The organism is Methylobacterium frigidaeris, from assembly GCF_022179185.1.
Classification (GTDB): domain Bacteria; phylum Pseudomonadota; class Alphaproteobacteria; order Rhizobiales; family Beijerinckiaceae; genus Methylobacterium; species Methylobacterium frigidaeris.
In genome coordinates, this window is record NZ_BPQJ01000015.1 from 1 (window position 1) to 111,817 (window position 111,817).

The 111,817-nt window shown below is 71.0% G+C and carries 102 protein-coding genes (1 of these 102 cut by a window edge); 45 read left to right on the forward strand and 57 right to left on the reverse strand.

Annotated features, from left to right (window positions below):
* Positions 1-93: 93 nt before the first annotated feature.
* From MFF64_RS16660 to MFF64_RS16670, 3 genes are all read right to left on the reverse strand, one after another.
* The gene (locus MFF64_RS16660; protein WP_238191601.1) at positions 94-324 is read right to left on the reverse strand and encodes a tautomerase family protein; all 231 of its coding nucleotides are present in this window, start codon (positions 322-324) and stop codon (positions 94-96) included.
* Positions 325-344: 20 nt separating this feature from the next.
* A complete protein-coding gene (locus tag MFF64_RS16665) occupies positions 345-743 on the reverse strand; it encodes a (R)-mandelonitrile lyase (protein ID WP_238191603.1) in 399 nt (132 codons plus the stop codon).
* Between the two features lie 82 nt (positions 744-825).
* On the reverse strand, positions 826-2,298 hold the full coding sequence (locus tag MFF64_RS16670) for an amino acid permease (RefSeq protein WP_099906216.1): 1,473 nt from the start codon (positions 2,296-2,298) through the stop codon (positions 826-828).
* Between the two features lie 185 nt (positions 2,299-2,483).
* Between MFF64_RS16670 and MFF64_RS16675 the strand changes: the two genes are divergently transcribed.
* Positions 2,484-2,780 (forward strand): ribbon-helix-helix domain-containing protein, encoded by a 297-nt coding sequence (locus MFF64_RS16675; protein ID WP_099906218.1) that lies wholly within the window; start codon positions 2,484-2,486, stop codon positions 2,778-2,780.
* Between the two features lie 2 nt (positions 2,781-2,782).
* Here the strand turns inward: MFF64_RS16675 and MFF64_RS16680 are convergent, their stop codons facing one another.
* Entirely contained in the window at positions 2,783-4,420 is a 1,638-nt protein-coding gene (locus MFF64_RS16680; protein WP_099906220.1) for a GMC family oxidoreductase, read from the reverse strand.
* Between the two features lie 106 nt (positions 4,421-4,526).
* Between MFF64_RS16680 and MFF64_RS16685 the strand changes: the two genes are divergently transcribed.
* The 4 genes from MFF64_RS16685 to MFF64_RS16700 all read left to right on the forward strand — a co-directional run bounded on the left by MFF64_RS16685 (position 4,527) and on the right by MFF64_RS16700 (position 8,641).
* Complete coding sequence (locus MFF64_RS16685) at positions 4,527-6,095, forward strand: tannase/feruloyl esterase family alpha/beta hydrolase (protein ID WP_099906222.1); 1,569 nt, start codon at positions 4,527-4,529, stop codon at positions 6,093-6,095.
* A gap of 141 nt (positions 6,096-6,236) precedes the next feature.
* Complete coding sequence (locus tag MFF64_RS16690) at positions 6,237-6,476, forward strand: hypothetical protein (RefSeq protein WP_099906224.1); 240 nt, start codon at positions 6,237-6,239, stop codon at positions 6,474-6,476.
* Between the two features lie 107 nt (positions 6,477-6,583).
* A complete protein-coding gene (locus MFF64_RS16695; protein ID WP_238191605.1) occupies positions 6,584-8,305 on the forward strand; it encodes a sensor domain-containing diguanylate cyclase in 1,722 nt (573 codons plus the stop codon).
* 96 nt (positions 8,306-8,401) lie between these two features.
* On the forward strand, positions 8,402-8,641 hold the full coding sequence (locus tag MFF64_RS16700) for a hypothetical protein (protein ID WP_238191607.1): 240 nt from the start codon (positions 8,402-8,404) through the stop codon (positions 8,639-8,641).
* A 131-nt stretch (positions 8,642-8,772) separates the two neighbouring features.
* Here the strand turns inward: MFF64_RS16700 and MFF64_RS16705 are convergent, their stop codons facing one another.
* The 4 genes from MFF64_RS16705 to MFF64_RS16720 all read right to left on the reverse strand — a co-directional run bounded on the left by MFF64_RS16705 (position 8,773) and on the right by MFF64_RS16720 (position 14,747).
* On the reverse strand, positions 8,773-9,030 hold the full coding sequence (locus MFF64_RS16705) for a hypothetical protein (RefSeq protein WP_099904131.1): 258 nt from the start codon (positions 9,028-9,030) through the stop codon (positions 8,773-8,775).
* Positions 9,031-9,371: 341 nt separating this feature from the next.
* The gene (locus tag MFF64_RS16710) at positions 9,372-10,160 is read right to left on the reverse strand and encodes a Crp/Fnr family transcriptional regulator (RefSeq protein ID WP_099904129.1); all 789 of its coding nucleotides are present in this window, start codon (positions 10,158-10,160) and stop codon (positions 9,372-9,374) included.
* A complete protein-coding gene (locus MFF64_RS16715; RefSeq protein ID WP_438823080.1) occupies positions 10,150-13,755 on the reverse strand; it encodes a CheR family methyltransferase in 3,606 nt (1,201 codons plus the stop codon). Before MFF64_RS16715 ends, MFF64_RS16710 begins: the two co-directional genes overlap by 11 nt.
* A 200-nt stretch (positions 13,756-13,955) precedes the next feature.
* A complete protein-coding gene (locus MFF64_RS16720; protein ID WP_099904871.1) occupies positions 13,956-14,747 on the reverse strand; it encodes a glycosyltransferase family 2 protein in 792 nt (263 codons plus the stop codon).
* 296 nt (positions 14,748-15,043) lie between these two features.
* On the opposite strand from MFF64_RS16720, the gene MFF64_RS16725 reads away from it, so the two are divergent.
* Positions 15,044-16,321, forward strand: coding sequence for an alpha/beta hydrolase (locus MFF64_RS16725; protein WP_099904869.1), 1,278 nt, complete (start codon positions 15,044-15,046; stop codon positions 16,319-16,321).
* A gap of 4 nt (positions 16,322-16,325) precedes the next feature.
* On the opposite strand, the gene MFF64_RS16730 is transcribed toward MFF64_RS16725, so the two are convergent.
* The gene (locus tag MFF64_RS16730) at positions 16,326-17,003 is read right to left on the reverse strand and encodes an NADPH-dependent F420 reductase (RefSeq protein WP_099904867.1); all 678 of its coding nucleotides are present in this window, start codon (positions 17,001-17,003) and stop codon (positions 16,326-16,328) included.
* A 104-nt stretch (positions 17,004-17,107) separates the two neighbouring features.
* On the opposite strand from MFF64_RS16730, the gene MFF64_RS16735 reads away from it, so the two are divergent.
* Positions 17,108-18,043 carry a LysR family transcriptional regulator gene (locus MFF64_RS16735; RefSeq protein ID WP_238191609.1) on the forward strand — a complete coding sequence of 312 codons (936 nt, stop codon included), beginning with the start codon at positions 17,108-17,110 and terminating at the stop codon, positions 18,041-18,043.
* A 77-nt stretch (positions 18,044-18,120) separates the two neighbouring features.
* Complete coding sequence (locus tag MFF64_RS16740; protein WP_099901840.1) at positions 18,121-19,128, forward strand: TRAP transporter substrate-binding protein; 1,008 nt, start codon at positions 18,121-18,123, stop codon at positions 19,126-19,128.
* Positions 19,129-19,140: 12 nt separating this feature from the next.
* On the opposite strand, the gene MFF64_RS16745 is transcribed toward MFF64_RS16740, so the two are convergent.
* The 3 genes from MFF64_RS16745 to MFF64_RS16755 all read right to left on the reverse strand — a co-directional run bounded on the left by MFF64_RS16745 (position 19,141) and on the right by MFF64_RS16755 (position 21,150).
* Complete coding sequence (locus MFF64_RS16745) at positions 19,141-19,596, reverse strand: GNAT family N-acetyltransferase (protein WP_369010717.1); 456 nt, start codon at positions 19,594-19,596, stop codon at positions 19,141-19,143.
* The gene (locus MFF64_RS16750; protein WP_099907011.1) at positions 19,593-20,762 is read right to left on the reverse strand and encodes a mandelate racemase/muconate lactonizing enzyme family protein; all 1,170 of its coding nucleotides are present in this window, start codon (positions 20,760-20,762) and stop codon (positions 19,593-19,595) included. Before MFF64_RS16750 ends, MFF64_RS16745 begins: the two co-directional genes overlap by 4 nt.
* A 79-nt stretch (positions 20,763-20,841) precedes the next feature.
* On the reverse strand, positions 20,842-21,150 hold the full coding sequence (locus MFF64_RS16755) for a hypothetical protein (protein ID WP_099907013.1): 309 nt from the start codon (positions 21,148-21,150) through the stop codon (positions 20,842-20,844).
* 563 nt (positions 21,151-21,713) lie between these two features.
* Between MFF64_RS16755 and MFF64_RS16760 the strand changes: the two genes are divergently transcribed.
* Positions 21,714-21,989, forward strand: coding sequence for a hypothetical protein (locus MFF64_RS16760; protein WP_099907015.1), 276 nt, complete (start codon positions 21,714-21,716; stop codon positions 21,987-21,989).
* An 8-nt stretch (positions 21,990-21,997) separates the two neighbouring features.
* Here MFF64_RS16760 and MFF64_RS16765 read toward each other — a convergent pair whose 3' ends face one another.
* Both MFF64_RS16765 and MFF64_RS16770 read right to left on the reverse strand, forming a co-directional pair.
* Positions 21,998-22,672 (reverse strand): sigma-70 family RNA polymerase sigma factor, encoded by a 675-nt coding sequence (locus MFF64_RS16765; protein ID WP_099907017.1) that lies wholly within the window; start codon positions 22,670-22,672, stop codon positions 21,998-22,000.
* Positions 22,673-22,738: 66 nt separating this feature from the next.
* On the reverse strand, positions 22,739-23,917 hold the full coding sequence (locus MFF64_RS16770) for an MFS transporter (protein WP_099907019.1): 1,179 nt from the start codon (positions 23,915-23,917) through the stop codon (positions 22,739-22,741).
* A gap of 309 nt (positions 23,918-24,226) precedes the next feature.
* On the opposite strand from MFF64_RS16770, the gene MFF64_RS16775 reads away from it, so the two are divergent.
* The 3 genes from MFF64_RS16775 (at position 24,227) to MFF64_RS16785 (ending at position 26,164) form a co-directional block, all read left to right on the forward strand.
* On the forward strand, positions 24,227-25,246 hold the full coding sequence (locus MFF64_RS16775; protein WP_099907021.1) for an aldo/keto reductase: 1,020 nt from the start codon (positions 24,227-24,229) through the stop codon (positions 25,244-25,246).
* Between the two features lie 167 nt (positions 25,247-25,413).
* Positions 25,414-25,821, forward strand: coding sequence for an SWIB/MDM2 domain-containing protein (locus MFF64_RS16780; RefSeq protein ID WP_099907023.1), 408 nt, complete (start codon positions 25,414-25,416; stop codon positions 25,819-25,821).
* Between the two features lie 160 nt (positions 25,822-25,981).
* Positions 25,982-26,164: a hypothetical protein gene (locus tag MFF64_RS16785; protein ID WP_099907024.1), complete on the forward strand. Its 183-nt coding sequence runs from the start codon at positions 25,982-25,984 to the stop codon at positions 26,162-26,164.
* 341 nt (positions 26,165-26,505) lie between these two features.
* Here MFF64_RS16785 and MFF64_RS16790 read toward each other — a convergent pair whose 3' ends face one another.
* On the reverse strand, positions 26,506-27,879 hold the full coding sequence (locus MFF64_RS16790; protein WP_238191611.1) for an MFS transporter: 1,374 nt from the start codon (positions 27,877-27,879) through the stop codon (positions 26,506-26,508).
* Between the two features lie 883 nt (positions 27,880-28,762).
* Between MFF64_RS16790 and MFF64_RS16795 the strand changes: the two genes are divergently transcribed.
* A complete protein-coding gene (locus tag MFF64_RS16795) occupies positions 28,763-29,824 on the forward strand; it encodes an HD-GYP domain-containing protein (RefSeq protein ID WP_099905734.1) in 1,062 nt (353 codons plus the stop codon).
* 99 nt (positions 29,825-29,923) lie between these two features.
* On the opposite strand, the gene MFF64_RS16800 is transcribed toward MFF64_RS16795, so the two are convergent.
* On the reverse strand, positions 29,924-33,430 hold the full coding sequence (locus MFF64_RS16800) for an AsmA-like C-terminal region-containing protein (RefSeq protein WP_099905736.1): 3,507 nt from the start codon (positions 33,428-33,430) through the stop codon (positions 29,924-29,926).
* Between the two features lie 232 nt (positions 33,431-33,662).
* On the opposite strand from MFF64_RS16800, the gene MFF64_RS16805 reads away from it, so the two are divergent.
* Positions 33,663-35,411 (forward strand): carbamoyltransferase family protein, encoded by a 1,749-nt coding sequence (locus MFF64_RS16805; protein ID WP_238191709.1) that lies wholly within the window; start codon positions 33,663-33,665, stop codon positions 35,409-35,411.
* Positions 35,412-35,469: 58 nt separating this feature from the next.
* Here MFF64_RS16805 and MFF64_RS16810 read toward each other — a convergent pair whose 3' ends face one another.
* The 3 genes from MFF64_RS16810 to putA all read right to left on the reverse strand — a co-directional run bounded on the left by MFF64_RS16810 (position 35,470) and on the right by putA (position 40,027).
* The gene (locus MFF64_RS16810; protein WP_099903852.1) at positions 35,470-35,829 is read right to left on the reverse strand and encodes a hypothetical protein; all 360 of its coding nucleotides are present in this window, start codon (positions 35,827-35,829) and stop codon (positions 35,470-35,472) included.
* A gap of 394 nt (positions 35,830-36,223) precedes the next feature.
* Positions 36,224-36,490 (reverse strand): hypothetical protein, encoded by a 267-nt coding sequence (locus MFF64_RS16815; protein ID WP_099903850.1) that lies wholly within the window; start codon positions 36,488-36,490, stop codon positions 36,224-36,226.
* Positions 36,491-36,937: 447 nt separating this feature from the next.
* On the reverse strand, positions 36,938-40,027 hold the full coding sequence (gene putA / locus MFF64_RS16820; RefSeq protein ID WP_238191614.1) for a bifunctional proline dehydrogenase/L-glutamate gamma-semialdehyde dehydrogenase PutA: 3,090 nt from the start codon (positions 40,025-40,027) through the stop codon (positions 36,938-36,940).
* Between the two features lie 125 nt (positions 40,028-40,152).
* Here putA and MFF64_RS16825 point away from each other — a divergent pair, with 125 nt between their 5' ends.
* Both MFF64_RS16825 and MFF64_RS16830 read left to right on the forward strand, forming a co-directional pair.
* Positions 40,153-40,617, forward strand: a complete 465-nt coding sequence (locus MFF64_RS16825) for an Lrp/AsnC ligand binding domain-containing protein (RefSeq protein ID WP_060848166.1) — start codon at positions 40,153-40,155, stop codon at positions 40,615-40,617.
* A 148-nt stretch (positions 40,618-40,765) separates the two neighbouring features.
* Positions 40,766-41,068 carry a hypothetical protein gene (locus MFF64_RS16830; RefSeq protein WP_099901664.1) on the forward strand — a complete coding sequence of 101 codons (303 nt, stop codon included), beginning with the start codon at positions 40,766-40,768 and terminating at the stop codon, positions 41,066-41,068.
* A gap of 147 nt (positions 41,069-41,215) precedes the next feature.
* Here MFF64_RS16830 and cysK read toward each other — a convergent pair whose 3' ends face one another.
* On the reverse strand, positions 41,216-42,196 hold the full coding sequence (cysK, locus tag MFF64_RS16835; protein ID WP_099901662.1) for a cysteine synthase A: 981 nt from the start codon (positions 42,194-42,196) through the stop codon (positions 41,216-41,218).
* A 319-nt stretch (positions 42,197-42,515) separates the two neighbouring features.
* Here cysK and MFF64_RS16840 point away from each other — a divergent pair, with 319 nt between their 5' ends.
* Positions 42,516-43,895: an NAD(P)/FAD-dependent oxidoreductase gene (locus MFF64_RS16840; protein ID WP_238191617.1), complete on the forward strand. Its 1,380-nt coding sequence runs from the start codon at positions 42,516-42,518 to the stop codon at positions 43,893-43,895.
* An 81-nt stretch (positions 43,896-43,976) separates the two neighbouring features.
* Here MFF64_RS16840 and MFF64_RS16845 read toward each other — a convergent pair whose 3' ends face one another.
* The 4 genes from MFF64_RS16845 to MFF64_RS16860 are packed head-to-tail and all read right to left on the reverse strand — an operon-like array spanning position 43,977 to position 48,071.
* Entirely contained in the window at positions 43,977-44,738 is a 762-nt protein-coding gene (locus MFF64_RS16845) for a DeoR/GlpR family DNA-binding transcription regulator (protein WP_099904526.1), read from the reverse strand.
* A gap of 5 nt (positions 44,739-44,743) precedes the next feature.
* Entirely contained in the window at positions 44,744-45,742 is a 999-nt protein-coding gene (gene pdxA / locus MFF64_RS16850; protein ID WP_099904528.1) for a 4-hydroxythreonine-4-phosphate dehydrogenase PdxA, read from the reverse strand.
* Positions 45,739-47,046 carry a four-carbon acid sugar kinase family protein gene (locus tag MFF64_RS16855; RefSeq protein ID WP_238191619.1) on the reverse strand — a complete coding sequence of 436 codons (1,308 nt, stop codon included), beginning with the start codon at positions 47,044-47,046 and terminating at the stop codon, positions 45,739-45,741. Before MFF64_RS16855 ends, pdxA begins: the two co-directional genes overlap by 4 nt.
* A complete protein-coding gene (locus MFF64_RS16860; RefSeq protein ID WP_099904530.1) occupies positions 47,043-48,071 on the reverse strand; it encodes a 2-keto-3-deoxygluconate permease in 1,029 nt (342 codons plus the stop codon). The genes MFF64_RS16855 and MFF64_RS16860 overlap by 4 nt, the downstream gene beginning before the upstream one ends.
* A gap of 94 nt (positions 48,072-48,165) precedes the next feature.
* Between MFF64_RS16860 and MFF64_RS16865 the strand changes: the two genes are divergently transcribed.
* Positions 48,166-48,552 carry a hypothetical protein gene (locus tag MFF64_RS16865; RefSeq protein WP_238191621.1) on the forward strand — a complete coding sequence of 129 codons (387 nt, stop codon included), beginning with the start codon at positions 48,166-48,168 and terminating at the stop codon, positions 48,550-48,552.
* On the opposite strand, the gene MFF64_RS16870 is transcribed toward MFF64_RS16865, so the two are convergent.
* The 4 genes from MFF64_RS16870 to MFF64_RS16885 form a co-directional block, all read right to left on the reverse strand.
* Complete coding sequence (locus tag MFF64_RS16870) at positions 48,524-50,830, reverse strand: TonB-dependent receptor family protein (RefSeq protein WP_238191623.1); 2,307 nt, start codon at positions 50,828-50,830, stop codon at positions 48,524-48,526. The genes MFF64_RS16865 and MFF64_RS16870 overlap by 29 nt on opposite strands.
* A gap of 57 nt (positions 50,831-50,887) precedes the next feature.
* Complete coding sequence (locus tag MFF64_RS16875) at positions 50,888-52,258, reverse strand: PepSY-associated TM helix domain-containing protein (RefSeq protein ID WP_238191625.1); 1,371 nt, start codon at positions 52,256-52,258, stop codon at positions 50,888-50,890.
* 48 nt (positions 52,259-52,306) lie between these two features.
* A complete protein-coding gene (locus tag MFF64_RS16880; protein ID WP_133123337.1) occupies positions 52,307-52,663 on the reverse strand; it encodes a hypothetical protein in 357 nt (118 codons plus the stop codon).
* 108 nt (positions 52,664-52,771) lie between these two features.
* Positions 52,772-53,779 carry an SGNH/GDSL hydrolase family protein gene (locus tag MFF64_RS16885; RefSeq protein ID WP_238191627.1) on the reverse strand — a complete coding sequence of 336 codons (1,008 nt, stop codon included), beginning with the start codon at positions 53,777-53,779 and terminating at the stop codon, positions 52,772-52,774.
* A 764-nt stretch (positions 53,780-54,543) separates the two neighbouring features.
* On the opposite strand from MFF64_RS16885, the gene MFF64_RS16890 reads away from it, so the two are divergent.
* Complete coding sequence (locus MFF64_RS16890) at positions 54,544-54,987, forward strand: hypothetical protein (protein WP_238191629.1); 444 nt, start codon at positions 54,544-54,546, stop codon at positions 54,985-54,987.
* A 14-nt stretch (positions 54,988-55,001) separates the two neighbouring features.
* Here MFF64_RS16890 and MFF64_RS16895 read toward each other — a convergent pair whose 3' ends face one another.
* Both MFF64_RS16895 and MFF64_RS16900 read right to left on the reverse strand, forming a co-directional pair.
* Positions 55,002-55,949: a 2-hydroxyacid dehydrogenase gene (locus MFF64_RS16895; protein ID WP_099901524.1), complete on the reverse strand. Its 948-nt coding sequence runs from the start codon at positions 55,947-55,949 to the stop codon at positions 55,002-55,004.
* Between the two features lie 98 nt (positions 55,950-56,047).
* A complete protein-coding gene (locus MFF64_RS16900) occupies positions 56,048-57,256 on the reverse strand; it encodes a pyridoxal phosphate-dependent aminotransferase (protein WP_238191631.1) in 1,209 nt (402 codons plus the stop codon).
* 230 nt (positions 57,257-57,486) lie between these two features.
* Here MFF64_RS16900 and MFF64_RS16905 point away from each other — a divergent pair, with 230 nt between their 5' ends.
* Complete coding sequence (locus MFF64_RS16905; RefSeq protein ID WP_238191633.1) at positions 57,487-58,287, forward strand: alpha/beta hydrolase; 801 nt, start codon at positions 57,487-57,489, stop codon at positions 58,285-58,287.
* A gap of 167 nt (positions 58,288-58,454) precedes the next feature.
* Here the strand turns inward: MFF64_RS16905 and MFF64_RS16910 are convergent, their stop codons facing one another.
* From MFF64_RS16910 to MFF64_RS16930, 5 genes are all read right to left on the reverse strand, one after another.
* Positions 58,455-59,768, reverse strand: a complete 1,314-nt coding sequence (locus MFF64_RS16910) for a dicarboxylate/amino acid:cation symporter (protein WP_099904167.1) — start codon at positions 59,766-59,768, stop codon at positions 58,455-58,457.
* A 117-nt stretch (positions 59,769-59,885) separates the two neighbouring features.
* Positions 59,886-61,289, reverse strand: coding sequence for an aspartate ammonia-lyase (aspA, locus tag MFF64_RS16915; RefSeq protein WP_238191711.1), 1,404 nt, complete (start codon positions 61,287-61,289; stop codon positions 59,886-59,888).
* A 215-nt stretch (positions 61,290-61,504) separates the two neighbouring features.
* The gene (locus MFF64_RS16920; RefSeq protein ID WP_099902729.1) at positions 61,505-62,404 is read right to left on the reverse strand and encodes a LysR substrate-binding domain-containing protein; all 900 of its coding nucleotides are present in this window, start codon (positions 62,402-62,404) and stop codon (positions 61,505-61,507) included.
* Between the two features lie 235 nt (positions 62,405-62,639).
* Entirely contained in the window at positions 62,640-63,614 is a 975-nt protein-coding gene (locus MFF64_RS16925) for a hypothetical protein (RefSeq protein ID WP_099902727.1), read from the reverse strand.
* An 89-nt stretch (positions 63,615-63,703) separates the two neighbouring features.
* Positions 63,704-64,354: an alpha-ketoglutarate-dependent dioxygenase AlkB gene (locus MFF64_RS16930; RefSeq protein ID WP_238191713.1), complete on the reverse strand. Its 651-nt coding sequence runs from the start codon at positions 64,352-64,354 to the stop codon at positions 63,704-63,706.
* Between the two features lie 81 nt (positions 64,355-64,435).
* Here MFF64_RS16930 and yddG point away from each other — a divergent pair, with 81 nt between their 5' ends.
* Positions 64,436-65,329, forward strand: a complete 894-nt coding sequence (gene yddG, locus MFF64_RS16935; protein ID WP_238191635.1) for an aromatic amino acid exporter YddG — start codon at positions 64,436-64,438, stop codon at positions 65,327-65,329.
* Between the two features lie 692 nt (positions 65,330-66,021).
* Here yddG and MFF64_RS16940 read toward each other — a convergent pair.
* From MFF64_RS16940 to gloB, 3 genes are all read right to left on the reverse strand, one after another.
* Positions 66,022-66,882 carry an outer membrane protein gene (locus tag MFF64_RS16940; RefSeq protein WP_099902491.1) on the reverse strand — a complete coding sequence of 287 codons (861 nt, stop codon included), beginning with the start codon at positions 66,880-66,882 and terminating at the stop codon, positions 66,022-66,024.
* Positions 66,883-67,305: 423 nt separating this feature from the next.
* Complete coding sequence (locus MFF64_RS16945) at positions 67,306-67,740, reverse strand: cupin domain-containing protein (protein WP_238191637.1); 435 nt, start codon at positions 67,738-67,740, stop codon at positions 67,306-67,308.
* Between the two features lie 2 nt (positions 67,741-67,742).
* A complete protein-coding gene (gene gloB, locus MFF64_RS16950; RefSeq protein ID WP_238191639.1) occupies positions 67,743-68,522 on the reverse strand; it encodes a hydroxyacylglutathione hydrolase in 780 nt (259 codons plus the stop codon).
* A gap of 222 nt (positions 68,523-68,744) precedes the next feature.
* Here gloB and MFF64_RS16955 point away from each other — a divergent pair, with 222 nt between their 5' ends.
* Together MFF64_RS16955 and MFF64_RS16960 are read left to right on the forward strand one after the other, a co-directional pair.
* Entirely contained in the window at positions 68,745-69,497 is a 753-nt protein-coding gene (locus tag MFF64_RS16955; RefSeq protein WP_238191641.1) for a class I SAM-dependent methyltransferase, read from the forward strand.
* A complete protein-coding gene (locus tag MFF64_RS16960) occupies positions 69,494-70,216 on the forward strand; it encodes a MarC family protein (protein ID WP_099900807.1) in 723 nt (240 codons plus the stop codon). The genes MFF64_RS16955 and MFF64_RS16960 overlap by 4 nt, the downstream gene beginning before the upstream one ends.
* On the opposite strand, the gene MFF64_RS16965 is transcribed toward MFF64_RS16960, so the two are convergent.
* On the reverse strand, positions 70,182-71,213 hold the full coding sequence (locus tag MFF64_RS16965; protein WP_238191643.1) for an alpha/beta fold hydrolase: 1,032 nt from the start codon (positions 71,211-71,213) through the stop codon (positions 70,182-70,184). The genes MFF64_RS16960 and MFF64_RS16965 overlap by 35 nt on opposite strands.
* Before the next feature lie 153 nt (positions 71,214-71,366).
* On the opposite strand from MFF64_RS16965, the gene dapB reads away from it, so the two are divergent.
* The 5 genes from dapB (at position 71,367) to MFF64_RS16990 (ending at position 75,699) form a co-directional block, all read left to right on the forward strand.
* Complete coding sequence (dapB, locus tag MFF64_RS16970; protein ID WP_099903159.1) at positions 71,367-72,164, forward strand: 4-hydroxy-tetrahydrodipicolinate reductase; 798 nt, start codon at positions 71,367-71,369, stop codon at positions 72,162-72,164.
* Positions 72,165-72,197: 33 nt separating this feature from the next.
* Positions 72,198-72,821 (forward strand): 2,3-bisphosphoglycerate-dependent phosphoglycerate mutase, encoded by a 624-nt coding sequence (locus MFF64_RS16975; RefSeq protein ID WP_099903161.1) that lies wholly within the window; start codon positions 72,198-72,200, stop codon positions 72,819-72,821.
* A gap of 568 nt (positions 72,822-73,389) precedes the next feature.
* Positions 73,390-74,277 carry an FkbM family methyltransferase gene (locus tag MFF64_RS16980; RefSeq protein ID WP_238191645.1) on the forward strand — a complete coding sequence of 296 codons (888 nt, stop codon included), beginning with the start codon at positions 73,390-73,392 and terminating at the stop codon, positions 74,275-74,277.
* 151 nt (positions 74,278-74,428) lie between these two features.
* A complete protein-coding gene (locus MFF64_RS16985) occupies positions 74,429-74,773 on the forward strand; it encodes a CsbD family protein (RefSeq protein ID WP_099906636.1) in 345 nt (114 codons plus the stop codon).
* A gap of 59 nt (positions 74,774-74,832) precedes the next feature.
* On the forward strand, positions 74,833-75,699 hold the full coding sequence (locus tag MFF64_RS16990) for a PhnA-like protein (protein ID WP_099906638.1): 867 nt from the start codon (positions 74,833-74,835) through the stop codon (positions 75,697-75,699).
* Between the two features lie 19 nt (positions 75,700-75,718).
* On the opposite strand, the gene MFF64_RS16995 is transcribed toward MFF64_RS16990, so the two are convergent.
* From MFF64_RS16995 to MFF64_RS17015, 5 genes are all read right to left on the reverse strand, one after another.
* Positions 75,719-76,075: a hypothetical protein gene (locus MFF64_RS16995; RefSeq protein ID WP_238191647.1), complete on the reverse strand. Its 357-nt coding sequence runs from the start codon at positions 76,073-76,075 to the stop codon at positions 75,719-75,721.
* A gap of 97 nt (positions 76,076-76,172) precedes the next feature.
* Positions 76,173-76,970: a YfdX family protein gene (locus MFF64_RS17000; RefSeq protein WP_099906642.1), complete on the reverse strand. Its 798-nt coding sequence runs from the start codon at positions 76,968-76,970 to the stop codon at positions 76,173-76,175.
* 544 nt (positions 76,971-77,514) lie between these two features.
* A complete protein-coding gene (locus MFF64_RS17005) occupies positions 77,515-78,300 on the reverse strand; it encodes a 3-hydroxybutyrate dehydrogenase (protein WP_099906644.1) in 786 nt (261 codons plus the stop codon).
* A 40-nt stretch (positions 78,301-78,340) separates the two neighbouring features.
* Positions 78,341-79,084 (reverse strand): acetoacetate decarboxylase, encoded by a 744-nt coding sequence (locus MFF64_RS17010; RefSeq protein ID WP_099906646.1) that lies wholly within the window; start codon positions 79,082-79,084, stop codon positions 78,341-78,343.
* A gap of 26 nt (positions 79,085-79,110) precedes the next feature.
* Positions 79,111-80,250, reverse strand: a complete 1,140-nt coding sequence (locus MFF64_RS17015; protein ID WP_099906647.1) for a patatin-like phospholipase family protein — start codon at positions 80,248-80,250, stop codon at positions 79,111-79,113.
* A gap of 286 nt (positions 80,251-80,536) precedes the next feature.
* Between MFF64_RS17015 and MFF64_RS17020 the strand changes: the two genes are divergently transcribed.
* Positions 80,537-81,490, forward strand: a complete 954-nt coding sequence (locus MFF64_RS17020; protein ID WP_099906650.1) for an acetyl-CoA carboxylase carboxyltransferase subunit alpha — start codon at positions 80,537-80,539, stop codon at positions 81,488-81,490.
* 318 nt (positions 81,491-81,808) lie between these two features.
* Positions 81,809-83,362 carry a L,D-transpeptidase family protein gene (locus MFF64_RS17025; protein WP_238191715.1) on the forward strand — a complete coding sequence of 518 codons (1,554 nt, stop codon included), beginning with the start codon at positions 81,809-81,811 and terminating at the stop codon, positions 83,360-83,362.
* Between the two features lie 231 nt (positions 83,363-83,593).
* Here MFF64_RS17025 and nhaA read toward each other — a convergent pair whose 3' ends face one another.
* Positions 83,594-84,811: a Na+/H+ antiporter NhaA gene (nhaA, locus tag MFF64_RS17030; RefSeq protein ID WP_099902864.1), complete on the reverse strand. Its 1,218-nt coding sequence runs from the start codon at positions 84,809-84,811 to the stop codon at positions 83,594-83,596.
* Between the two features lie 200 nt (positions 84,812-85,011).
* Between nhaA and MFF64_RS17035 the strand changes: the two genes are divergently transcribed.
* Positions 85,012-86,127, forward strand: a complete 1,116-nt coding sequence (locus MFF64_RS17035; RefSeq protein WP_238191657.1) for a hypothetical protein — start codon at positions 85,012-85,014, stop codon at positions 86,125-86,127.
* A gap of 1 nt (position 86,128) precedes the next feature.
* Positions 86,129-86,440: a hypothetical protein gene (locus tag MFF64_RS17040; RefSeq protein ID WP_099901330.1), complete on the forward strand. Its 312-nt coding sequence runs from the start codon at positions 86,129-86,131 to the stop codon at positions 86,438-86,440.
* 69 nt (positions 86,441-86,509) lie between these two features.
* Here MFF64_RS17040 and tlpA read toward each other — a convergent pair whose 3' ends face one another.
* Positions 86,510-87,157, reverse strand: coding sequence for a thiol:disulfide interchange protein TlpA (gene tlpA, locus MFF64_RS17045; protein ID WP_099901333.1), 648 nt, complete (start codon positions 87,155-87,157; stop codon positions 86,510-86,512).
* Between tlpA and argH the strand changes: the two genes are divergently transcribed.
* Both argH and MFF64_RS17055 read left to right on the forward strand, forming a co-directional pair.
* Positions 87,156-88,547 carry an argininosuccinate lyase gene (gene argH, locus MFF64_RS17050; protein WP_238191659.1) on the forward strand — a complete coding sequence of 464 codons (1,392 nt, stop codon included), beginning with the start codon at positions 87,156-87,158 and terminating at the stop codon, positions 88,545-88,547. The genes tlpA and argH overlap by 2 nt on opposite strands.
* Positions 88,548-88,775: 228 nt before the next feature.
* Positions 88,776-89,558, forward strand: a complete 783-nt coding sequence (locus MFF64_RS17055; RefSeq protein ID WP_238191661.1) for an SDR family oxidoreductase — start codon at positions 88,776-88,778, stop codon at positions 89,556-89,558.
* A gap of 160 nt (positions 89,559-89,718) precedes the next feature.
* Here MFF64_RS17055 and MFF64_RS17060 read toward each other — a convergent pair whose 3' ends face one another.
* Positions 89,719-90,885, reverse strand: coding sequence for a complex I NDUFA9 subunit family protein (locus tag MFF64_RS17060; RefSeq protein WP_099908280.1), 1,167 nt, complete (start codon positions 90,883-90,885; stop codon positions 89,719-89,721).
* A 142-nt stretch (positions 90,886-91,027) separates the two neighbouring features.
* Between MFF64_RS17060 and MFF64_RS17065 the strand changes: the two genes are divergently transcribed.
* Positions 91,028-91,513, forward strand: a complete 486-nt coding sequence (locus tag MFF64_RS17065; protein ID WP_099908282.1) for a DUF2243 domain-containing protein — start codon at positions 91,028-91,030, stop codon at positions 91,511-91,513.
* Positions 91,513-91,659 (forward strand): hypothetical protein, encoded by a 147-nt coding sequence (locus MFF64_RS17070; RefSeq protein ID WP_165795881.1) that lies wholly within the window; start codon positions 91,513-91,515, stop codon positions 91,657-91,659. The genes MFF64_RS17065 and MFF64_RS17070 overlap by 1 nt, the downstream gene beginning before the upstream one ends.
* Before the next feature lie 4 nt (positions 91,660-91,663).
* On the opposite strand, the gene MFF64_RS17075 is transcribed toward MFF64_RS17070, so the two are convergent.
* Positions 91,664-93,166 (reverse strand): NAD(P)/FAD-dependent oxidoreductase, encoded by a 1,503-nt coding sequence (locus tag MFF64_RS17075; protein ID WP_099908284.1) that lies wholly within the window; start codon positions 93,164-93,166, stop codon positions 91,664-91,666.
* Positions 93,167-93,340: 174 nt separating this feature from the next.
* Between MFF64_RS17075 and MFF64_RS17080 the strand changes: the two genes are divergently transcribed.
* The 5 genes from MFF64_RS17080 (at position 93,341) to MFF64_RS17100 (ending at position 98,074) form a co-directional block, all read left to right on the forward strand.
* Complete coding sequence (locus tag MFF64_RS17080; RefSeq protein WP_238191663.1) at positions 93,341-95,185, forward strand: hypothetical protein; 1,845 nt, start codon at positions 93,341-93,343, stop codon at positions 95,183-95,185.
* A 3-nt stretch (positions 95,186-95,188) separates the two neighbouring features.
* A complete protein-coding gene (locus MFF64_RS17085; RefSeq protein WP_238191665.1) occupies positions 95,189-95,767 on the forward strand; it encodes a hypothetical protein in 579 nt (192 codons plus the stop codon).
* A 5-nt stretch (positions 95,768-95,772) separates the two neighbouring features.
* On the forward strand, positions 95,773-97,080 hold the full coding sequence (locus MFF64_RS17090; RefSeq protein WP_238191666.1) for a flavin monoamine oxidase family protein: 1,308 nt from the start codon (positions 95,773-95,775) through the stop codon (positions 97,078-97,080).
* Between the two features lie 43 nt (positions 97,081-97,123).
* Positions 97,124-97,594, forward strand: coding sequence for a hypothetical protein (locus tag MFF64_RS17095; RefSeq protein ID WP_099908297.1), 471 nt, complete (start codon positions 97,124-97,126; stop codon positions 97,592-97,594).
* A 99-nt stretch (positions 97,595-97,693) separates the two neighbouring features.
* Entirely contained in the window at positions 97,694-98,074 is a 381-nt protein-coding gene (locus MFF64_RS17100) for a hypothetical protein (RefSeq protein ID WP_099908300.1), read from the forward strand.
* Here the strand turns inward: MFF64_RS17100 and MFF64_RS17105 are convergent.
* The 8 genes from MFF64_RS17105 to MFF64_RS17140 all read right to left on the reverse strand — a co-directional run bounded on the left by MFF64_RS17105 (position 98,055) and on the right by MFF64_RS17140 (position 106,656).
* Positions 98,055-98,327: a PIN domain-containing protein gene (locus tag MFF64_RS17105; RefSeq protein ID WP_238191668.1), complete on the reverse strand. Its 273-nt coding sequence runs from the start codon at positions 98,325-98,327 to the stop codon at positions 98,055-98,057. The two genes, MFF64_RS17100 and MFF64_RS17105, sit on opposite strands and share 20 nt — an antisense overlap.
* Positions 98,328-98,497: 170 nt before the next feature.
* On the reverse strand, positions 98,498-98,869 hold the full coding sequence (locus tag MFF64_RS17110; RefSeq protein ID WP_207768257.1) for a hypothetical protein: 372 nt from the start codon (positions 98,867-98,869) through the stop codon (positions 98,498-98,500).
* A 109-nt stretch (positions 98,870-98,978) separates the two neighbouring features.
* Complete coding sequence (locus MFF64_RS17115) at positions 98,979-101,294, reverse strand: Tex family protein (protein ID WP_099908302.1); 2,316 nt, start codon at positions 101,292-101,294, stop codon at positions 98,979-98,981.
* Positions 101,295-101,377: 83 nt separating this feature from the next.
* Positions 101,378-101,806, reverse strand: coding sequence for a hypothetical protein (locus MFF64_RS17120; protein WP_099908304.1), 429 nt, complete (start codon positions 101,804-101,806; stop codon positions 101,378-101,380).
* A gap of 181 nt (positions 101,807-101,987) precedes the next feature.
* Complete coding sequence (locus MFF64_RS17125; RefSeq protein WP_238191717.1) at positions 101,988-102,953, reverse strand: DMT family transporter; 966 nt, start codon at positions 102,951-102,953, stop codon at positions 101,988-101,990.
* Between the two features lie 313 nt (positions 102,954-103,266).
* Positions 103,267-103,509, reverse strand: a complete 243-nt coding sequence (locus tag MFF64_RS17130) for a YbdD/YjiX family protein (RefSeq protein ID WP_099906045.1) — start codon at positions 103,507-103,509, stop codon at positions 103,267-103,269.
* A gap of 4 nt (positions 103,510-103,513) precedes the next feature.
* The gene (locus MFF64_RS17135; protein WP_099906049.1) at positions 103,514-105,577 is read right to left on the reverse strand and encodes a carbon starvation CstA family protein; all 2,064 of its coding nucleotides are present in this window, start codon (positions 105,575-105,577) and stop codon (positions 103,514-103,516) included.
* A gap of 413 nt (positions 105,578-105,990) precedes the next feature.
* A complete protein-coding gene (locus MFF64_RS17140; RefSeq protein ID WP_099906043.1) occupies positions 105,991-106,656 on the reverse strand; it encodes a response regulator in 666 nt (221 codons plus the stop codon).
* 650 nt (positions 106,657-107,306) lie between these two features.
* Between MFF64_RS17140 and MFF64_RS17145 the strand changes: the two genes are divergently transcribed.
* From MFF64_RS17145 to MFF64_RS17160, 4 genes are all read left to right on the forward strand, one after another.
* A complete protein-coding gene (locus MFF64_RS17145; protein WP_099906041.1) occupies positions 107,307-108,470 on the forward strand; it encodes an FIST N-terminal domain-containing protein in 1,164 nt (387 codons plus the stop codon).
* An 83-nt stretch (positions 108,471-108,553) separates the two neighbouring features.
* The gene (locus MFF64_RS17150; protein WP_238191719.1) at positions 108,554-109,819 is read left to right on the forward strand and encodes an ATP-binding response regulator; all 1,266 of its coding nucleotides are present in this window, start codon (positions 108,554-108,556) and stop codon (positions 109,817-109,819) included.
* A 298-nt stretch (positions 109,820-110,117) separates the two neighbouring features.
* Entirely contained in the window at positions 110,118-111,290 is a 1,173-nt protein-coding gene (locus tag MFF64_RS17155) for an SDR family oxidoreductase (protein ID WP_238191670.1), read from the forward strand.
* Entirely contained in the window at positions 111,287-111,613 is a 327-nt protein-coding gene (locus MFF64_RS17160) for a DMT family transporter (RefSeq protein WP_099904034.1), read from the forward strand. Before MFF64_RS17155 ends, MFF64_RS17160 begins: the two co-directional genes overlap by 4 nt.
* On the opposite strand, the gene MFF64_RS17165 is transcribed toward MFF64_RS17160, so the two are convergent.
* On the reverse strand, positions 111,604-111,817 hold the end of the coding sequence (locus MFF64_RS17165) for a TetR family transcriptional regulator C-terminal domain-containing protein (protein WP_099904036.1). Its footprint extends 371 nt past the window's final position; only the last 214 of its 585 coding nucleotides appear in the window; its start codon lies off the right edge, out of view — the gene reads right to left on this strand; it ends in the stop codon at positions 111,604-111,606. The genes MFF64_RS17160 and MFF64_RS17165 overlap by 10 nt on opposite strands.

Sequence of the window (111,817 nt, forward strand, 5' to 3'; positions counted from 1 at the left end):
GCTCATAACCTGAAGGTCACAGGTTCAAATCCTGTCCCCGCAACCAAGATCATGACAAACCCCGCTCGGCGATGCCGGCGGGGTTTGTCGCATTCAGGCCAGCGTGTAGCCGGGCTTCTTGAAGATCGTGTCCGTCTTGGCGACGATGTCGGGCTCGTAGACGGTGGCTATCCAGGCGCTCGGCTCCACGTCCTCGACGCCAACCGAGACCGAGCCTTCGGAGCAGCCGGTCGCGGTCATCACAGCCTTGGTGATCTCGTCGGTGATGCGCTGCTTCTGCTCGTCGCTCCGGCCGGAATAGAGCTTCACGATGACGTGTGGCATGGGGTCGGGTTCTCTCTTTCTTAGCGCCCGCCGTACTCGGCGTCGGTCACGGGATCGAGCCAGGTCACGGCGCTGCCGTCCTGCTTCTCCTGGATGGCGATGTGGCTCATGCCGGTGGCGGCGGTCGCGCCGTGCCAGTGCTTCTCGCCGGGCGGGAACCACACCACATCGCCGGGCCGTATCTCCTCGATCGGGCCACCCTCCCTCTGCGCCCAGCCCAGGCCGACCGTGACGATCAGGGTTTGGCCGAGGGGATGGGTGTGCCAGGCCGTCCGCGCGCCCGGCTCGAAGGTGACGTGGGCGCCGGTGACGCGCGCCGGATCCGGCGGGCCCATGAGCGGGTCGATCCGCACCCGGCCGGTGAAGTACTCCGCCGAGCCCGTCTGCGACGGACGGGACCCGCTCCTATGGATTTCCATGACAAACTCCCTCCTGGCGCGCCGCGTGGGACCGGACTGCCTTAGCCCAGGTCCCACCGGCGCCGCCAGGGAGGGGGAAAGATCAGCGTGCCGCCTCGCGGCCGACCCGGCTGTGGCGCCGGCCATAGCCGAAATAGATCGCGAGCCCGATCCCGAGCCAGACCACCAGGCGCAGCCAGGTCTCCCCGTCGAGGGAGAGCATCATCGCCAGACAGACCAGGATGCCGGCCACCGGTATCAGCGGCACCAGCGGCACGCGGTAGCCCCGCGGCTCGTCCGGGTGGGTGCGCCGCATAATGACGACGCCGGCGCAGACGATGATGAAGGCGAGCAGCGTGCCGATGCTGGTCATGTGACCCAGCGTGCTGATCGGAGTCAGACCGCCCAGGAGCGCCGCGAACACCATGAAGAACAGGTTCGAGCGGTACGGCGTGCGCCAGGTCGGGTGAATGGCCGCGAAGAATTTCGGCAGCAGCCGGTCGTTCGCCATGGAGAAGAAGACCCGCGACTGGCCGTAGAGCAGCACCAGCATCACGGTCGTGAAGCCCGCGATGACACCGAGCGTCACCAGGGTCTGGAGCCACGGGAACGGCGTCTGCTTGATGGCGGTGGCGACCGGGGCCGCGTCGCCCTTCATCGACGCGTAGGGAACGAGGCCGGTGAGCACCGCCGCGAAGGCGATGTAGAGCACCGTGCAGATCGCCAGCGAGCCGAGGATGCCGACCATCATCGTGCGCTGAGGGTTCTTCACCTCCTGCGCCGCCGTCGAGACCGCGTCGAAGCCGATATAGGCGAAGAACACTACGCCGGCCGCCCGCATGATGCCGCTCCAGCCGTACTCGCCGAAGGTGCCGGTATTCTCCGGGATGAACGGCACGTAGTTCTGCGCCTTGATGTAGAACAGGCCGACCCCGACCACGACCAGCACCACCGCGACCTTCACCACCACGATCACGCTGTTGACCCGGGTCGATTCACGCACGCCGCGCATCAGGAGCAGCGAAATCAGGCACAGGATCAGGACTGCCGGCAGGTTGACGAGGCCATGGACGCTCGAGCCGTCGGCCAGCTGCACCGTCTCGAACGGCGAGTGCAGGAGGCGCGGCGGCAGCGTGATCCCCCAATCCTGCAACAGGCTGGCGACGTATTTCGACCAGCTCACCGACACGGTGGCGGCGCCGACCGCGTATTCGAGCACCAGATCCCAGCCGATGATCCAGGCGACGAACTCGCCCATCGTCGCGTAGGCGTAGGTGTAGGCGCTGCCCGAGACCGGGATCATGCTGGCGAGCTCGCTGTAGCACATGCCTGCGAGCGCGCAGCCGATGGCCGCGATGGCGAAGGAGATGACGACCGCCGGCCCGGCATTCTCGGCCGCCGCGATGCCGGTGAGCGAGAACAGCCCGGCGCCGATGATCGCCCCGATGCCGAGCCCAACCAGGCTCCAGGGCCCCAGGGTGCGCTCGAGGGTGTGGCTGCCGCCCTCCGCATCCTCTCGGAGGCGATCGATCGGCTTCGTCCGCATCAGCCCGTCCGCTACGCTCTCCTGTGCCATCGTGCGTTCTCCGAGGGTCGTCAAGGACTAGAACGCAGCGTCATCGCCAAAGCTGCACCGTGATGATCGTCCTCTCTCGGAAGGGAGTTGCTGCACCGCAATCGTCTCGCCCGCGACGCATCGGCCGCTTGCCGAAGCGTCCCCCGCTTCAATAGTATTCGCCCGCAGACACAGGAGGAGCCCCCATGTGCCGGATCTTCGCCGAGCAGACGCCGGAGCGCTACGCCTATGAGACGCGTTCGCTGCGGATCGGCGGGCACTGCACCTCTCTGCGCCTTGAGACCGCGTTCTGGACCATCCTGGAGGAGATCGCCCGTCAGGAGGGGCTGAGCGTCGCGAAGTTCGCCACCAAGCTCCATGACGAGGTGCTGGAGCGGCACGGCGCGGTGCGCAACTTCGCCTCGCTCCTGCGCTGCTCCTGCCTGATCTACCTGTCCGGGGGCCACCGGGCGGCTGCGCCGGTGCTGATGGCGGCAGAGTAAGCCTATCTGGCATCCTCCAGGATCATCGCCGCGCCCTTCTCGGCCAGCATGATCGTCGGCGAGTTGGTGTTGCCCGAGGTGATGCGCGGCATCGCCGAGGCGTCCGCGACCCGCAGGCCCCGCACCCCGCGCACCCGCAGGCGCGCATCGAGCACCGCGCCGGCCTCGTGGTCGGCCCCCATCCGGGCGGTGCCGACGGGATGGAAGATCGTGGTGCCGAGATCGCCTGCGGCCTTGAGCAGGTCGGCGTCGCTCGCGATCGAGGGTCCCGGCAGGTGCTCCTCCGGCCGATAGCGGGCGAGTGGCGCCTGGGCGACGATGCGGCGGGTCAATTTCAGCGAATCGACCGCCACCCGGCGGTCCTCCTCGGTCGAGAGATAGTTCGGCCGGATCTCCGGCGGCGCCAGCGGGTCGGGGCTCGCCGCATGCACGCTGCCGCGGCTCGAGGGGCGCAGGTTGCACACGCTCGCCGTGAAGGCCCCGAACGGGTGCAGGCCCTCGCCCCACTTGTCGAGGGAGAGCGGCTGGAAGTGGTATTCGAGGTTCGCGGTGGCGTAATCGGGCGAGGAGCGGGTGAACACCCCGACTTGGCTCGGTGCCATGGTGAGCGGCCCGGTGCGGAACAGCGCGTATTCCACCCCCATCCAGCCGCGCTTGATCAGGTTGGCATAGGTGAGGTTGAGCGTCGGCACGCCCGTCACCTTGTAGACCGGCCGGATCTGCAGGTGGTCCTGCAGGTTCTCGCCGACGCCGGGGGCGTGATGCGCGACCTCGATCCCGAGGGCCTGGAGCCGCGCCCCGTCGCCGATCCCGGAGAGTTCGAGGAGTTTCGGCGTCGCGACGGCGCCGGCCGAGAGCACGACCTCGCCGTTCGCCCGCGCCAGGTAGCGCTGCCCGCCGCGGCCGAACACCACGCCGGCGGCGCGGCCGTCCTCGATCAGCACCCGCTCGACATGCACCCCGGTCTCGAGCCGCAGGTTGGGGCGGTTCAGGGCCGGCTTGAGGAAGCCGCGGGCCGCGCTCCAGCGCCGGCCGCGACGCTGGTTGACCTGGAAGTAGGACGAGCCCTCGTTATCGCCGGTATTGAAGTCCGGAATCTTGGGGATGCCGGCGGCCTCCGCGGCGTCGCGGATCGCGTCGAGGATCGCCCAGCGGATCCGCGGCGGCTCGACCCGCCACTCGCCGCCGGAGCGGTGGAAGCTGTTCGGCGGCGCGATGTGGTCCTCGTGCTTGAGGAAGTAGGGCAGCACGTCGTCCCAGCCCCAGCCCTCGAGGCCGAGCTGGCGCCAGCCGTCGTAATCGGCGGCCTGGCCGCGCATGTAGATCATCGCGTTGATGGCGGACGAGCCGCCGATGACCTTGCCGCGCGGGTAGGCCAGCTGGCGCCCGTTCAGCCCCGCCTCGGCCTGGGTGGTGAAGAGCCAGTCCGCCCGCTTGTTGCCGATCGCGAAGAGATAGCCGGCCGGGATGTGGAACCAGATCCAGTTGTCGCGCCCACCCGCCTCCAGCACCAGCACGCGCCGGCGCGGATCGGCCGAGAGGCGGTTGGCGAGCACGCAGCCCGCCGAGCCCGCCCCGACCACGATGTCGTCGTAGGTGCCGAAATCCTCGAAAGCCCCGCCGGCCGTGCTGCCCGCCATCGCGTTTCCCCGCCCTGATCTGTCGTTCCGGCGGGTTTAGCGCATTCCTCTGGCGACGGCGCAAGGGGTACCAGTTAAGCTCCGCCGAAACATCCGGGAGGGGACGATGGGGCGGACAATCGGAATCGCGGCGGGTCTCGCCGCCGGCCTGATGGCGGCGCCGGCGCTCGCCGGCGAGTGCGGTGCGCTCGCCGCCCTGAAGATCGAGGCGGTGAACCTCCACTCCGCCGCCGAGGTCCCGGCCTCGGGTGACCTGCCGGCCTATTGCCGGGTGCTCGGCACGGTGCGGCCGGCGATCAGCGTCGAGGTGCGGCTGCCGCTGCAGAACTGGAACGGCAAATATTACGGTACCGGCTGCGGCGGCTTCTGCGGCACCCTCAATGCGGACGCGCCCGGCTTCACCAACGCGATGAATTACGGCCTGCGCCGGGGCTACGCCGCCTCGACGATGGATTCGGGCCACTGGGGCACCGGCTCGGTCGACGGGCGCTGGGCCGTCGGCGACCTCGTCGCCCGGATGGATTGGGGCCAGCGCGCCGTGACCGAGACCGCCCGGGTCAGCAAGGCGCTGGTGCGGGCCTTCTACGACCGGCCGCAACACAAGTCCTACTTCGCCGGCTGCTCCACCGGCGGCCGCATGGCGGCGATGGAGGCGCTGAAATACCCGAAGGACTTCGACGGGATCATCAGCGGAGCGCCTGCCCTCGACTATACCGGCCTCGTCGCCACGACCTTCGCCTGGGTGACGAAGGCGAATACGGGCGCGGACGGCAAGCCGATCCTGACGACGCCGCGGGTCAAGCTCGTGGCGGATGCGGTGGCGGCGGCCTGCGGGGCGAAGGAGACCGGAGGCCTCGTCGCCGACCCGCGGCAATGCAGCTTCAAGCCGTCGTCGCTGCGCTGCTCCGGCGACACCTCCGACAAGTGCCTGAGCGAGGCCGAGATCGGGGTGCTGGAGAAGTGGTACGCCGGCCCGGCCGATACCGGCGGCCGGGCGCTCTATCCCGGCGGCATCCCGCTCGGCTCCGAGGCACATTGGCCGCGCTGGCTCACGGGCCTCGGCAACGCACCGGCGATCCTGCCGCTCTTCTCCGCCGACTTCCTGCGCTACATGGCGTTCTGGCCCTCGCCCGGGCCGGCCTACCGCGTCGCGGATTTCGATTTCTCCGCCGATCCGGCCCGGATGGCACCGCAGGCGCAGGTCTACAACGCCGCCACCTACGATCCCGTGGCCGCGACGGTGCGGCCGGCGGCCGATCTCGCACCCTTTCGCGATGCGGGCGGCAAGCTCCTGATCTATCACGGCTGGGGCGATCCGCTGGTCACGCCGTTCATGAGCGTCGCCTTCTACGAGGCGTTGGCCAAAGGAACCGATGGCAAAGGAGCCGGCGGACAGGGCCCGGGCGGCTTCGACGCCCTGGCCAAGACCGCGCGCCTGTTCATGGTGCCGGGCATGGACCATTGCGGCATCGGCACCGAGGGGCCGGGCATCAGCGACACCGGCATCGATCCGCTGACGGCGCTGGAACGCTGGGTCGAGGCCGGGGAGGCGCCGCGCGAGCTCGTCGCGACGAAGCGCGACGCCGGCGGGGCGGTGCTGTGGTCGCGGCCGGTCTGCGCCTACCCGCAGGTCCCCCGCCCCGACGGCGCCGGCCTCAGCTGTGCGGCGCCGTGAGGGCGACCTCGACCGCCCGGCCTCGGTCGGTCGGCCTAAGGCGACAGCCTCTCCACGGCGGCCGGAATTTTCCTATAGTGTAACGTGTTAGCAATTGTTCAGGGCCGCTTTCGTGGCATCTGTGCCGCAGGAGTGGCAGGCATGAGCGACGATGCACGACCCCGGGTCCTCTCGATCACCAGTGTCACCGCCGTCAGCACGATCGACGGCGGCGATACCCTGGCGGCCGAAGTGAGCGGGCCGGATGGCGGCACGGTGTTCCTGCTGATTCCCCTCGGGGCCGCCGGTGCCCTGATCACCCAGCTCACCGACGCCGCCGAGCGCGGGGCGCAGGAGCGGCGTCTCCACAGCCAGGGACGCCGCCCCGTCCCGGGAACGTAGGATCCGAGTCCTCCTGCTGAGCGCGATCGTTCGAATGCGAGTGGTCGGCTGAACCGATCGTTGCGGGAGACGGGCGGAGAACGGGCCTCCGGTCGCGGAGGTGCATCGTGTCGTTCAGGAATCGGCTCCGCTTCGAGCACCAGCTCGCCGCGCTGGTCGGCTTGCTCTGCCTTGCCCTGGTGGGGGCGACGGTGGGCGGCGCCGTCTGGCTCGAGCGGAGGAGCGCCATCCAGCTCGCCGAGGCGCGCCTCGCCCGCCTCGCCACCGGCATGGCCGAGACCCTCGACGTCACCTTGCGCGAGCGCTTCCGCGAGATCCAGGTCGTCGCCGGCCTCGAACCGCTGCGCGAGCGCTGGAGCAGCGACGCGACGATGGTCCGCGGCGTCCTCGCCGCCATGCGGACGACGGCGCCGGACTATGCCTGGCTCGGCTTCGTCTCGGCGGACGGCCGCATCCGGGTCGGCACGGACGGCCTGCTCGAAGGGATGGCGATGAACGGGAGAGCCTGGTTCGAGACCGGGCTCGCCAGGCCCAATGTCGGCGACGTGCACGAGGCGGTGCTGCTGAGCCGCCTCCTCGTCCGCGCCGAGCCCGAGCCCCTGCGCCTCGTCGACGTCGCGGCGCCGGTGCGCGATGCCGCGGGCGGCGTCATCGGGGTGCTCGCCGGCCACCTGAGCTGGGACTGGGCGATCCGGGCTCGGCGGCGCCTCCTCGACGAGGATCTGCCGGGCACCGACCTGTGGGTGCTCGACCGGCGCGGCCACGTGATCCTGGGGCCGCGCCTCGGCACGATGCCGTTCGGACCGGCCCGAATCGGCGCCATGGTCGAGCAGGGCAGCGGCCGCTTCACCGCCGCGCTCGGCACCGAGACGGTGCTCGCGGGCTTCGCCTCGGCGGCGACGGGCGAGCGGAGCGGGATCGCGGGCGGCGATCCCGGCCTCGGCTGGATCGTGGTGGCGACCCGGCCGGAGGCGCAGGCCCTCGCGCCGGTGCGGCGCTCGGTACAGGCGCTGCTCGCCCTCGGCGCCGCCGCGGCGGTGATCGGCATCGCGCTCGCCTGGTGCCTCGGTCGCCGGGCGGCGGCACCGCTCCGGCGGATGACCGCCGCAGCGGACCGGATCGGTCGCGAGGCCGAGGCGACCACGCTGCCGCGCCTCGATGGCGCCCGGGAATTCGTGGCCCTCTCGGCCGCCCTGCGCTCGCTGCTGCGGCGGATCGGCACCGTCGAGCGCGAGCTCAACGATGCCACGACCCGCTCGACCCGCGTCGCCGCCTTCTACCGGCGCCAGATCGAGGACCTGCGCCAGGTCGCCGGTACCGACGTGCTCACCGGGCTCCTCAACCGGCGCGGTTTCGCTGGGCCGGCGGAGGAGGCCTTCGCGCAGGCGAGGGGCGGCCGCTGCGGGGTCGCCGTGCTGGTCGTCGACATCGACCACTTCAAGCGCGTCAACGACCAACACGGACACGATGCCGGCGACGCGGTGATCCGCCATGTCGGTGCCCTGCTGGCGGAGACCGTGCGCGGCTCCGACACCGTCGCCCGCTTCGGCGGCGAGGAATTCGTGGTGCTGCTCCTCGGCCTTGGCGGGTCCGAGGCGGGGCTCATCGCCGAGCGACTCTGCGTCGCCGCGCGGGGCGCGGAGATCGCGCATGGCGGCCGCGCCATCGCCGTCACGGTCAGCATCGGGGTCGCGACGGTGTCGGCGCGCGACCCGGACATCCAGGCGGCGATCGCCCGCGCCGACGCGGCCCTCTACGAGGCCAAGGCGCGGGGCCGGGACCGGGTCAGCGTCGCGGTGGAGACCGAGGAGATCGAGCGGGCGGCGTGAGGGCCCCTCACCCTCGCTCGAGGCGCACGGATCGGCGGACGAAACCGAGGGCCGCGATCCCGTGCCCCCGTCTTCGGCGTTTCGGCGAGCTTAGCGATGCGACTGTCGCGCTGTCGAGAGGATCGACCGCCCGAGAGTCGCTTCCCGCACCGCATCCCGCCGTCGTCGGAGCGTTTCCGGCCCGGCGGAACCGGATTGCGTCAAGCTCCGTTAATGCCCCACGAGAGTATTCGTGGAGTCATGGAGGCGACGATGATGAAAGGTGGGCTGCTCTGGTTGATCGGCATACCGCTGCCGATCATCCTGATCCTGTTCTTCCTGGGCTACCTGCATTGATCATCTTGGCGGGACGCTACCGGGAGCGAACCGAGATCGGTGCGAAAGCCCGATAGGATCGGCTCACGCGGGCCAGTGGCCCCGCGTGAGCCTCATGACTTGAGCGCAGGGTCGTGCACCGCGACGAGGCGTCAGCGCCGCGAGGCGAGTTCGCCCATCCGGGCGGCACGGCCCTGCTCGACGTGCCAGCGCGCATCGGCTACCTGCCGGCGCAGGCTGTTGCGGCGCCAGAGATGGTACAGGCGCAAGAGGCGCGGGGCGGTGCCGGCCCGGACCTCGTGATGGCTCAGGCGGCGCAGCAGGCCCGGCAGGCAGGCGCCCGCCGCCTCGCCGGTGGCGATGTCGCCGAGGCGGACCTGGCGCCGCAATTCGGCCCGGTAATCCTCCACGCCCGATCCCCCCTCGTTCGTCCGTTTGAAGGAGACGCCGCTTCTCGTTCTGGCGAAAGCAGGATGGGAGGGTTGGCCGATGGTGGCAACGCGGCATCGTCGCCCGCCGGCAAAAGGCGTATCGCGCGCACAAAAAGAGGCCCTGCCGGCGGGAGCGAGCAGGGCGGTGAAGTCGACTTGGGGGCCTCAGCAACATCCCTGATGGTCGTCCACCCGGTCGAGACCGGGCCAACAGGGACGGTCGGGCAAGAATTGCCGCAACACTTGTGATGTTGCTGGTCTTTTTCAGCCCGTTCCATCACTTATGTGAAGATCCACCGCACGTGGAGTGCCGCCGGCGGTCATGTGCCGTGGGCACCGGCATAATCCGCGATCGAGACGAGGGACGGCACGTCGCGCAGGGTGATGGCGGTGGCGCGCTGCTCGATCAGGCCGTCCCGGCGCAACTGCTGCATCGTGCGGTTCATGTGCACGACGCTGAGGCCGAGGGCATCGGCCAGGACTTCCTGGGTGATCGGGAACGAGAAGCGGTTCTCCTGCACCCGGTCCACCGCCGCCAGCCGTTCGCGCAGCTCCAGCAGGAAATGCGCGACGCGCTCGTAGGCGGTCTGGCGTCCGAGGCGCACCACCTGGTTGACGAGCCAGATCTCCTCCATCTCCCGCGCCTGCCGCAGGGCCGCCGCCAAACCCGTCTCCCTGCCACCCGTCTCCCTGCCACCCGCCTCTCCGTTCCCCGTCTCTCCGCCGGCCTCGCGCCCGCCCGCGGCGGCGCGCAGGGCGCCCGCCTCGCAGATCTGGGCCGGCGTCAGGGTGGCGACGGAGCCGAAGGGCAGCGGGCGCCGGCGCGTTTCGAGGCCGATCAGGTCGCCGGGCAGCAGCACGACGACGATCTGGCGCCGGCCATCGGCGAGCAGCCGCTGGCGGCAGGCCCAGCCCTCCAGCAGCACCTGCGGCCGCGGCGCGGCCTCGCCGTCGCGCACCAGCTCGGTGCGGGCCGGCACCAGGACCGGGCGGGCGGTGACCTGGCGCAGCAGCGCCGCTTCCTCGGGCGCCAGCGGGGCGTAGCCGGAGAGGCGCCGCAGGGCCGCGTCCGGCGCGGCGGGAGAGCGGGCGAGGGATTCAACCGGCATCGTCAGCCTCCGCGAGCGCGTCTCCGGCCGGTGCCAGCGACCCCGAGCCCTGCAATCGCGAGCCTGCGGCCTGCAACCCGCTGCCCGGCGCCTGGACTGGCAGCTCGATGACGCAGCGCACCCCGCCCGGGCGGTATTCCAGGGCTGTCGTGGCGCCGAACTCGTAGACCAGGCCCTGCTCGATCAGCTCGCGCCCGAAGCCGCGGCGGGTCGGCGCGGTCGAGAGCAGGGTGACGCCGCTCTCCTGCCATTCGAGCCGCAGGCGGCGCTCCGGCCCGCCGCCATAGACGTGCCAGCCGATGGCGATCCGTCCGTCCGGCCGGGCGAGCGCCCCGTACTTGATGGCGTTGGTGGCGAGTTCGTGCAGCACTAGGCCGAGGGTCTCGGCGGTCTTCTGCGGTAGGCGCACCTCGGGGCCGGTGAGGGTCACTTGGCCGCCGTCCCGCACCGCGTGGGACAGGACCTCCTCGCCGATCAGCTCGGCGAGGTCGGTGGCGGCGTCGGGGCTGCGGGTCAGGATGTTCTGGGTGCGGGCGAGCGCTCCGAGCCGGCCGTCGAAATGCATCACGAAGTCGGCGAGCGAGGTCTGGCCCTCGGCGGTGCGGTTGGCCACCGAGCGCACCACCGCCAGGATGTTCTTCACCCGGTGCTGCAGCTCGGTGAGCAGCAGGCGCTGGCGGTCCTCGGCCATCCGCCGCTCGTGGCTGTCCGTGCAGGAGCCGAACCAGGTGACGGCGCCGCCATCCGGATCGGCCATCGGCTCGGCCCGGACGGTGAACCAGCGATAGGTGCCGGCGGCAGCCCGGATGCGGAACTCGTGCTCGAAGGTCTCGCGGTTCGCGACCGCCCGCCGCCAGCGGCGCTGGTTCTCCTCGACGTCCTCGGGATGCATCACCGTGAGCCAGCCGAGGCCGAGCGCCTTGCCGTCCTCCAGCCCCGTATGCTCGTAGAAGCGCGGATTGACGTAGATCCAGTTCAGCTCGGCATCGGCGGTGAACAGGAAGGCCGGGACGACGCGCTCCATCCGCCGGAAGCGCTCCTGGCTCTCGCGCAGGGCCCGCTCGGCCCGGGCGGTGGCGGTGATGTCCAGGAAGGTGATGACCACGCCGGCGATGAAGTTGTCGATCGAGCGGTAGGGCAGCACCCGGGCGAGGTAGCGCGCGCCGCTCTCCGGGCTGCCGACCTCGCGCTCGATGGTGCCGAGGGTGCGCAGCACCTTGCGCACGTCCTCGGGCAGCTCCGGATAGTTGATGCGCGCCGCGATATGGATGATCGGCCGCCCGAGATCGGAATCGATCAGGTGGAAGATATCGGTCACCGCCGGAGTAAAGTTCTTCACCCGGAACTCGTTGTCGAGGAACACCGTGGCGATCTGGGTGCTCTCGAGCAGGTTCTTGAGGTCGCTGTTGGCCCGGCCGAGGTCGTTGACACGATGGCCGAGCTCGCCGTTGACGGTCTGCAATTCCTCGTTGACGGATTGCAGCTCCTCCTTCGACGTTTCGAGCTCTTCGTTGGCGGATTGTAGCTCCTCGTTGATCGACTGATATTCCTCGTTGGAGGATTTCAGCTCCTCGTTGGTGCTCTCCAGCTCTTCGATCGTGGCCTGGAGGCGCTCGCGAGTGAGGCGCAGCTCGCTCTCGAGGCGCTGGACGTGCTCGTCGCGCAGGAAGGACGGGGCCGGCTCCTCGGTGCCGTCGCCGTCGAGCGTGTCGCCCTCCTGGAACAGGACGACGAAGCTCGGCGGGCCGTCGCCGCCGGGCACCGGCTCGATCACCAGGGTGACGAGGCGCCGCTCGCCGTCCGAGCCCATGGCGGTGCGCTCGGCCTTGACGGTGCGGTGCTCGGCCCCCGCCTTCAGCAGGGCGGCGCGCAGGTCGAGGCGCAGGTCGCGGTGGACGAGGTTGAGCAGGTTGAGGCTCGCCGCGCCCGTGGCCGGGTCGATGTATCGCCCGGTCCGGCCGGAGAAGTGCAGCACGTCGTAGGCCTCGTCGACCACCACGTAGGCCGGGGCGTAGCGCTCGGCCACCCGCTCGGCCCGGCGGGCGAGGCCACCCTCGATCGTGCGCGGCCGCAGGAGCCCGCCGCCTTCCTGGCGCCGGTCGGCCGTCACGGTCAGGGGGAATTCCGGCAGGACCCGGGTGGCGCTCTCGAGGCGGCGGAAGATGCGGTAGCGCCGGTCAACGGGGGCGAACAGCTTGGCATGCCGGGTGACGTTCTCGGAATTGCCCAGGAACAGGAACCCGCCCGGCCGCAGGGCGAAGTGGAACAGCGGGATCACCCGGTTCTGCAGGTCGCCGTTGAGGTAGATCAGCAGGTTGCGGCACGAGACGAGATCGAGGCGCGAGAACGGGGCGTCCTTGATCACGTTGTGCTGCGAGAAGATGCACATCTCCCGCAGCTCCTTGACGATGCAGTAGGTCGAGCCTTCCTTGACGAACCAGCGGGCGAGGCGGTCCGGCCGGATCTGGCGGGCGACCGCCTCGGTGTAGCGCCCGACCCGGGCGGTCGCCAGCGCCCGTCCGTCGATGTCCGTGGCGAAGATCTGCACCTGCGGCACCGTGTCGAGCTTGGCCATGTGCTCGCGCAGGAGGATGCCGATCGAGTAGGCCTCTTCGCCGGTGGCGCAACCGAGTACCCAGATCCGCACCTGATCGCCCGAGCCCTTGCCGGCGAACAGTCGCGGGACGACCTCGGCTTCGAGCAGCTCGAACTCGCGATGATCGCGGAAGAACTGCGTCACCCCGATCAACAGGTCGTTGAACAGGTTCTGCACTTCGTCCGGGTCGGCTCGCAGGTGCTCGACGTAAGCTTCGATCGTCTCGACCTGCACCACCTGCATCCGGCGATGGACGCGGCGCAGGAAGGTGTTCTGCTTGTAGCCGTGGAAGTCGTGCCCGGTCTTGTTGCGCAGGATGGTGGCGATGCGGATCAGGGAATCGCTCGCGGCCTCGGCCTCCGCCGGCCGGGCCTCGGCGCCGCGGCGCAGGTGGCGGGCGTAGGACAGGATCCGGTCCGGCATCTGCTCGGGGAGCACGACGTGGTCGGCGAGGGAGGCGGCGGTGCTGCCCGAGTGTGCCTCCTCGCCGTGCGGCTCGGCCAGGGTCAGGCCGCCCGCCGCCTTGATGGCCGTGACGCCGAGCGTCCCGTCGCTGCCGGTGCCGGCGAGCACCACCGCCACGGCATTCGCGCCCTGATCCTCGCCCAACGCGACGAGGAAGGTGTCGAGGCCACCCCGCCCGCCCGGATCGTCCGTCTCCGCCTCGAGGCGGAACCGTCCCTGCGCCAGGGTGGCGGTGCCGCCCTCGGGCAGCAGGTAGAGGTGCCCGGCCGCGACCGGGGCGCCCTCCTCGACCGGAGCCTGCGGCAAGGCGAGCGCCCGCGCCAGCACCGTGCGCCAGCGCGCCTCGTCGATCACCTCGCGTTGCTGAAGCGCCACCACGACGGCGACGCCCGGCATCTCCGGCGCATGGGCGAGGAAGCGCTCCAGGGAATCGATGGCGGTCCCCGACGCGCCGACGCCGATCACCACCGGCCGCTCCGGCGACCGGCTGCCCGCGCCATCGGTGCCCGGTTCCGCACGGGTCTTTCTCGCCAAGGGTCGCCGCCTCCGGTGCGCGATGCTGGATGAGGGTCGCAATCCACCACCTGCGAGCATACGCGCCCGGCGAAGCGCTGTCAGGCCGAGCGGCGATGATCCCGGGTTTTCCTTCGGATTCCGGCTCCGCAGCCTCGCATCCACCTCGGGCGCCCCGGGCCGACACAGGTTCAGCCGCCGAGGTGAGGCCGCCCGGTGCCTCAGCGGCCGCGCGATCCGGGCCGGCCGCCGATCCGGCGCTCGTAGTGCTTGGCGACCCGCAGGTGGCGCGAGATCGCGTAGTTCATCGCCGTAAGGAAGCCGTAGGCGCCGCGCACGCAGTGGCGCCGGCCGATATAGGCCTTGAGGAAGTTGCCCGGCAGCTCGACGAACAGGCGCCAGGTCGGGATCCTGACGCCCCGGGCCTCGAGGTCGTCGGCCTGCTGGTCGGAGTAGCGGTTGAGCTTGTCGAGCTGGTCGCCGAGCGAGCGGACCGAGAAGTGGTGGATCACCGCCCGCAGGCGCCCGACCGTGACGCCCGGTCCGAGATCGACCCGGTCGTGCACCGGCGAGGGCGAGTAGCGGCCGCGGTCGCGCCGGTAGAGCCGCACCGGCCACAGCGTGTAGGCGAGGCGATGCGGCCGCGTCTCGCCGGGAAATACCTCGGCGATGCCGATGGCGTAGGCCGGGTGCGACGGCTCGCCGGCCGAGAACAGCCGGCGGATCTCGGCGGAGAGCTCCGGCGGCACCACCTCGTCGGCGTCGAGGTTCAGCATCCAGACGTGCCGGCACTGCTCCTCGGCGAAGCGCTTCTGCGGCCCGTAGCCGGGCCAGCCCCGCTCGATCACCCGCGCGCCGAAGGACGCGGCGAGCTCCCGCGTGCCGTCGGTGGAGCCGGAATCGACCACGATCAGGTCGTCGGTGAGATCGCGCACCGCCGCCAGGGTGGCGCCGATCCGGTCGGCCTCGTTGTGGGCGATGAGGAAGATCGAGAGGGGGAGGGGGGCGACCATGGACCGAGACGGAAGATCCCGGCCCGCTCGAGGAAGCGCCGGGGAATGTCGAGGCAGCCTCTAGAGCATCTTGTCGGAGTTCTGGAAACCGGCCCGGGCCGGGGAAGCCCGTCGGCGCTCGGGAGCGTGCCCTCACGGCAACGGCCGTCCGCAGAAGGACGGCCCTGCCCCGCCGCCCCATTGGCGCCGCATCGGTTTGGCTCATCTTTAAGAAGTGCCCGGGAGGATCGGGCGCGAGGAATCGCCGTCTGCCGCAGGGTTCTCGCGGAGCGGCGGGCGGGGAGCGGTCATTGGTGATGGGGGTTCTCGTGCGGAGTCGGTGCCTGGGCATCCTCCTGGTCGCGGCCGGGCTCGGCGCCTGCGCGGGCACGCCGAAGGGCGTGCTGGCGCCGGTGGCCGCCACGGCGCCCGGGGCCTCGACGGTCGACATGCTGGTGGCGACCACGCGCAAGACCGCCGCCAATCCGGGCGAGATGTATTCGGGCGATCGCGGGCCGGCCCTGTCCTACGCCGACATCACGGTCTCGATCCCGCCGGATGCGGTGCGCCAGCCCGGCACGGTGCAGTGGCCGAAGGAACTGCCCGGCAATCCCGCCACCGATTTCGTGACCCTCAAGGCCGAGACCCTGGATCGGCCGGAGGCGGCCGCGCGCCTGCAGCGCACCGCGCGCACGGGCAAGCGCCACGTGCTGGTCTTCGTCCACGGTTTCAACAACCGCTTCGAGGACGCGGTCTACCGCTTCGCCCAGATCGTGCACGACACCAAAGCGGACGTGGTACCGGTACTGTTCACCTGGCCGTCGCGCGGCAGCGTGCTCGCCTACGGCTACGACCGGGAGAGCACCAACTACTCGCGCAACGCCCTCGAGGGCGTGCTGCGGCGCCTCGCCCGGAACCCGGAGGTGGCCGAGATCACGGTGCTCGCCCACTCGATGGGCAACTGGCTGGTCCTCGAATCCCTGCGCCAGATGGCGATCCGCGACGGGCGCGTCGCCCAGAAGATCCGCGACGTGGTGCTGGCCGCCCCCGACGTCGACGTCGACCTCGCCCGCGAGGCGTTTCGCGATATGGGCCCGACCCGGCCGCGCCTGAGCCTGTTCGTGTCGCAGGACGACAACGCGCTCGCGGTGTCGCGCCTGGTCTGGGGCAATTCCGGCGCGCGGCTTGGCGCCATCGACCCGTCGACCGAGCCCTACCGCACCGAGCTCGCCCGCGAGAACATCGCGGTGCTGAACCTCACCACCCTGAAGGGGAGCGACGCCCTCAACCACGGCAAGTTCGCCGGCAGCCCGCAGCTCGTGGCGCTGCTCGGCAACCGCCTGGCGCAAGGCCAGACCATCACGGATTCCCGCGTCGGCTTGAGCGACCGCATCGTCCAGATGACCGCGGGCGCCGCCGCCACCGTCGGCACCGCCGCCGGCCTCGCGGTCTCGGCGCCGGTCGCGGTGATCGACGCCCAGAGCCGCGAGACCTACGGCGAGCACCTGCGCAACCTCGGCCAGGGTCTCGGCGACACGGCGGAGGGGGCGGTGGACCTCGCCACCGCGCCGGCGCGGGCGCTCGGGGGGCAGTGAGGGGTCAGCCGACGGCGGACGCCGCCCTGCGCCAGGAGCCGTGGGCGACCTCGCCGTCCCGCTCGGCCGCCGCGAGGGCCCGAAGCAGGCCGTCGCGGTCGAGGGGAACGCAATAGGCGGGCTTCGCCCGCTCGAAGCGCCAGCTCTCCGCAAGGCTCCCGGCATCGACCGGATCGAAGCCGAACTGGTCGATCAGCTCCGCCGCGACCGCCTTGGCGGCGGGATCGTCGCCGGCGAGCGGCAGGGCCCGCCGCCCCGGCATTCCCACGGGCTTTCCGTCCTTCTCCAGGTCCTCCGCCCTGATGGCGTTGAACGCCTTGACGATCCGGGCCGCCGGAAGATGATCGGCCAGAAGCCCGCTCGTCGTTGCCTGTCTTGCATCGAGCGCCGCGATGGGCCCGTCCCGCTCGGGATAGTAGTTCATGGCGTCGAGGACGATCGTGCCGGCCAACTCCGCCTCCGGCAGGGCCCGGTAGGCGTGGAGCGGGATCGCCACCACCACGACCTCGCCGAACGCCGCCGCCTCCGCCGCCGTCCCGGTGCGGCAGCCGAGATCGACACCCAGGCTGAACAGGCTCCGCGTCCCGCGGGAATTGGCCACCATGACCGCGTGCCCCCGGTCGACGGCGTGGCGGGCGACAGCCCGGCCGACGTACCCGGCCCCGATGATTCCGATCCGCATGACGTCTCTCCTCGCGCTGTCGGCGATGCGTCTTGCGTAACTGGGCGACGTCTGACGATAAATCGCACTTCCGGCGTGGCATTCCCAACCACCAGGAGGCAATGGTGGATCGGCTCACCAGCATGGCGGTGTTCGTCGCTGCTGCGGATCTCGGCTCCTTCGCGGCCGCGGCGATCGCCCTCGGGATGTCGCCCCAGATGGTGGCCAAGCACGTGGCGTCCCTGGAGAGCCGGCTCGGCACGCGGCTCATCAACCGCACCACCCGCCGCCAGAGCCTGACCGAGTTCGGTCGCGCCTATCACGAGCGCTGCCGGCTGGTTCTCGCGGAGGCCGAGGCGGCCGACGCGCTCGCCGAGGCGGTCCGGGCCCATCCTCGGGGCACGCTGCGGATCAACGCACCGGTGACCTTCGGCAGCCACAGCCTGGTGCCGCTTCTGACCCGCTACCTGCGGGAGTGTCCGGAGGTGGAGGTGGATCTCAGCCTCACCGATCGCATGGTCGATCCCGTCGAGGAGGGGTTCGAGGCGGTGATCCGCTTGGGGCCGCTCGTCGAGTCGAGCCTGGTCGCGCGCCCTCTCGCACCCTACCGGCTGGTCGCCTGTGCGGCGCCGGCCTACCTCGCGGCGCACGGCGTGCCGGACTCACCCGACGCCCTTGCCGGGCACCAATGTCTCGACTTCTCCCATTGGCCGCGCGGCCGCGAGTCGCTGTGGCGCTTCAGCCGGGCGGGGACCACTGTCGAGGCGCCCGCGGCCGGGCGGTTGCGCATCAACGACTTTCGCGCCCTGCTCGAAGCCGCCCTCGATGGGTTCGGGATCGTGCTCGGCGTCGAGACCGCCCTGCGCGACGACCTCGCCGCCGGCCGTCTCGTCCAGATCCTGCCGGACTGGGACGCACCGTCGCGACCGATGCATCTCCTGACGATGCGCGACCGGCGCCCGACCGCCAAGCTGCGCCGCTTCGTCGATCTGATACTGAGTGAATTCGGTCCGGACGGGTCGGCGGTCCGCGCGGTGGCGCGGGATCGTGGACCCGCATAGGGTGCCGCCGAAGAACACCGCCCCGTTTCGCACCGGCGCCGGAGCGCGGATGCGCGGGATATACCGAGGAAACAACCATGCACCCCATCACGCGCCGCAGCCTGCTCGCCGGCGCTGCCGCCGCGATCCTTCCCGCCCCGTGGGTCCGGGCGCAGGCGGGACCGCTCCGGCTCAAATGCGGCGTGGTCACGCCCGACACCCACCCGGCGACGATCCGCCTGCGCGAGGCGGCAGAGCGGGTCGCCACGGAGACGAACGGGGCGGTCGAGGTCGCGGTCTTCCCCAACGGCCAGCTCGGCTCGGATTCCGACATGCTGAGCCAGCTGCGCTCGGGCGCGCTCGAGATGTTCGCGCAGTCGTCCTCGAATCTGGCGACGCTGGTGCCGCGCGCCTCGCTCATCAACATCGCCTTCGCGTGGAGCGGCTACGACAAGGTCTGGCCGGCGGTCGACGGTGAGCTCGGCGCCTATATCCGATCCGAGATCACGAAGGCCGGCCTCGTCCCGTTCGAGCGGATGTGGGACAATGGGTTCCGCCAGACCACGACCAGCACCCGCCCGATCACGAGCCCGGCCGATTTCGACGGCCTGAAGCTCCGGGTGCCGAACAGCGCCCTGTTCACCTCCGCCTTCCGGGCGCTCGGCGCCGCACCGGTGGCGCTCAACTTCTCGGAGGCCTACTCGGCCCTGCAGACGAAGGTGGTGGACGGCCAGGAGAACCCGCTCGCCATCATCACGAGCTTCAAGCTCGCCGAGGTGCAGAAGTACCTCTCCTTCACCAACCACATCTGGGACGGGTTCTGGCTGATGTCCGGCCATCGGACCTGGTCGCGCCTGCCCGAGGACGCGAAGGCGGTGCCCGCCCGCCACTTCAACCAGGCCGCCCTCGACCAGCGCCGGGACATCGAGAGCCAGGGCGTGGCGATGCGCGAGGCGCTGGGGAAGGCCGGCTTCGCGATCAACGACGCGCCGGCCGCGCCCTTCCAGGACCGTCTGCGCAAGGCGGGCTTCTACACCGAGTGGAAGGGCAAGTACGGGGCCGAGGCCTGGAGCCACCTGGAGAAGTTCGCTGGGGCGGTGTCGTAGCCGGTTGCGCGCTCAGCCGGCCACCGCCGCGGGGCGTTGCGCGACGTAGGCCGTCCGCCGACCCGGCACGAAGCCCACGCTCTCGTAGAAGGCGTGCACCCGCGGATCGGCCCGCCCGCTCTGCATCAGGACGTGGTGGCAGCCGCTCGCCCAGGCATGGGCGAGGGCCGCCCGGACGACGGCGCGGCCATGCCCGCGCCCCCGGTGGTCGGGATGGGTGACGACGTTCTCCAGGAAGCCGTGGGAGCGCCCACCGCGCAGGAGGTTGGGCGCGGTGACGAGCATGCAGGTGGCCGCGATGCCTCCGTCCCCGTCCGAGACGAAGACGGTGACCCCCGGATGCGCCAGCGTCTCCTGCCACAGGCGCTCGGCCCGCGCCGGTGGCTCGGCGACGGCACTGACCTTGGACGCGGCGAAGAGCGCCAGGAGCGACGGCAGGTCGGAGGGGAGGGCGGGCCGGGCGGTCACTCCCGCTCCAGCGGCCGCATCACCGCGTAGAGCGCGTTCTTCGCCTCGAAGCCGATGCCGGGCACGTCCGGCATCGCGACCCGGCTGTCCTCCACCGGGACCGCATCGGCGAAACCGCCGAAGGGGGCGAAGACGTCCGGATAGCTCTCGTTGCCGCCGAGCCCCAACCCCACCGCGATGTTGAGGGCGAACTGGTGGCCGCCATGGGGCACGCAGCGCCGCGGGGACCAGCCGTGAGAGCGAAGAACCTCGAGGGTGCGCAGGTACTCGACCAGCCCGTACGACAGGGCGGGGTCGAATTGCAGGATGTCCCGGTCCGGCCTCAAGCCCCCGTGGCGGATCAGGTTGCGGGCATCCTGGTGCGAGAACAGGTTCTCGCCGGTGGCGAGCGAGCCGTCATAGGTCGTGGCGAGCGCCGCATGCGCCAGGCAGTCGAGGGGATCGACGGGCTCTTCGTACCAGCGCAGGCCGTAAGGAGCGACCGCCCGGCCGAAGCGGATCGCCTCCTCCAGCGTGAAGCGGCCATTGACGTCGACGCAGAGGCGGGAGCCGTCGCCGCCTAGCACGCTGAGCACCGCCTCGATCCGGGCGATGTCCTCCTCGAGCGGCACCAGCCCGACCTTCATCTTCACGGTGCTGTAGCCGCGGTCGAGATAGGAGCGCATCTCGTCCTTGAGGGCGTCGAGGCCCTTGCCCGGATAATAATACCCGCCGGCGGCGTAGACCCAGGCCCTGGCATCGGCGTCGCCGCCGCGGTAGCGGTCGGCGAGCAGTCGCCACAGCGGCACGCCCTTCGCCTTGGCCAGCGCATCCCACAGGGCCATGTCGAGCACGCCGACCGCCACCGAGCGCTCGCCGTGACCGCCGGGCTTCTCGTTCTTCATCATCGCCGCCCAGGCCCGGTGCGGATCGATGAGCCCGTCCTCGCCCTGGATGTCCTCGGGTGCTGCGGCGAGCAGGCGCGGGATGAAGCGCTCGCGCAGCAGCCCTTGCGGCGCGTAGCGGCCGTTCGAGTTGAAGCCGAGGCCGACGACCGGGCGGCCGTCGACCACCAGATCGGTCACCACCGCGACCACGCTCACCGTCATGGTCGAGAAGTCGATCCAGGCGTTGGCGATGTCCGACTTGATCGGCGCGACGACGTCGCGGATGGCGGTGATGCGCATGGCGGATCCCTCACGAGCCTGAGGGTCGTCTCGTAGGGGCGCATGCCCGCGCTGGCAAATGCGAGGGACGCGCGCGGCGTCAGCGCGCCGTGCCGTTCTTCTGCGCTCCGGGGCCGGTGCCGGGCGAACCGCTACCGGTCGGGCCGTCGCGCTGCACGGTGGGGCCGGGGCCCATATTGCCGCCGCTCGACCCTTGCGAGCCCGTGGAGCCCATGCTGCCCGGGTTGTTGCCGCCGATGCCGGTGCCCGGCGGCTGGCTCGACATGCCCGAGCCGGTATTGCCGCTCGAGGGCGGGGCGGTGCCGGCGCCGTTGTTGATGCCCTGGGCAGAGGCGGTGCCGGCCGCGAATGCGAAGGAGAGGGCGAGGAGGGAAGCGCGAATCGGCATGGGGCGTTGTCCGTGGTTCGGGATGCGATCGGACCGGGGCAACGGCAGGAGCGGGCCTCCGTTCCCGTCCGGGCGCCGGCGCCGGCGTCGCGCGAAAGCGGGCTCAGGGCCGACGCATGGGGCCGCCCGTTGTGCGAACGGCCTGGCCTAACAAGCCGGCACGATGGCTTGGCAGAATAGCTTGGCAGAATGTCTTGGCATCCTGACCGCTCTGCATGCAGAGTATGCGGGCTGTCGTCCGGCCGTCACGGAACGGCGGCTATCGCCACCCGGCAGAAGGTGGCGCGGATCTTGAAAGGGAGTGCGCGGGGTCCGGTCGCGATCCGTCCCGTGCAAAGGAGTTGAGATGCAGGTGTTCCTGATCGCCCTGGGGCTCGTTGCCGTCCTGGTCGCCGTCGGCGTGTTCGGTCATCATCCCGATACCCGTGAGGATCCGGTTCCCCGGCGGCGCACCTGAGCGGACAGCACGCGGCGCAACGGTCGCGTCCCTGCCGCGTTAGAGTTTGCGGGCGGCCGCGCAACCGGCCCCACGGAGTCAGGTTCTCCTGCGACAGGAGCCCATCATGCCCGCATCGCGTTCGCTCACCCGCGCGCTTCTCATCGGCGCGCTCGTCTCCGCCGGCTCCCTCACGCAGGCGCAGGGCCTTCCCGACCAGACCGGCACCGGGGGCGGGCCGCGCTCCACCATCACGGCGCCGAATACCAGCTCGGTCGGTCAGACCGTGCCGCATCCCAGCGCGGTCGATCAGCGCCTGGAGCGCCGGATCGACGATCGTACCCGCCAGGAGCGGGTCGACGACCGGATCGACACCGGCATCTGCATCGGCTGCAACCGATAGGCTGATCGTCAGCCGAGCATCTCGGCGAGCCGCGCCCGGGCGCGGTTGATCCGGCTCTTCACGGTACCGACCTGGCACTCCATTGCCGTCGCGATGTCCTCGTAGGAGAGGTCGTGCACGGCGGAGAGCAGCAGTGCCTCGCGCTGGTCCGGCACCAGACGGTCGAGGGCGCCCTGCACGTCGCGCAGGTCGAGATGGCCGTACTGCGCCGGCAGCGAGACCAGGCTCGCGGCGAACAGTCCGTCGGGATCGCCGACCTCGCGCGCTCGCTTCTGGTGCTCGGAATAGAAGCTGTTGCGCAGGATGGTGTAGAGCCAGGCCGACAGGTGGGTGCCGGGGACGAACCGAGCTTGCGCCGCCCAGGCCTTGAGCAGGGTCTCCTGCACCAGGTCGTCGGCGCGGGTGCGGTCGTTGCACAGGGTCAGGGCCCGGCGCCGCAGCCGCGGCACTTCCGCGAGGAGGTCGTGGCGGAAGGTCTCTGCCGGGGCGGTGTCGAGCCCGGCGAGGGCCGCGGCGAGACGGGCGACCAGCGCTTGCAGATGCGCGGAGGTTGGGAGGGCGGCATCGTCGTAGGCGGCGCGCAGGGCTGCCCCGAGATGGGCCTGGATGCCGGCCGGCAGGGAAGGCGCCTCGGCGCACCCAGGGTCGGTCCGGTCCGAATTGGTGTTGGGCGACGACGCCATCGTGCGGTCTCCGGTGACCGACGCTTAAGGCATGCCCAGTCGTACCATTACAATGATCCTGGCGTACTAGTCCTTCCGGTCATCCGGGACGGCCATCGCCCGATCCCCCAGACCCCGCACCAGGGACAGGGCCACCGCGCAAAATCCCGCCATGATCCAGAACGCCCCCGCCCCAAGGGCACCGTAGAGCGGACCGGCCGCCAGCGTCGCGAGGGTGGTGGCGAGACCGAGGCCCAGGGTGCCGTAGAGGGTCTGGGCCGTCGCCGCGAGGGCGGGAGGCACGGTCCGGCCGAGGATCCGCATCGCCGCGAGATGCAGGAGCGCGAAGGTCAGCCCGTGCAGGGCCTGGATGCCGACGAGGGCCGGCAACGCGACGGTGAGCGCCGCCACCGACCAGCGCACCATTCCGGCGCCGGCCGCCAGGGCCAGGGCGCCGGCGGGGCCGAGGCGGGCGAGGAGCGGTGGGCCGAGGACGAGGAAGACCAGCACCTCTGCTGCCACCGCCTCGGCCCAGAGCAGGCTCGCGGTCGCCGGGCTCAAGCCCGCCGCGCCCCAGCGGATCACCGCGAACGCGTCGTGCACCGCGTGGCTGCCGATCACCAGGGCCGCCACCGCGACGAGGCGGCGGAAGCCCGGCGCGCGCAAGAGCAACCCGGCCCCGGCCGTGACCGGCGCCCCGGTCCCGGTCGCTGCTGCCGGCAGGCGGAGCGTCGCGCCGGCGAGGGCCGCGAAGGCGGCGGCGCCCGCGACCGGCAGGGCCGCGAGGCCGAGCAGCGCCGTGACCTGACCGGCCGCCAGGGTGCCGGCGATGAAGGCGGCGGAGCCCGCGCCCCGCACGGTGCCGTAGGCGAAGCGGGCGGCCTTGGCGGTGGTCTCGGTGGCGGTCAGCGCCAGGGCGTCGGCGAGCGGTGCGAGCGGCGCCGTCGCAGCAGCGTGGGCGAGGCCGGCCAGCATGAGCCCGGAGAATCCGTGACCGGCGAGGTACAGGAGGGCGCTGGCGGCCGACAGGGCGGCGCAGGCCGCGAGCACGCCCCTTCCGGCGGCGAGCCCGTCGGCGAGGCGACCGGCGATGGGGCCGGCGGCGAGCCGGATGCCGGTGCCGGCGGCGAGCACCAGCCCGACCTCGGTGGGCGAGAGCCCGCGCTCGCTGAGGAGCGCGGGCAGGAACGGCGTGGTCAGGCCGTAACCGGCATAGAGCGCGGCGTAGACGAGGAGGAAGCGCGGCAGCACGGTTCCGACTTGCATCGCGCAAGTCTACCCGGATGTCCGGTCTGTCGCGCGGCCGGTCAGAGCAGGCCGGCGCCGTGCGGATGGTCCCGCGGTGGCTCGACCGTGACGATGGCCCCGAGGCCGAGAACGAGGGCGCCGGCGGCGCAGAAGGCGAGGGAGAGGGCGGCGATGATCATGGGCGTGAGCTTCGCGATTCCGTGCTTAACGCGAGCTTGCCGAACAGGGTGAAGAGAGGGAAAACCCCAGCATCCACACCATGTCGGCGAGTGGGTGCGGCGACGCCGCCACGGTCACGCAAACGCCATCATCGCTGGAGGAACGCCTGTGGAATACCGCACGCTCGGAAAGTCCGGCCTGAAGGTCTCTCCCCTCTGCCTCGGCACGATGATGTTCGGCGGGCCGACCCCCGACGACGAGGCCGAGCGCATCGTCGCGGATGCCCGCGAGCAGGGGATCACCTTCATCGATACGGCGAACGCCTATACCGAGGGGCGCTCGGAGGAGGTGGTGGGCCGGGCCATCGCCCGCGACCGCGACGCCTGGGTGCTCGCCACAAAGGTGGCGAACCCGATGGGGAAGGGGCCGAACGACCGCGGCCTGTCCCGGGCCCACATCGTGCAGGCCTGCGAGGCCAGCCTGCGGCGGCTCAACACCGACCGGATCGACCTCTACTACCTCCACAAGGAGGATCACGAGACGCCGCTGCCTGAGACCGTGCGGGCGATGGCCGATCTGATCCGGGCCGGCAAGGTGCGGTATTTCGGGGTCTCCAACCACCGCGCCTGGCGCGTCGCCGAGATCTGCCGCCTGTGCGACGAGCACGGCATCGACCGGCCGGCGGCGAGCCAGCCCTATTACAACGCCCTCAACCGGATGCCGGAGGTCGAGCACCTGCCGGCCTGCGCCCATTACGGTCTCGGCGTCGTGCCCTACTCGCCGCTCGCCCGCGGCGTGCTGACGGCGAAGTACCGCCCCGGCGAGGCCCCGCCCGAGGGCACCCGCGCGGGCCGCGGCGACACCCGGATGATGCAGACCGAGTGGCGGCCCGAGAGCCTGCGCATCGCCGAGCAGCTGAAGGCCCACGCGGAGGCGAAGGGCGCCTCGGTGATCGACTTCGCGGTGGGCTGGGTGCTCAACAACCGCGCCGTCACCGCGGTGATCGCCGGACCCCGCACCTTCGACCAATGGCGGTCCTACGCGAAGGCGCTCGACTACCGCTTCACCCCGGAGGACGAGGCCCTGGTCGACGGCTTGGTGCCGGCGGGCCATCCCTCGACGCCGGGCTACACCGATCCGGCCTATCCGCTCGAGGGCCGGACCACCTGGACGGCCGCCCGCGACTGAGCCACGCTCTTCGTCGTCAGGCTAACGGCACATCCGGTGTGGATGACGCCGGTCCGACGGCGATTTCCTCTTGGAACGCGCCGCGCACGGCTTAGTTGTTGACGCTATGTGCCCAGGCATGTCCACTGTTCGACCCTGGGAGACGGGTTGCAGACCGGAGGAGACCGATGGCGATCAAGACCACCAAGAAGGCCGAGACGAAAGCCGAGCCCGAAGCCGCCCCGAAGGCCGCCAAGGCCGCCCCGAAGGCCGCCGCCAAGAAGGACGACGCCAAGGATGAGGGCAAGGACGCCGGCAAGGGCAAGAAGGTCGCCGCTCCGAAATCCGGCGACAAGCCGAACGCCCTGCAGAAGCCGCTGCAGCCGACGCCCGAGCTCGCCGCCATCGTGGGCGACAGCCCGATCCCGCGTGGCGAAGTGGTGAGCAAGGTGTGGGACTACATACGCACCCACTCGCTCCAGAACCCGGAGAACAAGCGCGAGATCCTCGCCGACGACAAGCTGAAGAAGGTCTTCGGCAAGGACAAGGCGACGATGTTCGAGATGAACAAGTACCTCGCCCAGCACCTGAAGTAAGGCGGCCGGGCTCCTCCCGTCCGGATGGTCGCGCGCCGCGGCCATCCGTCCCCTGCCGGGGCAGGCGCGGGATCGGGCTATGCACCGACGCTCGCACGGACCGGCCCGACGCGCCCCGTGTCTTTCCCGGCTTGCCGAACGATCCCTGCCGGGTGATCCGATGCCCCAGGCCCGCGATCCGGACGAGTCCGGCCGACGGCGCGCGATCGCCGCCCTCCTGTTCCTGATCGTCCTGGTGGCCGGCGGCGTCTGGCTCGCCGATGCGCTGCGCCGGGAAGCGGCGCGCGAGGATTGCCTGGCGAGCGGCCGGCGGGATTGCGCGGTGCTTCGGTCGGATCCTTGATCGATGGAAGGATGCAGGCCGCTATCTGGTCGTTTCGTACGGGTTACCCCACTCGCGACCTCGTCCTGAGGTGCGGGGCGATCGAAGATCACGCAGCCTCGAAGGAGGGCTCCAGACGTCTACGTGATTCCTGGAGCCCTCCTTCGAGGCCGCTTCGCGGCGCCTCAGGACGAGGTCGCGGGCGGGACGAACCGATCCCGGTTTCCGATCTCGCCGCCCCGACCGCGCCAGGGAGCCACGTCCCGCTATCGGGACAAGATCAGCACCTTCGCGAGCGTGATCCAGAGCGGTTGAAGCCGGCCCGCGCGACGATGCGCTCGCGGGCGAGCCGTCCGGGTGCGTCAGCGCCGCACCCGAAGCCCGCTCGCGACGGCCCCGGTCAGCGCCAGCGCGCTCGCCAGCCACAGCACCGTCGCGGTGCCGCCGGTGTGAAGATAGCCGAAGATCACCGCCACCACGGCGGCGCCGAGGGACTGGCCGAGGAGGCGGGCGGTCGATTGCATGCCGCTCGCGCCGCCGCTGCGCTCCCGCGGGGCGCTGGTGATGATGACCTTGTTGTTGGGCGACTGGAACAGTCCGAAGCCGAGGCCGCACAAAGTCAGCCGCAGGGCGATCGCGAGGGGCGAGGCGTCCGGGGGGGCGCTCGCCATCAGGGCGAGGCCGGCCGACAGGGCGACGAGGCCGATGCCGCCGAGCAGCCCCGGCGGGTAGCGGTCGGCCAGCCGCCCCGCGAAGGGGGCGATCACCGCGATGGCGATCGGCCAGGGCGTCATCAGCACCCCGGTCTGGGTGCTCGTGAGGTGGAGGACGTCCTGGAAGTAGAACGGCAGCGCCACGTAGGCCATCATCTGGGCCGAGAACGAGCAGACCGAGCTCACCATCGACAGCGCGAAGACCGGGATGCGCAGGAGGTCGATCGGCAGGAGCGGCGCCGGCAGGCGGGCCTGCATCCACACGAAGGCGGTGCCGACGAGGACCGCCCCGGCGAGCAGGGCAAGCGCCGTGCCGCTCCGGCCCGGCTCGCCGAGCCCGTCGACGCCGGTGATCAGCAGGCCGAAGAACAGCGCGTTGAGGAGCGCGCTGAGGGCGTCGAAGCGCGCGCCGCTGCGCGGCGTCACCGGCAGCATCCGGGTGGCAAGCGTCAGCGCCGCCAGCCCGAGCGGCACGTTGACGAGGAAGAGCCACGGCCAGCTCGCCACCGACAACACCGCCGCCGCGACGCTCGGACCTGCCGCCGAGGCGATCGCCACGATGAGCGCCATGGTGCCGACACCGCGCCCGATCATCCGATGCGGGTAGATGAAGCGCACGAGCGCGATGTTGACGCTCATGATCCCGGCGGCGCCGAGCCCCTGGACGATGCGGGCCGCGACCAGCACCGGCAGCGAGCCGGCCAGCGCGCAGGCCAGCGACGCGGCGGCGAACAGGGCGAGGCCGGTGCAGTAGACCCGCTTGTAGCCGAGGATGTCGCCCAGGGACGCGAGCGGCAGCAGGGCGGCGGTGACCGCGAGCTGGTAGCCGTTGGTGACGAAGATCGCGGCGCCCGGGCTGACTTGCAGGTCCCTGGCCATCACCGGCAGGGCGACGTTCACGATGGCGCCGTCGAGCACCGCCATCGACATGGCGATGCCGATCGCCAGCATCGCCCACAACCTCTCCCGGGTCGGCAGGCCGTCGGCCACCTCCGCCGCCACCGGCTCCACCGCTCCCGTCATCCGTCCCGCGCTCCTCGTCCACGCCCCTCGCCGCCCCCGGAGGCGTAGCCCAAAGCCGCGCCCGCCGCACCTGCCCGCAGCCTCATCCCGGCCCTGCGCAGAGGGCGTCAATAGCCGGTGGGCTGCCCTGTGAAAGAGGATTGACAGGTCGGCCCCAAGGCGTCTGGAGCCCGCCGCGGTGCGGGCGGCGCCTGCACGCCCCGCTACCTCGTCCAGGAACCATCGACACCTTGCCGAGCGACAGTCAGGATCGATCGCGCCGTCGGCTGTTCGCTGGGACGGAGGCGGTCGACAGGTGGGCCGGCACCACCAGACCCGCGGTGTCGCGGGTCGAGAGGCCGGGCCCTGTTCGTCGTCGCGCTGCGGGCGTTCAAGCGGGTCGATGGCGGGAGCGTCGCCCTGATGTTGTCGGGACGCGATGGGCCTCGGTGCCCAGGGGCTCGGACTGGTGCGACAGGTCGGAAGAGGCCGACAGCAGCGATCTCACCGGCATCCCGGACGGACAGCAGGCAGAGGATCGGACCCGCGCGACCGGTCGAGCCGAGAGAGTGTCCCGGTCACGCGATGGCTGCACAGCAAGACGGCCTAACTGTTACGACGATGACGACGCAAGGTCATCTGCTCGCATCGTGCAACTGTCCGCAGATCGTGCCGAGCAACCTCCGGCGGCACAGGTCGGATGGCCGGGGGCAGGGCGGCGGACCCGGGCCGCCATGACACAAGGAGGGATGCGCGGCCGGCGGCGGTCGTGGGCAATGCACGATTTTATTTCCTGACTGTCGTCACTTCAACTCGTCGCCCTTCCTCGCCGTAAGCATTTGTTCGGGAGTGACCCGTAATCGATGGATGCAATGGGGGCCGTGCGGCCGCCGGGAGGGATGCGATGCCCGACGAGAGGACCTTCGTCCTCGTGACCGACAGGCCGGACCGCAGCGCCGCGATCAGCGCGGCCCTGCGGGGAATCGGGATCTGCGATGTCGTCGGCCCCGAGGAGACGTGGCGGGACCGCCGGGCGCTGGCCGGCGTCGTCTCCGACCTGACGTTGTCGCGGCCGGAGGCCGACCATTGCCTGCGCGCGCTCCAGCGCCGCTTCGCCGACCGGCACCTGCCGTTGATCTGCCTCCTGCGCAAGGCGACCCAGGACACTCTGCGCCACGCCAAGACCCTCGGGGCGACGGCGTGCATGCCCGCCTACCTGCCGCCCGAGACCGTCGTGGCGGCCCTGGCCAACCAGGTCGGCATCATCGCTGGCCGGGCCGAGCAGGCGGTGAGCCAGGGCGTGGTCCGGGCCGGGGAGGCGCTGAACGGCCTCATGGCCGAGGCCCGCGCCGGCCAGCCGGTCCGCATAGGCGCCGTTGAGGCCGGGCTCGGCCCGATCCTGACCGCGGTGCAGGAGGGCGGCCTCGCCCGCTGGCTCGACACGGTCTGGACCCACGACGACGCCACCTACCAGCATTGCCTGCTGGTGGCCGGCCTCGCCGCGCAATTCGCCCTGCATCTCGGCTTCCGGCACGAGGACCAGTTCCGCTTCGTGCGCGCCGCGCTGATCCACGATGTCGGCAAGGCCCGCATCCCCCTCGAGATCCTCAACAAGCCCGGCCGCCTCGACCCAGGCGAACTGGCGGTGATGCGCACCCACGCGGCCATCGGCCACGAGGTGCTGCGGGCGGGCGGCGAGCGCGACCCTGTCACCCTCTCGGCCGTCCGCCACCACCACGAGATGCTCGACGGCTCCGGCTATCCCGACGGCCTCGCCGGCGGTCAGATCGGCGACATGGTCCGTCTGCTCACCATCTGCGACATCTACGCCGCCCTCACCGAGCGCCGCCCCTACAAGTCCCCGATGCCGATGGCCGACGCGATGGCCATCCTCGCCGCCATGGAGGGCAAGCTGGAGGCGCGCCTGGTGCAGTCCTTCGGCGAAGCGATGGCGGCGGCGAGCTGAGCGCAGACCGGCCCCACGGCATCGTCGGGCCGTGCAGGCTGCCGCACCGGACCGCGCGCATCGCCCACCCCGTGCGGGACAGCGGCGGTGCCGTGCTCGTCACGGATTGCCCGTCTCCGGCACCGTGCCGCTCTGCCGCCTCGCATCCTCCTCGGCCTTCCGGCGCGCCGCTTCCGCCGCGCGCGCCGCTTCCGCGGCCCTCGCGGCCTCGGCCGCCCTGGCCGCCTCCTCCGCCCGCTGCTTCTCCTCCGCCCGCTGCCTGGCTTGCCGGGCCTCCTCGACCGCCCGCGCACGGTCCATCTCCAGGCGGCTGCGGCGGCGGGCAAGCTCGTTGCGGTCGGCCTCGACGGTCTCGATCTTGTCGAGTTCGCGCTGCAGCACCACCGCCGCCAGGACGTTGCTGAGCGGGACGAGGTCGAGCTCGCGCTGCGGCCGGGCCAGCGGGCCGACGAGGGCCAGGCCCAGGGTCGGCGCCGGGGCCGTCCAGGCCCGGGGCGTCGCGGTGGTGGTGAGCGTGCCGCGAACGTCGAGGCGCCAGCTCTTCGCGTCGACCTGCACCAGCCCGGTCCAGGCGGCGGGGCCGAGGTCGAGAGACAGGCTCCCGGTGCGCAAGACTCCGCCGACCATCGAGGCCGGCACCGAGACGGGGCCCGCCAGCACCAGGGGCCCGCGGTCGAACTCCTCCGACACCACCCGCTCGACCCGGCCGGCGCGCAGCGGGTCCTCCTCGGCGAGGAGCCGGGTCAGGGCGCGCTGCACCGCCGCCGGGTCGAGGTCGCGCAGGGACAGCCCGGCGAGTTCCAGCCCGCCGCTGCCGGCGAGGTTGCCGACGAGGGCGGCCGGGCTGTCGCCCGCCGCCCCGAGGCGCAGCCGCACGGTCACCTGGCCTTTGACCGCGTCGCCGCCGGTGAGAGCCTGGAGCGAGGCCGCCGTCAGGCGGCCCTCCGCCGCGACCGTCGCCTGGGCGCCCTGGCGCGCCAGGGTGGCGCTGCCGGCGAGCTGCCCGCCCGCCAGGCCGGCGGCGAAGTCGCGCAGGCTCAAGCCCTCGGGCCCGAGCCCGAGATCGAACCGCGCCCATTCCGCCGCGAGGCCGCGGCCGAGATCGAGCCGCCGCACCGTCATCGCGACCTGTCCGGCGACCGGCGGCGCCGGGCCCGAGCCGAAGCGGGCGGCGGACCAGACCCCGGGGCCGCCGCCCGGCGGCGCCCCGGGATTCAGCACCAGCGCCCCGGCGAGCCAGGGCAGGGAGAGCCGTTCGAGCGAGATGCTGCCGGCGACCTCGCCGCCGGCCGGCCGGGTCAGTGTCGCGTCGATCGCCGATCCGGCGAGGGTCCCGGTCACGACCATGCGCGGAACGTCGCCGGCGCGGCCGAAGCCGAAATTCAACCGCGCCGGCACCGGGTCCGGCAGGGCCGGGCCGGCGCCGAGAAGGCCGGCCAGCGGCCGCAGGTCGGGCGTGGCGAGGGTCAGGGCGCCGTCCTGGAGCGGGCCGGCGGCCGGCAGCAGCAGCGGCCGTGCGGTGGCGATGGCGGCTCCGGCGATCTCGGCGTCGAGGGTCAGGCTCAACGGTCCGCTCACCCCGGCCCGGCGCCCGGCGAGGTGCAGGCTCGCCGGCATCGCCAGGGCCGGATCGGTGGGCCGGCCGAGCCAGCGGCCGGAGGCCACGCCGTCGAGGCGCGCGTCGAGGTCGTCGAGCCGTCCGGCCCGGGCGGCCAGCGACAGGCCGAGGCGGCCGCCGGCGGCGCTGCCGCGGGCCTGGCCGCGCAGGCGACCTTCCTCAGCCCCGGACTCCCGCTCCAGCACCACGTCGACGGCGACCGGGCCGTCGCGCAGGAAGCCCGGCAGCCGCCGCGCCTCGTCCACGAAGGTGCGCGACACGAGGTCGATCAGGGGGGCGGCCACCGGGGCGCTTACCCGCCCGATGATGCGCCCGGCGCCGTCGGCGCCGATCCGGCCCGAGAGGCTGGCCCGTGCCCCGGCGAGGTCGCGCACCTCCAGGCTGTCGAGGCGAAGCGCGGCGCCCTCGGATTGCAGGCTGGCGGCGATCTCCCCGGTGCGGGTCCCGGTCGGGCCGTAGTGCAGGTCGCGGGCGAGCAGGGTCAGGCCGACATCGTGGTCCTGCAAGGCCGCGATGGCACCGCGCATCGGCGGCAACTCCGCCACGTCGAGCCCATCGGCGATGATTTGAGCGTCGAAGCGCGGGCGGGCCTGGTCCGGCCCGGCCGGGCTGTAGCGGGCGCTGCCGGTGATCGTCGCGGGGCCCAGAGCCACCCGGGCGTTGTGCAGCGAGAGCACCGGCAGCGCCGCCGCCACGTCAGCCTCCGCCGAGAAGGGACGGCCGTCGAGGAGCCCGGTGAGCGAGCCGCCGAGGCCGAGCCGGTCGAGGAGGCGGGCGAGCCGGTCCGAGCTGGGAGCGTCGACCGCCGCGTGGCCCGAGAAGCCGCCGCTCGGCGTGACGTCGCCGCCGAGCGCCAGCGCCAAGCCGCCGGCGGCCGTGCCGGCGAGCCGCCGCAGGGTCACGGCGCCGGACGGGCGCAGCACGGCACTCAGAGCCGCGCCGCTCCATTCCTCGCGGGCGAGCGTCAGGCTGTCGACCGCAACGTCGAGCGCCAGGGTGCCGGGGAGGGAGGCGGGCGACAGGCCCCGGCCGAGGAGAGCCTGGCCGGTGGCGCTCATCAGGAAGCCGTCGAGGTCGAGGCGGCGGGCCTCCAGGTTCATCGTCGCCCGGGCCGTCGCGAGGTCGAGGCTGCCGCGGCCGGTGAAGCGCAGGGGCGCCTCGCCCGGCACCTCGACGTTCAGGGACTCGAAGGTGGCGAGCCGGCCCTTCGCCCTGAACCCGCCCTGCACCGAGACGGGCAGGGCGGCGCCCGCGGCCTGGGCCGGCGGCCCCACCACCAGGCGGGCCGTGCCGGTCGCCTCCGGCACCCCGCCGCCCTCCGGACCGGCCGCCAGGCTCACCCGGGCGTCGAGGTCGAGCCGGGGCACCGTGTCGCCCCCGGTACCGAGCTTCACCGGCACCGTCCCGTCCGGGCCCGGCGCGCCGGTGGTGAGGCGGAACGGGACCGCCTCGACGGTGCCCTCCGCTCGCCACGGGCCGGCGAGGCGCGGCGCGGAGAGCCGGACATTCTCGGCATAGACCTGGTCGGTCCGCCCGGTCGCCGCCACCCGGGTGGTGACGAGGAGCTGGGCCACGCGCAGGTCCTCGACAGCGAGATCGCGCGCCTCGCCGACGCCCGGCGGCGTCAGGAAGCTGCCGGCCTCGGTCATCGGCAGGGTCACCTCGCCGCGGCCGATCCGGGTCTCGGTGAAGCGGATCTCGCCGGAGAGGAGCGGGGTGAGCGCGATTTCCGCCTTGACGAAGCGCGCGTCGAGGGAGGGCCGGTCCCGCCCAGTCGCGAGCCTCAGGTGGTCGACCCGCAGGCGCGGCGAGGGCAGGAGGCGGACCTCGAGGCGCCCGTCGCTGCGAGCCTCGACCCCGAGCGAGCGGCCGAGCGCGGCGTCGAAGGCGGTGCGGTAGGAATCCCACGGGATGAAGGGCGGCGCGATCAGGGCCGCGGCGAGGATCAGGATGACGAGGCCCGCCAGGGCGGTCAGGATGTCGCGCACCGTGCTGTCCGTGCCGCCCCGCGAGGAGAGCGCCGCCTCATGTTCGTCCGACGGCCCGACGGGCCGTACCCCGATGACAGCGCTAGCATATCGGCACCGGAAACGCGGGCGAAATCCGGAGGGATCGCACCGCGAGAGCGGCCCCCCGATGCACCCGCGCAACGCTTGTCGCCCGCCTGACAGGGTGGGCCGACGCTGTTAGAGCGGCGACGTGACCAGATCGACGGATCCGATGCGCTACTATCTCGGCCTCGCCACCACCTTCCACGACCCGGCCCTCGCCCTGGTCGGGCCGGACGGCACGGTGCTCTTCGCCGAGGCGACGGAGCGCTACCTGCAATACAAGCGCGCCCCGAACTGCGAGCCGGATTCGGCGCCCCGCATGGCGGGCCTGCTCAAGGCCTACCTGCCGCCCGGCGCCGAGCTCGTCGTCGCCGCCACCTGGGGGCCTGAATTCAGCCGCTACCTCGCCGGTCAGGCGGGGGCCGGGGCGTTCGGGCTCGAGGCGTTGCGCGCGCATTCCCCCGCCCTCAACCGCTCCCTGGTGCCGGAGCGGGCCGAGCGCACCTTCATCGCCGAACTGGCGCTGGCTCAAGGGAGAGCCGGCTATGGCACGCTGCTCGGCCTCGACCGGGCCCATGGTGGCCGCTCGACCATCGCGGCCCTGCGGCGCTATCCCCACCACCTGACGCATGCGGCCTACGGGTTGTGGGGCTCGCCGTTCCGGGACGCCACCTGCCTCGTCGTCGACGGCATGGGCGAGACCGGCGCCTCGGCGATCTACCGGATGGAGGCGGGGCGTCTCATCGAGGTGAAGCGCCATCGCGGCCGCGAATCGGTCGGCTTCTTCTTCGGCCTCGTCACCGACCTCGCCGGGTTCGACCAGACCAAGGGCGAGGAATGGAAGATCATGGGGCTCGCCCCCTACGGCCGCCAGGACCCCGACCTGATGGCCGCGCTCCGCCGGCTCTACCGGATCGAGGACGGCCGACTGCGCTTCTCCGATGCCACCACCGTGCAGGCGGTGGCCGACGAGATCCGCGCCCGGCGCCCGGCGGAGTCCGAGATTGAGGGCTGGGCCGACCTCTCGGCCTGCGGCCAGGCGATTTTTTCCGAGATGATGGACGTGCTGGTCGCCGAGGCGTGGCGGCTGGCGCCGCACGAGAACCTCGTCGTCACCGGCGGCTGCGCGCTCAACTCGTCCTATAACGGCCGCCTGCTCGGGCGCTGCGAGTTCCAGCACCTCCACGTGCCCTCCGCACCCGCCGATGACGGCAACGCGCTCGGTGCGGCCTGGCTCGCCTTCCAGGAGGACAACCCGGACTGGACCGGGCCGGGGCGGCTCGCCACGCCCTATCTCGGCTCGCTCGTCTCGACCGAGCCGCTGGAGCGGATGGTCGGCTGGGAGCCGCGGCTCAGGCATCTCGGCCATGACGGGGTGACGGAAGCCGCGGCCGATATCCTGGCGGCGGGCGGGCTCGTCGGCTGGGTGCAGGGGCGGGCGGAGTTCGGGCCGCGGGCGCTCGGCAACCGCTCGATCCTGGCCGATCCGCGCCCGGTCGACGCCAAGGCGATCCTGAACGGCAAGGTGAAGTACCGCGAGGCCTTCCGGCCGTTCGCGCCCTCGATCCTGGCCGAGGCCGGGCCGGACTGGTTCGAGGATTACCAGGACAGCCCCTACATGGAGCGTACCCTGGTCTGGCGGCCCGAAGTGAGGGCGCGGGTGCCGGCGGTGGTGCACGAGGACGGTACCGGACGCCTCCAGAGCGTGACGGAGGAGCGCAACCCGGCCTACGCCGCCCTGATCCGGGCCTTCGCCGGGCGGACCGGCGTGCCGATCCTGCTCAACACCAGCTTCAACGTGATGGGCAAGCCGATCCTCCACACCGCCGAGGACGCGATCCTGATGTTCGCCACCACCGGCCTCGACGCCGTGGTGATCGAGGACTGGATCCTGGTGAAGGATGGGGTGAAGATGTGAGACGGGCCGGCCCCGTTCCCGGGTGCCGGCCCCTGACGCTTGGCGACGCCTGCGAGGCTTACTCGCAGACCTCGACGCGCTTGTAGGTGAAGGACTCGTCGTCGAGCCACACCTTGCGGCGCTCGAAGTGGCAGATCGGGCCGCGGCGCGGGCGCACGATCACGGTCTCGGGCTCCTCGACATAGACCCGGCGCGGCGGCGGCACGACATAGGCCGGCGGCGGGGGGGGCGGCTGCATGCCGTTCATGATCGCGCCGGCCGCGACGCCGCCGAGCACGCCGGCCGCCGCGCCGCCGATGATCGCCGCGCCGACATTGTCGCGGGCCTGGGCCTGGGGTGCGGCGGTGACGAAGAGGGCGGCGACGAGCGCCGCGCCCGCGCCGAGGCGCGGAAGGCCGTAAGAGGTCGGAGCGCGCACGCTGAGGGTCTCCCGAAGGTGTTGGCGCGAGAATGCGAGGGACTGCTTAACGAAGTGCCAAACTTGCCGCCCGACCGATCAGTCGAACGGCACGGCCCGGGGCCGACGAAAGCCTCGCGCCGTCGGGCTCAAGCTGTGGTGCCGGTTTGCGGCGATTTCCGGGTATGCCCACGGTTCCGGCTGTGGTGTGTATTTCGGGTGACGGTCGCGTCGACGAGAGCGTCCCCGGACGCGAGAAGAGCCGCCATCACGGCGGCCCTTCTCGCGTTACATGTTGATCAGCGCGTTGGCGGTGCCCACGACCGTCATGGCGAGGCCGCCGGCCAGGACGCCGATCATGCCGTAGGACACGGCGCGCAGAAGCTTCATCTCGCTCATTTCCATCTCCTTGAGGTCAGCAGCGGTAGCCGCCGGCGGTCTGGCCGTACTGCTTGACCGGGAAGTTCTGCTGCTTGGCGTTGCCCTCGGAGGCCGAGCTCATCGGGCAGGCGCCGTAGAACGGTACGCTGGTATTGGCACGGCCGCCGATCGAGCCCGTGGTCTCGACATCCTGGCTCCAGAACGGGTTGGCGGGGGAGTGGGCGCTGACGGCCATGGCGGACGAGAGCGGGGCAGTGCCGAGGACGAGCGCCGTGAGGATGGTGGCGATGCGCGTTTTCATATAATGTTAATCCCTATTGACTGCGAATGACCGTATCGTCGGCCTGTAGGTTTCTCGATGATTAGAATATACTCGATGGAAAATCGCCACGCCGTGTTCCGGCGCACGCGGCGTAATGGATTAAATATCTGTGAGGTGGACCTGGACGTGCGGGAAGCGGAGCCGTTCACCGCGTGCAGGACGCACTCCCTCTCGGACAACCGCGCTTGGCGCTGCCGCGCGGTGACCAGATAGCGCAAAGACGGCGTTGGATGACCGCGTAGGCAAGCCCGTCCGGATCATCTTCCCTTTCCCGGACGCGCCAGTCGTCCGGGAAAGGGGGAGCTGACAGAAGGCGATGCGCCCAATGGGGACGGGGACGTGCCACTGTCGTGTACCGTGGTCAGTCCATCAGTGGAGTGACGTAGCGCGCCAGGGCCTCCTCGCCGGGAGGCCGGCACCCCCCTCTCACCCCTCCATCGCGATCAATGCCGCGTCACCCCCCGCCGCCGCGGTGTTGACCGTCACGGTCTGCTCGGTGGCGAAGCGGGTGAGGTAGTGCGGCCCGCCGGCCTTCGGGCCGGTGCCGGAGAGGCCGTGGCCGCCGAAGGGCTGCACGCCGACCACCGCGCCGATCATGTTGCGGTTGACGTAGACGTTGCCGGTGGAGAGCCGCGACACCACCCGCTCCACCGTGGCGTCGATGCGGGAATGCACGCCGAGCGTCAGGCCGTAGCCGGTGGCCTCGATCCGGTCGAGCTCCCGGTCCAGATCGGCGGCCTTGTAGCGGGCGACGTGCAGGATCGGCCCGAACACCTCCTCGGTCAGGGCCTCGGGGCCGGCGATCTCGTAGATCTGCGGCGCCACGAAATGGCCCTCGCCCGGCACCTCGCCGGCGTAATGCGTCGTCGCGCTGCGGCGCATCGCGGCGCCGTGCTGGTCGAGGCGGGTGCGCGCCTCGGCGTCGATCACCGGGCCGACATGGGTCGCAGGGTCGCGCGGATCGCCGAGGCGGAGCTCCTTGGCGGCACCCGCCACCATCCCGATCACCTTGTCGGCCACGTCCTCCTGCACCAGCAGCAGGCGCAGGGCCGAGCAGCGCTGGCCGGCGGAGCGGAAGGCCGAGGTCACGACGTCGTCGGCGACCTGCTCGGGGAGGGCGGTGGCGTCGACCAGCATGGCGTTGATGCCGCCGGTCTCGGCGATCAGCGGCACGATCGGACCGTCCTTGGCGGCGAGGGCCCGGTTGATGTGGCGCGCCACCTCGGTCGAGCCCGTGAAGACCACGCCCGCCACCGCGGGATGCGCCACCAGCGCCGCCCCGACCGCACCGTCGCCCGGCACGAAATGGAGGGCGGAGGGCGCGATGCCGGCCCGGTGCAGCAGGCGCACGGCCTCGGCCGCGACCAGCGGCGTCTGCTCGGCGGGCTTCGCCACCACCGCGTTGCCGGCCATCAGCGCCGCGGCGATCTGGCCGACGAAGATCGCGAGCGGGAAGTTCCACGGCGAGATCGCCACGAACACGCCGCGGCTGCGCAAGGTCAGCCGGTTGCTCTCGCCGGTCGGGCCCGGCAGGGCCTGCGGAGCGCCGAAGAGCGTGCGCCCCTGCGCCGCGTAGTAGCGGCAGAAATCCACCGCCTCGCGCAGCTCCGCCACCGCGTCGTCGAGGGTCTTGCCGGCCTCGGCCTGGAGCAGGTGGATCAACCGGCCGGTCGAGGCCTCCATCGCGTCGGCGGCCCGTTCCAAGGCCGCGGCGCGCCGCTCCGCCGGGATCCGGCCCCAGGCAACGGCACCTTTGCGGGCCGCCAGCATCGCCGCCATCGCGGTCTCGGGCGAGGCCTCCGCGACGGTGCCGACGACCGTACGGGCATCGCTCGGGCTCACCACGTCGCGCGGCGTGCCGGCTTGCACGATGCCGTCGATCACCGGCGCCGCCTCGGCGGGGCCGCGGCTGGCTGCGACCGCGTCGGTCAGGCGCTCCAGGCCAGCCCGGTCGCCGAACTCGACGCCGGCGGAATTGATCCGCTCCGGCGCGAACAGCTCGGCGGGACGCCGGAGCTTCGGGTGCCGGGCGCGGTCGGGATTGCCGACGCTCTCGGCCGGGCGGCGCAGCAGGGTCTCGACCGGCACCGCCGGGTCGGCCGCCTGGGAGACGAAGGAGGAGTTGGCGCCGTTCTCGAGGAGCCGCCGCACTAGGTAGGCGAGGAGGTCGCGATGGCCGCCGACCGGCGCGTAGGTGCGGCAGGCCGCACCCGGCACGGCGGCGAGCAGCCGCGCGTAGAGCGCCTCGCCCATGCCGTGCAGGCGCTGGAACTCGTAAGTCCCGGCTTCCGGCCCGGCCCGCTCGACGATCGCCGCGACGGTGAGCGCGTTGTGGGTGGCGAATTGCGGGAAGAGCCGCGGCCGGTGCGCCAGCATCCGCTCGGCCGCCGCCAGGTAGCTCAGGTCGGTCATGCTCTTGCGGGTGAAGACGGGGTAGTCGGGCAGGCCGCGCTCCTGCGCCCGCTTCACCTCCGTGTCCCAGTAGGCCCCCTTGACGAGGCGCACCATCAGCCGCCGGTCGAGGCGGGCGGCGAGGTCTGCGACGTGATCGATGACGGTGAGGCAGCGCTTCTGGTAGGCCTGGACCGCGAGGCCGAACCCGTCCCAGCCGGCGAGCGCAGGATCGCCGAGCACCGCCGCGACGACGTCGAGGGAGAGTTCGAGCCGGTCCGCCTCCTCGGCATCGACCGTGAAGTTGAGGTCGTAGCTCTTCGCCGCCTTCGCGAGGTCGAGGAGCACCGGCACCAGCTCCGCCATCACCCGCTCGCGACTGAGCGCCTCGTAGCGCGGATGCAGCGCCGAGAGCTTGACCGAGATGCCCGGCCGGTCCGGCAGCGGCCGGTTGCCGGCGGCCCGGCCGATCGCCTCGATGGCACTCGCGTAGGACGCCGCGTAGGCGCGGGCGTCCTCCGCCGTGCGGGCTCCCTCGCCCAGCATGTCGAAGGAGTAGCGGTAGAGGCGCCCTTGCCCGCTCGCCGAGCGCTTGAGCGCGGCCTCGATCGTCTCGCCGAGCACGAAATGCCCGCCCATCACCCGCATCGCCTGGCGGGCGGCCTGGCGGACGGCGGGCAGCCCGAGGCGCTTGGCGAGGCCGGCGAGGATCCCCTCCGGCGTGTCGCCGGGCTGGATGATCCGGGCCGAGAGGCCGAGCGCCCAGGCCGACGAGCGCACCAGCAGGGCGTCGGAGCGGGTGGCGTGCTGCTCGAACCCGCCGAAGCGCAGCTTGTCCTCGATCAGCCGGTCGGCGGTGGCGGCGTCCGGCACCCGCAGCAGGGCCTCGGCCAGCACCATCAGGGCGAGGCCCTCCTTGGTCGAGAGCGAGTATTCGCGCAGCATCGCCTCGACGCCGCCGAGACCCCCGCTCTCCTGCCGGATCGCCCCGACGAGGTCGCGGGCCAGCGCATCGACCTTGGCCTCGCGCTCGGGCGGCAGGCCGCCCCGCTCCAGGAAGAGGCGGGCGAGGGCGGCATCGTCTGCCGCGTAGGGCGCGTGAAAGACGGGGAGCGGGGCGGGCATCGGGGCGGATCCGGGCGAGGCGCTGGTGACGATCCTCAGCTTAAATCGCCTTCCGCCGTGCTTCGATGGCGCTTATCGCCGGTTTGCCGCAGGATCGGCGGTGAAACCGGGGTTTGAGAGAGACAATGACGGACGGGCTCGACCGGGTCGATCGGCAGATCCTGAAGATCCTTCAACGCGAGGGACGCATCCCGAACGTGGAGCTGGCGGAGCGGGTTGGGCTGTCGCCGACCGCCACCGGCGAGCGCCTGCGCCGGCTGCAGAAGGACGGGGTGATCACGGGTTTCGGCGCCCGGCTCGACCCGCAGCGTCTGGGCTTGAGCCTGCTCGTCTTCGTCGAGGTCTCGCTCGACAAGACCACGCCCGACGCCTTCGCGCGCTTCGCGGCGGCCGTGCGGCGGGCACCGGAGGTTCTGGAATGCCACATGGTCGGGGGCGGGTTCGACTACCTGGTCAAGGCCCGGGTCGCCGACATGCCGGCCTACCGGCGCTTCCTCGGCGAAGGCTTGCTGTCGCTCCCGGGGGTGAACAACACCCGCACCTACGCGGTGATGGAGGAGGTGAAGAGCGACGGCGTGCTGCCGCTCTAATCCCGCGTTCCATGCGCCCGGTGCATGATTCGGCTGCGACATAACGGAGCTTTGCAGCGGCTGCGGAGTTGGCAGAGGGCGCAGCGTGTCGCAGTCTCGCAGTCATCAAGCCGCCGAAGAGCGGCCCGCCACGAATGGAGGTACGCCGATGGTCAATCCGAACCGCCTGGTGAAATCCGCCTGGATCGCTGCCGAAGTCTCGCGCGAGAAGTCCGAGAAGGTCCTGGTGGTCGAGGCCTATATCGCGGTCTCTCCGCTGGAGAGCGGCTATGATGCCGGCCGTTACGGCCGCCTGGTCGAGGATGTGCGCCGCATCCTGGCCGACAACCCGGATATCGACCGGGCTTCGATCCTGAGCGTCCACCGCGAATCGCGCTGCGCGGCGTTGTTCCGCCGGGGCGCCTGCCACGAAGAACGCCAGGAGGAGCGCCGGCCCGAACTTGTGGCCTGAGCGCCCCGTCGCGTCTCGCGACCGGTCTTCCAACCCTCAGTGTCGTCCCGGGTTCTCGCCCGCGGCGAGCGCCGGGATGACGCGGAGAGGGAATGGCGTCGCGCAACGGCGACGGCGGGACCCCGGAAGGCCCCGCCCCGAAGCACCTTACAGCCCCTCGAACAGAGCCGACGAGATGTAGCGCTCGGCGAAGGAGCAGGCGACCGTCACGATCCGCTTGCCCTTGAACTCCGGCCGGGCCGCGACCTCGAGGGCCGCCGCGACGTTGCCGCCGGTCGAGATGCCGCCGGGGATGCCCTCGATCCGGGCGAGCAGGCGTGCGGTGTCGAAGGCGGTCTGGTTGGAGACCGTCACCACCTCGTCGATCACGCCGCGGTCGAGCACGTTCGGCACGAAGCCGGCGCCGATGCCCTGGATCTTGTGCGGGCCGGGCTGGCCGCCCGACAGGACCGGAGAATCCTCCGGCTCGACCGCGATGACGCGGAGGTTCGGCAGGCGCGGCTTGATCACCTGGCCGACGCCCGTGATGGTGCCGCCGGTGCCCACGCCCGCCACGAAGGCGTCGAGCTGCCCCTGCGTGTCGTTCCAGATCTCCTCCGCGGTGGTCTTGCGGTGGATCTCGGGGTTGGCCGGGTTGTTGAACTGCTGGGGCATGATCGCGCCCGGGATCTCCTTCAGGAGTTCCTCGGCCTTGGCGATCGCGCCCTTCATGCCCTGTGGGCCGGGGGTGAGGGCGAGCTCGGCCCCGAGATAGGCCAGCATCTTGCGCCGCTCGAGCGACATCGTCTCGGGCATGACCAGGATCAGCCGGTAGCCCCGGGCCGCGGCCACGAAGGCCAGCGCGATGCCGGTATTGCCGGAGGTCGGCTCCACCAGGGTCCCGCCGGGCTTCAGCACGCCAGCGGCCTCCATGGCGTCGATCATGTTGACGCCGATGCGGTCCTTCACCGAGGCGATCGGATTGAAGAACTCGAGCTTCAAGAGGATCTCGGCGTCGATCCCGCGCTCCTTGGCGAGGCGGTTCAGGCGCACCAGCGGGGTGTTGCCGATGGTCTCGGTGATCGAGTCGTAGACCCGGCCGTGGCCGATCCGGCGGCCGGATTCCGAGGTGGCGGTGGCGTCGGCCATAGTGTCTCTCCCTCAAGGGCGCGTCGTCCGCCGCACGGGTAGCGGAAATCCGCCCTGCCGTCGAGGTATGCCGATTTATACAGTTTTGGACTGTAGAATAGCGTTCGGCCGACGTTCGGCTCTCGCCGGAACGGTGCCAGCGCCGCTGGGTCGACGGGCACCATTCCTGGCGTCGCGACAAGGGGCCATGAAGGCGACTCCGCAGCCCTCGCCAGTCTCGTAACCTTGGGTCAGAATGTCTCTCCGGCAAGCCCCACCTCGGTCAGTCCCGTCGAGGCGAGCCCCCGATCCGGCAGCCTCATCCGCCCGGGAGAACCGCATGTCCGAGACCCTGCACCGCACCACTCTCGAACCCGCTCCCCTCGAGGGTGCGCACCAGGCGCCGCTTCCGGCCGCGGGACCGCACCGGGTGGTGATCGTCGGCGGCGGCTTCGGCGGCCTCACCACGGCCCGGGGCCTCGGGGGCGCCGACGGCATCGCGGTCACGCTGATCGACCGGCGCAACCACCACCTCTTCCAGCCGCTGCTCTACCAGGTCGCCACCGCGGTGATCGCGCCGGGCGAGATCGCCGAGCCGATCCGGGCGATCCTGCGCTGGGACCGCAATGTCAGCGTGCTGATGGGCGAGGTCGAGGGCGTCGACACGGAGGGGCGCACGGTCGGTCTGCGCGACGGCACCCGCATCCCCTACGACACGCTGGTCCTCGCCACGGGGGCCACGCACAGCTATTTCGGCCACCCGGAATGGGAGCGCTACGCCCCGGGCCTCAAGACCCTCGACGATGCGCGCCGGATCCGCGCCCGGGTGCTCCTCGCTTTCGAGGCGGCCGAGCGCGAGGACGACCCGGCCGCCCGCGAGCGGCTGATGACCTTCGCGGTGATCGGCGGCGGTCCGACCGGGGTCGAGATGGCCGGCGCCATCGCGGGCCTCGCCCACCACGCCCTGTCGCAGGATTTCCGCCGCATCGACCCGAAACAGGCCCGGATCCTGCTGATCGAGGCGGCGCCCCGGGTGCTCGGCACCTTCTCGGAGGACCTCTCGGCCTACAGCAAGCGGGCGCTGGAGCATCTCGGCGTCACGGTGCTGACCGAGCACGCCGTCGAGGACGTGTCGGAGGAGGGCGTCACCGTGGCGGGCAAGCTGATCCCGGCCGCCACGATCGTCTGGGGGGCGGGCGTGCGCGCCTCGCCGGCGGGGGAATGGCTCGGGGTCGAGACGACGCGCCAGGGCCACGTCCCGGTCGGGCCGGATCTCGCGGTCATCGGCCGCCCCGGGATCTACGCGCTCGGCGACCTCGCCATGGCCAAGGCCGAGGACGGCAAGCCCCTGCCGGGCCTCGCCCAGGTGGCCGACCAGCAGGGCCGCTACCTCGGCCGCGCCCTGCGCGACCGCATCCTGCACGGCAAGGCCCCGAAGCCGTTCCGCTTCCGCAGCCGCGGCAACCTGGCGATCATCGGGCACAATTCCGGCGTGGTGCAATGGGACCACGTCAAGCTCAAGGGATTCCTGGCCTGGGTGGTCTGGGGCGTGGCCCACGTCTACCTGCTGGTCGGCTTCCAGAACCGCATCGTCGTGACCCTGCGCTGGCTCTGGGCCTATTTGAGCTTCCAGCGCGGCGCCCGCCTGATTTCCGAGCGCGACGAGGCCGTCATGGCCCTGATCCGCGGCACGCCGCCGGGCCGCATCCCTCCGCCCTGACCACCCTCGAGAGGTCCGTGCTGGCGAAAACCCCTTCCGACCTGCCGCCGACCCGCACCACCACGACCGATCGGCACCGCCTCAACTCCCCGCCCGCACCACCCGCGCCCCGGCCGCCTCGGCTTCCGCGCACTGCGCCTGCGTGGCGCCGGCATCGGTCACCAGGGTCCAGCGGCGGGGCAGCGGTGCCCAGGCCCCTTGCGTCGCACGGCCGAGCTTCGAGGAATCCATCAGCACCACGACCTCGCCCGCCTGCTCGATCATCAGCGACTTGAGGGCGACCTGCTCGATGGCCGCCTCGCACAGGCCGCGGCCGGCCACGAAACCGTCGCCGCTCACCACCGCCTTGTCGGCGGTGAGCCGGCGCAGGGCGGCCTCGGCCAGCGGCCCCATCGTGCTCATGCTCCCGGGCCGCACCGCGCCGCCGAGCACCGTCAGGGTGAGGCCCGGCGCGCCGGCGAGAACACCGACGAGGGGCAGGTTGTTGGTGATGATAGGGTGGCGCCGCCCGGCGAGGCCGGCCCCGAAGGCCGCCACGGTCGAGCCTCCGTCGAGGATCAGGATGTCGTCCTCGGCCAGCAGGGTCAGGGCGGCGCGGGCGATGGCGGCCTTCTCGGGCCGCGCTTGCGCCTCGCGCTCCGGCAGGCTCGTCTCAGGGAGAGGATGGGCGATCACGGCGCCGCCATAGGTGCGCCGGATCGTCTTCTCGCTCGCCAGTTGCTGGAGATCGCGCCGGATCGTCGAGGCGGAGACGCCGAAGCGCTCCGCCAGTTCCTCGACCACGACCTCGCCCGCCTGCAGCGCCTCGAGCAGCAGCGGGTGCCGATGCCGGCCGCGGGTCACGGTCGTCAGACCGCCCGGCGGGGGGCGAGGTCGACCGCCTGGCGCAGGGCCTCGACCAGCGAGCCCGCATCGGCGACGCCCTTGCCGGCGATGTCGAAGGCGGTGCCGTGATCGACCGAGGTGCGGATCACCGGCAGCCCGACGGTGATGTTCACCCCGGCCTCCAGCCCCAGCACCTTGATCGGGCCGTGGCCCTGGTCGTGATACATCGCCACCACGATGTCGTAGTCGCCACGGCCGGCGAGAAAGAACAGGGTGTCGGCGGGGAGCGGCCCCTCCACCCGCCAGCCCTTGGCGCGGCAGGCCTCGACCGCCGGGGTGATCTTCTCCGCCTCCTCGCCGCGGCCGAACAGTCCGTTCTCGCCGGCATGGGGGTTGATGGCGCAGACGCCGATCCGCGGATCGGTGATCCCGGCCTTGACCAGGGTGTCGTGGCCCCGCGCGATCACCCGCTCGACCAGGCCCGGCTCGATCCGCGCGATGGCGTCGATCAGCCCGATATGCGTCGTCACGTGGATCACCCGGAGCTTGGGCGAGACCAGCATCATCGAGACTTCCGGCGTACCGGTCAGCTCGGCGAGGAGTTCCGTATGGCCGGGATACTTGTGGCCGGCGGCGTGCAGGGCCTCCTTGCTCAGGGGGGCCGTGCAGATCGCGGCGGCCTGGCCGGCCTGGACGATCTCGACCGCCCGCTCGATGTAGCGGAACGCCGCCTCGCCGGAGACCGGCGAGACACGGCCGAATGGGTGGCCCGGCGGGATCAGCGCTAAGTCGATGCACGCGACGGTGCCGGGGGCGCCGGACGCTTCCTCGGGCGAGGCGATCGCCTGGACCGCGAGGTCCGAGCCGACGATTCTTCCCGCTTCCCGCAGGCGCTCGGCGTCGCCGACGACCAGCGGCCGGCATAGTGCCGCGACCTCGGGCAGGGCCAGCGCCTTCATGATGATCTCGGGGCCGATGCCGGAGGCATCGCCCATGGTGATCGCGACGGTCGGTCGGCTCATGTCGGAGAACCCTGGTTTCGGATGGCCCGGAGGTGGTGGACGGCGCGCGCCAGCGTGTCGGCGTTGCCGAAGGCGCCGGCCTTGGTGACGATCGGCACGGCGAGGGCGCCGCGCGTCAGGCCGAGGGACACGCCGGGCTCGATCTCGTCGATCAGCCGCAATCCGTCGACCCCGAGATGCGCCAGGAGCGCCGCCGCGGTCTCGCCGCCCGTCGCTACCAGCCCGCCGAGATGGGGCGCGACGGGCGCCAGCAGCGCGCCGAGGGCGTCGGCGAGGCGGGACCCCAGGGCGAGGTCCGGCGCCTCGCCCATCGCGAGCTCGACCAGCACGTCGTCCCCGGCGGTCAGCCCCGACGTCACGGCGTCGCGCAGGCCTGCCCGCCCGGGCTCGCTCCCGTCGAGCAGCAGTTCCGGAGTCACCGGGACGTGGCGCAGATGCGGCTCGCCCACGAGCCGGCGCGCGGCGGCGCGCGAGGTAGCGGCGAGGCTTCCGACCACCACGAGGGTGCCGCCGGTGCCGCACGGGATCCCGCGAGGCGGGGCGGGCGGCAGCGCCTCCTGCGCCGCCAGTGCGTGGGCGAGGCCGGCGCTGCCGACCCAGACCAGGCTCTCCTGTGCGTCGAGTGCGAGGCCGGCTTCGGCGATCCGCGCGAGGTCGTCGTCGTGCTCGGCGTCGAGCACCGCGACCGACTCCTCCCGCGCCGCCTTGGTCAGCGCCTTGCGCAACGCGTCACCGCCGGCCCGCACGGTCGCGAGGGCGATCGGTGCGCTCCGCAGGCCCGCCCCCTCCAGCATCGCGCAGAGCGCGCCGGTCGCGTAGGTGTGGTCCCGGCGCCAGAGTTCGGTCTCCTCCAGCGGCCGGCCCTCGACCACGATCCGGCCCGCCATCGTGGTGCGGCCGGTGGCCGGGAAGGCCGGTGCCAGGATCGCGAAGGCCGCGCCCGTGCGTCGGCGCAAGCGGTCGAGGGTGGCGGCGAGCTCGGCCGCCGGCTGGCCGCGCAGGGTCGAGTCGATCTTCTTGAACACGGCCTGGCCGGGATTTGGCCGGTCCGGGTGGTGCAGACGGTCGAAGAGGGCGGCGTGGCGCGACGCGGCGGCGGCCGGGTCGAGCTGGCGGCTGTCGGCATCGTGCGAGACGACGTCCTCTTGGACCCCAGACTCTTGCTCCCCGGACTTTCGCGCCACGGATCCCGCCTCGCCCCACTGCACGCAGGCCGAGCGGCCGCGCCGAGCGAAGGCGATGGCGCAATCGGCCGCGCCGGTGAGGTCGTCGGCGAGGATGAGCCAGCGGCGCGTCACGATCACGCCTGCTTCGCGAGCTGCGGGGCCGCGTGCGGCGCCTCGGAAGCGGCTGCCGGCGGGGTGGCCTCCTCCGGCCGCTCGCCGAAATGCCGGGCGGTCCAGGCGGTGGCGAGCGGGGTGAGGATCGCGGTCACCACCACGGTTGCCGCCACCAGCACCGTCGCGGGGGCGGCGGCGTCGGCATAGGCCGGATTGGCGGCGGCGATGATCGCCGGGACCGCGGCGGCGTTGCCGGCGGTCGAGGAGGCGGCGACGCCGGCCACCCCCGTGCCCCCGGTGAGCCGGTCGGCGAAGAAGAGCGGGATGCCCGTCACGACCACCACCGCGACGCCGAGTCCGAGCCCGAGCAGCCCCGCCTGCCAGATCTTGGTCAGGTCGAGCCCGGTGCCGAGGGCGAAGGCGAAGAACGGGATCATCACCGGCACGGCGCGGCCGAGGAAGTCGCGCATCTCCCGGTCGAGGTTGCCGAGGATCATGCCGACGAGGAGCGGCAGGATGCTACCGACCATCGTCTGCCACGGGAAGGCCGACAGGCCGGCGACGCCGAGCGTCACCATGGTGAGGAAGGGACCAGATTCGAGGCACATGATCGTGTAGGCACCGACGTCCCGCGGCCGACCGTACTGGCCCATCAGCGCCATGTAGAGGCCGCCATTGGTGTCGTTCATGGCCGCGACGATCGCCAGCGTCGAGAGACCTGCGAAGAGCCCGGCGCCGATCGGCGCCTCGCCGATCAGGCGGCCGAAAATCACCCCGAGGATCATCGCGATGCCGACCTTCACGACGAGCAGCGCGCCGCCCTTCTTGACGATGTAGGGCGTCGCACGGAAGTCGATGCTGGCACCCATGCAGACGTAGAACACCGCCAGAATCGGCAATGCGCCGGTGAACAGGGCCCCGGTGAACGAACCGAACACCTTCGGGGTCGTGGGGAACAGGGTGGCGATCACCGCGCCGACGAGCAGCGGCACCACCATCATCCCACCCGGCACGCGCTCGATCGCGCGCTTGATCCGCACCTCGCCCATACGTTCCTCCCTGCGCGGATCGCGCAGGATGTTGCGCGAATGTCCGGCTGTTATTGCTTGAAGAACGCAAAAACCGGCGAGGGTCAATCGTGAAATGCGCGATATGCGCGGATTGCAGGGGGTGCTTGCCCGTTCGGGGGCGGATGGTCGGGTAGGCGCCTTCACCCTGTGCGCTCGCGGCGGCGTTCGCCGCGCCGTCATTATTCAGTTGCCACCGCCATTTCCCGAACGGCTGAAGCGGAGTGGAAGCAGTTCCGGGATCAGGCACAAGAACTCGCGAAGCGTCCGCTTGTCTGCAGTTTTGCAATATGCAGAGCCGCGTCACGGCATTTTCCGCTGGACCCCGGATCTCCTTCTGCTGACGCTCCCGTCGTGCGGAAAAGAGGTGGCGGCTGACAATGGATCTCAAGTGATGAAGGATATCGATTTCATCGAGCAGATCGACCGCATCGTCAGAACGTCAGCTTCATCCCCCCGATGAAACTGCGCGGCGCGCCGGCGAAGATCGAGCCGGTAGTGGTCGCGAGCACACCAGCCCCGTTCTGCAGGCCGGTCACGGCGCTGATCGAGTTCGCGAGCGGCTGGGCCGAGGCGATGTAGGTCGTGTCGAGCAGGTTGCGCACCTCGAGATAGAGGCTGAGGCGCTTGGCATACGATCCGATCAGGTCGGTGTCGTAGTGGATGTTGGCGTTGAGGATCGTGTAGCCCGGCGCCCGCAGCAGGTTGGCGTTGTCGAGGTAGAATCCGTCCTGGTAGACCGCCTCGACGAAGGCGCCGAGGCCCTTGAGCGGTCCCGACGGCTGGTCGTAGCCGATGCGGGCGAGGAGCTGGTGGGCCGGCACGCCCGGGATCAGGCGCCCGGCCCGGTCGAACCGGGCGGTCAGGCTGCCGGCGCTCAGCTGCTCGACGTAGCGGGTGTAGAACTGGTCGTTGAGGCCGTAGGCCGCGAAGGCCCGCCAGCCGGGCGAGAAGGCCCACTCGGCCCCGGCCTCGATGCCGCGATGCTCGGAGGCGGGGGCGTTGAAGGTGTAGCTGAGCAGGCCCGCCCCCGGCGACTGGGTGACGAACTCGTTGCGGAAGAACTCGTAGAAGCCGGTCAGGCTCAGGCGCAGGTCGGGCAGGGGCGACCAGTCGGCGCCGAGATCGAAGCCGAGATTGGTCTGGGTGCGCAAATCGGTGTTGTTGCCCGGCACGCCCGCCGGCGTCACGAACAGCACGCTCGCCGCCGGGGTGGCGTAGCCGGTGGCGACGCGGCCCCGGAACGCCCATGCCGGATCGGGCCTGTAGACCAGCGCCAGTTCCGGTGCCACGTTGAGGAAGCTGCGGTCGATATCGGCCAAGGCCTGCGTCACGCCGCTGGCCGAATAGGCGTAGGTGAGGGTGCGCCCCTTGAGCCAGGTATTCTCGGCCGATACGCCGACGATTCCGGTCCACTGGTCCGAGAGCGCGACCTCCGCCCGGGCTCGGCCGCCGAGATTCGACTGCACCGCCTCCTGGTTGCTCGCCAGCGCGCCGAGACGCGGGCCGCCATAGGGCGCCCGGTTGTAGAGGGCGATGTGGTTGTCGATGGCATTGTAGGAGAGTGCCGCGTAGCCGATTGCCGGCAGGCCGAACACCTCACCGCGATGGGTGATGTCGGAGAGGACGTTGTAGGACGGATAGCTGCCGCGCGAGGAGGTCGTGTAGAACGGCTGGTTGAAGTTGCGCTCGTCGAAGCCGACTTGCGTGCGCCAGGTCGTGTTGGCGTCGATGTCGTGCTCCCAGCGCCCGGCGATGATCGTGCGCCGGTCGTTGCGGCCGAAGGCGCCCTCGGTCGCCGTCACCGGCACGGTGGCGCCGAACGCGCCGTTGCGGAAGAGGTTGAAGGTGGTGCAGCCCGCCGCCGCGGTCGCGGTCGCCGCGCAGCCGCGCTGGTAGGGGTTGATCCGGTACTGCGCCAGCGACGAGCGGGCCGGTAGGTCGACGTCGACGAGGTTGTTGACGACCTTCAGGGTGAAGCGGTTGTCCGGCGTCGGGGTGTAGCTCGCCAGCAGGTTGACCGTCTGGGTGTTGGCGCTGGCGTGGTCCTGGAAGCCGTTCAGGCGGAAATCGCTGGCGAACAGGCTGACCTCGTAGGGACCGCTCGCGCCACCAACCGTGAAGTAGTGATTCAGATACCCGAAGCTGCCGGCATCGACGCCGATCTCGTAGCCGTCGATCTCGCGGCCGGTGCGGGTCCGGAACGCGATCGCGCCGCCGGTGGCGTAGTTGCCGAACAGGGGCGATTGTGGCCCACGAAAGACGTCGATGCGGGAATAGGCTCGCGGATCGGTGATGTCGAAGCGCGACGCCCCGTCGGACTGGGTGACGACGAAGCCGTCCTCCAGCACCACCATGTTCTTGATGACGCCGGTCGAGCGGGCGTTGTTGCCGCGGATCGACACCACCACGTCGCGCGGGCCGTTGCCCTGGCGCACGGTGACGCCCGGGCTGTTGACGAGCACCTGGCCGATGCTGGTCGCAGGGCGATTGGCGATCACGTCCTGCCGGCCGATGGCCGTCACGACCTCGCCGACCGGGTGCTCGATCACGCTCGGGCTCGAGCCTGGAGGGGCGGCGACGCCGAAGGCCGGTCCGGACGGCGCGCCGAACCCCGCCACGGAGATCTCGTCGAGGGCGATGGTCTCCGAGGCGCCCTGCGCCAGGGCGGCGCCGGGGACCAAGGCGAGGAGAAGGGCGAGCGCGCGGGGGCGCAGGCCGGGACCGGGGAGGGGCGGCATCGGAAGTCTCGTCGAAGGCGGTTGAGGCGGCGCGGAAGCGCCGACGAAGAATTCGCGTCAGGCCGTCGCAGGCCGCCGGAGGCCGCGCCGCAAACCGAGCCAGGCGGCGTCGACGGCGATCATCGCCAGGATCGCCAGCCCGGTGAGGGGGAAGGCGATCCCGAACGCGACGACGAGGCCGGTGACGGCCCCAACCGCCCGGCGGTCGTCGGGCCAGGCCGGCACGCCGAGGCGGCCCGCGGGGCGGCGCTTCCACCACATCACCGCGGCGGTGACGGCGAGCAGGAGCGTGGCGAGACAGAAGGCGAGCATCAGGAGCTGGTTGACGCGTCCGGCGACCTCGCCCTTGTGCAGCCCGATCCCGTACTGGATCCCGCGCCCGACGAAGCCGATATCGCCGAACCGCACGTTCACCAGCGGTTGGCCGCTATACTGGTCGAGGGAGATCATCCGCTGGCGCGTGACGTCGCGCGGATAGGCGGCCGCCGCGTAGACGCCCGCCGGTCCCTCCGGCAGCGCCAGTTCGTAGCCCGCCGGCATGCCGAGACCGGTCAGGATCTCGGTCGCCCGGTCGATGCCGATCGGCACCCCGTCGCGGCTACCTGAGCGCGGCAGCGGCGCGGCCTCGAGCGCCCAGCCGGTCTGGTCGAGCACTGCGCCCATCGGCACCGTCGAGACCGGCACCCCGGCCCAGAGCGCGTTCGGCTGGCCGAGCCCGGCCCGGTTCGACGCCGCGCGGAGCTGGTCGCCCCACAGGATCGACCACGGCAGGCCGGTGGCGGCGAGGAAGAACAGGCCGGCCCCGGCGACGAAGCCGGTGACGGCGTGCAGGTCGCGCCACCACACCCGCCGCGCCGGCGTGCCGTGCACCGAGACGACCCCACCACCCTGGCGGCGCGGCCACCAGAGATAGAGCCCGCTCAGGACCAGGATCAGCGTGAAGCCGGCCACGACCTCGATCAGGCCGTTCGCCACCGGCCCGAAATACGCCAGGCTGTGAAGCCGGCGCACCACCATCATCGCCTCGTCGGTTCGCCCGACCCGGTCGAGGACGGCGCCGTCATAGGGATCGAGGTAGACGAGGGTCTTGCCGGACGGGCCCGCCATGGTGACGACCGCCGTGCGGTCGGGGCCCTCCGGGCTCGCATAGGTCGTCGGCTGAGCGTCCGGCACAGCGTCGGCGGCGATGAAGACCAGCCGCTCCGGCGACAGCGGCGGCGTGGCGCGCACCGGCACGAGGGTGCGGTGGGAAAACAGCGTGCGGTTGATCTCGTCCTTGAACAGGTAGACCGAGCCGGTGACCGACAGGAGGATCAGGAACGGCAGGCAGAGGAGGCCGGCATAGAAGTGCCAGCGCCACACCGCACGATGCACGGCATCACGCAGGCGCGCGCGCCCCGGGGCGGGGGCGGAGGAGGGGGCAGGCATGGAGCGAGGATCCGGGAGGCGGCTGATCGAGGCTGGCGATGCGATCGATCAGGCCTGCGGCGGTCCCCGTGGGCTGGCATGCGTGTCGGGTGGGGCCCGCGCCGGGCTCTCGTCGGCGGCGGGCGGGAAGCGGTCCGCCGTGCTCGGGCGATCCCAGGCGAGATGGAACGCGAGGAGGGCCGGCGCCGCGAAGGCGAGGTGGTGGGCCGCGACGCAGCAGGCGAGGGCACAATGATGGACGCCCTGCGGCGCATCCTCCGCCCCGTCGTAATGACAGATCACCGCGCCCGCAGCCGCGTTGGCCGGCACGGGGGCGAGGGCGCCGAGCAGCATCTGCAGGCACAGCGCGTAGAGCGCGACCACCGCGATGGTCGCGCGTCCGATCGACCGTGTCGGCAGGCTCACGCGCATGAGCTTGGGTAGGCAGGTCCGGCCGGGAGCGTCAATGACGAAGGTTGGGTCGCGGGCGGATTTCCGACGGGTGATGCCGCCTGAGGACTTAGGACTTCGGATTTAGGGCTTCGCTGGACGTTTGCCGCGACCGGGCACCCCGCCGCCGTTCGGCTCGGCGGGCAGCGCGCCCTGTCCCGCGGCCGGCGCCGCGAGGGCGGCGAGCGCCTCGGCCCTCGCCGGAGGCGGCGGGAGCTCGTCCAGGGCCGCCGAGACGGCTTTCGCGATCTTGGCGAAGCCCGCAGGGGTGGGATGAAGCTCGTTCGCCCATTCGGCGGCCGAAAGCGTGCCCTGCGTATCGATCAGGTGGAAGTTGTAGGCTGCGTTGGACGCGAGCCGCGCGAGCATGGCCCTGAAGGCGACGAGCGCTTCCCGAACGATGGCGGTTCCCGCCGCGGTGGACCAGTTGCAGAAGTCGAGCGATGGCTTGAGCCAGGGGCCGGCGCAGGGCGGGTGCGCCCCGTTCGGGATCGGAAAGTCGTAGCAATGGGCGAGGATCGGGACGCCGGGCGATACCCGGTCGCGCATGGCGAAGAGGGCGAGGTAGCAGGCCTCGACCATGCCGAGCGCACCATCGAACCGCGCCGCGTTGAGGCCGCGGTTCCGCCCGTCGTTGAAATCGAGGAAGATGCAGAACTGCTCCCCGGCGATGTCGTTGCCGCCGGCCGAGAACAGGATCGCGTCCGGCTTGCCGTCGATCCAGTTCGCGGGATCGCGCAGGGCAGCGATCATCCGCGACTGCTTCTCCAGGGACATCATCCCGACCGCGGCGTCGCCGTGATGGGCGAGGTTGAGGATGGTGGGCGGCATCGGGCCGATCCGGCGCAGCTGGGCGATGACGTCGGTATCGACCAGCGGCAGCCCGTTCCCCGTCAGGGGATAGTCGAACCAGCTGTCGCCCTGCGCGAGAAGAACCAGGGGGCGGTTGAGGATCGGGGCGCGCAGCAGGCTCGCGCTCGCCTGGGCGGTCGCGAGTCGGGCGATGTTCGCCTTGTGGACGGCGACGCGCTGGGCGATGTCCCGCTCGATGCGCCGGTTGATCTCGTCCTGGGCCAGGATCTCGTCCGCCATGCTGTCTTCCTCCCGTGTCGGACGGCGCGAAACGATCGATGTTGGATCAAGGAATTCTTCTTTGTGCCCGCCATCATCGACGATCAATGGGATTCTGATGATGACCTGACCGTCAAAAAGACTTGAGTTTTGCTAACTCTGCCAACATGATTTGCACAAATTCAGAAACAAGCCGCACGGCATCCTTGTGCGAGCGTTCACGAAAGATATGTGACCAATATTCTGTCAGTTTATAGGACGATCCGGCCTTCAGCAAGATCCGACACGCCGTTCGATGGTTGGTTGTCCGGCCGCTCGGCTTGTGCGCTGCACGCGTGACAGCGAAAGTCTGCCTCGACGACCTGGCTCAGGCAGCGAAATGACCGGCGGCCGATCGCTGCGAATCAACGGAGCGGGCCGCGGATGGTGGTCTCGTCGCCTGTCCTGATGCGGAGTGGTGGTCCAGTACAGTATCAGCCGCATTGTGCCGGCGTCATGCCCCATGCGTGTATTTGCGACGACGAACCGGTCGCAACGGCGAACGCTTGTCCGTCGTGGCGAGCCTTGGGGCTCACCGGGATGTTTCATGCTTAACTGCGAATTAACCATGGTACGCGATTGTCGGACTCAACGCTCATCAATGGCCCGACAAGGCCCACGGGACATACGTCATGGGACTCGACGTCTTCGAGAGCACTCGCGCGACACGACCAGGCAGCGAATGCGAACAGCTCGAGCGGAGCTTCGTCACGAATCTCGCCGATGTGCTCCGGTCGATCGGTGCCATGAACGAGCGTGAGGGCCTGCCGCCGGTCGACGGCAGCTCGCCGCCGCGGGACTGGGACGCGCTGATCGCGCATGTGCGGAGAGCCGCGCGCGGGCCCGGCGAGAACGGGACACCGAACCGGGATCGCGAGCTTCAGGCCCAGACCCTGCTCCGCAGCGCGCACAAGCGCCTCGACGAGGCCGCCGCGCGCGAGGCGCAGGCCGAGGCGCGGGTGCGTGCCGCCGAGGCAAGAGTGCGTGCGGCGGAGGATGCCGCCCGCGCCGCGGAGGAGCGGGCGGCCGCGACGATCGAGGCGGCCGAGGCTCGCGCGCGCCGGGCCGAGGAGGCCGCCCGCAGCGCCCTGGACTGGCTGCAGCGCCTGCGGCAGGCGGGACCGACGGATCTCCACGGAGGGTCCGCCGTGGCGCCGCTCCCCGGCCTTCGTCTCCGGCGCGTCGCCTGAGCGGACGCGCCCCCCTAATATCCGCGAATCACGTCCACGGCCGCCGGGATCCGCCCCGACGCGCGATAGGCGCGCAGGTTGCCGGCAACGACCGCGGCCGCGCTGGCCGGGGTGGTCGGCCCGGAGATGTGCGGCAGCACGGTCACGCCGGGATGGCGCCACAGGGGTGACTCCGGCGGCAGCGGCTCGACCTCGAACACGTCCAGCACCGCATGGGAGAGCTGCCCCGCATCGAGGGCGGCGATGAGCGCGTCGGTCGCGACGATCGGCCCGCGACCGAAATTGATCAGTGCCGCCCCCGGCTTCATCCCGGCGAGCCGCCCGGCATCGAGGAGGCCGCGCGTCTCCCCGGTCAGCGGCAGCAGGCAGACGGCGATGTCGCTCGCCGCGAGCAGGTCGGCCAGACCCTCGGACCCGGAGAAGCCCGTCACCCCCGGCGGCACCTCCTTGGGCGAGCGGCTCCAGGCCGCGACCCGGAAGCCCGCCCCCGTCAGGCGTTCGGCCGCTGCGCTCCCGAGCGCCCCGAGGCCCAGGAGCCCCACGGTGACCTCGGACGGCGGCCGGTAGGCGAGCTGCCGCCAAGTTCCGGCTTCCTGCTGGCGCCGATAGGCCGGCATGTCGCGCTGCAGGTAGTAGGTCCAGGCCAGCACCGCCTCGGCCATGGTGCGGGCAAGCTCGGGATCGATCAGGCGGACGATCGGCACGCCGTTCTGCCCGAGATCGCGCACCAGCCGCTCGACCCCGGCCCACAGGCTCTGGATCCAGGCGAGGTTCGGCAGGAGCGCCACCTCGGCGGGATCGGGATTGGCGACGATGGCGATCCGGATGCCGGCGCGCTCCGCCGCGCTTAACCGTCGGAACGGCCGGATGGTCTCCTCCGGGAGCGCTGCGGACAGCGCCGCCAGGAAGTCGGCCTCCTCCTCCGCGTCGAGGTTGCCCAGGAAGGCGATCGGCTCGGACATCTGACACTCCCTCTGAGCATCATTCGCCGGAGTGGCTGCCGGTTCGGCGAATGATGCACAAACACTAAGCCAAGCAGAGTTGCGCCATGCAGCTCTGCTCAGCGGCCGAGGACCGGGGTGAGGCGGGCAACCGCCTCCCGGGCGAGGCCCGGGCTGATGGCGAAGCACAGGCGGATGAAGCCCTCGCCCTCCGGCCCGAAGGCGGTGCCCGGCGCGACGCCGACCTTCGCCTCCTCGAGGAGCCGGAAGGCGATGTCGAGGCTGGTCTCCTCGGGGCGCGGGGTCCCGGGGCCGGCGACGCGGGCCATCAGGTAGAAGGCGCCCTCCGGCACCGACACGGTCACGCCCGGCAGGCGGGAGAGGCCCGCGACCAGGATCTCGCGGCTCTCGGCGCAGCGGGCGACCATCTGGCGGATGAAGCCGTCGCCCTCCTCGAGCGCCGTCACGGCGGCGTGCTGGATGAAGGTCGGGATCGAGGTGGTGTTGTACTGGCCGAGCTTGGCGAAGGTGGGCCCGAGCCCGCGCGGGGCGATCAGCCAGCCGGCGCGCCAGCCGGTCATCGCCCAGTTCTTCGAGAAGGTGTTGGTGACGACCAGCCGGTCGTCCTCGGTGCAGATCTGCAGGAAGGACGGCGCGATGGCGTTGCCGTAGGTGAAATGGGCGTAGACCTCGTCGGCGATGATCCACAGGCCCCGCGCCCGGGCGAGGTCGCGCAGTGCCTTCATCTCGTCGAGCGGCATGATCCAGCCGGTCGGGTTCGAGGGCGAGTTCACCACGATCACGCGGGTGCGCGGGGTGATCGCCGCCTCGATGTCGGCGAGCGGCAGGGCGAAGCGCCCGTCGGCCTGCACCCGGTAGGGCACCGTCACCGGCACGCCGCCGGTGATGCGCACCGCCTCCGCCAGGTTCGGCCAGGCCGGAGAGGGGATGATGATCTCGTCGCCGGGCTCCAGCAGGGCCTGGGCCGCCTGCATGATCGCGTTCATGCCGCCGGCGGTGACGGCGAAGCGCTCCGGCGGGATCGCCACGTCCCAGTGCCGGGCGTGGTAGGCGCTCAACGCCTCGCGCAGGCGCGGCAGGCCGAGCGAGGTGGCGTAGCGGGTGTGGCCCGCCACCATCGCCTGGTGGGCGGCCTCGACGATGAAGGGCGGCGTCGGCAGGTCGCCCTCGCCGATCCACAGCTTGACCACCTCGGGATCGTCCCGGCCGCGGTCGGCGACGAGGCCGATCTGGCTCGTGCCGATGCCGCGCATCCGCGGCGACAGCGTGGCGGCGAGGTCCGGCGTGGTGGTCTCCGCGTGGGTCATCGGTGGCTCGTGCCCTCGTGTGGTGCCAGCGTCTCGGTGGCGGGATCGATGGTGGCAAGCGTGTCGGTGGTTCCTCCATAGCATCGGCGGGGCGGCGCGCGAGCCGCACTCCACGCATATGTCGCTCGGGTTCCTGCCGATGGACCTCGACCGCCGGACCTTTGCCGGTGGACCTGGGCCGGAGGACCGCTACAACGCTCTCAAGAACGAACAACCGGAGGAAAACGAGCGTGACGGTCAACCGCAGAACGGCCCTGGCGGGCGTCTCCGCCCTCGGTGCCGCCGCCCTCGCGACGGGCGCCGCGCAGGCGCAAGGTGCGTCAAAGACTTACGTGCTGGTGCATGGCGCCTATGGCGGCGGCTGGATCTGGCGCGACGTCGCCGCCGGCCTGCGCGGCCGAGGCCACCGGGTCTTCACGCCGACGCAGACCGGGCTCGGCGAGCGCAGCCACCTGCTGTCGCGCCAGATCACGGTCGAGACCCATATCGAGGACGTGGCGAGCGTGATCGCCACGGAGGACCTGCGCGACGTCATCCTGGTCGGGCATTCCTATGGCGGCATGGCGGTCACCGGGGTCGCCGACCGCATGACCGACCGGATCCGCCACATCGTCTACCTCGACGCGCTGATCCCCGAGAACGGCGACACCGCCTTCACCATCCTTCCCGCCGGCATGGCGGATGCCCGGCGCAAGACGGCTTTGGAGCAGGGCGCGGGCGTGGCGCTGCCGGTGCCCGGCCCGGAGGCGTTCCCGATCCCGGCGGGGCCGGCCAAGGACTGGTTCATGCAGCGCCTGCGGCCGCACCCGATCGGCACCTACGAGAGCCCGGTGCGGCTCACGAAGCCCGCCGGCGCCGGCCTGCCGGTGCTCTACGTTGCCTATACCGCCCCGGCGCTCGCCTCGATCGAGCCGAGCCGGCAGCGCGCGAAGGCCAAATCCGGCTGGGAGTACCGGGAACTGGCGGTGCCGCACGACGTCGAGGTGCCTAATCCAGAGAAGGTCGTCGAGGTGCTGGCGGGGGTGGAGTAGGGCCGAGCCCATGTGACTCGACTGGTGCCTCTGATCTGACCGAGGGAAATCGAATCCTCCGCGTCATTCCGGGGCCGCGTAGCGGAGACCGGAATGACGCGGAGGGGTGTCAAGTCTGCAGCTCGCACTTGGCCGGCGGCGGCTTTGGGACCGCCGGCCCTCTCACCTCACGCCGCCTTGCCGGCCGGCACAGGCAGGTCGGCCGGCGCCTCGGCCGCCTCGTCCTCGCCCTCCTGCATCTCGCCCTGCCAGCGGGCGACCGCGGCGGTGGCGAGGCCATTGCCGAGCACGTTGGTGACGGTGCGGCCCATGTCGAGGATCTGGTCGACGCCCATGATCAGCAGGATGCCGGCGGCGGGCAGGCCGAACATCGGCACCGTCGCGGCCACCACGACGAGGGAGGCGCGCGGCACGCCGGCGATGCCCTTGCTGGTCACCATCATCACGAGGAGCATGGTGAGCTGCTCGGTGACGCCGAGATGGATGCCGAAGGCTTGCGCGATGAACAGCGAGGCCAGCGCCTGGTACATCATCGAGCCGTCGAGGTTGAACGAGTAGCCGAGCGGCAGCACGAAGCCGGTGACGCGGGGCCGCACGCCGAACCGCTCCAGCACCTCGACGGTGCGCGGGAAGGCGGCCTCGCTGCTCGCGGTCGAGAAGGCGACGATCATCGGGGTGCGCAGCAGGCGCAGCAGCCGCACCACGCTGTTGCCGAGCACCAGCCAGCCGGCACCGATGAGGAGCGCCCACAGCACCGCGAGGCCGAGATAGAACACGGCGATGAACTTGCCGTAGTCGATGAGCACGCCGAGGCCCTGGATGGTGACGACGGACGCCATGGCGGCGAAGACCGCCAGGGGGGCCACCTGCATCACCGCGTCGGTGACCTTGAACATCACGTTGGCGAGGCCGTTCAGCATGTGCACCATCGGATCGGCGTAAGCACGGTCGATCGCGCTGAGGCCGAAGCCGAAGAACACCGAGAAGACCAGGATCTGCAGCACCTCGTTCGTCGCCATCGCCGACACGATGCTGGTCGGGAAGACGTGGGTGATGAACTCGCGCAGGTTGATCGAGGCGGCCTTGAGCCCCGTCGGGGCCGCGGCATCCGGCAGCGGCAGGCCGAGGCTGGCGCCGGGCTGGAAGATGTTCGCGACGAGGAAGCCGAGGGAGAGCGAGACGATCGAGGCGGTGAGGAACCAGCCCATGGCGTAACCGGCGACGCGGCCGACCGCCTTGGTGTCGCCGAAGCTCGCGATGCCCGCCACGATGGTGGCGAAGACCAAGGGCGCGATGATCATCTTGATCAGCCGCAGGAAGATGTCGGTACCGATGGTGAAGTAGCCGGCGATCTCCTTCGCCTCGGCGGGGCTCGCCGCCATGCCGTGCAGCACCGCGCCGACCGCGACGCCGAGGGCGAGGCCTATTCCGGTGTAGAGCGTCAGCCGGCCCGAGCGCCCGGTCGGTTCAACCTGTGCCATTTCTCATGTTCCTCCCAAGGGTGAACGGATATGCGGCAAGGGCCCCGGGCGCGGTCTGTGCGCGCCCCGGGTCTCCCGCGGATGTCTGGCGTTTCCGTCCGTGGATTGGCGGCGAGACTAGAGTGCCGTCAGGGCCTGCGGGCGCGTCAGCTGGTCGGGTTGAAGCACCCGGTCGAGCTGGTCTCTGGCCATCAGCTGCTTCTCGAGCACGAGGTCGTAGACGCCCCGGCCCGTGGCGTGCGCCTCCATAGCGACGGCGGTGGCGTTGCGATAGCCGATATAGGGGTTGAGCGCGGTGACGATCCCGATCGAGGTCTCGACGCTGGCGCGCAGGCGCTCGCGGTTCGCCGTGATGCCGCGCACGCAATGGACGTCGAGGGTGCGGCAGGCCGCCTCCAGATGGGCGAGGCTGCGAAACAGGCTGTAGGCGATCACCGGCTCGAAGGCGTTGAGCTGGAGCTGCCCGGCCTCCGCCGCGAAGGTGATGGTGACGTCGTTGCCGATCACCTCGAAGGCGACCTGGTTGACAACTTCCGGGATCACCGGGTTGACCTTGCCGGGCATGATCGACGAGCCGGCCTGGCGCGCCGGCAGGTTGATCTCGTTAAAGCCCGCCCGGGGCCCGCTCGAGAGCAGGCGCAGGTCGTTGCAGGTCTTCGACAGCTTGACGGCGACGCGCTTGAGCACGCCCGAGACCTGCACGAAGGCGCCGCAATCCTGCGTCGCCTCGACGAGATCCTCCGCGGTGATGAGCGGGATCCCGGTGAGAGTCGAGAGCCGCTCGCGCACGAGGCCGGCATAGAGCGGGTGGGCAGTGATGCCGGTGCCGATCGCGGTGGCGCCGAGATTGATCTCGCGGATCAGCAATTCGGCCTCGCCGAGGCGCGCCTCGTCCTCCGCCAGCATCCGGGCGTAGGTGCCGAATTCCTGGCCGAGCGTCATCGGCACCGCGTCCTGGAGCTGGGTGCGGCCCATCTTGAGGATGTCGCGGAACTCGTCCGACTTGGCCTCGAAGCTGGTCCGCAGGGCCGCCATGGCGTCGACCAGCCGACGGATCGCCCCGATCCCGGCGATCTTGAGCGCCGTCGGGTACACGTCGTTGGTGCTCTGGCCCATGTTGACGTGCTCGTTCGGATGCAGCCGACCGTAATCGCCGCGCGCGGCGCCGAGCAGCTCGAGCGCCCGGTTGGCGATCACCTCGTTGGCGTTCATGTTGGTCGAGGTGCCCGCACCCCCCTGGATCTGGTCGACGACGAACTGGTCGCGCAGGGCGCCGTTGCGGATCTCGATGCAGGCCGCCACGATGGCGTCGCAGCGCTCCGCATCGAGAAGCCCAAGCTCGCGGTTGGCCAGCGCCGCGGCCTGCTTGATCGCGGCGAGCGCCCGGATCAGGTCGGGGCAGGTGGCGAGCGTCGTGCCGGTGATCGCAAAATTCTCGACGGCGCGCAGGGTGTGGATGCCGTAATAGGCGGATCGAGGCACCTCCCGGTCGCCGAGAAGGTCGTGCTCGATGCGGGTCATGTTGGCGGTCAAGGGAGGGCTCCTGACGCTGGAATTCTGGCCGCGCGGGCGCGAGCCGGCGCGCCAGATGGCGGGCAGGCGGCGGGGCCGCGTCGAAGGACGGAGATGAGCCGGGGCCGTGCCCGCCGGTTCGCTGAGGAAAAGCGGCGCCGTCACCGGATGGCGGCGGGATAATCCCGGCCGTGGCACCGCGCCAATGCTATGTTTGCCAGGAACTATTCCGCATCCGAATAGTTTGGCGGGTCCTCCGCCGCGACGGCCCACACTTCGTCCAGGAACGAGCGGTGGCGCTCGGCGCTGCGGTAGAGCCGGATGTCCATCGGCATCTCGCGGCCGAGCACCGTCAGGGCGCCGGCCCGGATCTCGGGCTCGACCAGGCTGCGCGGCAGCCAGGCGATGCCGTGGCCGCCGAGCGCCATCGAGCGCAGGGCCTCGGCCATCGAGTTCTCGTTGGTGTGGACCGGGTAGGTCGCCGGCGCGTCCTCCGCCCCTTGGGCGATTCCCGCGAGGCGGCCGAGGAACGAGCCGCGGGAATATTGCAGCAGCGGCAGCCGGCCGCGCGCATCCGGCACCAGCCCGCGTGGGGCGGCCACCGCCGCCAGGCTGTCGCGCCCGACGACCCGGCAGGGATAGCGCTCGGGGTCGAGCGGGATCGGGATGCCCGGATGGTGATAGGTCAGGAGCAGGTCGTAGCCGCCCTCGACGAGCGCCTGGACGCAGATGTTGAAGTTGTCCGGCAGCACCCGGCTCGCCACGGGCCCGAGCGCGTCACGGATCCGGCCGAGCCAGCGCGGCAGGAACGACAGGCAGAGCGAGTGGAGCGCCGTGATCGTCACGACCGGCAGCCCGGCGCCGTCGCTGCGGGCGCGGAAATCGGCGCGGCTCAGGCTGAGCAATCGCACCACCTCCTCGGCCGTCTCGAGGAACTGGCGGCCGTCGGCGGTGAGCGTGATCGGATAGGTGCTGCGGTCGAGGAGCGCGGTGCCGAGCCAGACCTCGAGGGAGCGGATGCGCCGGCTGAACGCCGATTGGGTGACGACGCGCGATTCCGCCGAGCGCGAGAAGCTGCGGGTCTCGGCGAGGCTCAGGAAGTCCTCGATCCACTTGAGTTCCATCGCTTTCGTCCGGGTGGGCGGGAGCTGCCGCGCGCGCCGCCTCCGCGTCTCGATGGATGATCGACAGACTTCGTCCCATTCACAACCTCATCCCGAGGTGTCGGCCGATGGGACATCGACTGACATCGGAGGAGGGCTCCACGGATCGGGGAGGTTTCCGGACCCATCCTTCGAGGCCGGCCGACCTTCGATCGGCCGGCACCTCAGGACGAGGTCGCGGGTGGGAGAGACGCGTTCAGAACGCGACGCTGTCCACCACCTTGCGGAAGCGCGGCAGCATCGCCTCGCGGTCCTGGGCGCGCACCACGCCGACGGCGCGGAAATAGCCGTCGGGCTGGAAGCGGATGGTCTGCGACACGACCACCGGCGTGCCCGAGGGCACGTCGGTGGCGCGCGCCACGATCTCGTGCCAGTCGGCGCCGTTCTGGCGGAAGCTCTGCGAGCGCTCGATCGCGAAGTCCTTCATGGTCTGGTTCGAGTAGAGCGCGGCCTTCGCGAAGGCGTCGCGCTGCTCGGCGGACGGCGCCGGCTGCACCGCCTCGGCGAGCACCAGGATCGGCTGCTCCAGGTTCAGCATCTGGTCCTTCGGCCCGTCGGTGTAGAGCACCGAGTTGCCGCCCAGCACCCGCACCGGGCGGAAGCCCGCGGTCTCGGTGACCCGGAACGGCAGGGCCGCGACCTGCTGGTCGAGGGTGAGGGCCGGGCGCACCCGCACGCTGGTCAGCATCGCGCGCATCGCCTCGTCGGGCTCGGCCGCGGGCAGGGTCTGGCCGATGATGATGCCGGTGACGGTCGGGTCCGAGACGAGGAAGACCCATTTGTGCAGGGCCGGCGCGCCGGCGGGCTGCTCGATCGGCTGCTCGCCGGTGAACAGAAGGCCCTCGCGCCCGTCGGCGAGCTTCAGGGTCTCGCGGGTCTTCACGATGAGGCCCTGGCTCTTCAGGTTCTCGTCGGTGAAGTTGGCGGTGAGATCCTTGTAGGCCTGGGGCGGCAGCTCGACCACCGAGACCGTGGCGCCGCCGTTCTGCCGCTCGAAACCGGTGAAGCGACGCGACACCACCATGTCCTTGGCCGGTTCGAAGCCGAAGCGCGAGCCCGGGGGGTAGACCGGATCGGCTGCCAGCGCTCCGGCCGGCAGACCGACGAGGACGGAGAGGAGCGTCAGGACGCGCACCGAAAGGACGCGCAGCGACAGGGGACTCGTCGACATCAGACTCGTCTCTGGGTTGGCACAGGCCGCCCGGGATCGGGCGGCGTGTCGGGACTTCGCCGGATGCGTCGGCCGTGCGCGCCGGTCTGTCAAGCGGGGCGGATCGCCGAGACGCGCCGCAAGGTCAGGTTGAGGCGCCCGCCTGCCGCCACCGCCTCGGGCAGGACCGGCCCCGTCATGGGGGCGAGGAGATCGGCGGGCAGGATGCGGTCGACGCCGTGGAAGATCAGGCGCGAGGGCCCGCCGATCACCAGAGCGTCGCCGGAGGAGAGCCGCACCGAGCGCGTCGGATCGGAGCGTGAGAGGCCGCCGTAGCGAAACAGGGCGGTGGCCCCGAGGGAGAGGGAGAGGACCGGTGCCGAGAACTCCGCCTCGTCCCGGTCCTGGTGCAGCCCCATCCGGGTGCCGGGCGCGTAGAGGTTGACGAGGCAGGCCTCCGGCTCCGCCGGGCAGCCGGCGAGCTCGGTCCAGGCCCGCCTCGCCGCCGCCGGCATCGCCGGCCAGGGCCGGCCGGTCTCCGGGTGCGTCGCCTGGTAGCGGTACCCCGCCCGGTCGGAGACCCAGCCGAGAGGACCGCAATTCGTCATCCGCACGGAGAACGGCTTGCCCGTGCGCGGCATCGACGGCGTGAAGGGCGGAGCCTCGCGCAGCACGCCAGCGAGATCGGCGGCGAGCGCCGCCTGCGCTTCCGCGTCGAGGTAGCCCGGATGGTGGATCAGGCCGGGGGCGAGTTCGATCAGGGCGCGCTCCTCTGGCGGACGGTGGGTGTCCTACCCGATTTCCGCGTGAGCCGGCAGGCCCGGCTGTGGTAGAGCCGACCCATGACGATCCGCACCGCCACCCTGATTGGCTCCGGCGCCATCCTGCTCTGGTCGCTGCTCGCCCTGTTCACCGCCGCCTCCGGCGCGGTGCCGCCGTTCCAGCTCGCTGCCATGACCTTCCTGGTCGGCGGGCTCCTCGGCTGCGCCAGCTGGATCGTGCGGCCCTCGGGCCTCGCCTCCTTACGCCAGCCCCTCTCGGTGTGGGCGCTCGGGATCGTCGGGCTGTTCGGCTACCACGCGCTCTACTTCGCGGCCCTGCGCCTCGCGCCGCCGGCGGAGGCCGGGCTCATCAGCTATCTCTGGCCGCTGCTGATCGTCCTGTTCTCGGCGCTGCTGCCGGGGGAGGGGGGGCTGCGCGCGGCGCATCTCGCCGGCGCGCTCCTGGGCCTGTCCGGCGTCGTCGCGCTCTTCCTCGGTCGCGGCTCGCTCACCTTCGAGGCCGCCGCCCTGCCGGGCTACGCCGCGGCTCTGGCTTGCGCGTTCCTGTGGTCGGGCTACTCGGTGCTGTCGCGCCGGGTCGGGGCGGTGCCGACCGACGCGGTGGCGGGCTTCTGCCTCGCCACGGCGGCCTTGAGCCTGGTCTGCCACCTCGCCTTCGAGCGCACGGTCTGGCCGGAGGGGCCGGCGCAGTGGGCGGCGGTGGCGGCGCTCGGCCTCGGGCCGGTCGGGGCGGCGTTCTACCTCTGGGATATCGGCGTCAAGCGCGGCGACATCCGCCTCCTCGGCGTCGGCTCCTACGCCGCCCCGGTGCTCTCCACCCTGATCCTCGTCGCCGCCGGCTACGCCCCGGCCACCTGGTCGCTGGCGCTCGCCTGCGGGCTCATCGTGGCCGGCGCCCTGGTGGCGACGCGGGCGGGCGGGGCGCGGGAGGCGGCAGTGGAGGGTGGGCGCTAAGCAGGTTTCGCAAAAGTGGTGGCCGGATTGCGGTAAAAGCTTACAGCCAAGAGAAATCCAGGGTAGGGCAAAAATCTAAGATTTTGTTTGAGCGTCTCCCTCGATCAATCTGGCGCATGCATCGACATCTCTCCCCGTCATCCCGGGGCTTATCGAAGGCGAGAAATCGGGGTTCATAACTGTGGACAGTGCGGGAAAATGCAGAACGCTGTCCGCATCCTTCGGGGCCGTCAGCGGCGATGGATTCCGGGTTCCGCTGCGCGGTCCCGGGATGACCCGGAGGGTTTAAATCGGGTCGGTCACTCAAATGGGCTCTAAGCAGAAGAATCGTTGGCCTGCCAATGCTTCCTCTGCTTGGTGGATCCGCGTGGTGGAGCCCGCTTCGACGGCTCAGGGACATCGGTCGATCGAACGACCAAAACCCCCGGAAGCAGCGGCTGCGTCCGGGGGACGACCTCGCAGGCCAGTTGATCGGGGCTGGGGATCCGGAGGTCGATCAGAAACTCACGTCAGATTGCGCTGCCCTCCTGTCAGTTTCGGCCCGCTGGCTCGTCTTCGGGCGAGCGGGCGATCGATGAGCTTGGTGTAGCGCCCGATCACGGTGATGGGGCGCCCGTCTCCTGTCGTCGACCATGCCGCATGCCCTGTGACGAACCGGATACCGGTTCGTCGCACAAGGCGTGAGCCGTCTCTTAGTACGAGCCGAACTTGTAGTTCAGGCCAGCGCGGACGACGGCGAACTCGGTGTTGGCGGCTGCACCGCGCAGGTAGGCGGCATTGAGGTCTTCATCGTAAACGCCGCGGAAGGCGTTCTTCTTGCTGTCGAGGTTCACATAAAGGCCCTCGACCTTCAGGGTGACGGCGTTCGACCGGAAGAAGTTCAGGAACGAGTCGGTGGGCAGCGCGTACTCGATGCCGCCGCCGGCCGCGTAGCCGGTGCGGAAGCTGTCGCGGAGCTTCTTGCTGGCGGCGAATTCCTGGTCCTCGCTGCCGGAACCGTAAGCGAAGCCGCCGGTGCCGTAGACGAGCGTGCGGTCGAAGGCGTAGCCGACGCGGCCGCGCACCGTGCCGAAATAGTCGAGGCCGTTGCCGCTGGTGAAGACAGCAGCCGAGGGCGGCGCGAAGGCAAAGCCGGGATTGCCGGTGAAGCCGTAGTTCAGCGTGCCCCGGGTGCGGCGAGCGAAGTCGACATACTGGGCGTCGGCCTCGAAGCCGATCACGAAGCCCGAGCCCGGCGTGAACTGGTAGTTATAGCCGATCTGCGCGCCGCCGGTGAAGCCGTCGTTCTTGGTCCGGTTGGTGTTGAGGGTGACGATGCCGTTGGTGTCCTCCGAGCCGAACACCGATCCGGCCGGCAGCGAGTACCGGGACGTGTTGCGGCTGTTGGCATCGAAGCCGTAGCCGGCATTCACGCCGAGGTAAAACCCGGTCCAGGTGAAGACCGGCACCGGCGTGAAGACCGGCGGCGGGGCCGCGCGACGCGGCAGGTCGGCCGCAGCGGCAACCGTAGTGAGGGCGGTGAACGCGGCCAGAGAGGCCAGGAAATTCTTCATTTCTACAACCGAAAGTGGAGTTTCGCGATCGCCACTATGCCTGCTGCCGCAGAGGGATGATATGATTTTTCTGCAACACATGCTGCAGTTCTAAATTGACGAACTTCGGTTTCTCTAGGATAGGCAGGTTTGCGATTTGTAAAACGGGATTTTCGTCCTTGCACAAACCGCCTGTGTTTGGAACAATTCATATTACGCTTGGCGTCTTATTCTTCGCACCATCCGTCTCACCGCCCATCGCCGGGCGGGGGATCCGGGTTCGCCGGGTCGTGCCCGCGACGGACGCATCCGCCCGAACGCGCCCTCGGGAACGGCGCCCCGCGGGCGATCCGCGCCGGCGTCCCCACACGGCGCGGTCCCGGAAACGGGACGGTGGCGGGCTTCACGCCCGGTCCGGGAGCCCTGACGACGTCCGGTCCACCCTCAACGCGGCATCGGCCGCCAGTCCGGCGGCGCCATCTCGAACCCTTCGAACCGGAAGCCCGGCGCCACGGTGCAGCTCACCAGGGTCCACGCCCCGAGGCTGGTGGCGGTCTGCCAGTGGCCGGCCGGCACGACGATCTGCGGCCGGTGGCCCCTGGCGAGGTCGGGGCCGAGATGGCGCGCCTCGGCGTCGTGGCCGTTGGGGCTGGTGGTGATGACCATCGGCGCCCCGGCATGCCAGAGCCAGATCTCCGTCGCGTCGACCCGGTGCCATTCCGAGGTCTCGCCGATATCGAGCAGGTAGTAGATCGCCGTCGAGGCGGGGCGCCCGTCGATCTCGCGCGGATCGCGGAAGGTCTCGCGGTAATGCCCGCCCTCCGGATGGGGCTTGAGGTCGAGCAGGCGCACGACCTCCGCTGCGGTGAGGTTTTGCATCGTCAGAACCGGTTCTTCCACTCGCGGAGCGCCGTGAACACCGCCGCCGGGTCGGCGCCGGGCTCCATCCCGACCGCCCGGGCCAGGGCCGGCGCGGTGGCGCGCAGGAACGGGTTGGTGGCCTTCTCCTCGCCCAAGGTCGTCGGCACCAGGAAGCGCCCCTCGGCCCTGGCCGTCTCGGCGAGCGCCGCCCGGTCCTTCAGGTTCCGGTTCTCAGGCTCGGCGGCGAGGGCGAAGCGGGCATTCGACAGCACGTAGTCGTGGCCGGAATAGATCACGGTCTCGTCGGGCAGGGGGAGGAAGCGCGACAGCGAGCGCCACAGCACCTGGGGCGGGCCCTCGAGCACCCTTCCGCAGCCGAGGGTGAACAGGGTATCGCCGGCGAACGCCACGCCCGCCTCCTCGAACCAGTAGGTGACGTGATCGTCGCAATGGCCGGGCGTCTCCCACACGGCGGCGGCGAGCGAGCCCACCGTCACCACGTCGCCCTCGCGCACGGTGGCGTCCACCTGCGGCACGGCGCTGCCGGCACGCGCCGGCGCGGTCACCCGGGCATTGGTCTTCGCCTTCACCTCCGGGATGCCCTCGACGTGGTCGCCGTGGCGGTGGGTGACCAGGATGTCGGTGAGGCGCCAGCCAGTCTCGTCGAGGGCGCGCAGGACGGCCGTCGCCTCCGGCACGTCGATCGCCGCGCAGGCTCCGGTCTCGGGGTCGCGCATCAGAACGCCGATATTGTCGCTCCGGCACAGGAAGGTGCGGATCTCGGGACGGATCTCGGGCATGGCGGCGCCTCCAGAACGAGTCTCACGGACGGATTCTCACGCAGCGAGATAGGGCGCATCCGCGCCCGCGCGACGGGGTTCGGGCGAATAGCGGGGAGCGCGTGGGCGGCCTGCGGGTTGACGCCTTGCCGCGCTTCGCGCCACTCCCCATTCATGGCCCTAGTTCATGGCCCTTGCGGCACGAGGGCCCTGTGCCCGCGGCCCCGTACGTCCCGAGAACCGATGAGCGTCGACGTCACCGACCTGCGCGCCTTCTACGCCAGCCCCCTCGGGGCGGTGGCGCAGCGGCTCGTCGGCCGCACGGTCCACCGCATGCTCGGCTCGGTCTCGGGGCTTCGGGTGATGGGCCTCGGCTACGCGGTGCCGTATCTCGGCCCGGTGCGGCACGCCGCCGAGCGGACGCTGGCCTTCATGCCGGCGACGCAGGGGGTGACGAACTGGCCCGGCTCCGGCCGCTCGGCCTCCTGCCTCGTCGACCCGACCATGATGCCGCTGCCCGATTCGGCCCTCGACCGGGTTCTGCTGATCCACGCCATCGAGGCGGTGGAGAGCCCGGCCGAGCTGATGCAGGAGGTCTGGCGCGTGCTGACGCCCGGCGGACGGCTGATCGTCGCGGTGCCGAACCGCCGCGGCCTCTGGGCGCGGCGGGACGCCACGCCCTTCGGCCACGGCCAGCCCTACAGCCGCTCGCAGCTCGGCCGCCTGATGCGCGACACGCTGTTCTCGCCCGAGGACTGGGCCGAGACCCTCTACGTGCCCCCCGTGGAGGGCTGGCTCACCTTGCGCACCGCCAGCGCCTGGGAGCGGGTCGGCACCGGCCTGTCCCTGCCCTTCGCCGGCCTGCACGTGGTCGAGGCGACGAAGCAGCTCCACCGCCCGGTTGCGGTCCAGGCCCGCAGGGCGGCGCGCCTCGGCGCGCGGGTGCTGGCGCCGGTGCCCGTGCCGGTTCCGACCCCCGTGCCGGGAGGCGCGTGATGCCGTTCCCGGGCGCGGAAGCCGCGCTGCAGAGCTTCCTCCTCGCCTTCTCGGCCCTGTTCTCGATCGTCAACCCGCCCGGGGCGGCGCTGATCTTCGCGCAGGTCACGGCCGGGCGGATGCACGCCGAGCGCACCTGGCTCGCCCGCCGCATCGGCGCCTACGCGGCTGCCGTGATGCTGGTCTCGCTCTGGGCCGGGGCCTCGGTGCTCAGCTTCTTCGGCATCTCGCTCGCGGCCCTGCGCATCGCCGGTGGCCTCGTCGTGGCGGCGCAGGCCTGGACTCTCCTCGCCGCGCCGGAGCAGCGCGAGGCCCGCAAGACCGCGCAGGCCGAGCCGGTGCAGGGCAACGAGGCCGATCCCGAGCCCGCAGCACTCGCCGAGGTGGCGTTCTTCCCCCTCACGCTGCCCTTCACCACCGGGCCCGGCACGATCGCGGTGGCGATCGCGCTCGGCGCCGGCCGGCCGGAGGGCGGGGCCGACCGGATCGCCTACCTCGCCGGCGCCTCCGCCGCCGCCCTCGTCATCGCCCTGATGGTGCTGCTCGCTTACGCCTCGGCCGACCGGCTGGTGGAGCGGCTCGGCCATGCGAGGGCCCGGGTGCTCGGGCGGCTCGCCGCCTTCCTGCTCCTCTGCGTCGGCACCCAGATCACGCTCACCGGCGTCACCGACGTGCTGGGTCCGCTCATCGCGAACGCCAGGCCAGGGTTCGACCGTTGAGCGCCATCTGAGCCTCGACCGCCCGCAGGATCCGGGCCTTGGCCGAGTAGTGGATCATGTGGCCCTGGCCCGGCAGCAGGGTCAGGGTGCTGCCCGCCACCTCCGCGTGGAGGCGGCAGGATTGCTCGGCAGGCTCCACAACGGCGTCGGCGTCGCCCGACAGGATCGCCACCGGCAGCCGCAAGCCTGCGTAGCGCGGCTGCAGCAGGGCGACGGCGGTGTTCATGCTGGCGGTGTCCTCGGCGCTCGCCCGCCCTTGCGTGGCGGAGAGCGAGAGCGCGACGGGGAAGCGCGCGGTGAACCGCGCAGGCACGGCCTGCGGCTTGAACACGTGGCGGAAGACCTTCGGCGCCAGCATCTGCCCGACCGCCTCCGGCATCATCGCCCGGGCCGCGTCGCCGACGCCCGGGACGGCGAGCGGCGCGATCAGCGCCACGTCGGCCCGCCGGCCCGGATAGTAGTAGCCGGAGAGCAGCACCAGCCCGCGCAGGTCGAGATCCTCGTGGATCGCCAGTGCCAGCGAGACGATGGTGCCCCAGGAATGGCCGACGACCACCGGCCGCTCGACGTTCATCTCGGCGAGCACGTGGCCGATCAGCCGCGCCTGGGCGGCGGCGGTCCAGACCCAGTGCCGCGGCCTCTCGGTATGGCCGAAGCCGGGCCGGTCGATCGCGATGACCCGGTAGGTCTTGGCCAGCTGCTCCACCAGCCCGCAGATGACGAAATCCTCCGCCATCGTGCCGTTGCCGTGGATCAGCACCACCGGCCGGCCCTTGCCGCGGACGATGATGTGCACCCGCACCCCGTCGACCTCGACGAAGCGGCCCGGTGGCTTGTGCGCCGGCTCGGTCGTCTTCAGCGCCTCGGCGCCGCGCTGCATCAGCACTCCGGTCCGGCGCACCGCGGCGGCGTTGGCCTTGGCGGTGGCGCGCAGGATCTTGACGGCGCCGCTGGCGGCGCGGCGGGTGGCGCGCCCTGGAACGAACCGAAAGGCCATGGGATCTCCGGCGCGATGCTGCACTGCGGGATAAGATGGGGCCTTCTCGTTCCCGCGCATATCCCCCCGCCCTGCCTTGGCAGCATCGTCGGGCCCCTGTACGAGGCCCGGACGGGGCGGTTGGAAGCCGCCGGCACCAGGAGCATGACCGCCATGCGTCTCGTCGTCGTCGGCGCCTCCGGGCGCATGGGCCGGATGCTGATCCAGGCCGTGGCCGGCGCCGAGGGCTGCACGCTCTCGGGCGCGATCGAGCGCGAGGGCTCTCCGGCGCTCGGCCAGGACGCCGGCGTGCTCGCCGGGCTCCCCTCCCTGGGCGTCCCGGTCACCGACGATCCGCTGCCGGCCTTCGTCGAGGCCGACGGCGTGCTCGATTTCACGGCGCCGGCCGCCACTGTGTTCTACGCCGAACTCGCCGCCCAGGCCCGCATCGTCCACGTGGTCGGCACCACCGGCCTGTCGCCGGACGACTTCGCCAAGCTGAAGGCAGCCGCCTTCCACGCCCGCATCGTGCAGTCGGGCAACATGTCGCTCGGCGTCAACCTGCTGGCGGGCCTGGTGCGCAAGGTCGCCGCCACCCTCGGCGACGAGTACGACATCGAGATCCTGGAGATGCACCACCGCCACAAGGTGGATGCGCCCTCCGGCACTGCGCTGCTGCTGGGCGAGGCCGCGGCAGAGGGCCGCAACGTCGCGCTTCGCGAGCGCAAGGTCGCGGTGCGCGACGGCCATACCGGCCCGCGCGAGCCCGGCAGCATCGGCTTCGCGACGCTCCGCGGCGGCAGCGTCGTCGGCGAGCACAGCGTGATCTTCGCCGGCGCCGGCGAGCGCATCGAACTCACGCACCTCGCCAGCGACCGCGGCCTGTTCGCCGCCGGCGCCGTCAAGGCCGCCCTCTGGGCGCAATCCCGCGAGCCCGGCCTCTACGGCATGGACGACGTGCTGGGCCTCTGAAACTTTCCCCCTGACAACGGAGCGACACGCATCATGGAGCGTCTTCTCGTCCTCGCGCGCCACGGCCAGAGCGAGTGGAACCTGAAGAACCTGTTCACCGGCTGGAAGGATCCGGGGCTCACCGAGCTCGGCGTCGAGGAGGCGCGGGCAGCCGGGCGGCGGCTCAAGGCGAAGGGCGTGCAGTTCGACGTCGCCTTCACCTCGGACCTCACCCGGGCCCAGCGCACCTGCGCGCTGATCCTGGAGGAGCTCGGCCAGTCCGGCCTGCCGACGCACGCCGACGCCGCCCTCAACGAGCGCGATTACGGCGACCTCTCGGGCCTCAACAAGGACGATGCCCGCGCCAAGTGGGGCGAGGAGCAGGTCCACGTGTGGCGCCGTTCCTACGACGTGCCCCCGCCCGGCGGCGAGAGCCTGAAGGACACCGTGGCCCGGGTGCTGCCCTACACCATGCGGGAGATCCTGCCCCGCGTGATGCGCGGCGAGCGCGTGCTGGTGGCGGCCCACGGCAACTCGCTGCGCGCCCTCGTGATGGTGCTCGACGGCCTCACCACCGAGACGATCCCCAGCCTCGAACTCGCCACCGGCGTGCCGCTGGTCTACCGGCTGAAGGACGACACCACGGTCGCCACGAAGGAAGTCCTCGACCGCGACTGAGCGACGCTTGCCCGGTCCCTGCGCCCGACCCAATCCGGCGGGCGCAGGGCCGTCGGCCCGAGCGTTGTCGGCCGAGAGCTGCCGCCACCGCGATCTCGCGCGACGCTCCTTGCACCCTCCGCAGGGCTGCCCGCGAAAAGAAGAGGCGCCGATCTCCCCTCTCCCACACGGGAGAGGGGAGATCGGCGCTTGATCTTCAAAGGATTTTACCGGACAACCCTGCACGGTCCGGGAACGGAGACCCGATTCCCTGTCTCGATCCCGTCGCGAGGAGTGTCGTCGACATCGTGCGCGAATCGTTGGAAGGGAAGGGTTCTGCGTCTCCCACGACCATGGATCGAGAGCCGATCCACCCGACACTGCGCAGTCCGCCGTGACGGGCCGACGGCGCCCTGGATCGGACAAACCGACGAGTCCTCTCGGTGAAGCTTGCTGTCGTTCGGGCTCTTGCAGGCGTAAGTCGAGCATAATTTGTTAACATTTACGAATGCGAGCAGTCGCGACCGATCGCACATAGTTGTTAGTTTTTACCGACGCGCTCAGTCTCGGCGAAGGAGCATCCGCTTTGATGAAGCGCGGTCTTGGACGTTTGTTCAGTCGATCTTCTCATCATCCGAGCATCAATGTTGGTGCTGAACTGCCCGATCACGGTTGCGTCGAAGTCAATTTCGCTGGACGTACCTTCAGGCTCGATACGGCGAACGGCGCCGATCAGGTCGCGCGCGATATCGTGGCGGGCAGCTACGAGGCGCCACTTCCGATGCTGATGATGGCAAGCATCATCCGCGTCGAGGGCGCCTTCATCGATGTCGGTGCCAATACGGGGCTGTACTCGGTGATGGCCGCCATCATCGCCCCTGGACGGCCGATACTGGCCTTCGAGCCGCTGCCATTGGCGCTCGCGGCCTTGAGGCGCAACATCGCGGCGAACAACATTCAGAACGTGGTCACGGTCGATGACAGTGCGCTGAGCAATCGACTGGGCAAGGCCACGCTGCACATTCCCGATCCCAGTCACGGCCTGATCGAGACCAGCGCCTCCCTCGAGGCCGATTTCAAGCCTCGCGACCTCGCCAGCACCAGTCTGGAAGTGAACGTCACCACGCTCGACAGCCTCGACATTCAGGGCCCGATCGGCGTGATCAAGGTCGACATTGAAGGGCACGAGCACGCCTTTCTCGAGGGCGCGCGGAACACGATCTCGCGCGAGCGGCCGATCGTCTTCATCGAGCTGCTCCAGAGCGGGCAGAGCCACCGCATCCGGCATTTCGTGCGCGACACGAACTACCTGGATTTCCGCCTCAGGCCCGACATGGCGATCCATGATGGGGGCGAGGTCTTGCACGATCCCCAGGCCTGGAACCACGCGCTCGTGCCGGTCGAACGTCTGCAGAAGTTCCAGGAGGCGTGCAACTCGTGCGGCCTCGCCATGCTGCGCCGCTTCACGCCATCGTAGGGGCCCCCGTCCCGTTCGGTCGATGCACCCAATGGCGAGCCGGACCCTCCCGAAAGGAATGCAGTCCGGGCCATTGCCGCGACCTCCATCCATCCCACCTGTCGTCACATGGTGCGCGTCTCGGACGCCCCATCCGGCAAAGGAGAGACAGATGGTCGACACCGATCGCATCACCGGCGCAGCGCGCGAGATCGGCGGCAAGGCGCAGGCCGCCGTCGGGGACCTCGCGGGCGACCGCCGCACCGAGGTCGAGGGTCGCTTCCGCGAGGCGCAGGGGCGGGCCGAGAGCCTGGCCGGCGAGGCTCGCGACGGGCTGCGCGACGCCGCCGACACCGCCATCGACTACGCCGAGGACGCCTACGAGCGCGGCCGCCACGCGGCGCGGCAGGGCGCCCGCACAGTGACCCATTACGTCGAGGAGACCCCGCTCATCGCCCTGCTGATCGCCGGCGCCGTCGGCTACGGCCTCGCGCTCCTGGTGCACGGGCGCCGCTGAGCGCCTCCACCGAGCAAACTTTTTCGCGAGAGGAATTTTTGCGAGAGGAGTTTCCCGCCATGGCGCTCCGCCCCGCCGCAGCGTCCCCGCGCGAGTCCTTCTCCGCCGGGACCGTCCCGATCGCGGACGACCTGCGCACGGTGATGCTCCACCGCCTGTCCTGGGGCGCCGTCCTCGCCGGGGCCGCCTCCGCCCTGGTGGTGCAGCTGGTCCTCACCCTGATCGGCATCGGCGTCGGACTCGCCGCTGTGAGCGCCACCACCGGCGACAATCCCGGGGTCGGCACCCTGTCCCAGGGCGCGCTGCTGTGGTGGGTCTTCTCCGGCCTCTTCGCCTCGGCGGTCGGCGGCTTCCTCGCCGGTCGCCTCTCCGGCAAGCCCGCCGCCACGGCGGGCCATCACGGCCTGATCTCCTTCGTGGCGACGACCCTGGTGCTGGTCTACCTCTCGACCTCGGCGGCGGGCGGGCTGCTCGGTGGCGCCGCCGGGGGACTGGCCTCGGCGCTCGGCGGCACCGTGAGGACCGCGGCCGAGACCGCCGCACCCTCCCTCGGCCGGGCCGCCGATCCCTTTGCGGGCATCGAGCGTCAGGTCCGCGACACGGCGGGCGGGCAGGATCCGCAGGCCCTGCGCGACACGACCGTTCAGGCGGTGCGGGCGGCGCTGACCGGCGATGCCGCCCAGCAGCAGCAGGCGCGCGACCGCGCCGCCGAGGCGCTGTCCAAGGCGAAGGCCATTCCGGTCGACCAGGCCCGCCAGCAGGTGCAGGATTACGAGACGCAGTACCGCGAGGCCGCCAACCAAGCCCGGCAGGCCGCCGAGGCGACCCGCAAGGCGGCGGCGCAGGGCGCGCTCTACGCGGCGGGAGCCCTGATCCTCGGCGCCCTGGCTGCCTACCTGGCCGGGCGGTCGGGCGCGGTGACCTGAGCGGCGGCGCGGTGGGCGATCACCGTGTCGCCGGTGCCACCGGAGGCGGCTGGCGCGGCAGGGCGCCGTCGGCGAGCTGCAGGCAGGTCAGCAGGGCGACGTAGGAGGGCGCGTCGCCGATCGCGTTCTCCTCGCGGCAGGCCTGCCGGTGCGCAGGCGGAAGCCGCGCCCACTGGCGCCGCAGGGTGCGCCGCGCCGCACGCTCGTCGAACAGGCAGCCGCGGTCGCTCGCGGGATCGACGCGGGAACCGTCCGCGCGCTCCAGCCCGCAGGCCCCGCGTGGGGCGAAGGTGGGAAAATCCGCGCCGTGCGCCGCGGCGGGGCCCGACAGGGCCAGCCCGATCAGGACGGGAAGCGGTGTCCGACGCACTCTCACGGCGACCTCCGACGGCGATCCGGCTCCGGATGCGAGGGCCGGGGACGACGGCACATCCGTCCCCGACCCTCGCGATGAATTCAGGTCGTCGACAGGCTTACTTCGTCGCCTTGCCATCCGCCTGCGCGGCGGATTGCGGGGCCGCGGGCTTGGCGGTCGTGGTCGCGGCGGCCTTCTGGGGCAAGCCCACCACGTCGATCACGTCGAAGCGCATCCCGTCCTCGGCGGTCTTCAGCACCGCGTTCGCCTCGTAATACTTGCCCTGGCCGATCAGCGAGGCGGCCTGGTTCACGTCGGCGGTGATCTTGTCGAGGGGCAGCACCGCCATGACGAAGTTCACGTCGACATGGGCGAGCCGCAGCTTCTCGATGGCGCCCTTCTGGTCGCCGTTGGCGAGGCTCTTGTTCGCCTCGGTCACGGCCGAGGCCTTCTGGGGCGTCGCCACGAAATCCTCGCCGAGCGTCATCTGCGCATCGACGGGCACCCAGGCGACCTTGTCCTTGGAGACCGGCTTGCCATCCGTCGACTTCGCGTCGGCCGTCTTGTCGGTCTTCGCCTGGGCCGCCGTGAGGTCGGCCGGCGTCTTCAGTTCGGCCTCCGCCTTGGTGAACACGGCATTGTCCGTCTTCGCCTTCGCGAGCGCCGCCTGGGCCTTGCCGATGAGCGCCTTGGCCTGGGCGGGGTCGGCGTCGAAGATGGCGATGCGGGCGAGGTGCATGTCGCGGAACGCCTGGGCGCCGTCCTTCGAGAGCTTGCCGACATCCTGGTCGACCGCCCGTTGGGCCGCGCTCTCCTGCGTCGCCACCGGCTTGGTCGCCTGCTCGGTCGCATAGGCGGCGCCGCCGAGGAGCGTGGTCGCGACGAGAGCGGCAGCAAGAGATTTCCGGTAGAACATGGCCAAGCCTCCTCTTGGTGTCGATGCCGGTGTTATTTGCGGCATCAGCGCGTTGGCTACGTTCTGATAATACATCTGCGAGGACGGAGTTGCGGATTTTCTTCATTAAAAGCTCGTAACGCAGCGGAAAGTAGCGCGTCGATTGCCGGCAGTCGGGGCGCCTGTCAGCCACGCTTGAGGAAGCATGTCGCGGCGGTCGAAACCTGGGGCGCCGGCGACGGGGCGGGGCGATGCGTCCCTCGCCGCCTCGACTGCCGATATGCCTGGGGAAGCGCAGTCACGACTTCTGCGCTTCGCTCGACAAACTCGACATCCGCCGAGTCATTCCGGGTTTCGCTGCCCGGTCCCGGAATGACTCGGCGGATGTCGATGTTCTAGAGTGAATGATTGGTCGTTATCGCGCTCGGGACGAGGCCCAAACCAGGATAGAGCATGTGAAATAGGATCAGATGAAAATCTGTAATGCCGGTCCTCGCCGGGCGCCGGTTCCATCCGGCCGACACGGCATCCGCGGGGAGCCGGGATCCCGGCTCCCCGCGCCGTCTTATTGCGCCGTCCAGCCTCCATCGACCGGCAGGTTGATGCCGGTGATCTGGGCCGCCGCCTCCGAGCACAGGAACACCGCGATCGCCGCGACCTGATCCACGGTGACGAATTCCTTCGTCGGCTGGGCCTTCAGCAGAACCTCCTCGATCACCTGCTCCTTGGTCATCCCGCGGGCCTTCATGGTGTCGGGGATCTGCGCCTCGACCAGCGGGGTCCAGACGTAGCCGGGAGAGATGCAGTTGACGGTGACCTTGTGGGTGGCGAGCTCGAGGGCCGCGGTCTTGGTCAGGCCGGCGATGCCGTGCTTGGCCGCCACGTAGGCCGACTTGTAGGGCGAGGCGACCAGCGAGTGGGCCGAGGCGGTGTTGATGATCCGGCCCCAGCCCTTCTTCTTCATGCCGGGAATCGCCGCCCGCATGGCGTGGAAGGCCGAGGACAGGTTGATCGCGATGATCTGGTCCCACTTCTCGACCGGGAATTCCTCGATCGCCGAGACGTACTGGATGCCGGCATTGTTCACGAGGATGTCGACCGCGCCGAACTCCTTCTCGGCCTCGGCCACCATGGCGGCGATCTCGTCGGGCTTGGTCATGTCGGCGCCGGAATAGACCGCACGGACGTGGAACTCGGACTCGATGCCGGCCCGCTCCGTCTCGATGGCGTCGGGCTTGCCGAAGCCGTTGATGACCACATTGGCGCCGTGCTGGGCCAGCGCCCGGGCGATGGCGAGGCCGATGCCGCTCGTCGAGCCGGTGACGAGGGCGGTCTTGGATTGCAGCGACATTGTACGGTCTCCTCAGGCCGAAGATTTCAAGCGAGGTTCGTCAAGCCAGGTAGTCGTGCAGCACGTGGCCGTACGGCAGGGTGAAATCGACGATCTGGTGGCGGGCACGCACGATGCGGCGCACCGGCAGGTCGGCGACGCGGCAATTGACGTGTGGGATCAGGTGCAGCCGGGCGTCGCCCTCCCAGGCGCCGTGGACCTTGATGTCCTGGAGGCGGTAGCCGACGAGCTGCGCCACCTTCACGCCGCCATCGACGTCCGGGATCAGCTTCAGGTTGACGTTGAGCTGGCCGATCCCCTCGCGGACCTTGTCGAGCTGGTCCTCCAGGCTGCGGTGCTTGTAGGTCATCGTGCCCATCGCCACCCGCTCCTCGTCGTAGTGCAGGGTGCCGGTGAGCGTGTCCTTCATCACCTTGAGGCGGGGCACGCCGTACTTCTTCGGGAAGCCCCAGATCTCGCGGCCGGCGGTGATCGGCGGCTCGTCGTCGAGATACATCTGGACCGAGTAGTTGCACGGCTCGCCCTTGTAGGTCGCGACGATGGCCGAACCGCTCTCCTCGTAATCGCCGAAGCCGGAGGAATCCGGCATCTTCATCCACTCGTAATAGGCGAGGTTGCCGGGCGCCGGCTCGAGCGGCTCGGGCAGGGCGGCGCGGAGCGCGTCCGGATCGGTCTCGTAAGTGATGATGAGGTATTCGCGCCGGATGAACCGGTAGGGCCCGTGCGGGTAGCTCGGGCTGAAGGCCGGCATCGAGGGCGCCTTCAGGATCTCGTCGCGGGTCATGCGGCGTTCCTTCCTCTGACAGACAATCAATCCCGCGCGTCGCGGGTGAGGTCGAACACGGTCACGCCCTCGTCGGGCCGGCAGCGCTCGATCCAGCGGCGGTGACGAAGCGAGCGGCGCACGTCGTTGCGCCCGGCCTTCCAGTGCTCCAGCATCGTGGTGCGCGAGAACTCGTAGTCCTTGGCGTCGCTCTCGTAGTTCTTGGCGCGGTAGATCAGCTGCAGGATCGTCACCGCGTTCTGGTGGCTGACCTCCGACAGGAAGGCGACGTCGGGATCCTGGCGCAGCTCGGGCGGCAGCTTGTCGAACAGGCGTCGGAACGCGGTCTTGGCCTTGTGGATCTCGATCTGGTCATCGGTGTTGAGCCGCGTGCGGCTGGAATAGCGGATGTCCTTCTCGCGCTCGGCCGCCTCGGACAGGGTGCGGGGTACGGGACCCCGGGCGCTGAACAGGTCGACCTGGAACACCGCGAGGTCGCGCAGGCGCTCCTCGTCCAGCACGTATTGCAGCGGCGTGTTCGAGACGATGCCGCCGTCCCAGTAGAGCTCGCCATCGATCTCCACCGGCGGGAAGCCCGGCGGCAGGGCGCCCGAGGCCATGATGTGCTCAGGGCCGATCCGGTCGCGGCGGTTGTCGAAATAGACGAAGTTGCCCGTGCGGATATTGACCGCGCCGACGCTAAGCCGCGTCTCGCAGCGGTTGATCCGGTCGAAGTCGATCAGCTCCAGCAGCGTCTGCCGCAAGGGGGCGGTGTCGTAGTAGCTGAGCGCCTGGGGGGCACCGGCCGGGTACAGGGGGGCCGGGGGCCAGCGCGGGGCGAAGAAGCCGGGCACGCCGACCGTCGCCCCGAAGGAGGCGCTCCAGGCGTTGAACACCTCGCGCGCCTGCTCGCCGGGCCACCACGGCGAGACGGTGATGGCGGAGGACACTCTTTCCCAGAACGCGCGCAGCCGCTCGACCCGGCGCCCGGGCGGGTTGCCGGCGATGAGCGCGGCGTTGATCGCCCCGATCGAGATGCCGGCCACCCATTCGGGCGACAGCGCGGCCTCCTGCATCGCCTCGGCGACGCCGGCCTGGTAGGAGCCGAGCGCGCCGCCGCCCTGCAGCACCAGCACCCGGCACTCGTCGCGATCCGCCCGCTGGTTCGCCTGATCCCGCTCGTCCATGTGGCCTCCGCTGGCCGCCGCGCGAATCTCGGCGGTTAGATGATGCTGCACCGCCGCGAGACAAGCCTCGCGCCGGTCCGCGCCGCACCGCGGGCGCTCGGCCGGCCCCTCGTGTTGACAGGGGTCCGCCGTGCGGCCGGCCCTCTGGGTTGACACGGGCCGGCCCCTCCGCCAAGCCTCCGCGCCGCCCGGCCCCGGGTGGGCCGCCCGCGCCGCAGGGCTCCTCAAGGCCCCGGCTCCTCGCCAAAGCCCCCCGCGACGCCGGCCCGACACAGCACAGGTTCCGATGCGCTCCTACCTCGACTTCGAAAAGCCCGTCGCCGAGCTCGAGGCGAAGCTCGAGGAACTGAAGGCCCTCGGCGACCGCGACGGCGCGGTGGCGATCAGCGAGGACGTGGCGCGGCTGGAGGCGAAGGCCGCGGCGGCGCTCGCCGAACTCTATGCCGGCCTCACCCCCTGGCAGAAGACGCAGGTCGCCCGCCATCCCCAGCGGCCGCACTTCGTCAATTACTGCGCCGGGCTGATCGAGGAGTTCCAGCCGCTCGCCGGCGACCGCGCCTTCGGCGAGGACGAGGCGGTGGTCGGCGGCTTCGGCCGCTTCCGCGGCCGGCCGGTCTGCGTCATCGGCCAGGAGAAGGGCGCCAACACCGAGGCCCGGATCCGGCACAATTTCGGCATGGCCAAGCCCGAGGGCTACCGCAAGGCGGTGCGCCTGATGGGGCTCGCCGGCCGCTTCGGCCTGCCGGTGCTCACCTTCGTCGACACTGCCGGCGCCTATCCGGGCATCGAGGCGGAGGAGCGCGGCCAGGCCGAGGCCATCGCCCGCTCGACGGAGGCCTGCCTCGGCCTGCCGACGCCGAACGTCACGGTGGTGATCGGGGAGGGCGGCTCGGGCGGCGCCATCGCGCTCGCCACCGCCAACACGGTGCTGATGCTGGAGCATTCCATCTACAGCGTGATCTCGCCGGAGGGCGCCGCCTCGATCCTGTGGCGCGACGCCGGCCGGGCCCAGGACGCCGCCACCGCGATGAAGATCACCGCCCAGGACCTCCTGCGCCTCGGCGTCATCGACGGCATCATCCCTGAGCCCACCGGCGGCGCTCACCGCGACGGGCAGGCGGCGATCCGGGCGGCCGGCGACGCGATCGCGAGCGCGCTGGAGCCCTTGGCGAACCTCGACGCGGATACGCTGCGCGACCGGCGGGCGCAGAAGTTCCTGGAGATCGGGCGGAGCCTCTGAGCCGTTCGGGGCCGGGCCTCCCGTCCCCAATCCCCACCATCCACAGCCCCGCACAACCCACACGCCCCAGACACGACCCGGCCTTGGTTTTGCCGAAGACGGGGCGGATGTCTTCGCGGGTGAACCCCGTGACGCCGTGCGCCGGCTTCTTGGCCGGCGTGCCCGTTGAACGAATCCCCGCAATCTTGGCCGTTCTTGCGGTAAGAGGCGGGTAAGTTTAACGAAGCTATGGGGTTGGGGAGACCGGTCCGCGGCGTCAGTGTGCCGGCGGTCCGATGGTGAGAAGGCGGGGTTCCCATGGTGGGTCTGGCGAGGCGTCTGGCGATGCGTCCGGTGCTGGCGGCGAGCGGGCTCGTCGTCGCCTTGTCCCTCGGGGCGTGCCAGGATGCCGGCTTCTCCGCCGCCGGCTCGGCCCGCGCCCGCGAGCCGATTCCCCCGAAGACCGTCGCCCTGATGGCGTCGAAGAACATGTCGCCCCGCGACCCGATCCTGATCCGCGCCTTCAAGAAGGAATCGGAGATGGAAGTGTGGAAGCGCGGGACCGACGGTCAGTACGCGCTGCTCAAGACCTTCCCGATCTGCCGCTGGTCGGGCCAGCTCGGGCCGAAGGTGCGGGAGGGCGACCGGCAGGCGCCCGAGGGGTTCTATCCCATCTCGATGGGCCAGATGAATCCGAACTCGTCCTACTACCTCTCCTTCGACACCGGCTATCCCAACGCCTTCGACCGGGCCAACGGACGCACCGGCAGCTACCTGATGGTGCACGGCACCTGCTCGTCCGCCGGCTGCTTCGCCATGACCGACGAGGCGATCTCGGAGATCTACGCCATCGCCCGCGAGGCCTTCGCCGGCGGCCAGCGGGCGTTCCAGTTCCAATCCTACCCGTTCCGGATGACGGCGCAGAACCTCGCCAAGTTCCGCAACGACCCCAACATCGGCTTCTGGAAGAACCTCAAGGAGGGCTCGGACTATTTCGAGGCCCTGCACGAGGAACCGCGGGTCGGGGTCTGCGGCACCCGCTACGTGTTCGGCGGCCAGGACGCGGCGGCGGGCGCCTGCAATCCGAAGGTCGATCCCGTCGTCGTCGCCAAGCGCGAGAAGGACGAGGTCGAGGTGGCCGAACTCATTGCCAAGGGCACCGCGGCGACCCGCCTGGTCTACCAGGATGGCGGCCAGCACCCGTTCTTCCGCGAGACCGCGCCGAGCACCCAACTCTTCGCCGAGCAGGCGCAGCCGCGGCCGAACATGGGCATCGTCAGCCGGCCCGAAGCCCTGGCGGCGGCCCCGGAGGAGATCGCGATCGAGCCGAAGGTGAAGCCGGTCCTCCTCGCCAAGATCGATCCGAAGCACGAGAAGGGCAAACACGGGACGGTCAAGCCCACCGCGCTCGCCTTCGCGGCGCCGGCGACGAACCCGGCTCCGATCCCGACCCGCGAGGCCGCGCAGGCTGCTGCCCCGGCGGCGCCGATCACCGTGGCGAGCGCCGACGGCGATCCCGCTTCCTACCGCAAGCTCCTCGGCAACCTGTTCGGCGGCGCGCCGGCCGCGCCCCCGGTCACCCCCGCCGCTCTGCCGGCGGCCGACGCCACCCCGGTCGTGGCGATCTCGCCGGCCGCACCGCTGCCGAAGAAGGTCACCGCCCGGCTGCACCCGGCCCCGGCTGCCCACGCCGCCACCGCGGCCAAGGTCGACGGACTCAACCCAGGGGCCGCGAAGAAGGCTGAGGCGAAGCCCACGGACGCCAAGCCCACCGAGGCGAAGCCCGCCGCCAAGGCCGGGGAGGGCAAGCCGGCCGAGAAGGTGCCGGAGACCGGCAAGCGCACCGAAGGGCCGAACCGCAACCGCGTCGCCGCCTCGCAGCCGGCGAACTGAGACGCCTTTTCGTTTCTCATCTCGACGCGTCTGAAAACCCTCCGCGTCATCCCGGGCGCCGCTGTCGCGGCCCCGGTATGACCCTGTGACACGGGTTCCGGACGATTCCTTCCGGAGCCCGTGTCAGCAGCCCGCGCGGCGCCTGAGCGAAGCCGATTTCCGCATTGCGAAGCAATCAATCGGATATCGTCTGAGGTGGCGAGGCAAGCGCGGGAAGACGTTGCTCCCCGCTTAAGTCCGATCCTCCGCCGGGACCGGCCTCTCCGCCCGCCGCTGCCCAAGCGACAGCAGCAGCGTCCCGGCCAGCGTCGAGAGCACCGAGCCCAGGATCACCCCGAGCTTGGTTTCTGTGTCGAATTCCGGTGCGTTGGCGAAGGCGAGGCCGCCGATGAACAGGCTCATGGTGAAGCCGATGCCGCAGAGCAGCGCCACCCCGTAGACGTGGCGCCAGGTGGCCCCGGCGGGCTTCTGCGCCAGCCCGGTCCGCACCGCGAGCCAGACCCCGCCGAATACCCCGACCTGCTTGCCGAGGAACAAGCCCGCGGCGACCCCGAGGGTGACGGGCGCGAGGAGCGCCCCCGGCGTCAGCCCGGCGAGCGACACGCCCGCATTGGCGAAGCCGAAGACCGGCAGGATCCCGTAGGCGACCCAGGGCTGAAGCGCGTGCTCCAGCCGGTGCAGGGGCGACTCCCCGTCGTCGGGCCGCCCCGGGCTCGCCCGCAGCGGGATCGCCAGCGCCAGGACCACGCCCGCCACGGTGGCGTGCAGACCTGAGCGCAGCACCAGCAGCCACAGCACCACGCCGAGGATCAGGTAGGGCCCGAGCCGGCGAAGTCCGAGGCGGTTGAGCGTCGTCAGCATCGCCGTCACGGCGCCCGCGAGCGCGAGCATCGGCCAAGCCAGGTCGGCGGTGTAGAACAGCGCAATGATCACCACCGCTCCGAGATCGTCGAGGATGGCGAGGGCGGTGAGGAAGATCTTCAGCGAGACCGGTGCCCGGGAGCCCAGCAGCGCCAGGACGCCGAGCGCGAAGGCGATGTCGGTGGCGGCCGGAATCGCCCAGCCGCGCAACGTTTCCGGCGAGTGCCAGTTGATGGCCGCGTAGACGAGCGCCGGCACCGCCATGCCGCCGAGCGCCGCGATGCCCGGCAGCGCCCGGTCCGGCCAGGTGCGCAGGCCCCCGTCCAGGATCTCGCGTTTGATCTCGAGCCCGACGAGCAGGAAGAACACCGCCATCAGGCCGTCGTTGATCCAGTGCAGCAGGCTCAGGGGGCCGAGCGTCGCGTGGAGCGCGTGGGCATAGGCCTCGCCGTAGGGGCCGTTGGCGACGATGAGGGCGAGAACCGCGCTCGCCATCAGCACGAGGCCGCCGCCGGCACTGCTGACGAGCAGGTTGCGGAGGGCGGAGAGGGGGCGCGGCAGGCGCCGGGGGGAGGGGGTCGTCTGCATGGCCGCGGGCGTGCCAGGAAACGTGAGTGGGATCAACGCGGGGCGTGATCGTCTGTGACGCCCCGATCCCGCATCATGCCCCGGTCGACGATATTCCGCTTCTGGAAAACAGTTTCCCGATGAGTTAGATCCAGTTCTGGCGCGCACAACAAAATATACCAGGCTTCACAACGAAATCATTTTTTGATCATTTACAGGGATTGTCGTTCGAGAACGAGGTGTTCCCCGCAATGGCTGGCGACGTCAACTTCCCCGAGGCGCTCCTGGCGCCGATGCCCCAAGGCAGAGTGGCGATGGCCGCGGCGCTGCCGGTGCTGCACGAGTACGGCCCGTCCGTGCGCATCGGCTTGTCGGCGGCCGTGCCACAGGCCCCCATCAGCGAGGCCGGCCTGACCGGGCAGGAGCGCCTGGGTCTCCAGGCCTTCCGTTTGCGGCTGAACGCCTCCTACAAGGAGGCGAAGGAGAACCGTCCTTACAAGTCGGCGTCCTGGGGCGGGGATGGCGGCCAGCCGCGTTTGCACCGCGACCGACACGCCGTGATCCCACCTGCTGTGCCGGCGACGGCCGATCCGAATGCCGCGCAGGCGGCTCCGCCGGTCCGGCGGCTGGCTGGGCGCATCGCCGTCGGCCTGTTCATCGTCTCGGGTCCGGGATCGCTGGAAATGACGGACGCCCAGCAGCAGAAAATCATCGCGGAGGTGCAGAACGGCCTCAGCTTCCTCGGCGGCCAGGCCCCGGCCAAGGACGTGACCTTCACGTACGACATCCAGGTCGTTCAGATCGCCACCCCCGACACGGCCGGACAGCATCCTATCGGTGGTGATCCATATGAGCACTTCGAGGCACCCTGGCGCGACGACGCGCTGACCTCCATCGGGCATCCGGCCGGGCTATCCGGGATCGGGAGCTACATCAAGGCCATCCGGACATCCAAGAGGGCGCAGGCCGCGTACTGTGCCTTCTTCACCCACTATCAGCTCAACCATTTCGCGTATTGCCGGGGCGATTACATCGTCATGCACTACGACAACGATGGCTGGGGAACCGACAATCTCGATAGCGTGTTTGCGCACGAGACGGGTCACGTGTTCGGTGCGCCGGACGAATACGCCGAGAGCGGCTGCGACTGCGGCGGTTCGCACGGCGTGTACGGCCGGCCGAACCTGAACTGCGAGAATTGCGCCGAGGGTGGTGGCGTGTCATGCATCATGAAGCGCAACACGTGGGCCATGTGCGCCGAGACGCCCTACCATCTCGGCTACACGATGCCCGCGGCGACCGGTGTCGCGGCGAGCGGCGTCGCAGTGGAGGCCTGAGATGCAACAGGTCATGATCCTCGACCCTGCCGAGGCGGATGCCAGCACGTGGCGGGCGCTGGAGCAGACGCACAGGACTCAGGAATTTTCCGCTCACGTCTTCGTCGTGGAAGGCGACAAGCCTGCCATTGACGCCCTGCGTGCGCTGCCCGGCATCAAGACGCCGGCACAGCTCGATCCGGCCGAGACCGCGCGCCTCTCGCCGACCGAGAAACTGTCGATCCGTGCCTGGAGCGAGCGGGAGCGAGCGCCGGAGAAGGTCCGCCCGGGGGACGGCTTGAGCTGGGGCCACAAGGGCTTCCAGGCCCCCTGATCCAGACCTCCGGGCAGACCGGTGTGGTCCGGCCGCGGGAACGCGGCCGGCCTCCGGCGGCCGGGCGGCTCAGCCCTGCCCGAGCGCCGCACGCACCAGCTTCAACGCGTCCTCGCTCGCCCATTCCGCCGGGCCCTTCATCACGCCGATCTCGCAGCCGGCCGGGTCGATCAGGAAGGTGGTGGGCAGGCCGACGACGTCGCCGCCCTGCTGCAGCACCGGCAGCGCTCGCCCGGCCGGGTCGGAATAGTAGGCCAGCCTCGCGATCCCGTTCTCCGTCATCCAGCGCGGCGGCCGGTCGGGATTGCGGGTGTCGAGGTTGAGCGCCACCACCTCGAAATCCTGGCCCCCCAGCGCGCCCTGCAGCCGGTCGAGGGCCGGCATCTCCGCCTTGCACGGCGCGCACCAGGTCGCCCACAGGTTCAGCAGCAATGTGCGGCCCTTGAGGTCGGCGAGCGTCCTCAGTTGCCCGTCCGGCCCGGTGAAGGTGATGGCCGGCGCCGGCTTCGGCCGGGGATCGACCTGGAGGGCCGCCACCTCGCCGCGGGCGAAGGGCGCGACGCGGGCAGCCGTGGCGGCGCTCAGCGGGCAGGCGCCGCCGTTGCTCCCGCCCGCAACCCCGTATAGGGCAGCCCCGAGGCCGAGGACGGCGACGAGCCCCCCCGCGACGAGGGCGAGGCGGGCTTTGCGCGAGGATGCGAGACGAGGTGAGGACATGAGCAACCGGATGTGGGGCGGGCGCTTCGCGAGCGGCCCCGCCGAGATCATGGAGGAGATCAACGCCTCCATCGGCTTCGACAAGCGCCTCGCCCCCCAGGACATCCGGGGCTCGCTCGCCCACGTCGCGATGCTGGGCAAGGCGGGGATCCTGCCGGCCGAGGATGTGGCGAAGATCGAGGCCGGGCTCAAGACCGTCCAGTCCGAGATCGACGCCGGCACCTTCGAGTTCCGGCGCGAGCTCGAGGACATCCACATGAGCGTGGAGAGCCGGCTGCGCGAGATCGTCGGCCCGACGGCGGGCCGCCTGCACACCGCGCGCTCGCGCAACGACCAGGTCGCGACCGACATGCGGCTGTGGGTGCGCGACACCCTCGACGCCCTCGACGCCCAGGCCGCCGACCTGCAGCAGGCCATGGCCGAACTGGCCTTGAAGCATGCCGGCACGGTGATGCCGGGCTTCACCCACCTGCAATCGGCCCAGCCGGTCACCTTCGGCCATCACCTGCTGGCCTATGTCGAGATGCTGAACCGCGACCGCGGCCGGTTCCGCGACGCCCGCGCCCGCCTCAACGAATGCCCGCTCGGCGCGGCCGCGCTCGCTGGCACCTCGTTCCCGATCGACCGCCACGCCACGGCCGCCAGCCTCGGCTTCGACCGGCCGACCGCGAACTCGCTCGATTCGGTGGCCGACCGCGACTTCGCGCTGGAAGCCCTCTCGGCCGCGGCGATCGCGGCGGTGCACCTGTCGCGCTTCGCGGAAGAAATCGTGGTCTGGACCTCGGCCCAGTTCGGCTTCGTCAAGCTGTCGGACCGGTTCACCACCGGCTCCTCGATCATGCCGCAGAAGCGCAACCCCGACGCCGCCGAGCTGGTGCGGGCGAAGTCCGGCCGGGTCATCGGCGCGCTGTCAGGCCTGCTCATCGTCATGAAGGGCCTGCCGCTCGCCTATTCGAAGGACATGCAGGAGGACAAGGAGGGCACCTTCGACGCGCTCCAGACCCTCTCGCTCTGCCTCGCCGCGATGGCCGGCATGGTGCGCGACCTGGAGCCGGTGCCGGATGTGCTGAAAGCCGCGGCCGGTTCCGGCTACGCCACCGCCACCGACCTCGCCGACTGGCTGGTGCGCGAGCTCGGCCTGCCCTTCCGCGATGCCCATCACGTGACGGGCCGCCTCGTCGGCGAGGCCTCGTCCCGCGGCATCGGCCTCGAGGCGCTGCCGCTCGCGGTAATGCAGGCGGAGGAGCCGCGCATCACCGACGCGGTCTTCGCGGTGCTCGGCGTCGAGAACTCGGTGGGTAGCCGCACCAGCTACGGCGGCACCGCCCCGGACAACGTCCGGGCCCAGGCGGAAGGCTGGCTGAAGCGGCTGGCCAGCGAGACGGCCTGAGCGGCGTCAAGCCCCTCTACCCCAACCGCAACCTCATCCCGGGGTGCCGGCGATCGACGATCGCCAGCCTCGGAGGAGGGCGCCGGAGGTCTCGGGGCTATCTGGAGACCTCCTTCGAGGCTCGCTTCGCTCGCACCTCAGGATGAGGGCACGGGTGGGAGCGGGCGGGCACTCATGTTAGTGCCAACCTCGGTCGGACACGCTCTACCATTCACGGGAGGACCCACCATGGATCTCGGTCTCAAGGGCAAGCGCGCCCTCGTCCTGTCGTCCAGCCGCGGCCTCGGCCGCGGCATCGCCGAGGCCCTGGCGGCCGAGGGCGCGGACGTGCTGCTCACCGCCCGCACCGCCGAGCGCCTGGACGAGGCGGTGGCGGCGATCAACGCCCGCGGCCAGGGCCGCGCCCACGCCTTCGCGGGCAGCCTGAAGGACAATGTCGAGGCCATCTACGCCGCGGCGCAGGAGCATCTCGGCGGGGTCGACATCCTGGTCGCCAATACCGGCGGCCCGCCGGCCGCCACGGCGCTGACCGTGCAGCCCGAGGCCTGGACGCCCCAGTTCGAGGCGATGGTGACCCCGGTCTTCCGCCTCGCCGGGCTGGTCCTGCCGGGCATGCGCCAGGCCGGCTTCGGCCGCATCCTGGTGGTGGCGTCGAGCGGCGTCGAGCAGCCGATCCCGAACCTGGTGATGTCGAACGCGCTGCGCGCCTCGATCGCCGGCTGGGCCAAGACCCTGGCCTCCGAGGTCGCGGCCGAGGGCATCACCGTCAACATGATCCTGCCCGGCCGGATCGAGACCGACCGCACCGGCGAGCTCGACGCCGCCAACGCCAAGGCGCAGGGCAAGACGCCCGACCAGATCGCCGAGGCCGCCCGCGCGGCGATTCCGGCGAAGCGCTACGGCAAGGTGCAGGAATTCGCCGACGTGGCGTGCTTCCTGGCCTCCGAGCGGGCGTCCTACGTCACCGGCAGCATGATCCGGGTCGATGGCGGGGCCGTTCGGTCGATCTGACGAGGATTGCGGGGGCGGGACAATCGTCGTCCTGCCTCCTCCCATTCCCGGACAACTGAAGCGGCAGCGGAAGGAGAACCGGGAAAACGCGACGCATATATCGAAAAAGGGCGGCCCCGCGGGACCGCCCTTTTCCATGTCCGAAGAACTGGTCTGTTGCTTACTTCCGCTTGCCCCAGCGCACCCCCGGCGCCGGGCCGGCGCCCGCCGCGAGCGAGCCGACCGCCGGGCCGCTCGCATCGCCCGGGTGGTGCTGCGAACCCTGGCCCATCGGATCGGGCGCCATCAGATCCGGGGTCGCGGCCATGTCGGGGGTGCCGCGGCCGGTGGCGAACTGGCCGGCCTTGCGGAAGCGCCAGAGATAGCCCGGCACCACCGCCTCGATCGCGGTCGGCGCGATGCCGATGCCCTCGATCGTCCGCCCTTCCGCCTTCGCCGCCTCCGACACGACGTTGTCGCTCTGGAGCAGGGTGACCTGGTCGCGGGTGAGCTTCAGGGTGTCGGGCAGGAGGCCGAGCGTCAGGGTGTCGGCGATCTCCATCACCCTCGCCTGGAGCCGGGCGGCGGGAGCCGGCAGCGGCAGCACCACGCGGCTGCGCATCGTCACCTTCAAGGTGTACTCGACGAGCTGCTGCAGGGTCAGGATCTCCGGCCCGCCGAGCTCGTAGACCCGGCCGCCCTGGAGCTGACCCTCGACCGCCCGGGCGATCGCCTCGGCAACGTCGCCGGCGAAGACCGGCTGCATCCGCGCCTCGGCCCCGGCGAGCGGCAGCACCGGCAGCATCCGGGCGAGGCCTGCGAAGCGGTTGAAGAAGCTGTCGCCCGGCCCGAACACGACCGAGGGACGAAAGATCACGGCGTCGGGCCGGGCCTCGAACACCCGGGCCTCGCCGATCGCCTTCGAGCGGGCATAGGCCGAGGCCGAATGCTCGTCGGCGCCGAGCGCCGAGACGTGCACCATCGGGGCGCCCACCGCGGCCGCCGCCCGGGCGACCTCGCCCGCACCTTCGGCCTGCAGGCGCTGGAAGCTCTGGCTGCCGCTCTCCTGCAGGATGCCGACGAGGTTGACCACGATGTCGGCGTGCTCGGCGGCGCGCACGATCGAGGCCGGGTTGCGGAGGTTGGCCTGCACGCCGACGATCTGGCCGACGCGGCCGAGGGGCTGGAGGAACTGGGCGAGGTCGGGCCGGCGCACCGCCACCCGGATCCGGTAGCCGCGCTTGGCGAGCGCCCGCACCACGTGGCGGCCGAGGAAGCCCGATCCCCCGAACACGGTCACGAGCTGCGAGGCGGGTCGGGTCAGGCCGACATGGTCGAAGCCGGTCATGGTCGTGGGGTCCTTCCGCGGGTCTCGTCCGGGGAGTCTTGCCGGGGTTCTGCGGGCTCCTTAGTCGAGGGGGCGGGCGCTGTGAAGCTCCGGCGCCGTCGCGGGCCCCGGAACGGATGCAGTTCCGTGCCGTTCGCCCCGCATGACGGCGTTCACCCGATCCTGGCAGGGCCTGCGACCCCGGCACGGCCTGTTGCCGGGCTTGCTGATCGGCCTCGGCCTCGGCGGATTCTTCGACGGGATCGTGCTGCACCAGCTGCTGCAATGGCACCACATGCTGAGCAGCTGGTATCCGATCACCTCGCTCGACGCGCTGGAGCTGAACACCCGCTGGGACGGGTACTTCCACAGCGCCACCTACGTGTTCGTAGTGCTCGGGGTGTTTCTGCTCTGGCGCCGGGGCGGGCCGCGGAGAGACTTCCGTGACGGCCGGGCGCTCGCCGGCGCCGTGCTGCTCGGCTGGGCGGCGTTCAACCTGGTCGAGGGCGTGATCGACCACCAGATCCTCGGCGTGCACCACGTCAATGAGACGGTGCCGCGGGCGGCTTGGGCCTGGTGGGATGCCGGCTTCCTGGCCTGGGGCGCCGCCATGGGGGTGGCGGGCGGCCTCCTGGTACGGGGGCGGTGATGCGCGCCGCCCTGCCGTGGCTGCTCCTTGCGCTGGCGCTGGTCGTCGCGACGGCTCCGGCCTGGGGGCGGCTCGTCACCGGGTTCGATCCGACCCTGGACGAGCTCCTGAGCCTGCGTTGCGGGCCGGGTCAGACGGCGTCGTGACGTCTCACGCCACCTTGCGCGGCACCATCCGCTCGCTGCTCAGGGCTTCCCGCGCGCCCGACAGCCCGGCCTCGGCGTATTCGGCATCCTCGTTGACGTTCCACACGTCGAAGCGCCGCTCGCCGGCGAGGATGTTCCGCGCGGTCAGCATCGCGGTCATCATCGCGTGGTCCTGGTTGTTGTACTTGTGCATCCCGTTGCGGCCGACGAGGTGGAGGGTCGGGTAGCTGCCCTCGAGGTCCCGGCGGATCGTCGCCACGTGGGCGCGGTATGCATCGTCGTAGACCGGGTAGGCCTTGGGCTGGCGCACCACGCAGGCATCGACCACGCTGGCCGGATCGACGAGGCCGATCAGGCCGATCTCGCGGCGGGCGAGCGCGATCAGCTCGGAATCCGGCGCGTTCCACAGCCCATCGCCCTCGAAGCAGAAATATTCGAGGCCGAGGCAAGTGTAGGACTCGTCCGGCACCATCTCGGGCGACCAGGAGCGGAAGTTCTGCACCCGGCCGACCTTCACCGCCGGGTCGTGGACGTAGATCCAGTTGTCCGGGAAGCTGTCCTTCGCCCGGGCGATCAGCGCCACGGTGACGAAGTCGCGGTAGCGCAAGGAGCGGGCGTGGAAGGTGCTCAAGGGAGCCGGGCGGATCGCCCCGACGAGCTCGCGAATCGGCGCCGAGGAGACGACGTTGCGGGCCGTGAACGTTTCGCGGGTGCCGCCCTCGCGCCGGACGCTCACCGTCCACAGCTTGGTGCCGGGATCGTAGGACAGGCCGTCGACCCGCCGGTCGAGCAGGACCCGGCCGCCGTTCCGCCGGATCGCCGCGGCGGCCGCGTCCCACATCATGCCGGGACCGCGGCGGGGATAGCGGAACGACTCGATCAGGGTCTTGATCACCGGACCGTCGCCGGTGCCCGAGCGGTGCAAGCCGAGCGAGCGCTTGAGCCCGTCGCGGATCGCGGCGCCGAGGTCGAGCCCCTTGATGCGCTGGGCCGCCCAATCGGCCGAGATGTCGTCGCAGGACATGCCCCACACCTTCTCGGTGTAGGTCTTGAAGAAGATCGAGTAGAGCCGCTCGCCGAACTGGTTGCGGACCCAGTCGTGAAAACTCCGCGGCTCCTGGATCGGCCGGGCCCGGGCCCAGAGATAGGAGGCGACGCACATCCCGCTCTCGATGATCCCGAGGTTGCGCAGGGCCTCGAAGGCCTTGAGCGGGTAGGCGTAGGTCTTGCCCTTGTAGTAGATCCGCGACAGGCGCGGCCGTTCGATGAAGTCGTCGGGCAGGATCTCGTTCCAGAGATCGACCACCTCCTTCGCCTTCGAGAAGAAGCGGTGGCCGCCGATGTCGAACAGGAAGCCCTTGTACTCCACCGTGCGGCTGATGCCGCCGACCTGGGTCGGGTCGCGCTCAAGCACCACGACGTCGCGGCCGGCCTTGGCGAGCATGTAGCCGGTGGTCAGGCCCGCCGGCCCCGCGCCGATCACCAGCGTCTCGGTGTGAAGGCTCATCGCTCGGGCAACTCCGGGGCCGTCACGGCCGCTTCCGCTTGAGACGGGTCTCTCTGCCCAATCTCTACCGCCCGGATGGTAAAGAACCGCTCAACCGGCGCCGCTAACCCCGGGGTAACGGCGCCCATGCGAAGCGGGACCATCCGGATCACCCTCAAGGCCCAAGACCCCGCCATGGCTAACGACTCCGCCATGCTCGCCGCCTCGCTCCCTCAGGCCCGGTCCGGACCGGAGGCGGCGCAGCGTTCCCCCTTCGAGCGCCCGGCGATCGTCTGGCTCATCGTCCTGGCCGGCGCCGTCGGCTTCGCGTCCTGGTCCGGTCTCGGGGCGGTGCTCCGCGACCTGCGCCTGCCGGACACCGACGACGCCATGCGGCTCGTCCAGGTGCGCGACCTCCTCGCCGGCCAGTCCTGGTTCGACCTCGCCCAGCACCGTCACGCGGGCGCGCCGCCGATGCACTGGTCGCGCCTCGTCGATGCGCCGATCGCCGGCCTGATCCTGCTGACGCGGCCCTTCGCCGGGCCGGCCCTGGCGGAGGGGATCGCCGCGGTGATGTGGCCGCTGCTGCTGCTCGGCCTCTACGCCGCGATCCTCTATCGCGGGGTGCGCCGCGCCTTCGGGTGGCGGGCCGCGGCCTTCGCGCTGTTTGCCGGCACGCAGGCGATCTTCGTCACCAGCCTGTTCGCCCCGGGGCGGATCGACCACCACAACGTCCAGATCTGCGCGATCCTCGCCCTGACGGTCAGCCTCGCCCGCCCGGCCCCGACAGCGCGGGACGGGGCGTTCGCGGGCGCGCTCGCGGCCGTCTCCCTGGCGGTCGGGCTCGAGGCGCTGCCGTTCATCGCCGCGGCCGGTCTCGTCCTCGCCGGATTCTGGCTTCGCGACGGGCGCGCCGCGCTGCCGCCCTTCCTCGGGTTCGGCCTCGCCCTCGGGCTCGTCGCCCCGGCGCTCTTCCTCGTCCAGACCGCTCCGGCACTCTGGAGCGCGACCGCTTGCGACGCCCTCTCGCCGCCCTGGCTCTGGCTCACGGCTTCCGCCGCCGTCACGGCCGCGACTGCGGCTGTCGTGCCGGGCGGGCGGGGGATGGGCCTGCGGCTCGGTCTCCTCGCCGCCTGCGGCATCGTGGCGGCCGGCGGTTTCCACGTCCTGTTCCCGGCCTGCGCCGCCGGGCCGTTCACCGGCATGCCCGACCTCGTGCGCCGGGAGTGGCTGGCGAGGGTGCAGGAGATGCTGCCGGTCTGGCAGCTCGTCCGTCTGGCCCCCGACGCGGTCCTCGCCGGCTACCTGCCGGTGCTGATCGGCGCCGTCGCGGCGAGCCTGTGGGCCTGGCGCGGGCGCGATCCTGGGGAACGATGCCTGATGGCCGCGACCGCCGCCGTACTCTGGCTCGGCCTCGCGCTCGGCGTGCCGCAGCTCCGCGGCCTCTACGTCGCCGGCGCCTTCGTGCCCTTGGTGGCCGGTCCGGTCTTCGACCGGGCGGTCGCGCTCCTGCGCGTGCCCGAGGCCGCGCCGCTCCGGCGCGCCGCGGCCCTCGCCCTGAGCCTCGCCCTGTGCGGAAAGGTCTGGCTCCTCGTCGCGTCGATCTGGCCGGCCTCCGCCGGGGCGGACACGGCGCTCGCGGCGGAGCGCGCCGCCTGGCAGAGCTGCGGCGATCCCCGCGCGGTCGCCGCCCTCGACGTCCTGCCGCAGGGGCTGATCCTCGCCCGGATCGATCTCGGGCCCAGCCTGCTCCTGCACGGTCATCACGCCGTCGTGGCGGCGCCCTACCACCGGGCACTGCCGGGCCTCGCCGCCTCGCTCGACGCGTTCCGGGACGCGAGTGCCCTGCCGCAGGTGGCCGCGCGGGTGCGGGCGGACTACATCGTGGCCTGCGCCACCCCGGCGGAGCCGGGCGAGGCTCCGAGCGTCGCGGACCGGATCGGGCGCGGCGAGATCACCCCGCCCGGGCTGGAGCCGATCCCGGTGCCGGACACCCCCTTGCGAGTCTGGCGCCTGGCGGCCGGTGCCGTGAGAGGGTGATCCGTGACCGGGCGTGGCGCCGCGCTCTCCTCCTTCACCGTCCTTCTGGCCCTCCTCCTGGCTCTCCTCGCGGTCCTGGCCGCCGGGGCGGTGATGGTCGCCCGCGGCGAGGAGCCCGGCGGCATCGAGGAGGTCTGGATCGCCCTGTTCGGCCCGCCCGATCTCGGCCCGATTGATTTCGCGGCCCTCCGGCGCGCCCCGTCCCGGAGCGACGCGCTCGCCTGCGCGGTCGATATCTGCCCCCTGGCCCAGACCGACACGGTGCCGCCGGACTTCGCCGTGGCAGGCGCCCGCCTGCGCGAGATCGTCCGGTCGGTCGCCGCGCGCCAGCCGCGCACGGCCCTGGTCTTCACCGACGCTTGGGGCGAGCAGGACCGCTACGTCGCCCGCACCGCCGTGCTGCGCTGCCCCGATACCGTCACGGTCGAGATCGTCGGCCGCGGGGAGGGCCGATCGAGCCTCGCGCTCTACATCCGCAGCCAGACCGGCTGCCCCGTCCCGGCGACGAGCCGCCGGCGCCTGACCCGCTGGCTCGACGAGATCGCGGCGGCGGCCGGAACCGAAGCGAACAAGGGGCGATGATCCGGATGCCGCGCGCCGCACACGAGCACTTGAGCCCTACCGGCGTCCCACCTCTGGCGCCGTTGCCCACCTATCCGGACGTCGTGGTGATCGGCGCCGGCGCCGCCGGGATCGGCGCGGCGCGGCGGCTCCTCGCCCGCGGCCTGTCGGTGGCGGTGCTGGAAGCCCGCCTCCGGCTCGGCGGCCGCACCGTCACCACGTCCCTGCGCGGGCATCCGGTCGATCTCGGGGCCCACTGGCTCCACGCCGGGCCGATCAACCCCCTGGTGGCGCTGGGACTCGCGCGCGGCGAGCCCCTGCGCCGGGCCGCTCAGGAGAATCATCTCTGGGTCGGGCGCCGGCCCGGCCGACCGGCGGAGGAGGCCGCTTTCGGCCGCGCCTGGGCCGTCGCAGACCGGGCGATGACCGACGGCGCGAGGCTGCACGGCGAGGACCGTGCGGCCGCCAGCGCCCTGCCGCCCGGCCTCGGTCCCTGGGGCCAGCGGGTTGCCCTGGTGCACGGCCTCGTCTCGGGCCGGCCGCTCACCGAGGTCAGCCTGCACGACTTTCCGAGCATGGAATACGGCGACAACTTCTTCATCGCCGGCGGCTACGGCGCCTATCTCGCCCGCCTCGCCGCCGGGCTGCCGGTGGCGCTCGCCACCCCCGTCACCGCCCTCGACTGGGCGGGGCAGGGGGTGCGGCTCGATCTCGGGGCGCGCGGGACCTTGCGGGCCCGTGCCGCCCTCGTCACCGCCCCGATGATGGTGATGCAGGAGCCGGCCCCGGCGCTCCGCTTCGCCCCCGACCTGCCCGGTCCGGTCCGCGCGGCGATCGACGGATTCCGCACCGGCATCTACGAGCACGTGGTGCTGCACTGGCCGTCATCGCCGTTCCGCGGCCGCGACCGGCTGGCGAGCCTGATCGGCGGCCGCCTCCAGCCACCGGGCCTGCTGACGCGAGTCGACGGCACGCCGTTCCACTATTTCGAGCTCGACGTGCCCCTGGCCCGGCGCCTCGACGCCGCACGGGCCGGGGCCGACGGCGCGCGGCGGCTGGTGCGCGAGACCCTGGCCGAGCAGGTCGGCCGCGGGTGCTTGCGCGACCTCGCGGTGCCGGCGGTGACCGAGTGGCGCCACGATCCCTGGTCGCGCGGCTCCTGGGCGGTGGTGCCGCCGGGCCATACGGGTGCCCGCGACCTCCTCAAGGAGGCGGTGGGCGAGCGGATCTGGTTTGCCGGCGAGGCCCTGTCACGGGAGCAATGGGGCACGGCGGGCGGCGCCTACGCGGAGGGCGAGCGGGCAGCGGACGCGATCGCGGCGGCGCTCCACTAAAATCCACATTGGGTTTGTTCACCGCGATCCCTAGATTCCCCGCATGCTCACACGTGTCTTCACCCTCCTGCTCCTCATCGGTGTGTCCTGCGCCGCCGAGGCCCAGCCCCTGACCCGCAACGTGCTCAAGGGCACCTGCGAGACGCTCGTCGTCGCCGGGCGCGACGTCAGCCCGACCTGCGGCGAGAGCATTGTCAACACGGTCCAGGGTCGGCGCACCTCGTTCGACTTCACCTCCAGCGACGGCACCACCGTCAGCTTCAGCGGCACCGGCATGCCGCAGGACCGCCAGGAGGAGGTCGGAGTCGACGCGCTCCAGCCGGTCAGCGCCGTGATCCTGTCCGTGAAGGGCCCGGACGGCGGCATCACCCGCGACACCCTGATGACCGTCGGCTCCTGCCGCTTCCCGGCGTCTAGCCCCGGCCGCTCCACGGTCGCCTGCGCGGCCGACACCCAGCGCGGTCGCTTCGAGGGGACGTTCACGACCGCGAGCGAGGCAGCGCCGGGGAGGTAGCCTGAACTGTCAGTCCTTTGATTTTGCTTCGGTTTCCTGGGCAGTCCTGCTAGCCTCCACGCCGATAATCTCCACGACTCGAAGGGTGAGCGAACCGCGATGGTCGATGCACCGACGCCGGACAACACCCTTCTGCTCCGCCAGATGCAGGGGATCCGTCGTGACCTCCACGAGACGCACGAGCGCGAGGCGCGGCTGATCGAACTCGTCAACCGGCTGGCCCTGCGCATGGACGAGGGGTTCGGGCGCGTCCGCGAGGAATTCGGGCGGGTTCGCGAAAATTTCGGCCGCGTGCGCGAGGATATCGGCGGCGTCCGCGGGGAGGTCGCCACCCTCCGGGAAGACGTCGAATCTCTGCAGCGCGATGTCGACGGGCTCCGCGGAGATCTCGTCCTCATGGAGAACCGGGCGCTCACCGCGATCTCCGAGACGCGACGCCTGCCCGAACGTGTCGACGGTCTCACCGACGACGGCGAGTGAACAGGAGACGACTGGAAAGAAGCGGTTTCGGAGGCCAAGTCAGCGAAGGACGTCTGTCCGGATCGCCAGATCGGAAGTTTTTCATGATCGGTCGGATGATCAGCACCGTGAGCTGTCGTTCCGCTGCCGGCGCCAGGCAGGCACGATCACCGGACGATAATCCGGCGGCCCGCGTCGCACCGCGCAGCCCGCCTGCAGCAATGGCGTGTTGCCGTTCGAAGGGAATGATGTCGCCGTGCAATGGATCGGGCATGGCGGCAACCATCTCCCGCGTGCCGCCCCGCTCGACGAGCTTTGCAACCACTTACGAACAATTTACGGCCCCCATGATGGCCGTCCCGAGCGCAATCCGCACTCGCTCCTCTCCCGGTTCGTTGATGAGCAGGACGAGCAGAGCGGAGGCATCCAGGACGTAGCGCTCGGTCAATCCCCGTCGCCGCTGCTCTCGGCCCAGCAGTCCGCGATCAGCTCATCGGCGAAGCTGACGCCATCCGGCACGAGCTGCCGCATGATCCTGCGGGCATTGTTGATGGCGGAAGCCAGGGATTTGACGTGAAGCTCACCGTCGACGACCTCGACGATGACGGTATCGCCGATATTGATTCTGAGCTGTACCGGAACTCCGCCGGGATGGTGAGCATCTCGCCAGCCTCGATTTTGGCGGCCTGTGAGGTCACGACCCGCTTTCCATGCCTTGATCGATGCGTGATACCGCCGCACCTTCGAACGGACGCGTTCGAAGGTGCCAGGCAAGCCCGAATGGGCGCCGGCGCTGACGCGTCGATGCGAAGGCATGAGAGTAGGCTCGCAATACGGATGGGACCCGAGGAGCGCGGAACCGCGATCGGCACCTCGCGAGGACTCGACCTGGGCAGGGTCCTGCCGGGGCACACCGCCCGTTGCGTCAGCGCCGCGACCCACGATCCAGCCCCGCCTTGCGCAGGGCATCCGCCAGCGCCCCGCCGCCCGCCGGCTCCTCGCGGCGCCCCTGCTGGCGCAGGGCGTCGCGGCGGGGCGCGTCGCGATGCTGACCGCTCGATTGCCGGGCGCCGATCTCGTCGTCGAGGCGCATGGTGAGCGAGATGCGCTTGCGCGGCGCATCGACGTCCAGCACCTTCACCCGCACCACGTCGCCGGGCTTCACCACCGCCCGCGGGTCCTTCACGAAGGTCTTGGACAGGGCCGAGATGTGGACGAGCCCGTCCTGATGCACGCCGATATCGACGAAGGCGCCGAAGGCGGCGACGTTGGTCACCACCCCCTCCAGCACCATGCCGGGCTTGAGGTCGCTGATGGTTTCGACGCCCTCCTGGAAGGTCGCGGTCCTGAAGGTCGGGCGCGGGTCGCGGCCGGGCTTCTCCAGCTCGGCGATGATGTCGGTGACGGTCGGCAACCCGAAGGACTCGTCGGTGAAGGTCCTGGGGTTCAGGCCTTTCAGCACCGTTCCGTTGCCGATCACCGCCTTGATGTCGCTCTTCGTCGCCTGGAGGATGCGGCGCACCACCGGATAGGCCTCCGGGTGCACGCCCGAGGCGTCGAGCGGGTCGTCGCCGTTCTGGATCCGCAGGAAGCCCGCCGACAACTCGAACGCCTTCGGTCCGAGCCCCGCGACCTTCTTCAGCCCCGTGCGGCTGCGGAACGGCCCGTTGGTGTCGCGATGCGCGACAATGTTCTGCGCCACCCGCTCGCTCAAGCCGGAGACCCGGGCCAGCAGCGGGCCGGAGGCGGTGTTGACGTCGACTCCGACGCCGTTCACGCAATCCTCCACCACCGCGTCGAGGGAGCGCGACAGCTTTGCCTCCGCCAGATCGTGCTGGTACTGGCCGACGCCGATCGCCTTCGGCTCGATCTTCACCAGTTCTGCCAGCGGGTCCTGCAGGCGCCGGGCGATCGAGACCGCACCGCGCAACGACACGTCGAGCCCCGGCAGTTCCTGGCTCGCATAGGCCGAGGCCGAGTAGACCGAGGCGCCGGCCTCCGACACCATGACCTTGGTGAGCGTCAGCTCCGGTTGCTTGGCGATCAGCTCGGCGGCCAGCCGATCGGTCTCCCGGGAGGCGGTGCCGTTGCCGATGGCGACGAGCTCCACCCCATGCGCCCGGCAGAGCTTCGCCAGGGTCATCAGCGACCCGTTCCAGTCGCGCCGCGGCTCGTGCGGGTAGATCGTGTCGGTGGCCACGACCTTGCCGGTGGCGTCCACCACCGCGACCTTCACGCCGGTACGGTAGCCCGGATCGAGGCCGAGCGTCGGCCGGGCCCCGGCGGGCGCCGCGAGCAGCAGGTCGCGCAGGTTGCCGGCGAAGACCCGTACGGCCTCCGTCTCGGCGGCGTCCCATAGCCGGGCGCGCAGGTCGAGCTCGATCGAGAGCCGGAGCTTGGTGCGCCAGGCCCAGCGCACCGCCTCCATCAGCCAGCGGTCGCCGGGCCGGCCGCGGTCCTGGATCCCCACTGACAGCGCGATGCGGCCATCGTAGAGGCTCTGCGCATCGACGCCTTCCGGGGCCTCGTCGAGGCGCAGGTCCAGCACCTCCTCCTTCTCGCCCCGGAACAGGGCCAGCACCCGGTGCGAGGGGAGGCGCGTCAGGGGCTCGGAGAAGTCGAAATAGTCGGAGAACTTGGCGCCGGCCTGCTCCTTGCCCACGCGCACCCGCGAGACGAGCTTGCCGCGGGCCCAGAACGCCTCGCGCAACTGCCCGACCAGCTCGGCATTCTCGGCGAAGCGCTCGACCAGGATGGCCCGGGCGCCCTCCAGAGCCGCCTCCGGCGTCGCCACGCCCTTCCCCTCGTCGACGAACGGGGCGGCGGCATGCAGCGGCACCTGATCGGGACGGGTCAGCAGCGCCTCGGCGAGCGGACCGAGGCCCGCCTCGCGGGCGATCTGCGCCTTGGTGCGGCGCTTCGGCTTGAACGGCAGGTAGAGGTCCTCGAGCCGCGCCTTGGTGTCCGCGGCGAGGATCTGGCCCTTCAGCGCGTCGTCGAGCTTGCCCTGCGCGCCCACGCTCTCGAGGATCGCGGCACGGCGCGCCTCCAGCTCGCGCAGGTACCGCAGGCGCTCCTCGAGCGTGCGCAGCTGCGCGTCATCGAGGGTGCCGGTCGCCTCCTTGCGGTAGCGGGCGATGAACGGCACCGTCGACCCGCCGTCCAGAAGCTCCACCGCCGCCTTGACCTGCCAGTCCTGCGCGCCGAGTTCGATGGCGATGCGCTGGGTGATGCTGGACATGACGACTCCGCGATTCGGGGGCGACGGGGAGGCGTGTCCTTAGAGGGGTTGGGCGCGCGTTGGAAGGGTGGCTCCGCCCCCCGTCAGGCGTTCGGGGCGCCAGGCGCCTTCGCAGCCCGTCCGTCCGGGCGCCGCGACCAGGTCTCGCGCTCGGCACGTGGGAACAGGGCGCAGCACGCGACCTGGCTCAACGCGATGACGGGGAGGAGCAGGATGAAGCCGAGGACCACCTTGTCGACCCCTCCCGGCAGGCGCCAGAGCGCCGCGCCGTCCATGATCGCGAGGACCAGGCTCAGTTGCCCGCCCATGAGCCAGCCGTAGCGCTGGCCGGCCGGCAAGCGCCGCTCGGCCCATGGCAGCGTCACCCCGAAGACCACGATGGACCAGGCCACCAGACCGGCCACCAGGGGGATCAGGGCAGGATCCAGCGTGCCGGTCAGCACGATGCGCATGACGTGGAAGAGCGCCGCACCGACGCCGCCCGCGACGAGGAGAAAGAGGAAACGGGGCATGCCGGGCTCCCGCGCGGGCTGATCGCCCTTGCCGTTGCGACAGTCACACCCAACCAGCCCTTAGGTCAAGCGAGGTGCGCGCGGCCGTAGCCAAGTATCCGGGGCCGTCGTCCGGAATCGAAGGCGGGTGGCCGTCGAGAATCGGCCACCCGCTGGACTTGGTGGAAGCGTCGAGCGCGTCTCAGCGCACTCCGCCCGCCGGCAGCACTCCGGTCGGGGCCGGGACGCGGCGCATCCGCTCGCGGTGGGCGGTGTAGAGGCCGCTGCCGCAGATCACCAGCACGCCGAGGCCCATATAGGCGTCGGGCACCGTGCCGAAGAACAGGAAGCCGAGGAGGCCGGCCCAGATGATCTGGCTGTAGGAGAACGGCACCAGGGTCGAAGCCGGGGCGTGGCGATAGGCGATGGTGACGATCCAGTGCCCGGCGGTCGAGATGAAGCCGATGGCGGCGCCGATCGCGACCTGGGTCAGGTTCGGGGTCTCCCAGACGAAGGGCACGATCGCCGACAGGATCAGGAAGCCGACGATCGCCGACCAGGTCATGGTGGTCTGCGGTGCGTCGTAGCCGTTGATCTTGCGGGTCACGACCAGGGCGGCAGCCCAGAACAGGGCCGAGACGATCGGCAGGATGGCCGCGGCCTGGAACGCGCTGGTGCCCGGCCGCACGATGATCAGTACGCCGAGGAGGCCGACGAGGGAGGCGATCCAGCGGCGGGCGCCGACCTTCTCGCCGAGCACCGGGATCGACAGGGCAGTGACGAAGATCGGCGACACGAAGGCGATCGCGGTGATCTCGGCCACCGGCAGGGTGCGCAGGCCAGCGAGGAAGAGGAGGGAGGATCCGACGAGGGCGATGCCGCGCACCACCTGCAGGCCCGGCCGCGCACTGCGGAACGGTGAGGCGCCTCGCTTGAGCTGCGCGCGCACCAGGGCGGCGACCAGCATCACGGCGAGGAAGCCGACGTAGCGCAGCCACGCCACCTCGATTCCGGAGAGCTGCCCGGTGAGGTACTTGGCAGTGGCGTCGGAGCTCGACAGGAAGACGGTGGAGATCACCACCAGCACGATGCCGCGCAGCGGCTGGTCGCCGAGCAGGGCCGGCAGGGCCGGGCGGGCGGAGGGGGCGGCGGCGACGGGGAGTGTCAGGGTGGCCACGGGGCTAACGGCGGGTGCGGATGAGGGACCTCATCTGTAGCATCGCCCCGGCCAGCTCAGCCGTGCCGATTGCGCGCCACGGCCATGCTGCCTGATCAGCCCTAGTTAAGGCGCGCTTTACCGGATCGTGTCGGGCCGGCGGCGACTTGCGAGATCGCCGCCATCATCCCGCCGCAAGCGTTACGGGTGTAACCTGAAAGAACCATGAAGACTTTTCGTCTTCGCCGGAACCGGGTTTGGAATTGCGTGTTGTTTCGCCCGCGCAGGGTCAAGGCCCTGCGCGGGCGCAAGTGGCGGCAGCCTGTCAGCAGCAGCGGAAGCCGCCGCGGCCGCCGACGCCGAAGCGGGCGTTCTGACGCTCGCGGAAGAACTCCGTCGGGGTCATCGGCTCCTGGTCGGGGTGAGTCTTGCGGATATGGGCGACGTAGGTGTCGTAATTGCCCTGGCCGACCATCAGCCGCGCGCCGTCGCAGACGCAGCGCGTCAGGGCCGCCCAGCGCTCCCGCAGGGCCTGACCGTTCACTTGCCCGTTCAGTTGGGCCTTCATCGGCTCACTCCGCCGCCGCCGGCATCGCCCGCGGATCCGCCTCGACGGCGGTCCAGCGGTCGGTGCGGTAGGCCTTGAGGCAGGCCCGGACGCCGAAGGCGATGATCGCCACCACGACGCCGACGAAGACGAGCGCCAGCACCGCGTCGATGCGGTCGTTGAAGATGATCTGGCGCATCTGGTCGGCGCTCTTGGCCGGGGCCAGCACCTTGCCCTCGGCGAGCGCGGTCGCGTAGCGGTCGGCATGCGCCAGGAAGCCCACCCGCGGATCGGCGGAGAAGACCTTCTGGAGGCCGGCGGTCAGGGTGCAGGCGACCAGCCAGAGCGTCGGCACGATGGTGACGAGGGCGTATCGCTCCCGCTTCATCTTGAAGATGACCACGGTGCAGAGGGTCAGGGCGATCGCCGCCAGCATCTGGTTCGAGATGCCGAAGAGCGGCCACAGGGTGTTCACGCCGCCGAGGGGATCGGTGACGCCCTGGTAGAGGAAGAAGCCCCAGGCCGCGACGCAGAGGCCCGTCGCCACGATGCTCGGGCCCCAGGACGCCGTGTCCTTGAAGGCCGGCACCGCGACGCCGATCAGGTCCTGGAGCATGAAGCGCCCGGCCCGCGTCCCGGCATCGACGGCGGTGAGGATGAACAGGGCCTCGAACAGGATGGCGAAGTGGTACCAGAACGCCATCATCGTCTTGCCGCCGATGACGCTCGAGATGATGTGGGCCATGCCCACCGCCAGGGTCGGCGCGCCGCCGGCCCGCGAGATCACCGTGTGCTCGCCGACATCGGCCGCGGTCTGCTTGATGGTGTCGGCGGTGATCGGGAAGCCCATGGCGGTGACCGCCGCGGACGCGCTCTCCGGCGTGGTGCCGACCACAGCGGCCGGCGAGTTCATGGTGAAGTACACGCCCGGATCGATGACGCTGGCGGCGACGAGCGCCATCACGGCGACGAACGATTCCATCAGCATGCCGCCATAGCCGATGAAGCGGGCATTGACCTCGTTGTCGATCAGCTTCGGGGTGGTGCCCGAGGAGATCAGGCTGTGAAAGCCCGACACCGCGCCGCAGGCGATGGTGATGAACAGGAACGGGAACAGCGAGCCCGACCAGACCGGTCCCGTGCCGTCGACGAACTTCGTCACCGCCGGCATCTGGAGATGGGGCGCCAGCACCAGGATGCCGAGCGCCAGGCCCACGATGGTGCCGATCTTGAGGAAGGTCGAGAGATAGTCGCGCGGCGCCAGCAGCAGCCAGACCGGCAGGATCGAGGCGACGAAGCCGTAGCCGATCAGCATCCAGCACAGCTGCGTGCCCGTGAAGGTGAACATCGCCGCGAGGGCGGGATCCTCGGCGACGGTCTGGCCGAAGATGATCGCCGCCATCAGCAGCACGAAGCCGAGGATCGAGACCTCGCCGATGCGGCCCGGGCGGATCCAGCGCGAGTAGACGCCCATCAGCAGCGCGATCGGGATCGTCGCCATCACCGTGAAGGTGCCCCATGGGCTCTCGGCCAGCGCCTTGACGACGATGAGCGCCAGCACCGCCAGGATGATGACCATGATCAGGAAGGCGCCGAACAGCGCGACGATTCCGGGAATCGTGCCGAGCTCGGCGCGGATCAGCTCGCCGAGCGAGCGGCCGTCACGGCGCATCGAGACGAACAGCACCATGAAGTCCTGCACGGCGCCGGCCAGCACCACACCGGCGAGGATCCACAGCAGACCCGGCAGGTAGCCCATCTGGGCGGCGAGCACCGGGCCGACCAGTGGGCCGGCGCCCGCGATCGCCGCGAAGTGGTGGCCGAACAGCACGTACTTGTCTGTCGGGACGTAATCGAGCCCGTCATTGTGACGGACCGCCGGGGTCTCGCGGGTCGGATCGAGCCGCATGATGCGGTCGGCGATGTAGAGCGAGTAGTAGCGGTAGGCGATGAGGTAGACCGAGACCGCCGCGACGACGATCCAGAGGGCGTTGATGGTCTCGCCGCGCTGCGTCGCCACCACGGCGAGGGCGGCGGCTCCGAGCGCGCCCACGAGGGCCCAGGGGCCGTGCTTCCGGACGGCTGTCATGAAGGTCATCCTCCCGGCTTCGCCGCCGGGCAGGACAGGCTTCGGCGGCTTCCTTCGACTTTCGGGTAAAGGAAACGTCGAGGGCTGCCAATGCGGCGGCCGGTCGGGGGTGTCGGGGGAGGATTAGACTTTCGTCGTAGGGATGGATGAGCGGCGGTTCAGATCCGTGGTGGAAAGATCTGATGCGCTCCGTCGTCGTTCCGGGGCCACGCAGCAGAGCCCGGACTGCCGCAGGCAGGCCCGGAAGCGCTGCAGTGCCAGGAAGAGGCGAGTATCGTTCCGCCTCGTTAGTTGCCACCTGAGTGTCCTGATCCAGGGCTCTCGACTGCGGCGAGCCCCGTAATGACGTGGTGGACTGGATGCCGTACAGATCTAGCTCTGACGATATCTGCGAGATCTTGTTTGGAAGCCGATCAGCTCGACGGCAATCCTGCCAGGATATGATCGTAATCCAGGTTCGCCGTCTCGATCACGATCTGGGTCCGGCTGATGACCCCGAGCTTGCGCAGGATCTCCGAGACGTGGGCCTTGACGGTGGAATCGCCGACGCCGAGTTCGTGGGCGATCTGCTTGTTGAGCTTGCCCTGGCGGATCATCAGCAGCACCCGCACCTGCTGCGGGGTCAGCTCTGCGATGCGCTCGGCGATCGGCGCCTTGCCGGGCTTGCGGCCGGGAGCCTCGGCGGGGCCCGAGAGGCCTTCGGGCACGAACACCGCCCCGTTGAGCACGTCGGTGATGGCGCGGATCAGCACCGGCTTGCCGGCGGCCTTGGGCACGAAGCCGGCGGCGCCGTGGGCGAGCGCCTCGCGCACGATGCGCGGATCGTCGAGGCCCGACACGACCAGGACCGGGATGCGCGGGAAGCGGGTGCGGATGGCGATCAGCCCGTCGAAGCCGTTGACGCCCTGCATGGTGAGGTCGAGGAGCGTCAGGTCGATCGAGCGGCCGCGGGACAGGGCCGCGCAGGCGCTCTCGATGCCGTCCGCCTCCTCGACCTCGGCGGCCGGGAAGGCGAGGCGGACCGCGCTGCTCAGGGCATCGCGGAACAGCGGGTGATCGTCGACGATGATCAGGTGCATGTCCGACCCCTCCGCGACGGGCGTCGGCGCTCCGTCCGGCCGTGGAAGAGACACCCCAGGGGCCGGACTGGTCAATCCCACCATTGCAGCGGATCATCCTCTCGCAGGCGCATGGCCTGGCGGCACGCGCTCTCGCAGGTCGAGCACAGCAACGCCGCCGCACCCATAAGTCGAAGAAAAAGTTACCACGCGGCCACCGCAGCAGCCACCATGCTTTGGTACGGATCCTTCTTTGGGGCGGACCCTCGGCTTTGGTATGGATCCGCGGCGGCCACCCTGCTCCCTGCACATTGGTCCAATGGTGGGCGGCGGCCACCCGGTCCTATCGTCGTGCGACCTCGGCGGCCGAAGGACCTCCTCACCGCGGAGCGGGTGGGAGCGGAGCGTGGCATCTGGCGGCGGCGTCGCGTGGGGCGGCGTGGTCGCTGATCGCGGGGGCGATCGCCCGACCGCTCCCCAGCGCAGGCGTGGCCGCCGCACCGGCCGCGCCTGCGCACCTAATAACGATCGTCCTCCGTTTCCCCGTCGAGGCTGATGCCAGCGGCCGCAATTGCCAGCTGCATCCCGTCGCAGCATAATGCGGGCAATGCCGCCATGGAGCCGGCGATAGGGGGAGGGACCGCGTGGCGCGGTGTATTTCTGCGCGAGCCATGTCGGGTGAGGACACGCGCACACGCTCGCATCGCTGCGGGATCCAGACCGCCTGGACCGAGGCGGCCGGGGCCGAGGCCGCCGCGGCGGCGCTCGCCGCTTCCCTCGATACTGCCCGCATCGCCCACCTCGTCATCTTCTTCTCGCCGGCCTACGGGGTCGAGGCGCTGAACGCCGCGCTCGCCGGCGCCTTCCCGGGCGTGCGGATCGCCGGCTGCACCTCGTCGGGCGAGATCAGCCCGATGGCCGGGCTCGACCGCGGCCTCGTGGCGATCGCCTTCCCACACGAAGGGTTCCGCATCGCCTCGACGGTGCTGGAGGCGGTCGACCACCTCGACGCCGAGCGGGCCGCGGCCTCGATCCGTTCGCTTCGCTGCGCCCACGAGCGGATCTCCCGCGGCGGGCAGCGTTTCGCCATCTCGCTGATCGACGGCCTCGCCAATGCCGAGGAGACGGTGATCGCCGCGATCAACTACGGGCTCGACGGGGTGCCCCTCGTCGGCGGCTCGGCCGGGGACGAGCTGACCTTCTCCGAGACCGCCCTCATCCATGACGGACGGGTGCACCGGCGGGCCGCGATCCTGCTGCTGATCGAGTCCGACTTCCCCGTCGAGATCTTCAAGAACGACAATTTCGAGCCGACCGGCGTCAAGTTCGTTGTCACCGAGACCGACCACGAGCAGCGGACCGTGCGCGAGCTCAACGCCGAGCCGGCGGCGGTCGAATACGCCAACGCGCTCGGGCTCGATCCCGACGCGCTCACCCCCACGAGCTTCGCGGCGCACCCGCTCGTCGTGCGGGTCGGCGGCGACTATTTCTGCCGCTCGATCCGCCACCTCAACCCCGACCAGTCGCTGAGCTTCCACTGTGCCATCGAGAGCGGCGTGGTGCTGACGCTGGCGCGCCAGAAGGACCTGGTCGAGGCGGCCCGGGAGGAACTGGCCCGGCTCGACGCGCGCCTCGGCGGCGTCGACCTGGTGATCGGCTTCGAATGCGTGCTGCGCCGCCTCGACGCCGAGATCCACCAGGCTCGTCACAGCATCGCCGAGCTCTACCGGCACTACAACGTCGTCGGCTTCGAGACCTATGGCGAGCAGTACCGCTCGATGCACCTGAACCAGACCTTCACGGGCATCGCCATCGGGCGGCCCGCCGGTCCGTGACCGGGGACGAGCCGAGGGCCGGCGACGACGTCGCGGCTCTCCACCGCCGTATCGCCAAGCTGGAGCGCATCAACGCCGCCCTGATGTCCCAGGTCGAGCGCACGATGGACCAGCGCGGCAGCGCCTACTCGCTGTTCCAGACCGCCATCACCCTCGAGGGCCAAGTGCGCTCCCGCACCGAGGAACTGACGGCGCTGATGCGCAGCCTGGAGCGTTCGAACCAGGACCTCACCGCGGCCAAGGAGGAGGCCGAGCGGGCCAACCGCTCGAAGACCCGCTTTCTCGCCGCCGCGAGCCACGACCTGCTCCAGCCCCTCAACGCGGCGCGGCTGTCGCTCTCGGCGCTCGCCGACATGCGGGTCGGACCGGAGGCGCGGAGCATCGTCGGCCAGGTCGAGCGGGGCTTGCAGACGATCGAGGACCTGATCAAGACTCTGCTGGATATCTCGAAGCTCGATGCCGGGCTGATCCAGCCGGTGGTGCGGCCGGTGCTCGTCGGCGACGTGCTGGAGAGCATCGAGGCGAGCTTCGGGCCGCTCGCGGCGCGCAAGGGCCTGCGCCTGTCGGTGCGCGGCGGGCAGGCCTGGGTGGCGAGCGACCTCGTGCTGCTCCAGCGCATCCTGCAGAACCTGGTCTCGAACGCGATCCGCTACACCGCCGCCGGCGGCGTGCTGGTCGCGGCGCGCAAGCGCGGGCCCGAGATCCGCATCGACGTGGTCGATTCCGGGGCCGGCATCCCGGAGGACGAGCAGGACCTGATCTTCGAGGAGTTCCATCGCGGCGGGCGCGAGAGCGTCGACGGCGAGATCGCGCTCGGCCTCGGCCTGTCGATCGTGCGCCGCTCGGCCCAGGCCCTGGGGCACCCCTTGAGCCTTGAATCCCGGGTCGGCCACGGCTCGCGCTTCAGCCTGCACCTCCCGCCCTGCGCCCCCGAGCCGCCCCGGCCCGCCCCCTCGCTGGTGCCGCCGACGAGCCTCACCGGCGCCCGCATCGCCCTCATCGAGAACGACAAGGCGGCGCTGGAGGCCCTGGCGCGGCTCTTCCACGGCTGGGACGCCAACGCCTTCGCGGCGCGTGACCACCTGAGCCTGGTGCGGCTCCTCGGCACGACCTGGAGCCCCGACGTCGTCGTCGCCGACTTCCACCTCGACGGCGGTGCCTGCGGCCTCGACACCGTGGCCTGGCTGCGCTCCGTCCACGGCCACGACATCCCGGCGGTCATCACCACCGCCGACCACTCCTCCGAGGTCGAGGCGCGCGTGCGGGCGGCGCGCTGCGAGCTGGTGCACAAGCCGTTGAAGCCCGCCCAGCTGCGGGCGCTGCTCGCCCATCTGCTGAGCCGCGGCTGAGCCCGCGCGCGGCGACGCCGCGATTGTTTCAAAAGATTTCGCAAGATTTCTGAAGTCGGTCGTCGCGGCAATCCGCGGCGGTCGGGCTATGATGCGTGCACCGTCCTATGTCGAATGGGCTATATCGATCGTTTCTGCGGTATTTCTCGACCTATTTCCACGTGAGCGGACTAATCAAAACGAGAAATAGACGGTTGCGTGCGCGTAACATACTGCACGAATAAGAGATCGATGCCGCCAGGACCAATTCGTTGCCTGCTCATCTGTGGCATCTCTCCAGGATGCGGGGAGGTCCAGCGTGGCACGGATATTACTGACGGGCGCAACCGGCTTTCTGGGCGGCGCCGTCCTTCACCAAGCGCTGAGCCAGCGCGATGGCACCGCGTGGGTCTGCCTCGTGCGCTGCGCCAGCGCCGAGCAGGGCCGGCAGCGGATCGCCGCGCGGCTGTCGCGCTTCACCGACCCGTTCACCGCCCAGCGCCTCGCCCGCGCGGTCGAGGTGGTGCCGGGCGACTTCACCCGCGCCGATCTCGACGCCGATCCGCGGCTCGATTCGGTCACCCACGTGCTGCATCTCGCCGCCGACACCTCGTGGTGGGGCGAGGAGCGGGTCAGCCGCACCAACCACGACGGCACGCTGGCGCTGGCCCGCCGCGCCCGGACCATGCCGCGCCTTGTCCGCTTCCTGCACGTCAGCACGGCCATGATCTGCGGCGCCGAGGCGCCGTCCCTCGTCGAGGAGGCGGCCTATCCCTCGCCCCAGGCGCGCCACCTCGTCGCCTACACGGTCTCGAAGGCGGCCGCCGAGACCTCGCTCGCCGGCAGCTTCGCCGACCTGCCGATCGTGGTGGCCCGCCCCTCGATCGTGGTCGGGCATGCGACGCTGGGGGCGGTGCCGAGCTCGAGCATCCTGTGGGTCATCCGCGCCGCCGACCGGCTGCGCCTGGTGCCGTGCAGCCCTTCGAGCGCCGTCGACATCGTCCCGGTCGACTGGGTCGCCGACAGCCTGCTCGGCCTGCTGCGCAAGCCTCGGCTCGCGCACGATCTCTACCACGTCTCGGCCGGCGAGGGCGCCCGGGCCCGGTGGGACGACCTGATGCGGGCCTTCGCGGCCGCCGACCCGGAGGGCGGGCCGCGCGACGACTTCGCCCGCTTCGACCTCACCGCCGACCGGGCGCTGCTGCGCCGACGCTTCGCCGAGACCTTCGGCCTCGACGGCGCCCTGAAGCAGGCGATGCTGCGGGCGGTGCGGGCCTATTACGCCTTCTGCTCCCTCGACCTGACCTTCTCCAACGCGCGGCTGCTCGCGGAAGGCTTCGCGCCGCCGCCCGCCTTCACCGACTACCTCAAGGTCTGCCTCGAGAACGCGCCAGAGATCGCCGAGCAGTTCGCCGACGACCTCGAGATGTTCGTGGCACCGGAGCCGGCCAAGGGTCCCGCGCCCACCCTGCCGCTGATGGCGAGCGCATGAACCCGTTCCTGACCCTCGCAGTGGCGATCGGCGCCGAGATCACCGCGACGCTCGCCCTCAAGGCCGCCGACGGGCTCACCCGCCCGGGACCGACGCTCCTCGTCGCCCTCGGCTACGGCACCGCCCTGTGGCTGATGTCGACCAGCATGGACATGCTGCCGATCGGGATCGTCTACGCGATCTGGGCTGGAACCGGCATGGTCGGCGCGGCGCTCGGCGGCGCCCTCCTGTTCGGCGAGCCGGTGACCCCGCTGATGATCCTCGGCATCGGCGTCATCGCGATCGGCGTCGGCATCCTGGCGGCGGCGCAGGCTCACGCCTGAGGGCGGGTGACGGCGGCGAGCAGCTGCACGGCGCCGTCGATGGCCTCGCGCATCGCCGCCTCGTCCCAGTGCACGCGGGCCAGCACATAGCCACCCTCGACGATCGCGATCAGCGCTGCCGCGAACGGGGCGGGCGCGATCCCCGGCACCAAGCTTCCGGCCGCTCGCGCCTCGTCCAGGCTCGCGCGCAAGCAAGCCTGGATG

Bases quoted from the DNA above. Each gene is read 5' to 3' on its own strand.
- MFF64_RS16665 (WP_238191603.1), bottom strand. From the start codon at position 743: ATGGAAATCCATAGGAGCGGGTCCCGTCCGTCGCAGACGGGCTCGGCG.
- MFF64_RS16985 (WP_099906636.1), top strand. From the start codon at position 74,429: ATGGTCGACACCGATCGCATCACCGGCGCAGCGCGCGAGATCGGCGGC.
- MFF64_RS16805 (WP_238191709.1), top strand. From the start codon at position 33,663: ATGCGCTACTATCTCGGCCTCGCCACCACCTTCCACGACCCGGCCCTC.
- MFF64_RS17010 (WP_099906646.1), bottom strand. From the start codon at position 79,084: ATGACCCGCGACGAGATCCTGAAGGCGCCCTCGATGCCGGCCTTCAGC.
- MFF64_RS16965 (WP_238191643.1), bottom strand. From the start codon at position 71,213: ATGGCCTTTCGGTTCGTTCCAGGGCGCGCCACCCGCCGCGCCGCCAGC.
- MFF64_RS16720 (WP_099904871.1), bottom strand. From the start codon at position 14,747: ATGGTCGCCCCCCTCCCCCTCTCGATCTTCCTCATCGCCCACAACGAG.
- MFF64_RS16675 (WP_099906218.1), top strand. From the start codon at position 2,484: ATGTGCCGGATCTTCGCCGAGCAGACGCCGGAGCGCTACGCCTATGAG.
- MFF64_RS16830 (WP_099901664.1), top strand. From the start codon at position 40,766: ATGGTCAATCCGAACCGCCTGGTGAAATCCGCCTGGATCGCTGCCGAA.
- tlpA (WP_099901333.1), bottom strand. From the start codon at position 87,157: ATGTCCTCACCTCGTCTCGCATCCTCGCGCAAAGCCCGCCTCGCCCTC.
- MFF64_RS16680 (WP_099906220.1), bottom strand. From the start codon at position 4,420: ATGGCGGGCAGCACGGCCGGCGGGGCTTTCGAGGATTTCGGCACCTAC.
- MFF64_RS17135 (WP_099906049.1), bottom strand. From the start codon at position 105,577: ATGACAGCCGTCCGGAAGCACGGCCCCTGGGCCCTCGTGGGCGCGCTC.
- MFF64_RS17075 (WP_099908284.1), bottom strand. From the start codon at position 93,166: ATGAGCCTTCACACCGAGACGCTGGTGATCGGCGCGGGGCCGGCGGGC.
- MFF64_RS16685 (WP_099906222.1), top strand. From the start codon at position 4,527: ATGGGGCGGACAATCGGAATCGCGGCGGGTCTCGCCGCCGGCCTGATG.
- MFF64_RS17080 (WP_238191663.1), top strand. From the start codon at position 93,341: ATGGCTAACGACTCCGCCATGCTCGCCGCCTCGCTCCCTCAGGCCCGG.
- MFF64_RS16780 (WP_099907023.1), top strand. From the start codon at position 25,414: ATGGCGATCAAGACCACCAAGAAGGCCGAGACGAAAGCCGAGCCCGAA.
- MFF64_RS16925 (WP_099902727.1), bottom strand. From the start codon at position 63,614: ATGTCGACGAGTCCCCTGTCGCTGCGCGTCCTTTCGGTGCGCGTCCTG.
- MFF64_RS17160 (WP_099904034.1), top strand. From the start codon at position 111,287: ATGAACCCGTTCCTGACCCTCGCAGTGGCGATCGGCGCCGAGATCACC.
- aspA (WP_238191711.1), bottom strand. From the start codon at position 61,289: ATGACCCGCATCGAGCACGACCTTCTCGGCGACCGGGAGGTGCCTCGA.
- MFF64_RS16755 (WP_099907013.1), bottom strand. From the start codon at position 21,150: ATGCCGATTCGCGCTTCCCTCCTCGCCCTCTCCTTCGCATTCGCGGCC.
- MFF64_RS17095 (WP_099908297.1), top strand. From the start codon at position 97,124: ATGCTCACACGTGTCTTCACCCTCCTGCTCCTCATCGGTGTGTCCTGC.
- yddG (WP_238191635.1), top strand. From the start codon at position 64,436: ATGACGATCCGCACCGCCACCCTGATTGGCTCCGGCGCCATCCTGCTC.
- MFF64_RS16910 (WP_099904167.1), bottom strand. From the start codon at position 59,768: ATGGCACAGGTTGAACCGACCGGGCGCTCGGGCCGGCTGACGCTCTAC.
- putA (WP_238191614.1), bottom strand. From the start codon at position 40,027: ATGCCCGCCCCGCTCCCCGTCTTTCACGCGCCCTACGCGGCAGACGAT.
- argH (WP_238191659.1), top strand. From the start codon at position 87,156: ATGAGCAACCGGATGTGGGGCGGGCGCTTCGCGAGCGGCCCCGCCGAG.
- MFF64_RS16870 (WP_238191623.1), bottom strand. From the start codon at position 50,830: ATGCCGCCCCTCCCCGGTCCCGGCCTGCGCCCCCGCGCGCTCGCCCTT.
- pdxA (WP_099904528.1), bottom strand. From the start codon at position 45,742: ATGAGCCGACCGACCGTCGCGATCACCATGGGCGATGCCTCCGGCATC.
- dapB (WP_099903159.1), top strand. From the start codon at position 71,367: ATGCGTCTCGTCGTCGTCGGCGCCTCCGGGCGCATGGGCCGGATGCTG.
- MFF64_RS17105 (WP_238191668.1), bottom strand. From the start codon at position 98,327: ATGCCCGATCCATTGCACGGCGACATCATTCCCTTCGAACGGCAACAC.
- MFF64_RS16750 (WP_099907011.1), bottom strand. From the start codon at position 20,762: ATGCGCATCACCGCCATCCGCGACGTCGTCGCGCCGATCAAGTCGGAC.
- MFF64_RS16765 (WP_099907017.1), bottom strand. From the start codon at position 22,672: ATGGCGTCGTCGCCCAACACCAATTCGGACCGGACCGACCCTGGGTGC.
- MFF64_RS16760 (WP_099907015.1), top strand. From the start codon at position 21,714: ATGCCCGCATCGCGTTCGCTCACCCGCGCGCTTCTCATCGGCGCGCTC.
- MFF64_RS16790 (WP_238191611.1), bottom strand. From the start codon at position 27,879: ATGACGGGAGCGGTGGAGCCGGTGGCGGCGGAGGTGGCCGACGGCCTG.
- MFF64_RS16660 (WP_238191601.1), bottom strand. From the start codon at position 324: ATGCCACACGTCATCGTGAAGCTCTATTCCGGCCGGAGCGACGAGCAG.
- MFF64_RS16975 (WP_099903161.1), top strand. From the start codon at position 72,198: ATGGAGCGTCTTCTCGTCCTCGCGCGCCACGGCCAGAGCGAGTGGAAC.
- MFF64_RS16840 (WP_238191617.1), top strand. From the start codon at position 42,516: ATGTCCGAGACCCTGCACCGCACCACTCTCGAACCCGCTCCCCTCGAG.
- MFF64_RS16955 (WP_238191641.1), top strand. From the start codon at position 68,745: ATGAGCGTCGACGTCACCGACCTGCGCGCCTTCTACGCCAGCCCCCTC.
- MFF64_RS17110 (WP_207768257.1), bottom strand. From the start codon at position 98,869: ATGCCTTCGCATCGACGCGTCAGCGCCGGCGCCCATTCGGGCTTGCCT.
- MFF64_RS16725 (WP_099904869.1), top strand. From the start codon at position 15,044: ATGGGGGTTCTCGTGCGGAGTCGGTGCCTGGGCATCCTCCTGGTCGCG.
- MFF64_RS16990 (WP_099906638.1), top strand. From the start codon at position 74,833: ATGGCGCTCCGCCCCGCCGCAGCGTCCCCGCGCGAGTCCTTCTCCGCC.
- MFF64_RS16885 (WP_238191627.1), bottom strand. From the start codon at position 53,779: ATGGCGGACGAGATCCTGGCCCAGGACGAGATCAACCGGCGCATCGAG.
- MFF64_RS16890 (WP_238191629.1), top strand. From the start codon at position 54,544: ATGAACGAGCGTGAGGGCCTGCCGCCGGTCGACGGCAGCTCGCCGCCG.
- MFF64_RS16690 (WP_099906224.1), top strand. From the start codon at position 6,237: ATGAGCGACGATGCACGACCCCGGGTCCTCTCGATCACCAGTGTCACC.
- MFF64_RS17040 (WP_099901330.1), top strand. From the start codon at position 86,129: ATGCAACAGGTCATGATCCTCGACCCTGCCGAGGCGGATGCCAGCACG.
- MFF64_RS16795 (WP_099905734.1), top strand. From the start codon at position 28,763: ATGCCCGACGAGAGGACCTTCGTCCTCGTGACCGACAGGCCGGACCGC.
- MFF64_RS17065 (WP_099908282.1), top strand. From the start codon at position 91,028: ATGACGGCGTTCACCCGATCCTGGCAGGGCCTGCGACCCCGGCACGGC.
- MFF64_RS16730 (WP_099904867.1), bottom strand. From the start codon at position 17,003: ATGCGGATCGGAATCATCGGGGCCGGGTACGTCGGCCGGGCTGTCGCC.
- MFF64_RS17000 (WP_099906642.1), bottom strand. From the start codon at position 76,970: ATGTTCTACCGGAAATCTCTTGCTGCCGCTCTCGTCGCGACCACGCTC.
- MFF64_RS16945 (WP_238191637.1), bottom strand. From the start codon at position 67,740: ATGCAAAACCTCACCGCAGCGGAGGTCGTGCGCCTGCTCGACCTCAAG.
- MFF64_RS17090 (WP_238191666.1), top strand. From the start codon at position 95,773: ATGCCGCGCGCCGCACACGAGCACTTGAGCCCTACCGGCGTCCCACCT.
- MFF64_RS17120 (WP_099908304.1), bottom strand. From the start codon at position 101,806: ATGCCCCGTTTCCTCTTTCTCCTCGTCGCGGGCGGCGTCGGTGCGGCG.
- MFF64_RS16980 (WP_238191645.1), top strand. From the start codon at position 73,390: ATGAAGCGCGGTCTTGGACGTTTGTTCAGTCGATCTTCTCATCATCCG.
- nhaA (WP_099902864.1), bottom strand. From the start codon at position 84,811: ATGCAGACGACCCCCTCCCCCCGGCGCCTGCCGCGCCCCCTCTCCGCC.
- MFF64_RS17020 (WP_099906650.1), top strand. From the start codon at position 80,537: ATGCGCTCCTACCTCGACTTCGAAAAGCCCGTCGCCGAGCTCGAGGCG.
- MFF64_RS17100 (WP_099908300.1), top strand. From the start codon at position 97,694: ATGGTCGATGCACCGACGCCGGACAACACCCTTCTGCTCCGCCAGATG.
- MFF64_RS16825 (WP_060848166.1), top strand. From the start codon at position 40,153: ATGACGGACGGGCTCGACCGGGTCGATCGGCAGATCCTGAAGATCCTT.
- MFF64_RS16710 (WP_099904129.1), bottom strand. From the start codon at position 10,160: ATGCCGGTTGAATCCCTCGCCCGCTCTCCCGCCGCGCCGGACGCGGCC.
- MFF64_RS17145 (WP_099906041.1), top strand. From the start codon at position 107,307: ATGTCGGGTGAGGACACGCGCACACGCTCGCATCGCTGCGGGATCCAG.
- MFF64_RS17150 (WP_238191719.1), top strand. From the start codon at position 108,554: ATGTCCCAGGTCGAGCGCACGATGGACCAGCGCGGCAGCGCCTACTCG.
- MFF64_RS17070 (WP_165795881.1), top strand. From the start codon at position 91,513: ATGCGCGCCGCCCTGCCGTGGCTGCTCCTTGCGCTGGCGCTGGTCGTC.
- MFF64_RS16920 (WP_099902729.1), bottom strand. From the start codon at position 62,404: ATGGAACTCAAGTGGATCGAGGACTTCCTGAGCCTCGCCGAGACCCGC.
- MFF64_RS16700 (WP_238191607.1), top strand. From the start codon at position 8,402: ATGCGACTGTCGCGCTGTCGAGAGGATCGACCGCCCGAGAGTCGCTTC.
- gloB (WP_238191639.1), bottom strand. From the start codon at position 68,522: ATGCCCGAGATCCGTCCCGAGATCCGCACCTTCCTGTGCCGGAGCGAC.
- MFF64_RS17055 (WP_238191661.1), top strand. From the start codon at position 88,776: ATGGATCTCGGTCTCAAGGGCAAGCGCGCCCTCGTCCTGTCGTCCAGC.
- MFF64_RS16770 (WP_099907019.1), bottom strand. From the start codon at position 23,917: ATGCAAGTCGGAACCGTGCTGCCGCGCTTCCTCCTCGTCTACGCCGCG.
- MFF64_RS16900 (WP_238191631.1), bottom strand. From the start codon at position 57,256: ATGACCCACGCGGAGACCACCACGCCGGACCTCGCCGCCACGCTGTCG.
- MFF64_RS16740 (WP_099901840.1), top strand. From the start codon at position 18,121: ATGCACCCCATCACGCGCCGCAGCCTGCTCGCCGGCGCTGCCGCCGCG.
- MFF64_RS16940 (WP_099902491.1), bottom strand. From the start codon at position 66,882: ATGAAGAATTTCCTGGCCTCTCTGGCCGCGTTCACCGCCCTCACTACG.
- cysK (WP_099901662.1), bottom strand. From the start codon at position 42,196: ATGGCCGACGCCACCGCCACCTCGGAATCCGGCCGCCGGATCGGCCAC.
- MFF64_RS16860 (WP_099904530.1), bottom strand. From the start codon at position 48,071: ATGGGCGAGGTGCGGATCAAGCGCGCGATCGAGCGCGTGCCGGGTGGG.
- MFF64_RS16815 (WP_099903850.1), bottom strand. From the start codon at position 36,490: ATGAAAACGCGCATCGCCACCATCCTCACGGCGCTCGTCCTCGGCACT.
- MFF64_RS16670 (WP_099906216.1), bottom strand. From the start codon at position 2,298: ATGGCACAGGAGAGCGTAGCGGACGGGCTGATGCGGACGAAGCCGATC.
- MFF64_RS17060 (WP_099908280.1), bottom strand. From the start codon at position 90,885: ATGACCGGCTTCGACCATGTCGGCCTGACCCGACCCGCCTCGCAGCTC.
- MFF64_RS17140 (WP_099906043.1), bottom strand. From the start codon at position 106,656: ATGCACCTGATCATCGTCGACGATCACCCGCTGTTCCGCGATGCCCTG.
- MFF64_RS17005 (WP_099906644.1), bottom strand. From the start codon at position 78,300: ATGTCGCTGCAATCCAAGACCGCCCTCGTCACCGGCTCGACGAGCGGC.
- MFF64_RS17130 (WP_099906045.1), bottom strand. From the start codon at position 103,509: ATGAAGGCCCAACTGAACGGGCAAGTGAACGGTCAGGCCCTGCGGGAG.
- MFF64_RS16785 (WP_099907024.1), top strand. From the start codon at position 25,982: ATGCCCCAGGCCCGCGATCCGGACGAGTCCGGCCGACGGCGCGCGATC.
- MFF64_RS17015 (WP_099906647.1), bottom strand. From the start codon at position 80,250: ATGGACGAGCGGGATCAGGCGAACCAGCGGGCGGATCGCGACGAGTGC.
- MFF64_RS16865 (WP_238191621.1), top strand. From the start codon at position 48,166: ATGCGCGATATGCGCGGATTGCAGGGGGTGCTTGCCCGTTCGGGGGCG.
- MFF64_RS16875 (WP_238191625.1), bottom strand. From the start codon at position 52,258: ATGCCTGCCCCCTCCTCCGCCCCCGCCCCGGGGCGCGCGCGCCTGCGT.
- MFF64_RS16895 (WP_099901524.1), bottom strand. From the start codon at position 55,949: ATGTCCGAGCCGATCGCCTTCCTGGGCAACCTCGACGCGGAGGAGGAG.
- MFF64_RS17115 (WP_099908302.1), bottom strand. From the start codon at position 101,294: ATGTCCAGCATCACCCAGCGCATCGCCATCGAACTCGGCGCGCAGGAC.